Here is a 115,343-nt window from a genome sequence, read left to right as displayed (position 1 = left end):
ACCGTCCCTACCCTGCCCGCCGGATGCTGAGCATGATCGGCATCAGCCAAAGGCTCCGCTCGACGCGCAGAAGGATCGCGCGCATCGATCCAGCCCGGGCTGACCGCGTTAACACGAATCTCCGGCCCCAGACTGATCGCCAACGCATGCGTCAGCGCCAACAACCCGCCCTTGCTCGCCGCATATGCCTCAGAGTCGGCTTCCGATTGCCGCGCACGGGTCGAAGCCAGATTGACGATCGAGCCGTTGTGAGCGCGCAGGTATGGCGCGCAGTGCTTGGCCAGCAACATCGGCCCACTGAGGTTCACCGCCAACACACGATTCCAGTAGGCCAGATCGAGGCTTTCCAGGGTGATGTTGTGCGGATCAGCCACCGCCGCGTTGCACACCAGCGCATCGAGACGACCAAACTGCCCCAACACCTCTGCTACACCGAGCGCGACCTGGGCCTCATCAGCAACGTCCATGGCGATGAACCAGGCACTTTCGCCCAGTACCTTCGCCACTTTCGAACCGCGCGCACGATCCAGATCCGTCAGCACCACTTGCCAGCCTTCGCTGATCAGCCACGCCGCAATCCCCAGACCGATACCGCGCGCGGCACCCGTGACCAGCGCAACGCGGCCATGGGTACCAGGTTTCGGGGTCGACAACTCGATCACAGCGCTGCCAGACCGCGCGCCAGATCGGCTTGCAGATCCGCCACGTCTTCCAGACCGACCGCAATGCGGATCAGGCTGTCACGAATGCCCGCTGCTTCACGTTCTTGCGGCGCCAAGCGGCCGTGAGAAGTGGTGCTTGGGTGGGTGATGGTGGTTTTGCTGTCGCCGAGGTTGGCGGTGATCGAAATCAGTCGAGTTGCATCGATAAAGCGCCACGCGCCCTCTTTGCCACCCTTGACCTCAAAGCTCACGACCGCACCGAAGCCCTTCTGCTGACGCTGGGCCAGTTCGTGCTGCGGATGGCTCTTGAGACCGGCGTAATGGACTTTCTCGATGCCGTCCTGCTGCTCCAGCCATTCGGCCAGTTGCTGGGCGTTGGCGCAGTGCGCCTTCATCCGCAGGTTGAGGGTTTCCAGACCCTTGAGGAAGATCCACGCATTGAACGGGCTCAGGGTTGGCCCGGCAGTACGCAGGAAACCAACGATTTCTTTCATCTGCTCGCTGCGACCGGCGACCACGCCGCCCATGCAACGGCCTTGGCCGTCGATGAACTTGGTCGCCGAGTGCACGACGATGTCCGCACCCATTTTCAGCGGCTGCTGCAAGGCTGGCGTGCAGAAGCAGTTGTCGACCACCAGCATCGCGCCTTTGGCGTGCGCGATTTCTGCCAGCGCGGCGATATCGACCAGCTCAGCCAGAGGATTGGACGGCGACTCGACGAAGAGCAATTTGGTGTTCGGCTTGATCGCCGCGTCCCAACCCGACAGGTCGGCCAGTGGCACATAGTCGACTTCGACGCCGAAACGCTTGAAGTACTTCTCGAACAGACTGATGGTCGAACCGAACACGCTGCGCGAGACCAGCACGTGATCGCCAGCACTGCACAGGCTCATCACCACCGCCAGAATCGCGGCCATGCCGGTTGCGGTGGCAACGGCCTGCTCGGCGCCTTCCAGCGCGGCAATCCGCTCTTCGAACGCGCGCACGGTCGGGTTGGTGTAACGCGAGTAAACGTTGCCCGGCACTTCGCCGGCAAAGCGCGCGGCCGCGTCGGCGGCGGTGCGGAATACATAGCTGGAGGTGAAGAACATCGGATCACCGTGCTCACCTTCCGGCGTACGGTGCTGACCGGCACGTACGGCCAGGGTATCGAACGCTACGCCTTCAAGGTCGCTGTCCAGCCGACCGGCATCCCATTCCTGACTCATGCTGTCACTCCTTGCCCTGTTCTGAAATAGATACAAAACCGGCCCGGAGGCGTGATGCCTTTGTAGGAACAGGGCTTGCCCGCGATGGGGCCTCTGGCAGCGCCAAAAGCTTCGCGGGCAAGCCTTGCTCCTACAGGCCGGTGATTACTTAGTTGTTGTACAGATCGATGATCGCACTGACCGCTTGGGTCTTGATCTTCGAGGAGTCGTTACGCGCCTGCTCGATCTTGTCCAGATACGCCTCATCGACGTCGCCGGTAACATATTTGCCGTCGAACACCGCGCAATCGAAGCTCTCGATCTTGATCTTGCCGCCACCGACCGCTTCGATCAAGTCAGGCAAGTCCTGATAGATCAGCCAGTCAGCACCGATCAGATCCGCCACGTCCTGGGTCGAACGGTTGTGTGCAATCAACTCGTGAGCGCTTGGCATGTCGATGCCGTAGACGTTCGGGAAGCGCACCGCCGGAGCAGCCGAGCAGAAGTAGACGTTTTTCGCGCCGGCTTCGCGGGCCATCTGGATGATCTGCTTGCACGTGGTGCCGCGCACGATCGAGTCGTCGACCAGCATCACGTTCTTGCCGCGGAATTCCAGCTCGATGGCGTTGAGCTTCTGGCGCACCGACTTCTTGCGCGCTGCCTGGCCCGGCATGATGAAAGTACGGCCGATGTAACGGTTCTTGACGAAGCCTTCGCGGAATTTCACGCCCAGGTGGTTCGCCAGTTCCAGTGCCGCAGTACGGCTGGTGTCCGGAATCGGGATAACCACGTCGATGTCGTGCTCTGGACGCTCGCGCAGGATTTTCTCGGCGAGTTTTTCACCCATGCGCAGACGGGCCTTATAGACCGACACGCCGTCGATGATCGAATCCGGACGCGCCAGATAAACGTGCTCGAAGATGCATGGGGTCAGCGAAGGATTGGTCGCGCACTGACGGGTGTGCAGCTTGCCCTCTTCAGTGATGTAGACCGCTTCGCCCGGCGCCAGGTCGCGAATCAGGGTGAAACCGAGCACGTCCAGGGAAACGCTTTCCGAGGCGATCATGTACTCGACGCCTTCGTCGGTGTGACGCTGGCCGAACACGATCGGGCGGATGCCGTGCGGGTCACGGAAACCGACGATGCCGTAACCGGTGATCATCGCGACCACCGCGTAACCGCCGACGCAACGGTTGTGCACGTCGGTCACGGCGGCAAACACGTCTTCTTCGGTCGGTTGCAGCTTGCCGCGCTGGGCCAGCTCGTGAGCGAACACGTTCAGCAGCACTTCCGAGTCGGAACTGGTGTTGACGTGACGCAGATCGGATTCGTAGATCTCTTTGGCCAACTGTTCAACGTTGGTCAGGTTACCGTTATGCGCCAGGGTGATGCCGTAAGGCGAGTTGACATAAAACGGCTGAGCCTCGGCCGAGGTCGAGCTGCCCGCGGTCGGGTAACGGACGTGGCCGATACCCATGTGGCCGACCAGACGCTGCATGTGACGCTGTTGAAACACGTCACGCACCAGGCCATTGTCCTTGCGCAGGAACAACCGGCCATCATGGCTGGTCACGATACCGGCAGCGTCCTGGCCGCGGTGCTGGAGCACGGTTAGCGCGTCATACAGCGCCTGATTGACGTTCGACTTACCGACGATACCGACGATGCCACACATGCGACGCAACCCCTACTTAATGGATCTGAACTGAACAACACTCACTGAGGCGTTTTCGCCGACGGCAAGAGTTGCTCCTTGAACGGAATATCAGCGGGTACGCTGATTCCGCTGGCAAGCCACTGACTGCTCCACCCGAGGATCAGGTTTTTGGACCAGTCGGCGACCAATAGAAACTTGGGAACGAGTTGGGATTCTTTCCACCACCCGTCCTGCTGTACCGGCCCCAGGCTCAACAGCCCGATCGCCACAACCACCAGCAACACGCCACGCGCTGCGCCGAAGGCCATGCCGAGGAATCGATCGGTCCCGGACAACCCGGTGACGCGTACCAACTCGCCGATAAGATAATTGATCATTGCGCCCACGATCAGTGTGGCGACAAACATGATGGCACAGCCCGCGATCACGCGAGCCGATGGGGTTTCGATGTATCCGGCGAGGTACTCGGACAATGAACCACCGAACATCCAGGCGACGACTCCTGCGATGATCCAGGTCACCAGCGATAATGCTTCTTTGACGAAGCCGCGGCTCAAACTGATCAAAGCGGAGATGGCGATGATTGCAACGATCGCCCAGTCAACCCAGGTAAATGGCACAGTGCAGCCTACAGACGGATAAGGCGGCGCATTTTAGCAGAGCGCATGCCTCTCGGTAAGCTGCGATTGTCAGTGCATTTCAATCGAGGCGATAGTTTTTAGCCGCGCTCAGGCTGGAAGCGCACGACAAAACCCTTGAGGTTCTGCTGACGGCTCAAAAGATCACGCAAACGATCGGCTTCAGCGCGCTCGATCAGCGGGCCGACAAACACCCGATTCTTGCCATCGGCCGTACGGATATAGGCGTTGTAACCTTGGCTGCGCAGGGTTTTCTGCAGGCTTTCGGCGCTGGCACGGCTCGACAGGCTAGCCAGTTGCACCGACCAGCTCACCGACAGACCGTTGGCATCGACGCGACTTTGCGTGGTGTCCGGCTTGCTCGCTGCGGCGCTCGGGCCGGCAGTAATCGGCTGAGCAGGCGCAGGAATCGGTTTTGAGGTTGGCGGCGGCGTTGTCGGTTTGACGATCTGCGCTGGCACTACCGGTGCGGCGGCGATCGGTGCCGAAGGCGCTTCTTGCTCGGCAACCTCTTCGTCCGTCGGCACAGGCTCTTGCGGCAAGGCTTGCGGCTCCGGCACGGCGACCGGCTCGACCTGCACTTGCGGCACGGCCGGGGCTTGCGGGGCAGCCGGTGCCTCCACGACAACCTGACGCTGTTCGTCCTGACGCGAAAACAGCATCGGCAGGAAAATCACCGCCAACGCCACCAGCACCAGAGCGCCAACCATGCGCTGCTTGTACGCTTTATCCAGCAAAGCCATTTGCCGCTTCCTCCGTGGAGCGCCGGGCCAACCATTCAAGGGCCTCGGCGACACAATAAAATGATCCGAACAACAGAATCTCGTCGTCGCTTGTCGCCACAGCGCATTGACCGTCCAGGGCGGCGGCGACACTGTCGTAAGACGTGACCGACGCACCAAGGTTCTGCAATGCCGCGTTTAATTCAGCCACCGGACGTGCGCGCGGCGAATCCAGCGGCGCAACGGCCCAATGCTCGACACTAGCATTCAATTCGCCGACAACACCATCCAGATCCTTGTCGGCCAACAAACCGAACACTGCCAGACGCTTGCCGACCGGTGGCCGCGAGGCCAGCCGACGGGCCAGATACTCGGCCGCGTGCGGATTATGCCCCACATCCAGCAACACATTGAGGCGTTTGCCGTTCCACTCGAACGAACGACGATCCAGACGCCCGACCACGCGAGTCGCCTGCAAGGCGGCAATGATCTGCTCGGCATGCCACGGCAAACCGAGCAACAGATAACCCTGCAACGCCAGCGCGGCGTTCTCCATCGGCAAATCGAGCAACGGCAAGTCGCGCAGTTCGACAGCCTGACCCTGCGCATCGGTACCGCGCCACTGCCAGTGCTGATCGGTGATACCGAGATCGAAATCACGCCCGCGCAGGAAGAACGGACAGGCCAGTTCGCGCGCCTTGTCGAGCAACGGTTGCGGAGGATTCAGATCGCCACACAAGGCAGGCTTGCCCTGGCGGAAAATCCCGGCTTTCTCGAAAGCCACGGATTCGCGGGTGTCGCCCAGGTAATCGGCGTGATCGACGCCAATACTGGTGACCAGCGCGATGTCGGCATCGACCACGTTGACCGTGTCCAGACGCCCGCCCAGCCCAACTTCGAGCACCACAGCGTCGAGTTTTGCCTGTTGAAACAGCCAGAACGCCGCGAGGGTGCCCATTTCGAAGTAGGTCAGGGAAGTGTCGCCGCGCCCGGCCTCAACCGCAGCAAAGGCTTCGCACAGCTGTGCGTCAGTGGCTTCGACGCCATTGAGCTGCACCCGCTCGTTGTAACGCAGCAGGTGCGGAGAATTGTAGACACCGACGCTCAGGCCCTGCGCACGCAGCAATGAAGCCACGAATGCGCAGGTCGAACCTTTGCCGTTGGTGCCGGTGACCGTAATCACCCGAGGCGCCGGCTGGCCCAGCCCCATGCGGAACGCTACCTGTTGCGAACGCTCCAGACCCATGTCGATGGCCGACGGATGCAACTGCTCAAGGTAGGCGAGCCATTCGCCAAGGGTGCGATCGGTCATAGGCCAGCAGGTACCGGTGGAACCACGATCGGCTCGATTGGCGCGGCGACGAATTTCGGCGTCGGCTTGCCAGTCATTTGTGCCAACAGGTTACCCAGACGCGGGCGCAGTTCCTGACGGTGGATGATCATGTCGATCGCGCCGTGTTCCAGCAGGAATTCGCTGCGCTGGAAGCCTTCCGGCAGTTTTTCACGCACGGTTTGTTCGATAACGCGCGGGCCGGCAAAGCCGATCAGGGCTTTCGGCTCACCGACGATCACATCGCCAAGCATCGCCAGACTCGCGGAAACACCGCCGTAGACCGGGTCGGTCAGCACGGAGATGAACGGAATGCCTTCTTCACGCAGACGCGCCAGCACAGCCGAGGTCTTGGCCATCTGCATCAGCGAGATCAGTGCTTCCTGCATGCGCGCACCGCCGGAAGCGGCGAAGCAGATCATCGGGCAACGGTTTTCCAGCGCGTAGTTGGCAGCACGTACGAAACGCTCACCAACGATGGCGCCCATGGAACCGCCCATGAAGCTGAATTCAAACGCCGAAACCACCACCGGCATGCCCAGCAGGGTGCCGCTGACCGAGATCAGCGCGTCTTTCTCGCCGGTCTGCTTTTGCGCAGCCACCAGGCGATCCTTGTACTTCTTGCCGTCACGGAATTTCAGACGGTCAACCGGCTCCAGATCGGCGCCCAGTTCGTTGCGACCTTCGGCATCGAGGAAGATGTCGATGCGCGCACGTGCGCCGATGCGCATGTGGTGGTTGCACTTGGGGCAAACGTCCAGGGTCTTTTCCAGCTCCGGACGATACAGCACAGCCTCGCAAGACGGGCATTTGTGCCACAGACCTTCAGGCACCGAGCTCTTCTTGACCTCGGAACGCATGATCGAAGGGATCAGTTTGTCTACTAACCAGTTGCTCATGCTTTCTTTCTCCAGTACCGGCGGCCCGAACCTTTCGATTCGCAACCCCGCGTATGCCCTTGAGCTAAATTCATGTGTGCGGCGATGGTTGGTGAACCGCCACGGTCAGCGCGAAACATGACCTGCGTGCAATCCGGACAACCCTCAGCCACGCTTGCTTTGTGCAAGTGCATTGATGGACGGCGGCAGACTGCCAGCCGTCACATCGACGATGTATTGCTGCGCACTGCTTTGATAAATGCGCGGATCTTTGCGTGATCCTTGATGCCTTTGCTCGCCTCTACCCCGCCGCTGACGTCTACGGCGTAGGGTTTTACCTGGGCCACGGCGCCCGCGACGTTTTCCGGGGTCAGGCCACCGGCCAGAATCAACGGCTTGCTCAAACCTTGCGGAATCAAAGACCAGTCGAACGCCTCGCCGGTTCCGCCAGGCACGCCTTCAACATAGGTGTCGAGCAACACACCGCTGGCGCTTGGGTAGGCATCTACAGCTGCGGCGATGTCGTCGCCAGCCTTGACCCGCAACGCTTTGATGTACGGGCGATGCCAGCCTTCACAGTCTTCAGCGACTTCATCACCGTGGAACTGCAGCAGATCCAGCGGCACCGCATCGAGGATTTCCCCCAACTCGCAGCGGCTGGCGTTAACGAACAGGCCCACGGTGGTCACAAACGGCGGCAACGCCTGGATGATCGCCCGCGCCTGCTGCACGGACACTGCGCGCGGGCTCTTAGCGTAAAACACAAATCCGATCGCATCCGCCCCGGCCTCGACGGCGGCCAGCGCATCTTCTATGCGGGTAATCCCGCAGATCTTGCTGCGAACGGCTGACATGTCGAGAAAAACTCCAAGGCAAAATCCGGGAAAGTCCCGGATGGTAACAAAAGCGTTCGAGGGCGTCAGCCGCCAAGTTCCGAGAATCCCGTAAGGAAATGTGGCCCGATAAAACGCTCGGGTAACGGGAATTCATCGTGGTACTCGACCTGCACCAGATACAGGCCGTACGGATGCGCTGTCACCCCACCGGAGCGGCGCTCGCGGCTTTCCAACACTTCCTTCATCCACTCGACCGGCCGCTCGCCCGCACCGATGGTCATCAGGACGCCAGCGATGTTGCGCACCATGTGATGCAGGAAGGCGTTGGCGCGGATGTCGAGGACGATCATCTTGCCGTGGCGGGTGACGCGCAGGTGATGCATCTTCTTGATCGGCGACTTGGCCTGGCACTGGCCGGCACGAAACGCGCTGAAGTCATGGGTGCCGATCAAGTGCTGCGCGGCCTCGGCCATGCGCTCGACGTCGAGCGGGCGGTGGTTCCAGGTGATTTCTTCGTTGAGGTGCGCCGGACGGATCTGATCGTTGTAGATCACGTAGCGATAGCGCCGGGCGATGGCTTTGAACCGCGCATGGAAATGCGCCGGCATCACCCGCGCCCAACTGACACTGATGTCGTGGGGCAGATTGATGTTGGCACCCATGACCCAGGCTTTCAGCGAGCGATCGACCGTGGTATCAAAATGCACCACTTGCCCGCAGGCATGCACACCAGCGTCGGTACGTCCGGCGCACTGCAAGGAAACCGGCGAGTTGGCGACTTTCGACAGGGCTTTTTCGAGCTCTTCCTGCACCGTGGCCACACCCGTCAACTGGCGCTGCCAGCCGCTGTAGCGCGAGCCTTTGTATTCAACGCCCAGCGCAACGCGGTAAAAGCCGTCGGGGGCCATTTCGGCGACCGGGTTATCTATGTTTGCCAAGGTGGGACAGCCTGCTGTTTTTGCAAAGGCGGGCATTATAAGGCCTCAAGATCAAAAGATCGCAGCCTTCGGCAGCTCCTGCACAGAAATCCGCATTCCCCTGTAGGAGCTGCCGAAGGCTGCGATCTTTTGATCTTGAAACCCAAACAAAAACGGCAGCCTCTATGGGCTGCCGTTTCGTTTACCGCTGGACTGATTACAAGCTCGACAGCATGTCCTTGGCCTCGCCCCGCTGCTTCTCATCACCCTCGGTCAACACTTCGTTAAGGATGTCGCGCGCGCCGTCGCTGTCGCCCATGTCGATGTAGGCCTGAGCCAGATCGAGTTTGGTCGCCGCTTCGTCGGTGCCGGAGAGGAAGTCGAAATCGTCTTCGCCCAGATCAGCGTCCAGCGCCGCATCAGCTTCGGTAAACGTCGGCTCGGCGATGTTCTGCGACAGACGATCCAGTTCAGCGTTGACGTCATCCAACTCCGCCGCGAACGCATCAGGCTCGGCCGGTGGATTGGAATCCATCTCGTCCGCCAGCGACAGATCGAAATCGGCCGGCAGCTCCAGATCGTCCTGCGGTACGTCAGCCACGACGGGCGGCTCAACCAGCGACAGGTCTTTCACGCCATCGTCCAGATCCAGCAGGAAGTCGTCTTCGGCCAGAGTGGCTGGCGACGGTTCGGCGCCGAGATCCAGATCCAGATCGAAGTCCGACAGGTCGTCCAGGTTTTCTTTGATGTCGGTCTGCTGTTGCAGCACCGATTCAAAGCTCAGATCGTCATCCGCCGGGAATTCGTCGAGTTCGGCCAGTGCTTCCGGCGCTTGCGGCTCAACAACAGGCGCAGGCTCGATCGGCGTGATGTTGTCGAGATCGTCCAGGCTCAGGTCAAACGCGCTGTCGAGATCATCTTCCGCCGGTGCCGGGGCAGCAGCAGGTGCTTCCGGCTCATCCAGCAGCAAGTCTTTGACGTATTGCGCGTCCAGTTCGGCAGCTACAGCGGCAGCGGCCAGACCACCGGCAGCGACAAGGGCCATGGCCGGGAAGCGGCTTTTCAGCTCTTCGACCTTGGCGAAGTTATCGCCATTGGCCACCAGTTGACGTTCCTGAGCGACGAACGCATCGCGATCGCCCTGCTGACCGTAGACTTCCATCAGTTTCAGACGCAGATCACTGCGCTGCGGCTCGAGGCTGACGCCCTCCTCCAGCAACGCAGCAGCCTGATTCAGGCGACCGGCATTGATATGCGATTGCGCTTTGTCGAGCACGTCATCGGAACGCTCGGCGGCTGGAGAAACCAGCGGCGCCGCAATCGGCGTGGCCATGACCACTGGCGTGACGACCGCTGCCGGGGCAGGCGTTGGCGCCGGAGCCGGGGTGTTGAGTGTGACGCTGGCGGCTGGTGTTTCCAGGCCTTCGAAGCTGCTTTCCGGCAGATCCTGTTCAGCGGAGAACTCTTGTTCTTCGGACAACGCACGCGCCATACGCATGTGTTTCTCGGCTTCCTGCTGAGCTTTGCGGCGACGCGCCAGCAGCAACAGCAGAAGCAGCAGAACCACCGCACCGCCACCGATCAGTCCCAACAGGACAGGATTGGTCAGCAGCTCGTTGAAGGTTTTCTCATCATCGACAACCGGTTTTGGCTCGGCAGTCGGCGCCACCGGAGCATCGACTGGCGGTGCAATTGCCGATTCAGGCGTTGGCGACGCGGCCGCTTCTGCCGGAGTTGCAGGCGGTGTCGCAGCCAAATCTGCAGTGATCGCAGGCACCGCTGGATTTGCAGCATTAGCGGCTGGTGCAGCGCCCGAGCCTTCAGCCTGCAGCTTCGCCAGTTGATTGTTCTTCAGCTCGATCAGTTTTTGCAGCTTGTCCATCTGACTTTGCAGATCGGACACGCGGCTCTTCAATTCCTCGTTGTCGCGACGGGTCGTGTCGAGGCTTTCCTGCGTGACCGCCAGTTTATTGCTCAGCGCCTTGGCATCGCCGGCCGGGCCCTTGCCGCGCGCCTTGGCGCTTTCGGCAGACACCAGGCTCAGATTGTCGCTGGCATTTGGCGCAGCGCCGCTATTGCCACGACCTCGATTGGTCGCATCCAGCTGCTGCTGGCCAGTGCCAGGCTTGGCCACGTAACGACGGCCCGAGCGCCAGGCGTCGTTCTGCGCAGCGACTTCTGCAATGGCGGCGGTTTGTGGCAGCGCGGTGCTTTGTGTCGAATCCGGCAGACGCAGCACCTGACCGGTTTTCAAGCGGTTGATGTTGCCACCGATAAAGGCGTCCGGGTTCAGCGCCTGAATCGCCAGCATGGTCTGCTGCACCGAGCCGCCATTACGCGCCTTCGCGGCGATTTCCCACAGGGTATCGCGGGCGGTCGTGGTGTATTGAGTCGAGTGCGTGGCGCCAGTGGTTGGCGCGGTGACGGTTTGCGACGGCGCTGGTTGCGCAGCGGCATCAGCCGTCTGCGGCGAGAACTTCGACGGATCGAGCAGTACGCTGTAGTCGCGCAGCAGACGGCCGTTCGGCCACATCACCTGCACGAGGAATTTCACCATCGGCTCGGACAGCGGCTTGCTCGACGTGACGCGCAGTACGCTTTTGCCGCTGGCGTTGAGCACCGGGGTAAACGTCAGGTCATTGAGGAAGGCCTGGCGATCGACGCCGGCCTTGGCAAAATCTTCGGGTGAAGCCAGGCTCGGCACCACTTCGGCAGCGGTGAGATCCTTGACGTCGAGCAGCTCGATTTCAGCCACCAGCGGCTGGTTCAGGGTCGACTTCAGGGTCAGCTCCCCGAGCCCGAGGGCATGCGCCATACCGGAGGACAGCGCCGAGGCGGCCGCTATTGCTAACACCAGTTTGCGAACTTGAACCATAGCCTCATCCTTTGTTTGAACGTTCCTCGGCCAGCGAGAAGATATTGATTGTCGCTGCCGTAAGGCATTGCGCGCGACGACGACAGATGTCGCGCGCGATCATTTCTTTGATGCCCCGGAAAGTCCCGGAGGGTGACACGTTTTCAACTGCTCCGGGCAAGCATAGCGCTCACCTAGAATCAGTCGACAAATTGTTGCCAAGTATCTTTTACAGCAGGTCTTTTATCAACAATTCAGCCACCTGCACAGCGTTAAGGGCCGCGCCTTTGCGTACGTTATCTGACGTCAGCCACAGATTAAGTTCCGCCGGGTCGTCGACACCGTTGCGCACGCGCCCGACATAGACCACGTCCTGCCCTACTGCGTCACCGACCGCAGTCGGATAATCACCGGCCTCAACCAGCTCAATCCCCGGCGCCGCTTCGAGCGCCGCGTTGACCTTTTCCAGGTCGACGGCCTTCTTCGACTGCAAGGTCACGCTAAAGCTATCGCCAAAAAACACCGGGGCTTGAACGCAAGTTGCGGAAATCTTCAATAAAGGTTGCGCCAGCACCTGACGCAGCTCGCGCACCAGACGTTTTTCCAGCAGCGTGTGCCCGTTCGCGTCCGGCGTGCCGACCTGAGCCAGCAGGTTGAACGCTACCTGCCGGTCAAAAAAGGTTGGCTCCAGCGGGCGCATGTTCAGCAGCTCGGCGGTTTGCCGCGCTAGCTCGGAAACGGCTTCACGACCTTGCGCGGACATCGCCAGACTGGCGCTGACATTGACGTATTGCAGGTCGATCAGATCGAGCAACGGCGTCAATACCACGGCGAGCGTGGTGGCTGACGGGCTCGGGCTGCTGACCTGGAACGGCGCTTTCAGATGGGCGAGTACGGCGGCGTTGGCTTCCGGCACCACTTGCGGCGCCTGATCGGCCGGCAAGGCGCCGGACAAGTCGATCAACGAGCAACCGGCAGCGTGAGCGCGCGCGGCGTAACTCAGGGTGATGGCCGGGCCAGCGGCGAAAAACACCAGTTTGACCTTGCTGAAATCGAACTCGTCGACCTCACGCACGCGCACGTTTTTGTTGCGGAACAGCACCGAGCTACCGGCGGATTCGCTGCTGGCCAGCAGGTGCAGGTTGCCGACCGGAAAGTCGCGTTCTTCGAGAATCTGTACGAGGGTTTCGCCGACAGTACCGGTGGCGCCGATTACGGCAATATCTAGGGTCTGGGTCATGGTGCGAGCCTCTGGCGAAACGGGGGGAGCGGCACTTTACCGGGTGACTGGCGCACAGGCAATTTCTGCCGGGGATTTGCGGCGCCTGCACCAGCCCCTTCGCGAGCAAGCTCGCTCCCACAGTGGATATCGGGCGGACACAACCTGAGTGTTCGGCGCCGATCAAATGTGGGAGCGAGCTTGCTCGCGAAGAGGCTGGCACAGGCACCCGAGAAACTTCAGGCATAAAAAAACCCGCACCTCTTTCAAGGCACGGGCTCTTTCATTGCTTCAAGCGATCAACGCTCGAGCAAAATCCGCAACATGCGACGCAGCGGTTCGGCCGCGCCCCACAGCAGTTGGTCGCCAACGGTGAACGCGCCGAGGAACTGCGAGCCCATGTTGAGCTTGCGCAGACGGCCAACCGGCACATTCAAGGTGCCTGTGACCTTGGTCGGGCTCAGCTCCTGCATGCTGATATCGCGGTTGTTCGGTACCAGCTTGACCCAAGGGTTGTGCTGGCTGATCAGCCCTTCGATATCGGCGATCGGTACGTCTTTGTTCAGCTTGATGGTCAGCGCCTGGCTGTGGCAACGCATGGCGCCGATGCGCACGCAGATGCCGTCGACCGGGATCGGGCTCTTGAAGCGACCGAGGATCTTGTTGGTCTCGGCCTGAGCTTTCCACTCTTCACGGCTCTGGCCGTTCGGCAGTTCCTTGTCGATCCACGGGATCAGGCTGCCGGCCAGCGGTACGCCGAAGTTTTCGGTCGGGTACGCTTCGCTGCGCATGGCATCAGCAACGCGACGGTCGATGTCGAGGATCGCGCTGGCCGGATCGGCCAGTTGATCAGCGACAGCGGCGTGGGTCGCGCCCATTTGCTTGATCAGTTCACGCATGTTCTGCGCGCCGGCACCGGAGGCCGCTTGATAAGTCATGGCGCTCATCCACTCGACCAGACCGGCTTCGAACAGACCGCCCAGGCCCATCAGCATCAGGCTGACGGTGCAGTTGCCGCCGATGTAGTTCTTGGTGCCCGCATCGAGCTGCTGATCGATAACCTTGCGGTTCACCGGATCAAGAATGATGACCGCGTCATCGTTCATGCGCAGGCTCGAAGCTGCGTCGATCCAGTAACCCTGCCAACCGGCTTCGCGCAGTTTCGGGAACACTTCGCTGGTGTAGTCGCCGCCCTGACAGGTCAGAATCACGTCGAGGGTCTTCAGCTCATCAATGCTGTAAGCATCCTTGAGCGGAGCAATGTCCTTGCCCACGGACGGGCCTTGGCCACCGACGTTGGAAGTGGTGAAAAACACCGGCTCGATTAGATCGAAATCCTGCTCTTCCAGCATCCGCTGCATGAGCACGGAACCGACCATTCCGCGCCAACCGATCAGACCTACACGTTTCATCGCAACTACACCTTCTTGAAAAGTGGGCCGCTGCTTTGTATTGAATTTCGCAGCGGGCCCGAGAGATTACAGATTCCGCAGCGCGGCGACTACTGCGTCGCCCATTTCCTGCGTACCGACTTTGGTGCAACCGGCCGAATAGATGTCGCCCGTGCGCAGACCCTGGTCGAGCACGACGCTGACGGCTTTTTCGATGGCATCAGCCGCATCCTGCAGATTGAAGCTGTAACGCAGCATCATCGAGACCGACAGAATGGTCGCCAACGGGTTGGCAATACCTTTGCCGGCGATGTCCGGAGCGGAACCGTGGCAAGGCTCGTACATGCCCTTGTTGTTGGTGTCCAGCGACGCCGACGGCAGCATGCCGATGGAACCGGTGAGCATCGACGCCTGATCGGACAGGATGTCGCCGAACATGTTGTCGGTGACGATCACGTCGAACTGCTTCGGCGCGCGCACCAGTTGCATCGCGGCGTTGTCGACGTACATGTGGCTCAGTTCGACCTGCGGGTAATCCTTGGCCACTTCTTCAACAATTTCACGCCACAGTTGGCTGGACGCCAGCACGTTGGCCTTGTCCACCGAGCAGAGCTTTTTGCTACGCACCATGGCCATGTCGAAACCGACGCGGGCGATGCGGCGGATTTCGCTTTCGCTATACGGCAGCGTGTCGTAGGACTGACGCTCGCCGTTTTCCAAAGTGCGGGTGCCGCGTGGTGCGCCGAAGTAGATGCCACCGGTCAACTCGCGAACGATGAGGATGTCCAGACCGGCAACGATTTCCGGCTTCAGGCTCGAAGCCTCGGCCAGTTGCGGGTACAGAATCGCCGGACGCAGGTTGCCGAACAGGCCCAGTTGCGCACGGATTTTCAGCAGGCCGCGCTCAGGGCGGATATCACGTTCGATGGTGTCCCATTTCGGCCCGCCGACAGCGCCCAGCAGTACGGCATCGGCAGCGCGGGCGCGGTCGAGGGTTTCGTCGGCCAGCGGCACGCCGTGCTTGTCGATGGCCGCGCCACCGATCAGGTCATGGCTCAGCTCGAAGCCCAGGCTGTATTTGTCGTTGGCCAGTTCCAGCACCTTGACCGCTTCGGCCATGATTTCCGGACCAATACCGTCACCTGGGAGAATCAGAATCTGCTTGCTCATGCTTTCCTCGTGTCTTCAGTCGGTGCGCCATCTGAGGCGCGCCCGGAAAAATTCTTAGCGCTCAGCCATCAATACGATTACATCTGTACTGAACGAGCCGTCCGCATCAATCTCAAAATATTCGCGCACTTCGTTGCCCATCGACTGCTGCAACTGGCGGATCGCGGCGCGCATCACTTCGGGTGTGCGCATGCGCTCAACCCAAGTGGTGTACTCCAGACGCAGGCGCTGACGCGTGGTGCTACGCACATGCAAACCGGCCTCGCTGACCTGGCGCAGCCATTCAGCGGCAGAATAATCGCGCACATGGCTGGTGTCGCGCAGCACTTCGACGCTTTGCAGGTAAGTGTCGAACAACGGACTGCCCGGTGACAACACGTCAACGAACGCCGCCACACCGCCCGGCTTCAGCACCCGACGCACTTCGCGCAGGGCTACACCGAGATCGCTCCAGTGATGCGCCGAATAACGGCTGAACACGAAGTCGAACTCGCCATCGGCAAACGGCAGACGCTCGGCGGCACCGTTGACCGTGGCAATGTTGCCGATACCGCGATCAATCGCAGCGGCGGCGACCACGTCGAGCATTTGCTGCGACAGGTCGTAAGCGACCACTTCCTTGACCAGCGATGCCACGTGAAAACTGACGTGACCGGCGCCACAACCCAAGTCCAGCACACGAGCCTCGCCCTGCCCGGCCAGCTCCGCCTGTAGCAGCGCGAATTCGGTGCCTTGAGCGTGAACGGCGCTGCTCAGGTAGGCGGCGGCCTGCTCACCGAATTGCTTTTGTACGACCTGGGTGTGTTGGGCGGTGCTGGTCATGGTCACATCCTGTATTTGCGTTGTTTGGGCTGGCCCCTTCGCGAGCAGGCTCGCTCCCACATTTGAAATGCATTCCCCTGTGGGAGCGAGCTTGCTCGCGAAGAGGCCAGCCTGAACTGCATCAATTCAAAACTTGCTTATGCGTCGCGAAACAACCACGGCTGGCTAACCCGATGCCTGGCCTCAAACGTCGCAATCGCATCACCGTCCTGCAGGGTCAGCCCGATATCATCCAGACCGTTCAACAGGCAATGCTTACGGAACGCATCAATCTCAAAGCTGTACACCTTGCCATTCGGGCTGGTCACGGTCTGCGCTTGCAGATCGACCTGCAATTGATAACCCGGCTCAGCCTCGACCTGCTTGAACAACTCATCGACTTCAGCGTCGCTGAGGATGATCGGCAGCAAGCCGTTCTTGAAGCTGTTGTTGAAGAAAATGTCGGCATAGCTCGGCGCGATGATGCTGCGGAACCCGTATTCTTCCAGCGCCCATGGCGCGTGTTCACGGCTGGAGCCGCAACCGAAGTTCTCGCGGGCCAGCAACACGCTGGCGCCTTGATAACGCTCGGCGTTGAGGACGAAGTCCTTGTTCAGCGGACGCTTGGAGTTGTCCTGATACGGTTGCCCGACATCGAGGTAACGCCATTCATCGAACAGGTTCGGGCCGAAACCGGTGCGCTTGATCGACTTCAAAAACTGTTTCGGAATGATTTGGTCAGTGTCGACGTTGGCACGATCCAAAGGCGCGACAAGACCAGTGTGCTGGGTAAAAGCTTTCATGCTGCGCTCCTTAAATCAATTCGCGAACGTCGATGAAACGACCGTTCACCGCTGCCGCCGCCGCCATGGCCGGGCTGACGAGGTGGGTACGGCCACCGGCGCCCTGACGGCCTTCGAAGTTACGGTTGGAGGTCGAGGCGCAATGCTCGCCGGACTCCAAACGATCCGGGTTCATCGCCAGGCACATCGAGCAACCCGGCTCACGCCATTCGAAACCGGCTTCGAGGAAAATCTTGTCGAGACCTTCGGCCTCTGCCTGCGCCTTCACCAGACCCGAACCCGGCACCACGATCGCTTGCTTGATGGTCGAAGCGACTTTACGGCCCTTGGCGATCACCGCCGCAGCGCGCAAATCTTCGATCCGCGAGTTGGTGCAGGAGCCGATAAACACGCGATCCAGTTGAATGTCAGTGATCGCCTGATTGGCGGTCAAACCCATGTATTTCAGGGCACGGACGATCGAGTCGCGTTTGACCAGATCCATCTCTTTGGCTGGATCCGGCACGTTCTGATCAACGGCCAAAACCATCTCAGGCGAAGTGCCCCAGCTGACTTGCGGCTTGATCTGAGTAGCGTCGAGTTCAACCACGGTGTCGAACCTGGCGTCGGCGTCGGAGACCAGGTCTTTCCAGGACTCGACGGCCATGTCCCATTCCGCGCCTTTCGGAGCAAATGGACGGCCCTTCACGTAGTCGACAGTCTTCTGATCCGCTGCCACCAAACCTACGCGGGCGCCGGCTTCGATGGACATGTTGCAGATGGTCATGCGGCCTTCAACGGACAAATCGCGGATCGCGCTGCCGGCGAATTCGATGGCGTGGCCGTTACCGCCGGCGGTGCCGATCTTGCCGATCACCGCGAGGACGATGTCCTTGGCGGTCACGCCGAACGGCAATTGCCCTTCAACGCGCACCAGCATGTTTTTCATTTTCTTGGCGACCAGGCACTGCGTGGCGAGCACGTGCTCGACCTCGGAAGTGCCGATACCGTGCGCCAAAGCGCCAAACGCGCCGTGGGTCGAGGTGTGCGAATCGCCGCAGACCACGGTCATGCCCGGCAAGGTCGCGCCCTGCTCCGGGCTGATCACGTGGACGATGCCTTGGCGGACGTCGTTCATCTTGAACTCGACAATGCCGTATTCATCGCAGTTGTCGTCGAGGGTCTGAACCTGCAAACGCGAGACCTGATCGGCAATGGCTTCGATGCCGCCCTTGCGCTCTGGCGTGGTCGGTACGTTGTGATCCGGGGTCGCGATGTTGGCATCGATGCGCCAAGGCTTGCGCCCGGCCAGACGCAGACCTTCAAAGGCTTGCGGCGAAGTCACTTCGTGAATGATGTGACGATCGATGTAGATCAGCGCAGAGCCATCGTCGCGCTGCTTGACCAAATGCGAATCCCAGAGCTTGTCGTAGAGCGTTTTGCCGGCCATCAGACGGTTCCTCATCAGCTTGTTTCTATGCCCCGGGCCTTGAACGTTTCAATAACCCTTTGGCTTGTGAGGTCGATCCTATGGGGTTACATTAAATAACTCAAATTCATATTTTTTATGCTTTGGATAACCAACTGGAATACCACCATGGATCTGGCCAACCTCAACGCTTTTATTGCCATCGCCGAGACCGGCAGCTTCTCCGGCGCCGGCGAACGCTTGCACCTGACGCAGCCTGCCATCAGCAAACGTATCGCCGGTCTGGAGCAGCAACTGAAGGTGCGTCTGTTTGATCGCCTCGGCCGTGAAGTCGGCCTGACCGAAGCCGGCCGCGCCCTGCTGCCACGGGCCTACCAGATTCTCAACGTGCTCGATGACACCCGCCGCGCGCTGACCAACCTGACCGGCGAAGTCAGCGGGCGCCTGACCCTGGCGACCAGTCACCACATCGGCCTGCACCGTTTGCCACCGCTATTAAGGGAGTTCACCCGCCGTTACCCACAGGTCGCGCTGGATATTCAGTTCCTCGATTCGGAAGTGGCCTACGAAGAAATTCTCCATGGCCGCGCCGAGTTGGCGGTGATCACCCTGGCGCCAGAGCCGCATGCGCTGGTTAAAGCCACGCCGGTGTGGGACGACCCGCTGGATTTCGTGGTCGCCCCGGAGCATTCGCTGATCAGCAACGGCGCCGTCAGCCTGGCGGACATTGCCGGCCATCCGGCGGTTTTCCCCGGTGGCAACACATTTACTCACCATATTGTCCAACGACTGTTCGAGGCTCAGGGCCTGACGCCGAACATCGCCATGAGCACCAACTATCTGGAAACCATCAAGATGATGGTCTCGATCGGCCTGGCCTGGAGCGTGCTACCGCGCACGATGCTCGATGATCAGGTGGCAAGCATCGCTTTGCCGGGCATACAGCTGCGGCGCCAGCTAGGCTATATCTTGCACACTGAACGGACGCTATCGAACGCGGCTCGCGCCTTTATGGCCTTGCTGGACGCACAAATCGATCTGCCAGGGACTCTCGGCTGACTTGTGCTACTCCTATAGAGCCGCGTTTCCCTGTGCCTAACGCATAAACCAGCTCAAGGCCCGTAACCAATGCCGAAATCTGTTGACCGTATCCCGCCGATGCCGCGCATTCAGGCAATTGATCCACGGCATTCCGAGCAGAGCTGGGAAAGTGCGCCGCAATTGCTCGCGGCGCTCAACGGCGCCCGACTCGGCGCCTGGTATTGGGACATCGAGCGCGGGCAGATCAGTTGGTCGCGGGGCACGCAGGCATTGTTCGGCTTCGATCCACGCCAGCCGCTGCCGGCCGACCTTGAATACCTCGATTTATTGCCTCCGGAAGATCGCGCGAAAACCGTGCGCGCCTTCCACGCGGTGATTGCCGGTGCGCCGCTGGAGCAAGCGATGCACCACCGCATCCAATGGCCCGACGGCAGCCTGCACTGGCTGGAGATCAGCGGCAGTCTGCTGCCGGATAAAAACGGCCGCCCCCGAATGATCGGGGTGATTCGCGAAATCACCCACCAGCGCCAACGCGAGCAAGCGCTGAGCAGCTCGGAGAAACGTTTCGCCACACTATTTCACCTATGTCCCAACATGGTTTTGCTCACCCGTCAGGAAGACGGACTGATCAGCGAGGCCAATCAGTATTTTGAAAGCCTGTTCGGCTGGCCGGTGCAGAGCGCCATCGGCCGTACCACGCTGGAACTCGGTTTGTGGGTGCATCCCGAACAACGCGCCGAACTGGTCAAAAAGACCAACACCAAAGGCGAACTGATCGCCATGGAAGTGCAGTTCCGTGCGAGCAACGGCCAGATCCACGACGGCATTCTCAGCGCGCAGAAGGTCGAACTGGAAGGCCAACCCTATCTGCTCAGCACCTTCCTCGACACCACCGAACGCAAAGCTGCCGAACACGCCTTGAAGGACAGCCAGGAACGTCTCGACCTCGCGCTGGACTCGGCGCAACTCGGCACGTGGGACTGGCACATCCCCAGCGGCATGCTTTACGGCTCGGCACGCGCCGCGCAGTTGCACGGGCTGGAAGCGAAACCGTTCCATGAATCGTTCGATGAATTCTTCGAAGGCGTGCCCGGCGAAGAACGCGACAGCATGCGCGACGCCTACCGTTCCCTGCGCGAAGGCCCGGCAGGCAATTATCAACTGACCTATCGCGTGCAACTGCCGGACGGCAGCTCGCGCTATCTGGAAAGCCGCGCCCGCCTCTACCGCGACGACAACGGCGCGCCGCTGCGCATGGCTGGCACGCTGCTCGACATCACCGATCAGGTTGAGCGCGAGCAGCGCCTGGTCGCCTCAGAAGAAAAATTCGCCACGCTGTTCCAGGTCAGCCCCGACCCGATTTGCGTCACGCGCCAGGACAGCGGCGAGTTCATCGAGATCAATAACAGCTTTACCCAGACTTTCGGCTGGAGTGCCGGCGACGTGATTGGCCACACTGCCGAAGAAATCGGCCTGTGGGACGCTTCGGCAAAAAGTCTGCAACGCATCGAACGGGTAATTCGCGAACAGGGCCTGAGCAACGTCGCAATCATCGTTCAGCACAAGGACGGCCAGTCGCTGACCTGCGTGATTTCTAGTCGGCAGATCAGCGTCGGCGATCAACCGTGCATCGTCACCACCCTGCGCGACATTACTCAGCAGCAACGCTCGGAAGCCGCACTGAAGGCCAGCGAAGAGAAATTCGCCAAGGCGTTTCACTCAAGCCCCGACGCGATCACCATCACCGAACGTGATTCCGGGCGCTATCTGGAAGTTAACGACGGTTTCTGCCGCCTCACCGGTTATCGCGCTGAAGAGGTCGTCGGTAAAACCGTGTATCAGGTCGGCATCTGGGCCGAGGAGAAACAGCGCTCGGCGCTACTCGCCGAGTTACAAATCAAGGGCCGCGTGCACCATCAGGAAATGCTTGGGCGCAACAAGCGCGGGGAAATGCTCACGGTCGAAGTCTCGGTCGAGCCGATCACCCTCAATGAAACCGCGTGCCTGCTGCTGACCGCCCGCGACGTCAGTCTGCTGAAAAATGCCGAAGCACAAATTCGCCATCTGGCTTATCACGATCCACTGACCAACCTGCCCAACCGCGCCTTGCTGATGGATCGCCTGAGCCAGCAGATCGCCCTGCTCAAGCGCCATAACCTGCGCGGCGCCTTGCTGTTTCTCGATCTCGATCACTTCAAGCACATCAACGATTCCCTCGGCCATCCGGTCGGCGACACGGTGTTGAAGATCATCACCGCGCGCCTTGAAGCCAGCGTGCGCATGGAAGACACCGTCGCGCGCCTCGGCGGTGATGAGTTTGTGGTGCTGCTCAGCGGTCTGGAAGGTTCGCGCAACGAAGTCAGTGCGCAAGTGCGCGAACTGGCCGACACCATCCGCGAATTGCTTTCGGAACCGATGTTCCTCGATGGCCAGCGCCTGCAAGTGACGCCGAGCATCGGTGTGGCGCTGATTCCCGATCACGGCTCGACCCCGACCGATCTGCTCAAACGCGCCGATATCGCGCTGTACCGGGCCAAGGATTCCGGGCGCAATACCACGCAGATGTACCACAACACCATGCAGAAAGCGGCCAGCGAGCGGCTGCGCATGGAGACCGATTTGCGTCTGGCGCTGTCGCGCGGTGAATTCAACGTGCACTTCCAGCCGCAGATCGATGCCCGCAACAACCAGATCATCGGCGCCGAAGCGCTGGTGCGCTGGAACCACCCGGAACTCGGCGCGCAATCGCCCACCGAATTCATCAAGGTTCTGGAAGACAGCGGCCTGATTCTCGAAGTCGGCACGTGGATCCTCGACGAAGCCTGCGACGCCTTCAAACAGCTGATCGGACTGAAACTGGTCGACCCGCTCAACTTCAGCCTGTGCGTGAACATCAGCCCGCGCCAGTTCCGCCAGAACGACTTCGTCGAACGCATCGAACACAGCATGATCAGCCACGGCTTGCCCTGCTCGCTGCTGAAACTGGAAATCACCGAAGGCATCGTCATCCAGAACCTGGAAGACACCATCAGCAAAATGCGTCGCCTGAAAAAACTCGGCGTGAGCTTCGCCATGGACGATTTCGGCACAGGGTATTCGTCGCTGACGTACCTCAAGCGCTTGCCGGTGGACACGCTGAAAATCGATCAGTCGTTTATCCGTGATGCGACGACGGATCCGAACGATGCCGAGATCATCCGCGCAATCGTCGCGATGGCGCGCAGTCTGGAGCTGGAAGTGATCGCCGAAGGGGTGGAGACGCCGGAGCAGTTGGCGTTTTTGCAGGGATTAGGTTGCCATTTGTATCAGGGTTATCTGCACAGCCGGCCGGTGGCGCTGGATGATTTGAAGGTGTTGCTGGAATAACACGCATGACAGCGCCGGATGCAACTGTCAGGCAATTGCCATGGTTTGCGCCAACCTGTAGGGTCGCGTTTTTGCGCCGTTTCGAGATCTTTCATGCAGGATGCATCCCTCCCCCGCCCGGCTTTGCTGGGCATCGACCTTGGCACCACCAACAGCCTGATCGCTGTTTGGCAGGACGGTCAGGCCCGACTGGTTCCCAACGCCCTCGGCGATGTGCTCACGCCCTCGGTGATCAGCCTCGATGAAGACGACACGGTTCTGGTCGGCAAAGCCGCCCGCGCCCGTCTGACCACCCACCCGGAGCGCAGTGCTGCGGCGTTCAAGCGTTTCATGGGCAGCGATAAAAAGGTCGAACTCGGCACCCGCGCTTTCAGTCCGGAAGAGTTGTCGGCGCTGGTGCTCAGCTCACTCAAACAGGACGCCGAAGCGTTTCTAGGCCATCCGGTCACTGAAGCGGTGATTTCGGTGCCGGCGTATTTCAGTGACGAACAACGCAAACGCACGCTGTTTGCCGCTGAACTGGCCGGGCTCGCAGTGACACGCCTGATCAACGAGCCAACTGCCGCGGCCATGGCGTACGGGCTGCATGAGCAGAAGTTCGAGCGCACGTTGATCTTCGATCTGGGCGGCGGAACCTTCGATGTCACCGTGCTGGAATATGCGTTACCACTGATCGAAGTACACGCGTCGACCGGTGACAACTTTCTCGGCGGCGAAGACTTCACCGCCGCGCTGCTGCAGGCCTGCCTGAAACACTGGCAACTGACCCCGGCCATGGTCGATGCGCAAAGCATGGCCAGCCTCGGTGATGCGCTGGAACAGCTCAAATGCAAACTCGGCGAAGGTATTCAACAACTGAGCTGGCGCCACGCCGACAAGACCTTCGAATGGTCACTGGACGAAGCGGCTGCGGTAAAGATCTGGGAACCGCTGCTGGCCCGTTTGCGTGCGCCGATCGAACAGGCGCTGCGCGATGCCCGCCTCAAGCCGCGCGACCTCGACAGCCTGGTGCTGGTCGGCGGTGCCACGCGCATGCCGGCGGTGCAGCAAATGGTTGCCACGCTGTTCGGGCGCCTGCCTTATCGGCATCTTGATCCGGATACCATTGTGGCGCTCGGCGCGGCGACGCAAGCGGCGTGCAAGGCGCGTGACGGTGCAGTAGAAGAGTTGATCCTGACCGATGTCTGCCCCTACACGCTGGGCATTTCGACCATGCGTGGAGAAGGCATCAAAGGCGCGTTTTCGCCCATTATCGAGCGCAACACCATCATCCCGACCTCAAGGGTGGAGCGTTACCACACAACCTCTCCTCGACAGGAAGTGATCCGTATTGCGGTCTATCAGGGCGAACGTCCGTGGGTGCGCGACAACATCTTTATCGATGCTTTCGATGTCACGCTGACGCCCAGGGATGATATCCAGGCGCTGGATGTGCGCTTCAGTTATGACATCAACGGTTTGCTCGAAGTTGACGTCACCCTGCCTGAGACGGGCGAACGCCACAGCCACAGCATTGACCGCAGCCCGACCGGACTCGATGCGCAATCGCGGCAAACCAGTCATGAACGCTTGAGTACGCTGAAAATTCACCCCCGCGACACTTTGCCCAACCGAACCCTGCTGGCTCGACTGGAACGGGCGTGGACGCAAAGTCTGGGCGAAGAGCGCCAGCGGATTGCCGACTGGCTGGACAGTTTCAATACGGTGCTGGGCAGCCAGCGATCGGAAGAAATCGCCAACCACCGCTCACAACTCAACAAGGCACTGGATGAGTTGCGCCTCTAGCCGATGAGTCGCCGCAAGGTCGCCTGCAAACCACCGGACAGGGTGTCTTCACCGCCACTGTCCGGCGGCACGCCATAACGATTGGGCAGCGTCTCTCCGGGAAAACCGAACAGTATCAGCGGCAGGAATGGCAATACCGGCGACAGGATTACCAAAATCAGCAACATCGGAATGCCCCGCCCCATGTCATGCAAACGGCGCAGGATCGCACCTAGCAGGAACGCCAGGCCCAGCAGCAACACGACGATGCCGGACACAGGCGTACCGCTGAGCAACGCCGCCACGGGCGTTACCAGCAACGCGCCAATCACTTGCCAGATAAACGCCCCGCGTCCCAGCCGGGTGCCCAGGCGCCAGAACGCACTGGCGGGAGTTGGACGGGTCTCTGCCTTGGCTAGCAGCAAACGCTCCGACCACGACAGCAATGCGCTGAATGCGAAGCGCAGACCGAGTCCGTTTTCCGGGTCATCCTTGGCCCGCTGCATGCGTAACAGGATTTTCTGTCTTGGCACGCCCAGATTGCCAAAACGCACGAGATCCTTCAGCACATCCAGTGCCAGGTAAAAGGCGTCGCTGATACCCTCCTCCGTGAGAGCCTCACGGGGCGGGTGAACAGGCTCACCCTTGATCAGACTGTGACGGAAGCCGTCGAACCAGTCTTGAGGATTGACCACCTCAGTGATACTTCCCAGCAGGTATTTGCGCTGTTGCGCAGTGAGCAACGGATCGTGGTAAAGGACGCCGCCCAAGAGCATGCGCCCGAGCAAATCCTCGTTGAAGCTGGCGATGTCGCTGCGCATGCACTCGAACAGACGGTCATTTCCCAACAGTCGGGTGCTGTCGAGCGCCTCATGCACACTGAACAACTTACGCGCGAGCAGCGAGTGCACCGGATCAACCGCTTGCAGCCAGCCGAGCAGGCCACTGGCACTGCCCTGCTCGCGATTCAGGCGACAGAGCAGCGGCTGCAAACGGGCCAACGGGTGTTCGCGCGCAATGTTCATGGTGTCGACGCAGTGTGCCGATTGCGCGTCCAGCCAACGCGTCGGATCGTCGAGGGTGGCCAGCAGGTAAATCGCCTGACGATGCCATTCCCAGACATCAGAATGGCTATCAATGGCCGGCAGCAGCATGCCGTGCGCGGCCAGTTGCACTTGCAACTTAAGCCCCGCGAGCCGTTCATCACGTTTGTCCAGACTGAACGCTTCGGCAAGCCGCGCCAGCGATCGGGCGTCGTAAGCGCGCAAACGGCGCATCCACAGCAGACTGAGCTCAAGCGGTTCGCCCTTTTCCAGCCCCGGCGGGGGTGTCGATGCCGAGTCGCTAGCCAGAAACGCTTCCAGGGCCTGAGGAATCGGTGCCTGGGTCAACCAGCAGATCTGCTGACCGGCCTGATACTGCAAGCCCTCCAGCACCAGTTGATCGAGCACATCCGCCGGCACAGGTGCCTCCATGATGCGTTGCAGCAATGGCACATCACCACGGTGCAAAGCCCAGGCATGCTGGTAGAGCATTTGCAGCGCCCGGTCATCATTGTCAATGATCAGCGTCGCCAACAACGGCAGCTCGTCACCACTGATACGCCATTCGACAAATGCACCGGCAATGTCCTGCAACTCGAGCTGCCTGGCCCGGAACCAACGCCCGAGTGTTTCCGGACGCTGCGATGGACTGCCGTATTCTTGGGTGACATCGCTGAGATCCTCGGACCAGTCACGGAAGTTTTCCAGACGATCAAAAGCCTGAATCAGCAGCGGCAATCGCTGAGGCTGGTGACGCGCGCACAATGCCAGTAACCACGTAGCCGCTTTTGGATGCTGATGTTCGCGCCAGAGCCGCACCCACGCCTGCAGTGCCAACTCTTCCATTCCCAGCGCACTGCGCTGACAGGCCAACAGATACAGCCAGTCAACATCTTCAGGCGCAAGCCGATGCTGCTCGCTGATAATGTCGAGAAAATTTTTGTTGGCGATATCAGCCTGACTGAACTGTATGGCCAGGCGTTGCAACAACCCGTCATCAACAGGCAGCGGGATGCAGGTGTGCAGGCCGGCGAAATGACGGTAGTCGTCGAGCGATGCTTCGCGGTGCAGGTGATTCAGGGTGCGCACGTACCAGAGTGTTTCCAACTGCGCGACAGCGGGCCAATGGCTCATCAACGAGGTGTCGAACGGATCCGCCGCGCTGATCCGCTGCAAAAACTCGTCGACATACCGCGCGTTGTCGAAATCCAGATCCAGCATGCGGCTTGCCCAGCCCAGGCGCTGGGCCAACAAACGGGCGCAAACATGGGAAATCGGGCCGGCGTCGAGCAACTCGCGCAGCAATGACCAGCAAACGTCGTCCAGCACCTCCAGCGGCAGACGGTCCAGTTCAAGGTTGAATGCCTGCCAGGCCGCCGGGTGGAAGCGACGTGCTGGATCAAGCAGCAATGCTTCAAAGTCGGCCATCGTCTGATCGGCAGGACTGACCTCATGGGCAACCGGTTGATCCGGCTCGGCGACTTCCTCGCGGGCAAAGCGCAATGCCAGTTCATAGGCCTCACGCAGCGCCTGAAAACCTTCCGGATCGGTTTCCGGGTGGTGCTGCGGCAAGCGCGCGCGATAGGCGCCGCGAATCACGTCGTTGTCTTTGGTGGGCTCGATACCCAAGCGAATCCAGCAGCTCATGACCAGTCGAACTCCCCTAGCGAATCAGGCCGCTCGGGTAGATGCAGGGGCATATCCCACGGCAATTGCGCGAACAGCGCGCGCGCATCACGATCAAGCTTTCTGATGACCACGGTGGTGCCTATGTAATCGCCTTGCCGGTCATATTCGTGCTCTAGCTCTTCATCCTTGTTGCCTAGGCAATGCCAGAAGGCTTTGCCGAAGACAAAGCCGTTCAGGTAGCTCGTCCAACTGTCGTAGTAGTAGCGCGCGCGTGCTGCCATGCGACCGTGCAGCCAAAGGCTTTCGGTGAGATCGATCCAGCCGTGCAGCACCGCAGAGCGCAGCAGAAAACCCATGCGGCCAAGGTCCCAGGCACGGATACCACCTGAGCCACACTCGCCAAATGTGCGACTGGCGAATTCGTAGAAAGCTCGCTGGCGGGTGTCGAGTGTTGCGAGCAAGGCCTGCCATTCGGACGGCAGACACCGCTCCCACTGCCGATAGGCTTCGTTCAACTGCGTAGCGTGGCCATCATCGGCAGTACGCAGCATGTCCAACAGTTGTTCGCGCGTAGTGATGCCCCAACCGCCTTCGACATCGACATGTTTGAGGTCGAAGCAATAGGTGGGTGCGGTGTAATCGGCGTCGGGATTGAGGGCGACCAAAGGCGCAGAAAGCGCATATAGCCAGCGCTGTTCCATTTCGTCCATGAACAAAGGCTCCGGGGCCAGCGGGAATTAGGGAGTGCCGGCCTTGTTGGCGCGGATTGTAAAGAGCCGCAACAGCAGCAGCAAACGTTGCGTCGGGTTTCTTTCGCCCACAAAAAAGGCCCCGACGTATCGGGGCCTTCATTCAGCGGCTCATCGTCCGTTCAGACGATTGTGTTGCAGCACATGACTCAGTGCTGCAACGCCGGCTTCTGCCCCCCATTGATCGGGATGCGTTTGGCTTTCGCTTCTTCCGGAATCACGCGCAGCAGGTCGATGCTCAGCAGGCCGTTGCTCAGATCCGCTGCCTTGATCTCGATGTGATCGGCGAGGCGGAAGGACAGCTTGAAAGCACGCTGGGCAATGCCCTGATGCAGGAAGGTCACGCCTTCGTTGGCATCACGCTTGCCGCCACTGATGGTCAGCACACCTTTCTCGACTTGCAGTTCCAGGTCTTCTTCCTGGAAACCGGCTGCCGCTACAACGATGCGGTATTGGTCGTCACCGTGTTTTTCCACGTTGTAAGGTGGGTAGCTGCTGCCTGGCTCATTGCGCAGGGCGGTTTCGAACAGGTCGTTGAAACGGTCGAAGCCCACCGAGGAACGGAACAGTGGCGCGAGGGAAAATGCAGTACTCATGGTTCAAATCTCCTGAAAACAATCAGCAAGTTTTTTTGACTCCGCGACCCGAATTCGGCATCGCGTACCCCCTAGATAGGGACCGCTGATTTGTTTTCAAGAGACTATTTGCAGATTTTTTTTCAGGCGGCTTCGGCAACCGGCAAACCGAGCAAACGCGAAACGTGATCCGGCTCAGTCTCACGGCGCAGCACGGTAAACAGTTCGGTCGCCTCAGGATAATTGCGCGTCAGCATCGCCAGCCATTGCTTCAAACGGCCCGGCGATTGGCGAGCGGTCATCTGTGCTTTGGCTTGCAACCAGAAGTCCTGGATCAACGGCATCAGTTCCGCCCAAGTCATCTCGACGACTTCTTCACCGGCACGGGCAGCGGCGATTTGTTTGGCCAGATCCGGGCGCGACACCAGACCGCGACCGAGCATGATGTCTTCGACGCCACTGATTTCGCGGCAACGGCGCCAGTCTTCGACGCTCCAGATATCGCCATTGGCGAACACCGGCACCTTGACCACGTCCTGCACGCGCGGGATCCACTCCCAGTGCGCCGGCGGTTTGTAGCCGTCCATTTTGGTTCGCGCGTGAACCACGATGTGTTCAGCACCGCCTTCGGCCAACGCCGTGGCGCATACCAGCGAGCCGTCGGGGCTGTCGAAGCCGAGGCGCATTTTCGCGGTCACCGGAATGTGCACAGGCACGGCACGACGCACGTGTTCGACGATCTGGTTGAGCAGCTCGGGCTCTTTCAGCAGTACCGCGCCGCCACGGGATTTGTTCACGGTCTTGGCCGGGCAGCCGAAGTTGAGGTCGATCACTTCGGAGCCGAGCTCGCAGGCCAGCGCAGCGTTTTCCGCCAGGCACACCGGGTCGGAACCGAGCAATTGCACGCGCAGCGGCACGCCGGAAGCGGTGCGGGCGCCGTTGAGCAGCTCGGGGCCGAACTTGTGGAAGTACGCCGGGGTGAGCAACTGGTCGTTGACCCGAATGAATTCGGTCACGCACCAGTCGATGCCGCCAACGCGGGTCAGCACGTCGCGGAGGATGTCGTCGACCAACCCCTCCATGGGCGCCAGAGCAATTTGCATGGGGAAAACACTACTTAAGGAAAAAACGTGCGGCAGTTTACTGGATATCGCGGGAAATCGCAGATCCCTTGTAGGAGCGGCCGAAGGCTGCGATCTTTTGATGTTGTTTTTTATAATCAAGATCAAAAGATCGCAGCCTGCGGCAGCTCCTACAGGGATTGTGTCAGGCCGGGGTCAGGATCGCCGGGCCATAGCCTTCGATAAACTCGGCCGGCATGCGCTTGGGTTTGCCGGTCGACAGTTCGATGCAGACAAACGTGGTTTGCGCGCGCAGCAGCGTGGTGTTGTCGCTCGGGCGGATCAACTGAAAGTGCCGGGTCATTTTCAAGCGTTGATCCCAATCGACGATCCACGTCGCCAATTGCAACTCATCGCCTTCATAGGCCGCTGCCAGATAATCGATTTCGTGGCGCACCACAGCCATTGCCCGATCCAGGCGCCGATATTCAACCAGATCCAGCCCCAGACGTTGCGAGTGGCGCCATGCGCAGCGCTCGAGCCAGGTCACGTAGACCGCGTTGTTCGCGTGGCCCAGCCCGTCGATGTCCTCGGCGCCTACTTGCAGATCAATGGTAAACGGCGTTGCCCGATCCCAGCCCATGCCCCACTCCCGGTCAGTTTATTCAACCGGGGCAGTGTAACGGAGCTCACGCCGATTGGCGCGCCTGGAGGCTACGACCGGCGAGCAGTGATAACACGCCATCAATCACGCGCGGGTCGGCGAGTACACGTTGATGACCACCGCCCTCAAGGCGCAGCAGGCGACTGTCGAACCAGGATTCGTGGATCAGTTGCGATTCTTTGACCGAGATAAAGTTATCGTCTTCGGCATGCACGATCAGGCCCGGCATATCCAGTTGATAGTGGGCGACATCGAGGGTCGCGGCGCGCATGCCAACGTCTTGCTCGACCTGGCGGATAAATGCGGAGCGCGCTCTGGGTGGCATGCCGACGTAGCGGGCAAACCCGCGCAGCACCCCGAGAATGCGCGCCGGCGCGGCGATGCTGACGAGGGTTTCGGTGCGCAAACCCAGTTGCACGGCAAGCATCGCGCTGGCGCCGCCCATGGAGTGACCGATGACCGCTTGCAGTGGCGGCAATTCGGCGGCGGCTTCGAGCATGGCGCGGGCGAACAGGACGACGTTGGCTTCACGCCCCGGTGAGCGGCCGTGTGCCGGGCCATCGAGCGCAACGACGGTGTAACCGGCATCGACGAGCGCCGTGATCAGCGCGGCGAACTGGGTGGGCCGCCCTTCCCAACCGTGCATCAGCAGCACAGCAGGGCCTTGACCCCAGCGCAATGCCGAGAGGCCGAAACGCAAGGTGATGCGCTCGGCACTGGCCAACATCGGCAGTTCCCAGTCGCGCAGTGGCAGCGCGCGCGGCGTCATGAACGCCAGACGCATTTTGCTCGCCACTAATTTCGGTGCAAACCAGCCTAAGGTGCCATTAACGCCACGAACCCATTTCAACGTGCTCATCGCTCTCTCCTCAGGCGTGTTGCCTTCAGGTCAACGCACCGCCGACTTGGCAGCGCGCAGCAATCGATCGGATAAATCACCAGGGCCTAGCGCTCTTGCGAGAGCCAGACCACCCACCATCAAGGCCACGTCGGCCAGGGCTTTGTCGGTGTCCTCAGGGCTGGACGCCAACTGCGCAATCATCAATTCCAGGTGTTCGTTCAGCGCGATGCGGAACGATTCCGGCAGACGCCCCAACTCACCGATCGACGCCGGAATCGGGCAGGCCGCTTCGCTGGAATCACGGTGCTTGCGCGACAGGTAGAACGCAGCCACCAGCGCGCGGCGTTCTTCACCGGTCAGTTCGGCATCCATGTCGGCAATCAGGTCGCGGCGGCGGCCAAGAAGCTGTTTGAACGCTTCGAGCATCATCGCGTCCTTGCTTTCGAAGTGCGCGTAGAAGCCGCCAACCGTCAGGCCGGCTGCACCCATCACTTCGCCCACGCTAGGGTCTGCCGGGCCGCGCTGGATCAGTGCAGCGCTGGCAGCCTTGAGGATGCGTTCGCGGGTTTGAGCTTTTTTATCGTTCATCGTTGCCTCCGAATATTACGACTAGAATATTATTCGCATAATAATATTCTGCAAGTCAAGGATATGACCGCTGGTCTGAAGCACAGTTTAGGAAATAGGAGAATTGGCCAAACGCCAGACAAACAAAAGGGCCATTCAATAATTGAATGACCCTTATAAAATCCCGCAGAGCGGGTAATCGTGGCGTCCCCTAGGGGACTCGAACCCCTGTTACCGCCGTGAAAGGGCGGTGTCCTAGGCCACTAGACGAAGGGGACACAAACCTTCTATACAACTGATCAGTGCTGAGTGCTGATCGATTCAAGGCCGGTGTGGCCAGACCTTGAACTGTAAAATTGGTGGAGCTTAGCGGGATCGAACCGCTGACCTCCTGCATGCCATGCAGGCGCTCTCCCAGCTGAGCTAAAGCCCCGATTTATCGCCTCGCGGCGGAGTGACATTTTGCAACATCACTTCTGTAAAACTGGCGTCCCCTAGGGGACTCGAACCCCTGTTACCGCCGTGAAAGGGCGGTGTCCTAGGCCACTAGACGAAGGGGACGCAAACCCTTCTATACAACAGACCAACACTGAGTGCTGATCGCTTCAAGGCCGGTGTGGCCAGACCTCGAAGTGTAAAATTGGTGGAGCTAAACGGGATCGAACCGTTGACCTCCTGCATGCCATGCAGGCGCTCTCCCAGCTGAGCTATAGCCCCTCATCGTTGATGTCATCGCTGAGGACGGGGCGAATCTTAAGGGCGTATCGAAAGCCTGTCAAACTTATTTTTGAAATTTTTCAAAGTTTTTCGTCGGCATAACAATCACTTACCGCCCTCCCCCCGTAAATTCGGGACTCGGGATGTCACACAGACCTGTAGGAGCTGCCGCAGGCTGCGATCTTTTGACTTTATCTTTTGAAAATAAGATCAAGAGATCGCAGCCTTCGGCAGCTCCTACAGGAAGGCAAAGCGTTTAGGCAATAGCGGCCAGGAGCTTTTCCCACTCTTTGTTTTCTTTCTTCGACACACCGCCCAGCAGGTCAATCGCCTGACGCAGACGGAAGCGGGTCAGATCCGGGCCAATGATTTCCATCGCATCGAGCACCGACACCGAGCTCGCCTGACCAGTGATCGCCGCAAACATCAGCGGCATCGCATCACGCAGTTTCAATTCCAGCGATTCAACCACTGCCTGAATCGTTGCGGTGATGTTGTCTTTCTCCCACTGACGCAGGCTTTCCAGCTTCCACAGGATCAACTGCATCAACTGACGAACCTGATCGCCCGAGAGCTTTTTCGATTCGAACAGTTTGGCATCCGGATTGACGCCACCGGCGAAGAAGAACCCGCCCAGCGGTGCAACCTGGCTGAAAGTTTCAACGCGACCCTGCACCAGCGGCGCGATCTTCATCATGTATTCCGGGTTCAACGCCCAGGTCTGCAGACGGCTGGCGAACTCTTCCACCGGCAGATCACGCAGCCACTGGCCGTTGAGCCACGACAGCTTCTCGATGTCGAAGATCGGCCCGCCCAGCGAGACACGCTTGAGGTCGAAGTTGTCGACCATTTCCTGCAGCGAGAACTTCTCGCGCTCGTCCGGCATCGACCAGCCCATGCGGCCGAGGTAGTTGAGCATCGCTTCCGGCATGAAGCCCATGCGCTCGTAGAACGTCACCGAGGTCGGGTTCTTGCGCTTGGACAGCTTGCTCTTGTCCGGGTTACGCAACAGCGGCATGTAGCACAGCTCCGGTTGTTCCCAGCCGAAGTATTCGTACAACAGAATCAGTTTTGGTGCCGATGGCAGCCACTCTTCGCCGCGCAGCACGTGGGTGATGCCCATCAGGTGATCGTCGACCACGTTGGCGAGGAAGTACGTCGGCAGGCCGTCGGTCTTCATCAGCACTTGCATGTCCATGCGATCCCACGGGATCTCGACGTCGCCACGGAGCATGTCCGGCACCACGCAAACGCCTTCGCTCGGCACTTTCATGCGGATCACGTGGGGTTCGCCGGCGGCCAGACGGGCTGCGACTTCTTCTTTCGACAGCAGCAGCGCGCGGCCGTCGTAGCGTGGCGTTTCGCCGCGAGCCATTTGCTCGGCGCGCATCTGATCGAGTTCTTCAGCGGTGCAGAAGCATGGGAACGCATGACCCATGTCGACCAGTTGCTGGCAGTACTTCTGGTAAATATCGCCGCGCTCGCTCTGGCGATACGGGCCGTGCGGGCCGCCAACGTCCGGGCCTTCGCTCCAGTCGATGCCCAACCAGCGCAGGGCGTCGAAGATCTGCTGTTCGGACTCGCGGGTCGAACGCAACTGGTCGGTGTCTTCGATCCGCAGGATGAACTCACCGCCGTGCTGCTTGGCAAAGCAGTAGTTGAACAATGCGATGTAAGCGGTACCTACGTGGGGATCCCCGGTAGGCGATGGCGCGATGCGAGTGCGGACGGTGGTCATGGCATGTCTCGAAAATAATGAAAAGCAAAACAATCAAGCGGCGAATGGTAACAGGCGACACCCGCCCCGCTCCAGCGGGCAGGGCATTTAAGCCAAGTTTGCGTCTGTAAGGCCCGTAAGCCGTGATGAATGGCGGAATATCAACAGATGGCATTTACCGTTTATCGGCTGTATGCCAAATTTGCCTGCTGATAACTTTCCTTACAATTCCTCGACTACAGTTTGCCCCATGCCTGCCCAACTCAAGCGTCGCCTGTTTATTTTCCTGCTGCTCGTCCTGCTGATTGCCGGGGGCTTCTTCGCCCACTGGTTCTTCAAGGGACGCTTTTATGAAAGCACCGACAACGCCTATGTCCAGGGTGAGATCACTCGTGTCTCGAGCCAATTGGGCGCGCGCATCGACGAAGTGCTGGTGCAGGACAATCAGCACGTGGAAGAAGGCCAGTTGCTGGTGCGCCTCGAACCGAATGATTTCCGCCTCGCGGTAGACCGCGCCAATGCCGCCCTCGCCACCCGCGAAGCCGAACGCCTGCAAGCGCAAAGCAAATTGACCCAGCAATCGAGCCTGATCGCCGCCAGCGATGCGCAAGTAGCGACTACACAAGCCACGCTCGGCCGCTCGCAGATGGATTTGTCGCGCGCCGAAACTCTGCGCAAACCCGGTTACGTTTCCGAAGAACGCGTGACCACCCTCTCCGCCGATGCTCACATCGCCCGCTCGCAAGTGGCCAAGGCCCAGGCTGACGCGCAAGGTCAGCGTCAGCAGGTCAACGCCCTGAACGCTGAAATCAAACGCCTCGACGCACAGATCGCCAACGCCCGCGCCGATCTCGCGCAAGCCGAACTCAACCTGACCCGCAGCGAAATCCACGCGCCGATCAGCGGCCTCGTCGGTCAACGCGCCGCGCGCAATGGTCAAGTGGTGCAGGCCGGCGCCTATTTGCTGTCGATCGTTCCGGACGAAGACATCTGGGTACAGGCCAACTTCAAGGAAACCCAGATCGGCCACATGCAGCCGGGACAAAAAGCCGAGCTGACCTTCGATGCGTATGGCGACACGCCGATCGAAGCGCGGGTCGAGAGCCTGTTCGCCGCATCTGGCGCGCAGTTCAGCCTGCTGCCACCGGACAACGCCACCGGCAACTTCACCAAAGTCGTGCAACGGATTCCGGTGAAACTGACCTTCAAAGCCGATAACCCGCTGCACGGCAAAATCCGTCCGGGCATGTCGGTCACCGCGACTGTGAACATCAAAGACGCCCCTGAAGATGGCCGGTGATTCGCTGATCCGCCCGGTCGGCGAACCGACCCGGCGCGATTGGATCGCGGTGATGAGCGTAATGCTCGGCGCCTTTATGGCCGTGCTCGACATCCAGATCACCAACTCTTCGCTGAAAGACATTCAGGGCGCGCTGTCGGCGACGCTGGAAGAAGGTTCGTGGATTTCCACCTCCTATCTGGTCGCGGAAATCATCATGATCCCGCTGACCGCGTGGCTGGTGCAGTTGCTGTCGGCGCGACGACTGGCGGTTTGGGTGTCGCTGGGCTTTCTGGTTTCATCGCTGCTGTGCTCGATGGCCTGGAGCCTGGAGAGCATGATCGTCTTTCGCGCCATGCAAGGCTTCACCGGCGGCGCGCTGATCCCGCTGGCGTTCACCCTGACCCTGATCAAACTCCCCGAACACCACCGCGCCAAAGGCATGGCGATGTTCGCCATGACCGCGACGTTTGCGCCGTCAATCGGCCCGACGCTGGGCGGCTGGCTCACGGAAAACTGGGGCTGGGAATACATCTTCTATATCAACATCCCGCCGGGCCTGATCATGATCGCCGGGTTGATGTATGGGCTGGAAAAGAAAGAAGCGCACTGGGAATTGCTCAAAAGCACCGATTACACCGGCATCCTCACGCTGGGCATCGGCCTCGGTTGCTTGCAGGTTTTTCTCGAGGAAGGCCATCGCAAGGACTGGCTGGAATCGAGCCTGATCGTGACGCTGGGCAGCATTGCGCTGGTGAGTCTGATCACCTTTGTCATCGTGCAGATTTCCAAACCCAATCCGCTGATCAACCTTGGCATTCTGCGTAATCGCAATTTCGGTTTATCGAGTATTTCCAGCCTGGGCATGGGTGTCGGGTTGTACGGCTCGATTTATCTGTTGCCGCTGTACCTGGCGCAGATCCAGAACTACAACGCCCTGCAGATCGGCGAAGTGATCATGTGGATGGGCGTGCCGCAGCTGTTTCTGATTCCGCTGGTACCGAAGCTGATGAAGATCATTTCGCCAAAATGGCTGTGCACGCTGGGGTTTGGACTGTTTGGTCTGGCGAGTTTTTCGTCGGGAGTGCTCAACCCGGATTTCGCCGGGCCGCAGTTCAATCAGATTCAGATTGTCCGAGCACTTGGGCAGCCGTTGATCATGGTGACCATTTCGCTGATTGCCACGGCGTACATCCTGCCGCAGGACGCGGGGTCGGCGTCGAGCCTGTTCAACATCTTGCGTAACCTCGGCGGTGCGATCGGCATTGCCTTGCTGGCGACGCTTTTGGATGCGCGCACCAAGACCTACTTCGATTATTTGCGCGAGGCGGTGGTGCCGACCAATCCGCAGGTGGCCGAGCGGTTGGCGTCGATGACGGATCGGTTTGGCAGTGACACGGCGGCGTTGGGCAAGTTGAGTGAGATCGTCCATCAGCAGGCGGCGATCATGGCTTACAACGATGCGTTTCACTTTGTCGGGATTGCGCTGGGGGTCAGTATGTTGGCGATTCTACTGACCAAAAAATTGCCGGAGGGGTTGAAGGCCGGGGAGTCTCATTAAGACCGCGTCGCCTCAATCGCGAGCAGGCTCACTCCTACAGGTCTTGTGAACGCCACAGACCCCTGTAGGAGTGAGCCTGCTCGCGATGAGGCCCGACCAGACAGCACAAATCAAACAGCCAAAAGCCGTTCGCGCAGTTTGGCAATCTCATCGCGCATCTGCGCCGCCGCTTCAAACTCCAGATCCCGCGCCAGCTGATACATCTTCTCTTCCAGCGCACGAATACGCTTGGTGATTTCGCTCGGCGAGCGCAATTCGGCTTCGTACTTGGCGTTCTCTTCAGCAGCCTTGGCCATGCCTTTGCGCTTCTTGCTGCGCGAGCCCGGCACGGTGGCGCCTTCCATGATGTCGGCGACGTCCTTGAACACACCTTTCGGGGTGATGCCGTTTTCCAGGTTGAAGGCGATTTGCTTGTCGCGACGTCGTTCGGTCTCGCCAATCGCCCGCTCCATCGAACCGGTCATGCGGTCGGCGTAGAGAATCGCGCGGCCATTGAGGTTACGCGCCGCACGGCCGATGGTCTGGATCAACGAACGTTCGGAACGCAGGAAACCTTCCTTGTCCGCATCGAGAATCGCCACCAGCGACACTTCCGGCATGTCCAGACCTTCACGCAGAAGGTTGATGCCGACCAGCACATCGAACGTACCAAGGCGCAGATCGCGGATGATTTCGACGCGCTCCACCGTGTCGATGTCCGAGTGCAAATAACGCACGCGCACGCCGTGATCGGCAAGGTAATCGGTGAGGTCTTCGGCCATGCGCTTGGTCAGCGTAGTGACCAGCACGCGCTCTTCGATCGCTACGCGCTTGGAGATTTCCGACAGCAGATCGTCGACCTGCGTCAGCGCCGGGCGCACTTCAATCTGCGGATCGACCAGCCCGGTCGGACGCACCAGTTGCTCGACCACGCGCCCGGCGTGCTCGGCTTCGTAGTTGCCCGGCGTCGCCGAAACGAAAATGGTCTGCGGGCTCACCCCTTCCCACTCATCGAAACGCATCGGCCGGTTATCCAGTGCGGACGGTAGGCGGAAACCATATTCGACGAGGGTTTCCTTACGCGAACGGTCGCCCTTATACATCGCGCCAACCTGCGGCACGCTGACGTGGGATTCGTCGATCACCAGCAAGGCATCCGCCGGCAGATAATCGTAAAGGGTTGGCGGCGCGGCACCGGCCGGACGCCCGGACAAGTAGCGCGAGTAGTTTTCGATGCCGTTGCAGTAACCCAGTTCGAGGATCATCTCCAGGTCGAAACGGGTGCGCTGTTCAAGGCGCTGAGCCTCGACCAGTTTGTTGTTGCTGCGCAGGTATTCGAGGCGTTCCTGCAGTTCGACTTTGATGTGTTCGATGGCGTCGAGCAGGGTTTCCCGAGGCGTCACGTAGTGGCTCTTCGGGTAAAAGGTGAAGCGCGGCATCTTGCGAATGACTTCGCCGGTCAGCGGGTCGAATGCGGAAATACTTTCGACTTCGTCATCGAACAGTTCGATGCGGATCGCTTCCAGATCGGATTCCGCCGGGTAAATGTCGATCACGTCGCCGCGCACACGGAAGGTCGCGCGGGCGAAATCCATGTCGTTGCGGGTGTATTGCAGGTCGGCCAAACGGCGCAGCAGTGCGCGCTGATCGAGCTTGTCACCGCGATCGACGTGCAAGACCATTTTCAAATAGGTTTCCGGGCTACCGAGACCGTAGATGCACGACACCGTGGTGACGATGATCGCGTCTTTTCGCTCCAGCAACGCTTTGGTCGCGGACAGGCGCATCTGCTCGATGTGGTCGTTGATCGACGCATCCTTCTCGATGAAGGTGTCGGACGACGGCACATAGGCTTCGGGCTGGTAGTAGTCGTAGTAGGAAACGAAGTATTCAACGGCGTTGTTCGGGAAGAACGCCTTGAATTCGCCGTACAACTGCGCGGCGAGGGTTTTGTTCGGCGCCAGCACCAGCGTCGGGCGCTGAATCTGCGAGATGACATTGGCGATGCTGAAGGTCTTGCCCGAACCGGTCACACCGAGCAGCGTCTGGTGCGCCAGCCCGGCTTCGATACCCTCGACCAATTGGCGGATGGCTTCCGGCTGATCGCCGGCGGGCTCAAAGCGAGTGACGAGCTGGAATTCGGACATATACACCTCTGGGATCGCGGCGTTCCGCGCAAAGCGGAGCACCACGGGGACAACCGCAAACGACCGGTGTCGCGCAAGAAAAAACCTGGATTGTGCTCAATGTGGTGGCGATTGCCTCTGCTTTCAAGGCAAACGTCCTACATCCGGTAAAGTCTCTGACACGGCCAATCGACTAACGGTCAAGAAATAATCGCAAAAACTTACCTGAAAAGCCGAATCGCCTGTCGCCATTGCTCGCAGATGGCCTCTATACTAGCTCCCCGTTTGTGCACCGCTCTAGTGCATTCGGCTGGAGCGCCACACGTCCCTCCACTATCCATTCAGAGCCGCCGTAATAATGAGCCTGTTCTCCGCTGTCGAAATGGCACCCCGCGATCCAATCCTGGGCCTCAACGAAGCATTCAACGCCGATACCCGGACCACCAAGGTCAACCTGGGCGTTGGCGTTTACTGCAACGAAGAGGGGCGAATTCCACTTCTGCGCGCCGTTATTGAAGCCGAGACGATTCGCGTCGCTCAACACGCTTCGCGCGGTTACCTGCCGATCGATGGCATCGCTGCCTACGACCAGGCCGTGCAGAAACTGCTGTTCGGCAATGACTCGCCGCTGATCAGCGCCGGTCGCGTCATCACCACTCAGGCCGTCGGCGGTACTGGCGCCCTGAAAATCGGTGCTGACTTCCTCAAGCAACTGCTGCCGAACGCCGTCGTGGCGATCAGCGACCCAAGCTGGGAAAACCACCGCGCGCTGTTCGAAACCGCCGGTTTCCCGGTGCAGAACTACCGTTACTACGACGCTGCCACCCACGACGTTAACCGTGCCGGCATGCTCGAAGACCTCAACGCCCTGCCGAACGGCTCGATCGTTATCCTCCACGCTTGCTGCCACAACCCGACCGGCGTCGACCTGACCCCGGCGGACTGGAACAACGTGCTGGACGTTGTTAAAGCCAAAGGTCACGTGCCGTTCCTCGACATGGCGTACCAGGGTTTTGGCGACGGTATCGACGAAGACGCCGCCGCTGTGCGCCTGTTCGCTGAATCCGGCCTGACTTTCTTCGTCTCGAGCTCGTTCTCCAAGTCGTTCTCGCTGTACGGCGAGCGCGTTGGCGCCCTGTCGATCATCAGCGAATCGAAAGAAGAAAGCGCGCGCGTGCTGTCGCAAGTCAAACGCGTGATCCGCACCAACTACTCCAACCCGCCGACTCACGGTGCAAGCATCGTTGCTGCGGTGTTGAACAGCCCGGAACTGCGTGCGCAGTGGGAAGCGGAACTGGCGGAAATGCGTCTGCGCATTCGCGGCATGCGTGAGCAGATGGTTGCCCTGCTGGCCGAGAAAGCCCCGGGCCGCGACTTCAGCTTTGTGGGTCGTCAGCGCGGCATGTTCTCTTACTCGGGCCTGACCACTGAACAAGTGCATCGCCTGCGAAACGAGTTCGGCATTTACGCACTGGATACCGGTCGTATCTGTGTGGCCGCGCTGAACCAGAGCAACATCAAGGCTGTAACGGACGCGATCGTTCAGGTCATCTGATAACGCTGCGTGATGAAAAACGGGAAGCCTTGGGGCTTCCCGTTTTTTATTTGTCCGAAGGAATGCAACATTCCCTCTAAACTGCACACAAATCCAAATTGTAGGAGCAAAGCTTGCTCGCGATAGCGGTGGTTCAGCCAGTGATGATGGCGACTGACCAGACGCCTTCGCGAGCAAGCTCTGCTCCTACAGGTTATGAGTCAACCTGCGAATTCTGTGAGAAACCCAATGAAAAACGACAACCTGCGCGCCGACCGTGACGATCTGGATGATTTCATCCCCCGCGCCTCGGCCAAACGCGAAAAAAGCCTGGTGCTGCAAGTGGCGGCCGGGGTGTTTCTTGGCGGTCTGGTGCTGTGGCTGGTGCAACTGGCAGCCACGGCGGCTTACGCCAAACTGATGCTCGGCACCATTACCTTCGGCAGTTAAGCCAATTCGGTGGCGCGCTGACTGGCGGCATCGTCATAAACAACGTACAGCGATTCGGCGATCTGGCTCTTGATTGCCTTGGCGCTTTCCAGACCGAGGACAAAACCTTCGGCCTTGCCGCCAGCGCGATTCAGTTCTTCAGCGGTGCCGGCCTGAGTGATCGCATCGAGGAGTTTTTCGGCGTGAGGGCCGACGCCTTTCGGCAGGCTGATTTGCGCGATGCTCATGCGAACACCTCGCTGTTGCGGGACTGACAGATCATGTGATGCATGGCGCGTACCTTTTCGGCGGATGGCCGGTAGCGCGTGTTACCACTTCCGGGCGGCCATGGTAGACCTCTGGCGAGAATCTGGTAACCGCCAATCGCTGACAAACCACCATTCATCCCGGCAAATCGTTCAATTTCACAATCGATGCTTGACTTCTCTTTTTGAATCAGTAACATACGCACCAATTCCGCAATAGCTCAGTTGGTAGAGCAAATGACTGTTAATCATTGGGTCCCTGGTTCGAGTCCAGGTTGTGGAGCCAAATAGCAAAGCCCCTGAATCGAAAGATTCAGGGGCTTTTTTGTGGGCGCTCGAAAAGATCAAAAGATCGCAGCCTTCGGCAGCTCCTACAGGGGATAGGTGTTTTCATGTAGGAGCTGCCGAAGGCTGCGATCTTTTGATCTTCAAACAAAAAGGGCCGATCTGATTAACAGATCGGCCCTTTTCCATTCAGCTACAGCGGTCAGACATGCTCGCTGCTTTTCACCTGCACTTTCGGCGCGCCATGGCCGTGGTCGTGATCATCCGGCTCGATCACCGGCACTTCATTGCCGTCGCAGTCATGCAGTTTGCCGTCGCTGAAGTAATCGCCTTCGCGCAGCGCATCCAGATCGCGATAACGCAGAGTCCGCTCTTCCGCCGCCGCAAACACCGACTGTTGATCGGAGTTGCCAGTAGTGAAGTGGTTGAACGCCAGGTTCAGCAGGATCGCCATGATCGCCGACGAGCTGATGCCCGAGTGGAAAATGGTCGCAAACCAGCTTGGGAACTGATCGTAGAAGTTCGGCGCGGCAATCGGGATCATGCCGAAACCGATCGAGGTGGCGACGATGATCAGGTTGACGTTGTTGCGATAATCAACCTTCGACAGCGTACGAATACCACTCGCTGCCACAGTACCGAACAGCACGATACCGGCGCCGCCGAGTACCGAAGTCGGTACCGCTGCGATAACCCGACCCATGAACGGCAGCAGGCCAAGGATCACCAGGAATACGCCGCCGGTGGCCACCACATAACGGCTCTTGATCCCGGTCACCGCCACCAGACCAACGTTCTGGGCGAAAGCGCTCTGGGTGAACGAACCGAAGATCGGCGCAAACATACTCGACAGCATGTCCGCACGCAGACCGTTGCCCAGACGCTTGGAGTCGACCTTGGTGCCGATGATTTCACCGACCGCCAGAATGTCCGCCGAGGTTTCCACCAGCGTCACCATGACCACGATGCACATCGACAGAATCGCAGCGAAGTGGAAGGTCGGCATGCCGAAGTGGAACGGCGTCGGGAAGCCGAACATCGGCCCGGTGGTGACGTTGGAGAAATCCGCCATACCGAGGAATACCGCCAGTATCGTACCGATCACCATGGCCAACAGGATCGACAGACGCGAGATGGTTGAGCTGCCCACCTTGCTCAGCAGCAACACCAGCACCAGCGTCACCGCCGCCAGACCGATGTTTTGCATGCTGCCGAAGTCCGGCGCGTGGCTGTTGCCGCCCATCGCCCAGCGTGCGGCCACGGGCATCAGCGTCAAGCCGATGGTGGTGATCACAATACCGGTGACCAATGGTGGGAAGAACTTGGTAATGCGCGAGAACACCGGCGTGATCAGCAAGCCGATCAGCGATGCCGCAATGACGGCGCCAAGCACCGACTGGAAGCCGCCCTCCCCGCCGCTGCTGACGATCGCGACCATGGTCGCCACGCCGGAGAACGACACGCCCTGTACCAGCGGCAACTGACAGCCAAAAAACGGTAGACCCAGGGTTTGCAGCAGCGTCGCCAGCCCCCCCGCAAACAATGAAGCAGCAATCAACAAACCAATGTCTGCCGGCGACAGGCCGGCCGCCTGGCCGATGATCAGTGGCACCGCAACGATACCGCCGTACATGGTCAGAACATGTTGCAGGCCGTAAGCCATATTCGCGCCGACCCCGAGATTTTCGTCCTCGGGCCGTTGGTGTGAAACATGGGGCGTTTTCATGGTGGGGGGTTCCCTGGTTTTTGTTATGCGCACACTGTATTCAATACTCAGGACAAATGTCCATAGAGTTGTATACAACTTGTCAGTCACAAAATGGATAGGTAGCCATCCAAGCTTCTAGCCCGCGCCTCGCAACGCCCACAAATCCGGCAACACATCCTCACCTGCATCTGCGCCAACGCCCACTAGGCTGAAGTGTTCATGGCGACCGACGGTGCGGTCGCAGTCTTTTGTATGCATATTAAATATGCATAATGATTTTGAGTATTTTGTTAAAGAGATTTAACCAATGAAAGACGAATATGACTTCTCCCAAGGCAAACGCGGCGCTGTGGCGTCCGCCAAGGGCAAAACCCGGATCACCATCATGCTCGACGATGCCGTGATCGACGCCGCACGCACGGTGGCGGAGAACGAGGGGTTTGGTTATCAGACGGTGATCAACAACACGTTGCGCCATGCCTTGCTCGATGCCGAAAAGCACGACCAGGACGATCCGCTGCAATTCAGCAAAGGCATTACCGCCGCCGATCTCAAGAGTCTTGAGAAAAAATTGTCGGCAGCGGCCGGGGAAATTCGCCGGGTGCTGGAACCGGATGCCAAGCCTTAGGCTTTGGCCGGTACGATCATTCGTTCAAGAGAATGCCGTGTATGCGGCACGTCCGGCAGGTGAATGTCGAATTCCTGCTCCAGCAGTTCGAACAATGCCGCCACCTCGGTGATTTCGCGCCGCTCGCTGCTCGCGCCCATGCGATGGAGGGCGAAACTGCCGTTGTTGAGGGTTTTGCGCCAGCCATCACCGGTACGCGCCGCCATCAGGCGCTGGGTAAACGGAGAGTCGGGATGGGCCGAGACGTACCAGTTGCCGATGGTGAAATCGATGTCTTCCTGGCGTTGCAGGTCGAACAGGTACATCGGCCGCCACTCGCCGGCGACGTTGGCTTGCAGCATGTAGCCCTCGGCTTGTTTGTCGATGCGATAGGGTTCGTGCGGGGTGGTTTGCTCATCTTCGGTGTCGAGAACTAAAGGCGCCGTCGGCACCATGCCGCCGAAACCGACGTCGGTGATGTAGCGCACGCCGTCGAGGGTGACCAGACTCAAGCGGTGCGTGCGCGCCGTCCAGCTGCCTTCCGGCTGATTCATCACCACACGGCCGCTGATGGCGCGAGCGTCGAAGCCCAGCTCAAGCAGCAGGGTGAAGAACAGATTATTCAGCTCATAGCAGTAGCCACCGCGACCGCCGAGCAGGATTTTTTCTTCAATGGACGGCAGATCGATCAGCACCGGTGCGCCAGTAATCGTCGCCAGATTCTCGAAAGGAAAGACCCCGGTGTGGCGCCATTGCAGCAGCCGCAAGTTTTCCAGCGTCGGCGCTGGCGGTGCATCAAAACCCAGACGTTGCAGGTACAGCTTCAGGTTCGTCAGGCGTGGCTCGCTCATTGCTCAATCCTTTTGCATGGGGCCGCAGTTCACTGCGTTGATGGTCGCCATGTATACGGGATCAGCCACTGAGTTCGACAATTGATTTCGCCAATCGCCTGCTAGCGCTTTTTGCGTGAGCCGATGCGAATCCACGTTGGCGCATGGTCACTGGCGTGCGGTTCATTGCGCACCCACGCGTCTACGCCGGCTTCGTACAGATACGGGCTCAATGCCGGGTTGAGCAGCAGATGATCGATGCGCAAACCGGAGTTGGTTTGCCAGTGTTGGCGGAAGTAATCCCAGAAAGTGTAGAGGCGATCCTCGGGATACAGATGTCGCAGCGAATCCGTCCAGCCTTGATCGAGCAGGCGCTGATAACACTCGCGGCTTTCGGGTTGCAGCAGCGCGTCCTTGAGCCATGAGCGGGTGTTGTAGATGTCCATGTCGGTGGGCACGACGTTGTAATCACCGGCCAGCACCACCGGGTGATCGCTGCTTTGCAGGTCTTTCGCATAGCTGATCAACCGTTCGAACCACGCCAGTTTGTAATCGAATTTCGGCCCCGGCTGCGGATTGCCGTTAGGCAGGTACAGGCAACCGACCAGCACGCCGTGCACCGCAGCCTCCAGATAACGGCTGTGCTTGTCGTCGGGATCGCCCGGTAAACCGCGACGGCTCTCCAGCGGCTGCGCATCTCGGGCAAGAATCGCCACACCATTCCACGCCGCCTGACCTTGCCAGATCGCGCCGTAACCGGCAGCTTCCAGTTCGGCGGCGGGGAATGCCGAATCGACCGATTTGAGTTCTTGCAAGCAGGCGATGTCGGGTTGCTCGCGCTTGAGCCAATCGAGCAGATTCGGCAAACGCGCGCGTAAACCGTTGACGTTGTAGGTGGCGATCCGCAGGTTTTTCATCGGCTGAGGCTCCTGCCCGTGGGCTGTGAAAATTGTGACCGCGTGAACATCGCAGCGGTTGCATCGGATCCGTCCGCTGCGGCGTAATAGGCGCTCGCCCTTCGCCCGCTCTGCCGAGACCTGTATCCCATGCCAACCACGCTGCAAGGTCAGCGCATCCTTCTGCGCCCGCTTGAGTATTCCGACGCCGCCGCCCTGCTCCATGCGGCTGCCGACGGCGAATTGTGGAACCTCACCGTGACCGTTGTGCCGTCGGCCAGCACCGTCGACAGCTATCTGAAAAAGGCCCTCGACGGCCGCAAGGCCGGCACGGTGATGCCGTTTGTCATCGTCTTGAAGGACACCGGCGAGGTGATCGGCTCAACACGCTTCTGGAAGATCGATCCGCTCAATCGCAAGCTGGAAATCGGCAGCAGCTGGATCTCGGCGAGCTGGCAGAAATCCTTCGTCAACACCGAAGCCAAATACCTGATGCTGCGCCACGCCTTCGAAGTGCTCGATTGCGTGCGTGTGCAGTTCACCACCGACGAGAACAATCAGAAATCACGCCAGGCGATCCTGCGTCTCGGCGCGCAGCAGGAAGGTATCGTCCGTCATGAACGGATCATGCCGGACGGGCGCAAACGCAACTCGGTGCGTTTCAGCATCATCGACGACGAATGGCCGCAAGTGCGCGCGCACCTGGAACAGAAACTCGCCGCCTACGCATAAACCATTCAGGCGCGACTGCGCAGCCATTGCAGGAAGCCTTTTTTCGCCACCACCACCGGCGCTTCCTCGGTCAGCGATTGCGCCTTGTGCAGGCGGTAATCGAGCAAGGTTTTCATAGCATCGCTGATGTCGTGGCGAGCATCGAGGCACGGCTTCAGGTAAGTCTTTTCGATGCGGTACAGGGCGCAGAAGGTTTTCGCGGCAAACTTGGCCGGCACCGAGGTATCGGAAAGGATGCCCGCCTCGCCGATCACTTCGCCCGGGCCCATGCGCCCTGACTCGAACGGCGTGCCGTGGCGGGTCAGCGTCACTGTGACCACGCCCGACTCGATGATGAACAAGTGATCGCTGACCTCCCCCGCCTCCAGGATCGTCTCGCCAGTGCGGAAATTTTGCAGGGTCATGTTCTGGCTGAAGGTTTCTTTCTCTTCCTGACGCAGCGTCGAGAAGATCGGCGAACTGTCGAGCAATGCCCGTGGCCGCGACAGGTTGCTCGGCGCGCTGCTTTCATCGCTCGACAGCAGATTGACCCCGGACGCCTGCAAGTGCCGGTACGCCAGATCAAACAGTTGATTGCGCACCACGCGTTTCTCGCCCATCGACGCGACGAAACCGCTGATCTCGTATTCCGCGCCGCTGCTGCCGGAGCTTTTCAGCGCGACACTCGGCGCCGGGTTGTCGAGTAACTGCCGACAGCCCTGCATCGCCCGCTCCAGCGATTCGATCACTGAACTGGGCCGCGCATGCGGACTGACCTGCACGCTGACCGCGACGCCGAACATATTGCTCGGCCGACTGAAGTTGATGATCTTCGCCTTGGCTGCCAGCGAGTTGGGAATCACCGCCATGCTGCCCTGACTGGTTTGCAGGCGCGTGGCACGCCAATCGATATCGGTGACCCGGCCTTCGGTGCCGTCGATGGAAATCCAGTCGTCCAGTTGATAAGGCTTGGTGGTGTTGAGGACGATCCCGGAGAACACATCGCTGAGCGTGCTCTGCAAGGCCAGACCGACGATGATCGCCAAGGCGCCGGACGTCGCCAGCACGCCTTTGACCGGCAGATCGAGCACGTAGGCCAGCGCCGCGATAATCGCGATAAGGAAAATCACCGCACCGAGTAAATCCTGCAACAACCGCCCGGTGTGGCCGACCCGTTGCATCATCACCGCGCCGATCAACACCGTCAGGGTGCGCGCGCCAAACAGCCACCAGCCAATCTGCAACCCGGTCGCCGCCAGGTGCAGCGGCACGTTGTCGGCCCACGGCGCGGGCTCCATCGGGTTGAGGCCTTCGTTGAACAGCAAGATGCTGAACAGGGTAAAAATCAGCACGCGCACCAGCAGTTTCCACTCGCTGCCACGGGAACTGATCAGGCGCCACAGACCGAGATCAAGGAGGATCAGGACCAACGCGCAAAACAACGGGTGTTCGGTCAGCAGAGACAGCATCAAACACCTCCGACGGGGGCCAATCGCGAGAAGATCGCACAGATTGGGGAGAGTGTAGGAGTAATTGATTTCACAGCATGAACACACCCGCAAAAAACCCACAAAACCCTGTAGGAGCTGCCGCAGGCTGCGATCTTTTGATCTTCAAAAACCAAGTCAAAAGATCGCAGCCTGCGGCAGCTCCTACGGGGGTTTGCGGGTGGCGTGGGTTATTTGTCGTTAGACAAGCTGTTATAGCTGGTGAACAGGTTGCGGTAATCCGGGATGTGGTTGGAGAACAGGGTGCCCAGCCCTTCAACGTCGTTGCGCCAGTCGCGGTGCAGCTCGCAGGCCAGACCGAACCAGGTCATCAACTGCGCGCCCGCCGTGGACATACGATTCCACGCCGATTCGCGGGTCAATTCGTTGAACGTGCCCGAGGCATCGGTGACCACAAACACATCAAAACCTTCCTCTATCGCCGACAGCGCCGGGAATGCCACGCAGACCTCGGTCACCACGCCAGCAATGATCAGTTGCTTCTTGCCCGTCGCCTTGATCGCCTTGACGAAATCTTCGTTGTCCCAAGCGTTGATCTGGCCTGGACGAGCGATGTACGGCGCATCCGGAAACAGCGCTTTCAGCTCAGGCACCAGCGGGCCGTTGGGGCCGGTTTCGAAACTGGTGGTGAGGATTGTCGGCAGCTTGAAGTACTTGGCCAGATCGGCCAGCGCCAGCACGTTGTTCTTGAATTTGTCCGGATCGATATCGCGCACCAGCGACAGCAGCCCGGCCTGGTGATCGACCAGCAGCACCGCAGCGTTGTTCTTGTCCAGACGTTTGTATTGAGTGGTCATTGCAGTAATCCTCGCGTGTTGTCGAGGCCGACGGGGGTCGGCCTCGGGAGACTCGATCAGCGCTGGGAATCCAGCACTTCGTGTTCGTTCGCGACTTGCTGAGCCTTGAGGTAGCTCTCGATCAGCAATTGATAATGCGGCATGGCCTGGGCGTAGACGGCCGCCCACTGCTCGGCATCGGGACGGTTCCACGAGCCTTGCAGCTCGGAAAGCGTAGCCATGATGTCGATCGGCACCACCCCGGCCTGGGCCAAACGGGCAACTGTCAGATCAGTGGCGAGTTTGGAGTGATTACCGGACGCATCGACCACGGCAAAAACCTTGTAGCCTTCGTGCACGGCAGCGATCGACGGGAACGCCAGGCAGACGCTGGTTAGCGTGCCGGCGATCACCAACGTTTTCTTGCCAGTGGCTTTGACTGCCGCGTGAAACTCCGGGTTATCCCACGCGTTGATTTCGCCCTTGCGCGCCACGTATTGCGCATGCGGCGCGGCTTCGTGAATTTCCGGAATCAACGGCCCGTTCGGCCCTTGCGGCACGGAGGCGGTGGTGATCACCGGCATCTTCAGCAGGGTCGCCGCTTTCGCCAGCGCTACGGCGTTGGCGCGCAGTTGCGGCACGTCGATGTCTTTGACGATCTGGAACAGACCGCTCTGGTGGTCGATCAGCAGCATGGCTGCATCGCTGGCATCGATGGTCGGTTTCTGGCCGTCGAAGTTCGCGGCATTGACAGTGTTCATGTGCGTGTCCTCTTTTCTTTAGGCAACAGCCATCCCTGGCCTTCGAACCGGCCTACGCGTCCTGTGTAGAGCGGAGTGGTTGTGCGTTAAGCGTGCATCTGGCCGAAGCGGCCGGACTGGAAGTCGGCGAAAGCCTGGTGGATTTCCTGCTCGGTGTTCATCACGAACGGGCCGTGGCCGACGATCGGTTCGTCGATCGGTTCGCCGCTGAGCAACAACACCACCGCGTCCTGGCTGGCTTCGAGGGTCAGCTGCTTGCCATCACGTTCGAACAGCGCCAACTGCCCTTCGCGCACCGATTCCAGACCGTTGACCTGCACCGAGCCTTTCAATACCACCAGCGCGGTGTTACGGCCTTCGTGCAGATCCAGCGTCAGCAACTTGCCGGCGTTCAGACGCAGATCCCACACGTCGATCGGCGTGAACGTACGCGACGGGCCGGTGTGGCCATCGAACTCGCCGGCGATCAGGCGCAGGCTGCCGGCGTTGTCCTTGAGCGCGATGCTCGGGATGTCGCGGTCGAGAATGGTCTGATAGCCCGGCGCGGCCATTTTGTCCTTGGCCGGCAGGTTGACCCACAGCTGCACCATTTCCAGTTTGCCGCCGGTTTTGGCGAAGTTATCCGAGTGAAACTCCTCGTGGAGGATCCCGGACGCCGCCGTCATCCATTGCACATCGCCCGGGCCGATGACGCCGCCACTGCCGGTCGAATCGCGGTGCTGCACTTCACCGTCATAAACGATAGTCACAGTTTCGAAACCACGGTGCGGATGCTGACCAACGCCACGACGATCGGTCGTCGGGGTGAAATCGGCGGGGCCGGCGTGATCGAGCAGCAGGAACGGGCTGATGTGTTTGCCCAGGTTGTCGTAGGAAAACAGCGTGCGAACCGGGAAACCATCGCCGACCCAATGGCCGCGTGGGCTGGTGTAGATACCGATGATGTTTTTCATGGTTGTCTCCAATTGGGGTGAGTGATGCGATGGATTAAGCTTAAATCCATGACCATTAATGCACTAGACTGCAAAAATCAGCCTTAGCGTTCTATCTGGAGAACGATGGTGGAAGACCTCAACACCCTTTACTACTTCACCCAAGTGGTCGAACACCACGGATTCGCCGCCGCCGGCCGTGCGCTGGACATGCCCAAATCGAAGCTCAGTCGGCGCATTGCCGAGCTGGAAGAACGCCTCGGTGTACGCCTGCTGCACCGCACCAGCCGCCATTGTTCGCTGACTGAAATCGGCCAGGCCTATTACCAGCGTTGTCTGGCCATGCGCATCGAAGCCGAAAGCGCCGCCGAACTGATCGAACGCAATCGCTCAGAGCCGCAAGGGCTGGTGCGCCTGAGTTGCCCGACGGCGCTGCTCAACTCCTGGGTCGGGCCGATGCTCACGCGCTACATGCTCAAGTATCCGCTGGTTGAGTTGTTCATCGAGAGCACCAATCGTCGCGTCGACCTGATTCACGAAGGTTTCGATATCGCTTTGCGCGTGCGCTTTCCGCCGCTGGAAAACACCGACATGGTCATGAAGGTACTGGGCAACAGCATGCAGTCGGTGGTCGGAAGCCCGCAGTTTGTCGAACGCCTGTCATCACCGCCCTCGCCCGCTGACCTCAACGGTTTGCCGAGCCTGCATTGGGGCGCGGCGCAGCGTGAGTATCAGTGGGAACTGCTCGGGCCGAATGACAACACGGCGCTGATCCGGCACACGCCGCGCATGGTTACTGATGATTTGATTGCATTACGTCAGGCAGTGATTGCCGGGGTCGGCGTGGCGCATTTGCCGAGTGTGGTGGTGCGCGAGGACATTACCGCCGGGCGCGTGGTGGAGTTGATTCCGGGGTGGGCGCCGAAGTGTGGAGTGGTGCATGCGATTTTTCCGTCGCGGCGGGGGTTGCTGCCGTCGGTGCGCACGTTGATTGATTTTCTCGGCGAGGAATTTGCGCGCAGCGACATTGCTTGAATCGGCTGCTCGCGAAGAGGCCAGCCCAGACACTGAAAATCCAAATATCTGATTCATGACTTCTGCTCAACACTGCTTTGCCCCGGCAGCGGTTTTTCTCAAGGATGCACACGCGGATACTCGACCCCATTCCCACTGCAATCCCTTGGAGTCTTTCATGTCTGTTCCCGCTTTCGGCCTCGGTACCTTTCGCCTGCAAGGCCAGGTGGTCATTGACTCGGTGAGCACCGCCCTCGAACTCGGTTACCGCGTCATCGACACCGCGCAAATTTATGAAAACGAAGCGGACGTCGGCCAGGCCATCGCCGCCAGCGGCATCCCCCGCGAAGACCTGTTCATCACCAGCAAAATCTGGATCGCCAACTTCGCCAAAGATCGCCTGATCGACAGCCTCAAAGAGAGCCTGCAAAAACTGCAGACCGACTACCTCGACTTGACGCTGATCCACTGGCCATCGCCGGAAGACCAAGTGCCCGTCGAAGAATTCATGGGCGCTCTGCTGGAAGCCAAACGTCTGGGCCTGACCCGGCAGATCGGCGTATCCAACTTCACCATCGACCTGATGAAGCAAGCCATCAAAGCCGTCGGCGCCGACAACATCGCCACCAATCAGATCGAATTGCACCCGTACCTGCAAAACCGCGCGGTGGCTGAGTTCGCCAAAAGCCAGGGCATTCACATCACCTCGTACATGACCCTTGCTTACGGCGAAGTCTTGAAGGATCCGGTGATCGAGCAGATCGCTGCACGCCTGCAAGCCACCCCGGCGCAAGTCACGCTGGCCTGGGCCATGCAATCGGGTTACGCGGTGATTCCGTCGTCGACCAAGCGCGCCAACCTGCACAGCAACCTCGGCGCCACCGCCCTCAAGCTGAGCGATGCCGACATGGCGCAAATCGCCACGCTGGAGCGCGGCCACCGCCTGACCAGCCCAAAAGGCATCGCGCCCATCTGGGACTGATCGCTCAGGCCTGAAGGCGTTGCGCGAGACCTTGCATGGCCTCGCGCAATGCACTGGCGCTCACGCCTAGCGTTGCGCTTTCAGCATCGCGGCAGGCGTGTTCGAGGTCGGTACACGCCGACACCACGCGCGCGGCGCCGACCATTTGTGCACCGCCCTTGATGTGATGGGCCAGATCGCGCAGGCCGCCACGGTCAGGGGTTTGCAACAGATCGTCGAGGCGCAGCAAATCGGCGTGCAGGCTGTTCAGTACTTCTTTGCGCAGGTGATCGATGAGGGCGCGGTTATTCCCCGCCAACTGCTCCAGCGCGCTGAGGTCGAACTCAGCCAGCGGCGGATTCTCTGATCGCTCGATACCTCGCTCAATGTGGCTGGCGCCGCTCAACGCCACACTCAGATCGTGCAAACGAATTGGCTTGAACAGGCAATCGTCCATGCCCGCTGCGAGGCAACGGGCTCTTTCCTCGACCAGCGCATTGGCCGTAAAACCAATGATCAAACGTCGACCGACACCTGCGAGCGCTTCGTCCTGACGAATCGCGCGCGCCAGTTCATAACCGCTGCGCCGGGGCATGTTGCAGTCGGTGATCAGCACGTCAAAAGATTGCTCGCGCCACAGTTTCAAGCCCTGCTCGCCGTCTTCAGTGTCGACCGTCCGGTGCCCCAACTCACTGAGTTGCCAACACAGCAACAAGCGGTTCACCGGGTGATCGTCCACCACCAGAATGCTCAGCGATTGCACGGGTTCGGAGGCGATTGGCGTGGGCGCATGGTTTTGTTCGAGCGCTTCTAGCAACGCCACTTCAAGGCGAACGGTGACTCGCGTGCCGACGCCGGTTTTGCTCTCGAGTTGCAACTCGCCGCCCATCATTTCGCACAGGCTGCGACTGATGACCAAGCCCAACCCCGAGCCACTGCGCGCCGCATGCGGGTCGTTGCCGGCCTGCACAAATGGACTGAACAAACGCTGCCTGTCTTCAGGGCTGATGCCAATGCCGCTGTCTTCGATAATCACGCAGACCGCCAGTTGCCCGGCCTCCAAAGCATTCACGCGCAGTTGCAAACTCACTTCGCCGGTCTCGGTGAACTTGATCGCATTGCTCAGCAGATTCGATAGCACCTGCTTGAACCGCGTCGGATCAATCAGCACATCAACGTCACTGCCAGCCTCTAGATCAAGGTGCCAGAGCAAGCGTTTCTGTCGCGCCAAACCTTCGAAAACCCTGCACACCGAACTGACCAGTTCACGCAGATTCGCGCGTTCGGGCGCCAGCGACAAATGCCCGGATTCAATCCGCGCAATATCAAGAATGTCGCCAATCAGCGCCAGCAATTGCTGCCCGGCACTGGATGCGACCTGGATCGCCAGGCGATCGGTCACGCCCTCCTCCGCACGTTTCAGGGCCAGTTCAAGCATGCCGATCAAGGCGTTCATCGGCGTGCGGATTTCATGACTCATGGTCGCCAGAAACGTGGTTTTCGCACGATTGGCATCGTCGGCCACGTCCTTGGCCTCCTGCAATTGCTGCAACCATTGCTGACGTTGACGGATCTGCCGGCGCTGAAAACCGATCCACGCCAGCGCCAATAGCAGCAACACCGCAGCGCCGATAAAACCGCGCAAAATCTCCCCGCGATGACGCAGCCAATAGCTGTCATCGACCACCATGTCATGGCTCCAGCGGCCGACCAGTTCATCGATTTCCTGTGGTGCGATGCTCAGCAATGCTTTGTTCAGAATCGACTGCAGCTCAGCCGCCTGCGGCACCGTAGCCAAGGCGATTCTTGCCGGTTGATCACCGACGGTGGTGACAATGCGCACGCGCTCACGGTAATGACGGGCGATCAGATAACGCGCCACCAGCAACGAACTCAGAGTCGCGTCCGCCTGGCCCTTGGCGATCATTTCCATGCCCGCCGCCGGGCTGGGCACCTCGACCAACTTCACCTGCGGTGCATGCTCGAGCAAATACCCACGCAACGGATGCCCGCGATAAATCGCCAGGCGTTTGCCGGCCAGATCATCGAGGCTGCGCGGGCTGTCCACACCTGCTGCCGTGACCAGCACGAACGGATTGCTCAGATACGCTCGGGTAAAGCGCAATTCGGCTTCACGCTCACTGCTCGGCGTCACCACTGGCAGCACATCGAGCTCGCCAGCCTTCAATTGCTCGATCTGGCGATCCAGCGAGCGACCGCGCACCACCTCGAACGTCAGGCCGCTGCGCTGACTGATCAGACTCAACAACGGCGCCGCAAGCCCGCTGAGGCGACCTTCGGCATCAAAAAACGACAGCGGCGCAAAATCATCGATAACGCCGACCCGCACGCGCGGATGCTGGTCGAGCCAGCGCTGTTCTTTGGCACTCAGGCGTACTTGCGACTGCTCGGCCATTTCCGCGCGCCCGGCGCTCCAGCGTTGCTCGATAATCTGGCGCTGGAGCAGAGGAATGGCAACCAGCGCCTTGTCGATGATCCGTTTCAATCGCGCATCCGTGCGGCGCAGTGCGAAGCCGAACGGGTTGGCATCCAGCCCGGACGGCCCGGCCAGTTGCACGTCGTTGCGGTAATTGGTGTTGATCAGGTAGTTGGCACTGATGAAGTCGCCGAGGTAGGCATCGTCTCTGCCGAAGGCCACGGCGCCGAGTGCGTCCATGGCTGAGTGGTAACGTTGAATATGCGTCTGTGGATAAAAGCCCTGCACGGTCGCCAGTGGTAAATAGTCTTCGGCCATGGCCAGGCGTTTGCCGGCAAGATCGGCCAGCGGCGCTTCTCCGAGCCGGGTCACCAGCATTGGCTGATCTTCGGCGTATGCGCGAGACAGCACCAGCTCAGGGTCAGCCAGTTCAAAGTTGTTCGAGGTTCCGAGTACGTCCAGCTCGCCCCGTTTGAGCGCGGTAATGGCCGCTTCCCGATTGGCGTAACGCAGCACTTCGACACGCATATTCAGCAGTTGCGCGAGCAGATCGGCGTAATCGGCGCTGAGCCCTTCCAGTTGATGGTGGTTGCGGGTCAATTCGAACGGCGGGTAATCCGGCCCGGAAATGCCCATGCGCAACACCGGGTGCTGGCGCAGCCATTGCCGGTCGGTGCCGTCGAGCCGTACTTGAACATTCTCCAGCCGGGTTCGCGTGAGGATCTCCAACGTCGTTGGCGCCGTTTCGGCCAACGCGGTCAGCGCCCACGCCGCCAATGCAATCACAACCCAGCGGCCGATGCGCATGTGCGGCCTCTCAGATCAAGTGATTGCGCTTAGCGAAATCACGCAAATGAACGCCGGAGGAGACGCCCAGTTTTGTCATCAATCGGGTTTTGTAGGTGCTGACAGTCTTGTGGCTCAGGTGCATGTCTTCGGCGATGGTCTTGTTGGGCGCTCCTCGCGCCAGTTGCACGAATATGCTCAGCTCCCGATCGGAAAGTTGATCGATCATCTGCTTCTCGGTGTAGTGCAGAGCGTTCGATGCGTTTGCCTGATCAGGCAGTGCCGTGAAATAGGTGTACCCCGACATCAGCGCCTGAATCGCCTTGTGCAACTGCGCCAACTGATTCGTCTTGGGCACAAACGCCATGGCCCCGGCGCGCAGGCAACGCTCCTGATAGAACAACGGCTCATGGGACGTGAATACCAGAATCCGGCATTCCAGATCGTTGGCCTTGATCCGCGCCAGCACATCCAGCCCACCGAGCATCGGCAAATTCAGGTCAAGCACCACCAATTGAGGTTCGTGCTCACGAATCAGTGGCAGCACCTCATTCCCGCTGGATGCCTCGTGGATCTTTTTGAAACCTTCCGCTTGCAGCACGATTCTGACGGCGGCGCACACCACCGGATGATCATCGACGATCAGCGCTGACTTCATGAACACTCCCGATGGCAAGACATGACATTGGCGCCACACGACCGCATGAGCGGACAGGGTGGCTGCGCAAAGACTGTTGCACGGGAACGACGGCGAATCTACCTGTCAGGTTTGACAGTTGCGGCCATTGAATATTTGTGTCTAAGCCTGACGTTTCAACGCTGGAACACGCATCAAGTCAGCGCAGGCTCCGGGTTTTGGCGCATCGGCCAGCGCCGCCAACTGCTCGATCATTCGCGCATTCGGCAGCACGCAATGGCTGATCTGCACGTTGTCTTGTGCAAAACCCGGAATCGCCCGTGATGGCGCAGTAGGTTCGTTGTAGATCAAGGCGTGGCGAACATGCGGGTTATCGAGGAAAAACCCCAGCAGATCCAGTGAGCCAGCGGCCATTTCAGCGTTGATCACCACGATGTCGAAGGGTTCGCAGCCGTAATCGACCAGGGTCAGCAGGTCGACCAGGCTCTGCACCGGTGCCACGCGGTAGTAACCGAGACCATTGAATGCACGCTCGATTTTCATGCGGTGAAAATGTTGCGGATCGGCGATCAGAATGCGCAGGGCTTTGTTGTTCATCGTAAACCTCACGGGTTAGACGGCTTCAAATGAATGCAAGCCTACGGAGGCCAAACGGAAGATTCTGTAGGACGCGTCCTAAAAAGACTGGCGGTAATTCCTTGATTCACGCGCTCGGCCACGCCAGACCGGCGCCAACAAAGTGCCGCTATTCGGTGGTACTCGGACTCCAGAACGCCTGCACCACCAACGCTGACGTCGAGATCCGCGCGACCAGTGCATCCAGCTCATCGCCGTCCACCGACGTTGTCGCCAATGTCGCTTCGATCTCGATTTCGTCCGCACCGAAGGCATGCACGTCGACATCACTGGCCGGGTAATTACTGCGTTCCAGCTCCGCTTCGAGCAACGCGAACACCGCCGTTTGCTGCGAACGCCGGGCGATAACGTAGACGATGTTGGTGACTTCCGCCGACACCACGTCCAGCGGTTGGCGGTTGATGTTGTTGACGATCGGCCGCAGCAAGGTGTTCGCAGCGAGGATAAACAGCGTGCCGAGCACGGCTTCGGCGAGCAGGTCGGCGCCGGCGCAGGCACCGACGGCGGCTGACGTCCACAGGGTGGCGGCGGTGTTGAGGCCGCGCACGTTGCCCTCTTCACGCATGATCACCCCGGCGCCGAGAAAACCGATGCCGGAGACCACGTAAGCGACCACACGCACCGCGCCTTCAGCGCCGGCGAGACGGTTGGCCATGTCGACGAAAATCGCCGCACCGACCGCCACCAGCACGTTGGTGCGCAGACCCGCCGTGCGTTGTCGGTACTGGCGCTCGAAACCGATCAGGCCACCGAGGATGAACGCGGCGCTGAGGCTGACGAGGGTGTCGAGCAGTGAATCGAGGTTGAGGTTGTTGATGGCTTGCATCGTCATCTCCCTGAAAAAAACACAAACCCCCTTGTGGGGCCTGCTTGAAACGAGCCCCTGTAGGAGCTGCCGAAGGCTGCGATCTTTTGATGTTGCCTTTTGAAAACAAGATCAAAAGATCGCAGCCTTCGGCAGCTCCTACAGGGGAACAGGTGTTGCTGTTATTGCCAGCCAAACCGGCGGATGTAGAAGCCTTTCACCGCTTGGGTCAGCGCCATGTACGCCAGCAGAATCACCGGCAGAAACACGAAGTACAGCGACGGCAGCGCCTGCAATTTGAAGTAGTGCGCCAGCGGCCCCATCGGCAGGAAGATGCCGACCGCCATGATGATTCCGGTCATCACCAGCAGCGGCATGGCGGCACGGCTTTGCAGGAACGGAATCTTCGGCGTGCGGATCATGTGCACGATCAGCGTCTGGGTCAGCAGCCCGACCACGAACCAGCCGGACTGGAACAGCGTCTGGTGATCCGGGGTGTTGGCATCGAAGACGTACCACATCAAGGCGAACGTGGTGATGTCAAAGATCGAGCTGATCGGGCCGAAAAACAGCATGAATCGCCCGACGTCGCCCGGCTGCCAGCGTTGTGGTTTTTTGAGCATTTCCTCGTCGACGTTATCGAACGGAATGGCGATCTGCGAAATGTCGTAGAGCAGGTTCTGCACCAACAGGTGCATCGGCAGCATTGGCAGGAACGGAATAAACGCACTGGCGACCAGCACCGAGAACACGTTGCCGAAGTTGGAGCTGGCGGTCATCTTGATGTACTTGAGCATGTTGGCGAAGGTGCGCCGCCCTTCGAGCACGCCCTCCTCCAGCACCATCAGGCTCTTTTCCAAGAGGATGATGTCGGCCGCTTCCTTGGCGATGTCCACCGCGCTGTCCACGGAAATACCGATGTCGGCGGTACGCAGCGCAGGCGCATCGTTGATGCCGTCGCCCATGAACCCGACCACGTGACCATTGCCTTTAAGGATGCGCACGATGCGCTCCTTGTGCGACGGCGTCAGTTTGGCGAAGACATTGGTGGTCTCTACCGCCACCGCCAGTTCGGCATCGCTCATGCGCTCGACGTCGTTGCCCAGCAGCAAGCCTTGTTGCGCGAGGCCGACTTCACGGCAGATCTTCGCGGTCACCAGTTCGTTGTCGCCGGTCAGCACTTTCACTGCCACGCCATGTTCGGCCAAGGCTTTCAGCGCGGGCGCAGTGCTTTCTTTCGGTGGATCGAGGAACGCCACGTAACCAATCAGCGTCAGTTCCTGTTCATCGGCCAGGCTGTAAATCTCGCGACCTTCGGGCATCGAGCGAGCGGCCACGGCCACTACGCGTAAGCCTTCAGCGTTGAATGCTGCGGTGACCTGACGAATCCTGGTCAGCAATTCATCGCTCAAGGCTTCATCGACGTCGCCGTGACGCACGCGGCTGCAGACCGCCAGCACTTCTTCCACCGCGCCTTTGCAGATCAGCTGATGCGGCTGGCCGCGCCCTTCGACCACCACCGACATGCGCCGACGATTGAAGTCGAACGGGATCTCATCGACCTTGCGAAACGCCGTGCCGACTTTCAGTTCACGGTGGATTTCCACGTGTTCCAGCACCGCGACATCCAGCAGGTTTTTCAGGCCGGTCTGGTAGTAGCTGTTGAGGTAGGCCATTTCCAGCACGTCATCGGAATCGGCGCCCCACACGTCGACATTACGCGCGAGGAAGATCTTGTCCTGCGTCAGCGTGCCGGTCTTGTCGGTGCACAGCACGTCCATCGCACCGAAGTTCTGGATCGCATCGAGGCGCTTGACGATGACTTTTTTGCGCGACAGAAACACCGCGCCTTTGGCCAGCGTCGAGGTAACGATCATCGGCAGCATTTCCGGGGTCAGGCCGACAGCAATCGACAGCGCGAACAGCAATGCTTCCGTCCAGTCACCCTTGGTGAAACCGTTGATGAACAGCACCAGCGGCGCCATGACGAACATGAAACGGATCAACAGCCAGCTGACTTTGTTGACGCCTTGCTGGAACGAAGTGACCGCGCGATCGGTTGCGCCAACCCGCTGGGCCAGCGCACCGAAATAGGTGCTGTTGCCGGTGGTCAGGATCACCGCCACCGCAGTGCCGGACACCACGTTGGTGCCCATGAACAGGATGTTGTCCAGCTCCAGCGGATTGCGCGTGTCGCGATCAGCCTGACGCGGAAACTTCTCCACCGGCATCGATTCGCCGGTCATCGCAGCTTGGCTGACGAACAGATCCTTGGCGCTGAGCACGCGGCAATCGGCAGGAATCATGTCACCGGCCGAGAGCACGATCAGATCCCCCGGCACCAGTTGTTTGATCGGCAATTCGCTGCGTGGCGCGTCTCGGCGCATGACGGTGGCGGTGTTGCTGACCATGGCTTTCAGTGCATCGGCGGCCTGGTTGGATTTGCTTTCCTGCCAGAAGCGCAGCAGCGTCGACAGCACCACCATGCTGAAAATCACGGTGGCGGCTTTGAGGTCTTCGGTCAGCCACGAGATCACCGCCAACAGGGTCAGCAGCAGGTTGAACGGGTTTTTGTAGCAGTGCCACAGGTGAGTCCACCACGGCAGCGGCTGCTCGTGTTCGACTTCGTTAAGGCCGTATTGCGCACGCAGCGCATCGACTTCGAAATCGGTCAGGCCATCGGAATGCGTGCCCAATGACGACAGCAGCACACCGCTGTCGCAATGCGCGGCATCGACCAGAGTGTTGGCCAAAGTAGGTGGGACTTCACGGCTGACCGTGGTGTCGTTGATCGATTCCAGCAGCGCCAGACGACGAAAGTGCCGGGCGATGTGGCGGGTGCGCAGGAAGCCTGCGAAAAATTCCTTGAGCGTAAGTTTCATGGCTGTTGCCCCTGTGGTCAGCCGGGAAACCGTCAAGCAGGTACGGCCGCGCCTCGTCCGCCGGAAAAACCGGCACGGCAAGGCTTGGCGCGCCGGTCAGAAAAGACAGGCGTGTCGATAGGACTGCGATCACGACAATAAAGTCGAAACCACGCTCTGTTCAGCGTCGATGAGAAGGACGTCTAGCCATGGCCCAGGACGGGTCATGCACGGGATGCCGCTGCTCGCTTTTACGGCGAGACAACGACAGAGAAAGTCTGCGCGTTATCTTGCCGAGAATCTGCCGGTTACCGAGACCGGCCGACAACTGTCACTCGAACAAGTACCCACTGTGGGTCTCCGCTATTGATGAAAACGCGCGAAGCTTACGCCCCGATGATTGGAGAGTAAACCCGCAAAAGGCCGGGCGCCGGGGAATGTGGGGGATGTTCAGGAAGGGTTCAGGATGATCATTCCCACGCTCTGCGTGGGAATGCAGCCCGGGACGCTCCGCGTCCCTGTCGAAGGCCGAACGCGGAGCGTCCGTTGAGGCATTCCCACGCAGAGCGTGGGAACGATCTGGTTCAAATTTCACGGTGTTTTTGATGGCCTCTTCGCGAGCAAGCTCGCTCCCACATTTTGTCCTGCGTAAACAGAACCATTGTGGGAGCGAGCTTGCTCGCGAAAGCGGTGGATCAGGCAACGCAGATTCAGCTGGCAGTCGCCAGCAGCAAATCCGCCATCGACCGATGCCCACGATTCTTGCCATGCTCATACAGCGAGCCAGCAATCTCGTCCGCACGAATCGGCAGCACCGATAACAAGGTGTCGCTCAAACCATGGCTGGCCTGGCAGAAGCCCTGCATGTAGATGCCGGCTTTGCAGCGCTCGTCGGTGATCAGTTTGTAATTACGGTCGACCTCGAAATCACCGAGGTACTCCTCCAGCGGCGCCAGCAGTTTGCGGTGCATCTGCCGCTCGTAACCGGTGGCCAATACAACCGCGTCGTAGTTGCGCACAGTGACTTCGCCGGTGGCGTTGTTGCGCACGGCCAGTTCGATACCGTTTTCAGTCGCAGTAGCGCTCTCGACTGTGGTCAGCGTACGGAACGCGTGACGGGCAATCCCGGAGACCTTCTGGCGGTAGAAGATGCCGTAGATGCGCTCGATCAGGTCGATGTCGACCACCGAGTAGTTGGTGTTGTGGTACTCGTTGACCAAACGCTCACGCTCGGCGCTGTTCTGCTGGAACACCAGGTCGGTGAATTCCGGCGAGAACACTTCGTTGACGAACGGGCTGTCGTCCGCAGGCTTGAGGGCGGAGCCGCGCAGGATCATGTCGACCTGCACCGACGGGAACGAATCATTCAGATCAATAAACGCTTCCGCCGCGCTCTGCCCGCCACCGATGATTGCGATGCTCATCGGCTGATTGTTCACGCACGGCTGCTTGGCCATTTGCGACAAATATTGCGAGTGGTGGAACACACGGCTGTCGCCCTTCAGCGCTTTGAACGCTTCTGGAATACGCGGCGTGCCACCGGCGCTGACCACCACCGAACGGGTGGTGCGCACATGTTGCTGGCCGTCGCTGCCACGGGAAATCACGCGCAGCGCCTCAACCTGATGGTTGTGCAGCACCGGCTCGATGGTGAGCACTTCTTCGCCGTAACGGCTCTGCTCGGTGAACTTGCCGGCGACCCAGCGCAGGTAATCGTTGTACTCCATGCGGCACGGGTAAAACGTGCCGAGGTTGATGAAGTCGACCAGACGGCCGTGATCCTTCAGGTAGTTGACGAACGAGTACGGGCTGGTCGGATTGCGCAGGGTCACCAGATCCTTGAGGAAGGAAATCTGCAACTCGCTTTGCGTCGACAGGGTGTTGCCGTGCCAGCTGTAATTGGCCTGCTTGTCGAGGAACAGCACATCCAGCTCGCCATGGATCGGGCCGCGCTCTTGCAGAGCGATGGCCAGCGCGAGGTTCGAAGGGCCGAAACCGACGCCGATCAGGTCGTGAACGATGGGCGATGCAATTGCCTGAGTCATTTCCAGTGTCCTCTGGAGGAACCCCTCAACAAGGGGCATGGAGAGCCTAAGTGACCTGACCGGCCTTGAGCAGGACAGCAGGTCGTCTGTTGAGTAGGAACGAGGACAGTGAAATAAAATTTAACGAAGTCGGCTCAATGGGCGTCCCATTGTTTGATCCGCACGCGGCAATGTTTCATCGCATTGACGATGTGTTTTTCCACCAGCGCCTTGGAAATGCCCAGCTGTTCGGCGATTTCCGGGTGCGACAGACCTTCGATCTTGCGCAGCAGAAAACTGTCGCGACACAGCGGCGGCAGTTCTGCCAACGCGCGCTGGAGCATTTCCAGACGCTGGCCGTGATCGAGAGTGCTGTGGGGCGACGGGGTGAAATAGCGCTCTTCGTTGTCGAGCACATCGAGTGATTCGACCTGGCGCAAAGCGTTGCGCCGATGGTCGTCGATGACCAGGTTCAGCGCCGTACGATAAAGAAACGCACGCGGTTGCTCGATCGGTGTATCGCTGGAACGCTCCAGCACCCGCAGATAGGCGTCATGCACCACATCTTCGGCAATCTGACGATTGCCGAGCTTGGCGTTGAGGAAACACACCAGCTCGCGATAGTAGTTTTCCAACATGACTCCCGGCCGCAAACGTGCGGTTTCTGTCCTTGAGCACACCGATTGACGACGGCGTGAAACGCAGTAGCAAGATAGTGGCAACTTGAGGTGCGTAATTTATAGTAATTCTCATATAGATTTAAAGTGGTGTTTGCCGTTGCCCGATAAATAGTGCTGCGCTATAGCTGTTACTTCGTGTGTCAGCGCTTAAATTCCGCCGCTCTTTCCTCGTTTACAGGACAGCTCCCCGTGTCTGTCGCGCCCCGCGACAGCGTTCAGCGCTGCCCCCTCTGTGCGCGGCGGCCGGATGACGGGCCGAATTCCACTGGCCGGAACCCTGCATGAAACGTCCCCGCCCCGCCCGACGCGCCCTGCTCGCAGTCCTTTGTCTGATCCCCGTCGTCGGCTATGCCGCGTGGCAAATGTTGCCGCCGGGCCGGGATAAATTCGCCACCGTGCAAGTGTCGCGCGGCGATATAGAAAGCAGCGTCACCGCCCTCGGCACCCTGCAACCGCGACGCTATGTGGATGTCGGTGCGCAGGCTTCCGGGCAGATTCAGAAGATCCACGTCGAAGTCGGTGACGTGGTCAAGGAAGGCCAGTTGCTGGTGGAAATCGACCCGTCGACGCAAAAGGCCAAACTCGACGCCGGGCGCTTCTCGATCGAAAACCTCAGGGCGCAATTGCAGGAACAGCGCGCGCAACATGAGCTGGCACAGCAGAAATATCAGCGTCAGCAAAACCTCGCTGCCGGCGGCGCAACCCGCGAAGAAGACGTGCAAACCGCCCGCGCCGAACTGAAAGCCACGCAAGCGCGCATCGACATGTTCCAGGCGCAGATCCGCCAGGCCGAAGCCAGCCTGCGCAGCGATCAAGCCGAACTCGGCTACACACGTATTTACGCGCCAATGGCCGGCACCGTGGTCGCTCTCGATGCGCGCGAAGGCCAGACCCTCAACGCCCAGCAACAGACGCCACTGATTCTGCGCATCGCCAAACTGTCGCCGATGACCGTGTGGGCCGAGGTTTCCGAGGCGGATATCGGTCACGTCAAACCGGGCATGAGCGCTTACTTCACCACGCTCAGCGGCGGTAATCGGCGCTGGAGCAGCACCGTGCGGCAGATCCTGCCGGTGCCGCCCAAACCCCTCGATCAAACCAGTCAGGGCGGCGGCAGCCCGACCAGCACCAGCAAAAGCGGCAGCGCGCGCGTGGTGCTTTATACCGTTCTGCTTGATGTCGATAACGCCGACAACGCGCTGATGGCGGAAATGACCACGCAGGTGTTCTTCGTCGCCAATCAGGCCAAGGACGTGCTCACCGCGCCAGTCGCCGCCCTGCAAGGCAGCGTCAAAGCTGACCGGCAGACCGCACAAGTGGTCGCTGCCAACGGCAACATCGAATCGCGCGAAGTGCGCACCGGCATCAGTGATCGGCTCAAGGTGCAGATTCTCGACGGCCTCAGCGAAGGCGATCATCTGCTGATCGGCCCGGCCACTGGCAGCGGGGGTTGAATGCAAACGCCCCTGATCGACCTGCAGGACATTCGCAAATCCTACGGTGGCGGCGACGCGCCTGAAGTACATGTGCTGCGCGGCATCGACCTGTCGATCCACGCTGGCGAATTCGTCGCGATTGTCGGCGCCTCCGGCTCCGGCAAATCGACGCTGATGAACATCCTTGGCTGCCTCGATCGACCGACCTGTGGCGAATACCGTTTCGCCGGGGAAAACGTCGCCGGGCTCGACAGCGATGAATTGGCCTGGCTGCGCCGTGAAGCCTTCGGTTTCGTGTTTCAGGGTTATCACCTGATTCCGTCCGGCTCGGCCCAGGAAAACGTCGAGATGCCGGCGATCTATGCCGGCACTCCGGCCACCGAACGGCATGCCCGGGCCGCCGCCCTGCTCGACCGTCTCGGCCTCGCCGAACGCACCGGCAACCGTCCGCATCAGTTGTCCGGCGGTCAGCAGCAACGGGTGTCGATTGCCCGCGCCTTGATGAACGGCGGCCACATCATTCTCGCCGACGAACCGACCGGCGCCCTCGACAGCCACAGCGGCAAAGAAGTCATGGCGCTGCTCGACGAGCTGGCCAGTCAAGGCCATGTGGTGATTCTCATCACCCACGACCGCGAAGTGGCGGCGCGGGCCAAACGCATCATCGAAATCAGCGACGGCCTGATCATCAGCGACAGCGCCAAAGACAACCCCGACGCCCAGACCAGCGCCAACCCCGGCGCCTTGCAAGCGGTCGACTTGCGCAAGCGCCTGAGCGAAGGTGCCGAAGCCACTGGCGCCTGGAAGGGCGAGCTGGTCGACGCCCTGCACGCGGCGTGGCGAGTGATGTGGATCAACCGCTTCCGCACCGCGCTGACGTTGCTCGGCATCATCATCGGCGTGGCTTCAGTGGTGGTGATGCTCGCCGTCGGTGAAGGCAGCAAGCGTCAGGTCATGGCGCAAATGGGCGCGTTCGGATCGAACATTCTGTACCTGAGCGGCTCGGCACCGAACCCGCGCACGCCACCGGGAATCATCACTCTCGACGATGTCCGCGCGCTGGCGAGCCTGCCGCAAGTGCAACGCATCATGCCGGTGATCGGCACCGAGGCTGGCGTGCGTTACGGCAATGCTGACCACTTGAGTTACGTCGGCGGCAACGACACCAACTTCCCGGCGATCTTCAATTGGCCGGTGGTGGAAGGCAGTTACTTCACCGAGCAGGACGAGCGAAACGCCTCGGCCGTCGCGGTGATCGGCCATAAGGTGCGCAACAAATTACTCAAGGACGTGGCCAACCCGATCGGCCAATACATTCTTATCGAAAACGTGCCGTTTCAGGTGGTCGGCGTGCTCGCGGAAAAAGGCGCCAGCTCCGGTGATTCCGACAGTGACGACCGCATCGCCGTACCCTATTCGGCGGCCAGCGTGCGCCTGTTCGGCACCCACGATCCGGAATACGTGGCCATCGCCGCCACCGATGCGCGCAAGGTCAAAGAGGCCGAACACGCCATCGAACAGCTGATGCTGCGTCTGCACAACGGCAAAAAGGATTTCGAACTGACCAACAACGCCGCGATGATTCAGGCCGAAGCGCGCACGCAAAACACCCTGTCGCTGATGCTCGGTTCGATTGCCGCGATCTCGCTGCTGGTCGGCGGCATCGGTGTGATGAACATCATGCTGATGACCGTCCGCGAACGTACCCGCGAGATCGGTATTCGCATGGCCACCGGCGCGCGCCAACGCGACATCCTCCGCCAGTTCCTCACCGAAGCGGTGATGCTTTCGGTGGTCGGCGGCATCGCCGGGATCGCCCTCGCGCTGATCGTTGGCGGCGTGTTGATCCTCAGCGATATCGCCGTGGCGTTCTCGTTGCTCGCGGTGCTCGGCGCCTTCGGTTGCGCCCTTGTGACCGGTGTTGTCTTCGGCTTCATGCCGGCCCGCAAAGCTGCCCGGCTCGACCCGGTCACGGCCCTTACCAGTGAATGATCGATCTATGAAACCGCGCCTCAGTTTGTTGACCGTGTGCCTGCTCCTCAGCGCCTGCGGCAGTCCCGTTCAGCGCCCGGACAGCGGCGTGCAAGCCCCCGCTGCGTGGCAATCGCCACACAGCGCCAGCGTCGCCCGCAACAACCCGCAATGGTGGACACAGTTTGGCAGCCCGGAGCTGGATCGTCTGATCGAACAGGCCCGCGTCGGCAGTTTTGACCTTGCCGCTGCGATGGCGCGAGTTCAGCAGGCGCAGGCCAGCACGGTGATTGCTGGCGGCTCGTTGCTGCCGGAGGTCAAGGCCGGGCTGAATGCCAATCGGCAGAAACTGTTGCGCGGCAAGGGTTACAGCCAGTTGGATGCCGACAGCAGCAATAAAGCCGTGGACTATTTCGATGCCAATTTGAGCGCGACGTATGAGATCGATTTCTGGGGCGGTAAACAGGCGTCTCGCGACAGTGCGCAATTTGCGTTGCAGGCCAGCGAATTTGATCGCGCGACCGTTGAGCTGACGTTGCTCAGCGGCGTTGCCAATACTTATGCGCAAACCCTGTCGTTGCGTGAGCAGAGTCGCATTGCCGAACTGAATCTGGCCAACGCGCAAAGCGTGCTGAAACTGGTGCAGACGCGCTTTGATTCTGGCTCGGCGACAGCGCTGGAACTGGCGCAGCAGAAAAGCCTGGTCGCCGCCCAGCAACGGCAACTGCCGCTGGTGCAACAACAGGCGCAGGACGCCTTGATCAGCCTCGCCGCCCTGCTCGGCCAACCGGTGCAGCAACTCGCGGCCAATCAGGAATCATTCGATCGCCTGCAATGGCCGGGGATTGCCAGCGGTGTGCCGAGCGATTTGCTCACCCATCGCCCGGACATTGCTCGCGCCGAAGCACAATTGGCGGCCGCCGAGGCTGATGTCAAAGTCGCTCGCGCCGCGATGTTGCCCACTGTCACATTGACGGCGCAGCTCGGCTCGGGCGCTGACAAGTTTGATGACTTGATCCGCAGTCCTTTCTACAACCTGACTGCGGGGCTGGTCGCGCCGATCTTCAATAACGGCCGCCTCAGCGCTGAGCGCGACAAGGCCACGGCGCGTCAGGATGAGCTACTGCAAACCTATCGCGGCGCGATCATCAACGGCTTCGCCGACGTCGAAAAAGCCCTCAACAGCATTCGCGGGCTGGACGAACAACGCCAGTGGCAGAGCGAAGAACTGAGTCAGGCGCAGACCGCTTTCAACATCGCCCAAAGCCGCTATCAGGCCGGGGCCGAGGACTTGCTGACGGTTTTGGAAACCCAGCGCACGCTGTATGCAGCGCAAGATTTGAACGTGCAACTGCGGCTGTCGCGGGTGCAGGCGAGTATCGCGCTGTACAAGGCGCTTGGCGGTGGGTGGCAGGCGTTGTAATTGCGCAGCCTGTCAGGCCGCTTTCGCGAGCAGGCTCGCTCCCACATTTGACCGAGTTCCTTCAGTAGGAATGAGATCCAATGTGGGAGCGAGCCTGCTCGCGAAGAATGATGACGCGGTCTCAAGCCGAAGTTTGTTTCGGCTTGAGATTGCGCGCATACCACGGCCGTTGCGGCACGCGGCGGAACAGGTTGGCGAGTTTGTTTTCGTCTTCGCCGAAGGTGATGCGCAGGGCCAGTTTCATGGTTTCCGGATCCATCTCCACTGATCGGCCCATCTGCAAACCCGGCGTAGTGCTGCAACCGTGCGTATCCGGCCCCAGCCATGGATCAGCGATTTCCACCCAGCGGCCTGGCGCGAACCACTTCACGCCGTTGACCTCAAGGCGCGTGACCTGCCCCGGATGGAAGCGCTCGTGCGCGCGATACCAGTCCTCGATGCGATCATCGATCCAGCCGTGAAAATGCCAGAACACCGGGTTCACATGGGATGAAAACGGGTCGCCGAGAAAATCGTTTTCGGCGGCGAACCAGCGGGCGGCGAAGTCATCCAGATCACGCGCCAGCGGCACCGGCTGACCGTTGGAAGGGTCACGCGGCACCGACGCCCAACGCATGTGCAGCCAGTCGTGCAGGCCCAGCTCAACCTCTGAACCAAACTGGCCCAAAGTGAGCTTCGACAGATACTGCGGATCGCGGTACTGCGATTCCCAGACTTCAAAATTGCTTTGATAGGTCTCGGCGGTTTTCAGGTCGCTGACCCATTGGGTGTATTCATCGTCTTCGGCCGCCAGCCAGGTCGGCGGCAGCGAAGTGCCGTCGTGGTTGTCGAAGTAGCGCGCGAAGCCCTGGCGATCACGGATCAGCTCCGGTTGCGGCAATGGGAAAAACTGCCACGACGGCAGATCCATCATCGAGCGCGCCGTGCCGAGCATGTGCCGGTGCATGAAAAAGAAATCGATGCCGGAGCCGTTGCGATCCTTGTGCGTGCCACGCGCATCCCGCTCCTGGTCACGCGGCCCGGGCTGCCAGCCGAGGCCGCGCAGGGCATTGCGCTTGTCCTCGGGCAGCGTATGCCATTTGTCGCGGGTGGCGTGCCAGACTTGATGGAACAGGCGATGTTCCGGCGACACCAGCCATGCCAGCAACGGCGCATTCAACGGCGTGCGCTGGCGGGCTTCGGGGAACAGGCATTTGACGGCGATAAAGCGATTGTCCTGAGCGGGCAAGGCCAACGGGCGATCGAGGCGATGCACCGTGCCACTGAGGGTGCCGCTGCCGGCATTGCCGAAGTCAGCCCAGACTTCATCGAGAATCATGTTCAGTTCGTAATCGACGCGACCGTCAGCGCCGAGCAACCGCCAACTGAGTTTCGAAGCCTCAGCCCCAGCCAGATCGCCAAGAATTCGGTAACGAGGTGTTTCGTCACTGCGCAAACGCTCGGCAGTGTCGAGGAAGCCATTGACGCCCCGGCCCTTCTGGCCGATGTCGAGAAACACTTCCAGCCCTTCAGCCGGCAAGCCATCGAGGCCGGCGTCAGTGCCGGTAAAACGAATGTTCCAGACGCCGCGCAAGGCATTGGACAGGCGCTGCCCGGCCACGTCGGCGACATCGAACGACGCCTCACCGGGGGTGATCGTCGGATCCGGCTTCGTCCATTCACGGTGCCCGAAATAAGCCGCCGGTACGGCAGCGCCGGTCAACGCCAGGCCTGCCATGAACCATCGTCGAGAAATCCTCATTGCCCTACCTGTGTCAGCCCTGAAGCAGGCTTTATCCAAGCTAGAACGTTTACTGGATCGGCAAATTTAAGCCCTGCACCGACTTCCCGGAATGGACACCCTTGTGGCGAGGGGATTTATCCCCGTTCGAGTGCGAAGCGCTCGCAAAACCTCACAACGCAGAATGTCTGACATACCGCGCGTGTGGGTTTTGGGGCTGCTGCGCAGCCCAACGGGGATAAATCCCCTCGCCACAATGAACCTCACACTTAATTATTGATTGCCCGCCTCCCGCTAAATTTCCCCGCCATCCACTCGTTCTTCCCAGATAGCAAAGGCCTCTGCGCCTGCACCTCGACGGCGAACCTGACTGAGATGGCAATGACAAAACCACGTTCGAAAAAGGCTCTTTTCATCGGCCTGCCGCTGGCTCTGGCGGTCAGCGCCGGCGCTGCTTTTGCGGTGTGGGACATTTGGTTCAAGGACAATCCCGGCTACCCGCACAAAGTCATGCAGCAGGCCGAAGCGCTGCACGAGCACATGCTCTCGTTCGACAGCCATATCACCGTCACCCAGGATTTCGGCACCACCGGCAACGAGGTCGACAAGGACGGCAGCGGCCAGTTCGACCTGGTCAAAGCCAACCGTGGTCGCCTTTCCGGCGCGGCGCTGACGATTTTCGGCTGGCCGGAAATCTGGAACGGCGCCAACGCCCCGCACAAACCCACCGCCGGTTTCGTCGACGAGGCGCGCAACCAGCAAGAGATCCGCTACAAGATCATTTCCGGCATGGTGCGCGACTTCCCCAATCAGGTCGGGATCGCCTACACCCCCGCCGATTTCCGTCGCCTGCACGGCGAAGGCAAGTTTGCGATTTTCATCAGCATGCTCAACGCCTACCCGCTCGGCCACGACCTCAACTTGCTGGATCTGTGGACGGCGCGCGGCATGCGCATGTTCGGTTTCAGCTATATCGGCAACAACGACTGGGCTGATTCGTCGCGGCCGTTGCCGTTCTTCAACGATTCGCCGGACGCCCTCGATGGCCTCTCGGATCTGGGCAAGCAAGCGGTCAAACGCCTCAACGATCTGGGCGTGATCATCGACGTCTCGCAGATGTCGACCAAAGCCCTCGAGCAAGTCGCGCAACTGAGCCGCACACCGTTGGTGGCGTCGCACTCGGCACCACGGGCGATGGTGGATATCCCGCGCAACCTCAGCGACAAGGAAATGCAGCTGATCAAAAACAGTGGCGGCGTGGTGCAGATCGTCGGCTTCTCGCAGTACCTGCGCCCGCTGACCCAAGGCACTCAGGACAAGCTCAACGAACTGCGCAAACGCTACGACCTGCCACCGCTGCCGAACCTGGCGATGGCACTGATGCCGGGCGACCCGATCATCGCCGCGTGGTCGGAGCAGAAATTTGGCGAGTACGCCGGTCAGCTCTACGCGATTCTCGAAGAGGAACCGAAAGCCAGCCTCAAAGACTTGGGCGACGCCATCGATTACACCGTGCGCAAGATCGGCATCGATCACGTCGGCATCAGCTCCGACTTCAACGAAGGCGGCGGCGTCAAAGGCTGGGAGAACGTCGGCGAGATCCGCAACGTCACCGCCGAATTGCTCTCGCGCGGATACTCCGAAGGCGACATCGCCAAGCTCTGGGGCGGCAATTTCCTGCGCGTCTGGGATCAGGTCGAGAAATCCGCCAAACCGGCAGTGGCCGCTGCTCAGGACACCGTCAAGCCATGAGCAATCGTCGTGACTTTTTGAAGCAGGCCGGAATCCTCGCGGCGGCGCTGCCACTCGGCGCGAGCCTGCCGAGCGTTGCTGCCGCCACGCCGATCGCGCCTTTGCCGCGCGATAAATGGGCGCAGTTGCAGCAGCTGTTCAATCAAGATCCCGAGTACCTGCACTTTTCCAATTTCCTCATCACCAGCCACCCGAAACCGGTGCGCGACGCCATTGAAATGCACCGCGCCGCGCTCGACAAAAACCCGGGACTGGCGATGGACTGGGACGTCGGCGTGATCGAACAGCGCGAACACGACGTGCGCGTGTGGGCCGGCCAATACCTGCAAGCCGATGCCAAGCAGATCGCCCTGACCGGCAGCACCACCGAAGGCCTGACCATGATTTATGGCGGCGTGCACGTGCGCGCCGATCAGGAAATCCTCACCACCGAACACGAGCACTACGCCACCCACTCGATTCTGGAACTGCGCAGCGAACGCGAAGGCACCAAGGTGCGCAAGATCCGCCTGTTCGACGATCCGCAAACGATCAGCGAGAAACAACTGCTCGCCAACATCGACCGCAGCATCCGCCCCGAGACCCGCGTTCTGGGCATGTGCTGGGTGCATTCGGGCAGCGGCGTGAAGCTGCCGCTCGGCGCGATCGGCGCGCTGGTCGACAAACACAACCGTGGGCGCAGCGATGCTGACCGGATCATTTACGTGGTCGACGGCGTGCACGGATTTGGCGTTGAAGACCTGAGTTTCCCGGCGATGAATTGCGACTTCTTCATCGCCGGCACACACAAATGGATGTTCGGCCCACGTGGCACCGGCATCGTTTGCAGCCGCACGCCGGAGGTGAAATACGTCACGCCGATCATCCCGACCTTCTCCGAGGCTGAGCACTTTTCCACGACGATGACCCCGGGCGGTTATCACGCCTTCGAACATCGCTGGGCGCTGACCGAGGCGTTCAAGTTGCATCTGCAATTGGGCAAAGCCGAGGTGCAGGCGCGCATCCATGAACTCAACAGCCACCTGAAAAAACGTCTGCTGCAACGCCCACAGATCGAACTGGTGACGCCGTTGAGTCCGGAGTTTTCTGCCGGTTTCACCTTCTTCCGTGTCAAGGGCAAGGACAGCGACAAGATCGCCGCGCACCTGATGGCCAACCGTGTGGTTGCCGATGCCGTCGAGCGTGACGTCGGCCCGGTGATCCGCACCGCACCGGGGCTGCTCAACAACGAAGCGCAGATCGAGCGCTTGCTGAGCATCCTCGACCAGGCCCTGTGAGCCTGCCCTCTTTTTCCTTTTTAGCGAGACGCGAAATGAACACTGAGTTACCTCGTTTTTCCCTGAAAGCCCTGCCCGCTCTGGTGCTCGCCGCCCTCGCCGCCGGCCTCATGCCGAGCGCCGCTCAGGCCGCCACGCCACCCGCGCCGGGCAAAGTGTTCAAGGACTGCAAGGACTGCCCGGAAATGGTCGTGCTGCCCACCGGCACCTTCACCATGGGCACCCCGGATGACGAAGTCGGCCGCGAGCCCGATGAAAGCCCGATGCACCCGGTGACGTTCGCCAAACCCTTGGCCATCAGCCGTTTTCAGGTGCTCAAGGGCGAATGGTTCGCCTACCTGAAGGACACCGGTTACCAGATGCCGGACGGCGACGACCGCCCGGGCCGCGCGTGCAAAGCGGGGATTCCGGACTATCAGGGCAGCGACCCGCGCAAGCAATACACCGACCGCCACCCGGCGGTGTGCATGGACTTCGCCGAGGCCAATGCCTACGTCGCGTGGCTGTCGAAAAAGACCGGCAAGCAATACCGTCTGGTCAGCGAATCCTTGCGCGAATACGCCGCCCGTGGCGGCAGCAGAGGGCCGTTCCCCTTCCCGTTCGATGAAGGCAAGGAATACAGCATCGCCAAGCACGCCAACACCTATGGCGCCGCCGACGGCTACAACTTCACCGCCCCGGCCGGCAGCTTCGCGCCGAATGCGTTTGGCGTGTACGACATGCACGGCAACGTCTACGAATGGACGGCCGATTGCTACAACGAAAACTACGTCGGCGCACCGAGCGACGGCAGCGCCTGGCTGACCGGCAAGTGCGAATTCAAGCGCATTCGCGGCAACGACTGGGGCGAGGCGCCGGTGTTCTCCCGCTCCGGCAACCGCAACGCGCTGGTGCCGGGTGATCGCGGCGACTGGATCGGCTTCCGGGTCGCCCGCGATCTGTAACCGCAGCGCCCCTTAAATTAACCACCCCTCCAGTCGTTTTACAGGTGGGCGCGATCCATTGCGACGCGCCCCCGCCCTCTACGCACCCAGGCGAGGCCCGCGACCGATGCCGGCCTTCGCCGTTCTTTCAAGCAGGGAACCTCCATGAGCAAACCAACACGCGGGGTGATCAATGAATTGTTCACCCTGCTCAAACCCTTTCGTCTGATTGTTGCCGGCTCGATCCTGCTGGGCATGGTCGGTGGCCTGAGCGTCACGGTGCTGCTGGCGACAATCAATAATGTGCTGCATGCCGAGGGCGGCCTGACCAACACCGTGGTCGCCGCGTTCGCCGGGTTGTGTCTGCTGGCACTGGTCAGTTCGATTTTCTCCGACATCGGCACCAACTACGTCGGCCAGAAAATCATCGCCAAACTGCGCAAAGAGTTGGGCGAAAAGGTGCTCTCAGCACCGATCGAACAGATCGAGCGCTATCGCAGCCATCGGCTGATTCCGGTGCTGACCCACGACGTCGATACCATCAGCGATTTCGCCTTTGCCTTCGCGCCGCTGGCCATTTCCCTCACCGTGACACTCGGCTGCATGGGCTACCTGGCGATGCTGTCGTGGCCGATGTTTTTGATGATGGTGGTGGCGATCATCATCGGCACCATCGTCCAGTACATCGCTCGCGGCCACGGCATCAAAGGCTTCATGGAGGCTCGCGATTCCGAAGACGAATTGCAAAAGCACTACAACGCCATCGCTGAAGGCGCCAAGGAACTGCGCATCCACCGCCCACGTCGTCATCGCATGTTCGTCTCGGGTATCGAGCACACCGCCGACAAAATCTGCGACACGCAGATTCGCTCGGTGAATATTTTCGTGGTCGCAAAAACCTTCGGTTCGATGCTGTTCTTTGTCGTGATCGGTTTGGCGCTGGCCCTGCAATCACTTTGGCCGAGCACGGACAAAGCGGTGATGAGCGGCTTCGTGCTGGTGCTGCTGTACATGAAAGGGCCGCTGGAGCATTTGATTGGCACGCTGCCGATTGTCAGCCGCGCGCAGATCGCCTTCCGCCGCATCGCCGAGTTGTCGGAACAGTTCTCCTCGCCAGAGCCGCACCTGTTGCTCAGCGATCAGGGCAATCGCAAAACCCCGGTGCACAGCCTCGAACTGACCGACGTCGCCTACAGCTTCCCGGCGGTCGAAGGCGCCACGCCGTTCAAACTCGGCCCGGTCAACCTGAAGATCGAACAGGGCGACATCGTTTTCATTGTCGGTGAAAACGGTTGCGGCAAGACCACCCTGATCAAGTTGCTGCTGGGACTTTACGCGCCGCAGCAGGGTGAAATCCGCCTCAACGAGCAAGTGGTCACCGCCCTCACCCGCGACGACTACCGCCAACTGTTCACGACGATTTTCGCCGACTACTACCTGTTCGACGACGTGGTACAGGGCGACACGCACATCCCCGAAGACGCCAACCAATACCTGCAACGCCTGGAGATCGCGCACAAGGTCAGCGTGCGTGACGGCTCGTTCACCACCACCGACCTGTCGACCGGCCAGCGCAAGCGTCTGGCATTGGTCAATGCCTGGCTGGAGGAGCGTCCGGTGCTGGTGTTCGACGAGTGGGCGGCGGATCAGGATCCGACCTTCCGGCGCATTTTCTACACCGAGCTGCTGCCCGACCTGAAGCGTCTGGGCAAAACCATCATCGTCATTTCCCACGACGATCGTTATTTCGATGTCGCCGACCAATTGGTGCGGATGGAAGCGGGGAAAGTCATCACGGAACTGCAAACGGCGTAAATAGCCACGATTCTCATTCTGGTTTTCTGCGGCTCGTGCGTCTAATTAAGAATCGATAACAACTACAACCCAATTTAAACCTGCAAGAGTGAAACACAATGCCAGCAATTCCGGGGATTCCACGTTTTACCAAGGCGCTGATCATGCGTCGCATGTTGCAACCTGGCTTCAGCGCTACCGCCTTCAGCATGGCCCTCGCCTTGCCGTTCAGCGCCCACGTTCAGGCTGAAGAAGTGAATTTCAATATCCCTGCGCAATCGCTGGCAAGCGCACTGCAGGCATTGGGCACGCAATCGAACATGCAAGTGCTGTACAGCGCCGATGACGTACAGGGCCTGCGCAGCCAACCGGTCAGCGGCCGGTTGTCGCCGTCGCAAGCGCTGTCGAAGATGCTGGTGGGGACCGGCGTCATGTTCACCGTGCAGGACAACACTGTCACCGTGCGCGGCAGATCGAGCGGTAACTCGCTGGAGCTGGGCGCGACCAACATCAATGGCCGAGCGGTTGAATCCGCCTATGGCCCGGTCGACGGCTATGTCGCGACTCGCAGCGCCACCGGTACCAAGACCGACACGCCGATCCTGGAAATACCGCAGACCATCAACGTCATCACTGCCGAGCAAGTGCAGACCCAGGGCGCACGCAACCTGACCCAGGCCCTGCGCTACACGCCGGGCCTTAACGTCGGTGGTTTCACCGACCGCAACGCCATCGCCGACGAAATCACCAGCCGTGGTTTTGCACCGACGCCGCTGTACCTCGACGGTGCCTACCTGCCGTACGCCGGCAGCCTCGGCGGCGCACCGCAGATCGATCCGTACACCCTAGAGCGCATCGAAGTGCTCAAAGGCCCATCCTCGGTGCTGTACGGCCAAAACCAGCCGGGTGGCATCATCAACATGGTGTCCAAGCGTCCGACTACCGAGCAGCGCAGCCAGGTCAAACTGGGGGCCGGCAGCTACGATCGGGTTAACGGCGCGTTCGACACCAGCGGCCCGATCGACGATCAGAAAGAGTTCACCTACCGCGTCGTTGGCGTTGGCAAAAAAGGCGGCCAACAGGTCGATCACACCCACAGCGAGCGTATGTTGCTGGCGCCGAGCCTGACCTGGACGCCAAACGACGACACCTCGCTGACCCTGCTCGCGCAGATCCAGCGTGACGACGGTCTGGAAGACTATCAGGCGCTGCCGATGATCGGCTCGCTCAAGCGCGGCCCGAACGGCGAGCGCATCGACCGCGAATTCTTCTCCGGCGACTCGAAATACAACGACTACAAACGCGATCAGTACGTCTTCGGCTACGACTTCACGCACAACCTCACCGAAGATTTGAAATACCGCTCCACCGCGCGTTACACCGACGTGCGCGATGACTACAAAGGTTTCTACCTGCGCAGCTTCGTCACCGATGACGCCGGCGTGACCGATTACACCCAGGCCAACCGGGTCAAGCTGAACTGGAAACAGCACAACACCGCGTACACCGTCGATAACAACCTGGAATACAAATTCAACACCGGCGCGCTGGAACACACCACGCTGATGGGCGTGGATTATCGCCACTTCAACCGTAAGTACGACGGCTACAACGCCTACAACGTGTTGCCGATCAACCTTTACGGCGCGAACAACAACTACGACACCAGCAGCGTCACGCCGCAACTGGACACCAAGTGGGACAACACCATTCGCCAGACCGGTGTGTACCTGCAAGACCAGATCAAACTGGACAAGTGGATCCTCACCATCGGTGGCCGCCAGGACTGGGCCGAAGTGGAAAACAAGGATCTGCTGGCACGCACCGTCGAAGAAAAGCGTGACCACAAATTCACCAGCCGCGTGGGCCTGACCTACGTCACCGACTTCGGCCTCGCGCCGTACGTCAGCTACTCGGAATCGTTCCTGCCGACCCTCGGCACTGCAGCGCCTGAGCGCGGTGGCAAAGGCTTTGAGCCGACCGAAGGCGAGCAATACGAAATCGGTGTGAAATACCAGCCGTTCGACCAGACCCTGATCACCGCTTCGGTGTTCCAGATCAAACAGAAGAACGTGCTGACCGGCGACACCGAGTACCCGCAATACCAGGCGCAGTCGGGTGAAGTGCGCTCGCGTGGTGTCGAACTGGAAGTCAAATCGACCTTCGACAACATCGACGTGATGGCGGCCGCCAGCTACCTCGACTCGTTCTACACCAAAGACACCTGGGGCAACGAAGACAACCGCAGCGAAGCACAGTCGCCTGTTTCGGCGCTGGTGTGGGCCAACTATCACTTCACCCAGGCTTCGCTCAACGGTCTGACCTTCGGCGTCGGCGCCCGCTACACCGGTCGCAAGCCGGGTGATGCGGCGAACTCGTTCGACGTGCCGTCCTACGTTGTCTACGACACCACCGTCAGCTACGACATGGGCAAACTCTCGCCAAGCCTGCGCGGCGTGCAGACCAGCGTGAACGTGCAGAACATCTTCGACCGTGAGTACATCTCGGACTGCAACTACTCGTTCGGTTGCTACTACGGCCAGGAGCGCGTGGCATCGGTTGAAGTGTCTTACGACTGGTAAGCCACCCCACCGACAAAAAAACCGGGCGATTGCCCGGTTTTTTTATGCCCTGAAACCGCTTTTTGTAGGAGCTGCCGAAGGCTGCGATCTTTTGCTTTTGAAGATCAACAGATCGCAGCCTTCGGCAGCTCCTACAGGGGATGTGTTTAGTGTGACAGGGCTGTGCGCAGGTTTTGGGTGAGTTGGGTGTAGACGTTATCGATGTCCGGCACCACGCTCTGCAGACGCAGGAAGTCGTGAATCAAACCTGTGTATTCGATCAGCTCCACGGTTACGCCGTGCTCTTGCAGACGCCGGGCATAAGCGCGGCCTTCGTCGAGCAATGGATCGTGGCCAGCCAAGGCGATGACGGCCGGTGCCATGCCTTGGTAATCCGTCGCCAGCAGCGGTGAGAAGCGCCAGTCGAGACGATCCGCCGCGTCGTTGGCGTAGTGCCGGTAGAACCACTCCAGCGTCTCGCTTTCCAGCAGATAACCTTCGCCGAACAGCTCGGTCGAGGGGCTGCTGGTGGAGGCGTCCGTTACCGGATAGCAGAGCAGTTGCAGACAAGGCGTGATTGCCAGCGAAGCCGGATCGCGCGCCGATTGCAGGGCCAACACTGTCGCCAATGTCGCGCCGACGCTGTCGCCACCGAATGCCACGCGGTTGATGTCCAGACCTTCAGCCACAGCGTGCTGCGCCAGCCACGCCAAGGCATCAGCACCATCATTGAGCGGCGTTGGAAACTTATGTTCCGGCGCCACGCGATAACCCACCGACAACACCGCGCACGGCGTACGCGCGCAAAACTCGCGACACACGCCGTCATGGGATTGCAGGCTGCCGACCACATAACCGCCACCGTGGAAATACACCAGCACCGGCAGCGCCTCGGCCTGCGCATTGGCGGGCCGATATAAACGCAGCTCCAGACTGGCGCCATCACGCGCGGTGTACGGCACCGTCATGACGCTGACATCCGTCGGCGCGCCCCAGCGCAACTGCACCGTGGTGCGCTCGAAGGCTTCCCGGGCCTGAGCCGGCGTCGACAAATGAAACGGGCCGGGGCCATCGGCCTGGCTTTCTTCGGCCAAGTCGAGGAAGGCATTGAGTTCCGGATGCAGGGACATCGCAGGTTTCCTTATGAAAAAGCCACAGACAAAAGAGGAGCCGCAAGGGCTCCTCTGTGTATAACGATGGATCAGGGCCAATACTTAGGCCGCTTGTGCGACACAGTGCTCGATCAGCGCCTCCAGTTCCGCCTGATACTCACGCATCAGCTGTTCGACGGTCTCGGCGCGGTAACGGCGAGTGCTGTAGATGCAGCGCAAGGCCAGGCGCCCGTCGAACACCTGACCGACCACTTCCAGCCAGTTGCCCAGCGCAGCATGCGGGCTGTAGCAACTGCCGTAGCTTTCTGCCGCCGGCACCAGCATGGCTTTGTCGTCAAAGCTTTGGTCGAATTGCCCCAAATAGTTGAAGGTCACGCGTGCCTGCGGTGCCTGACTCAAGGTCTCGGCCATCGCCCCGCCGCTCATGTGACGCAGCACGCCGTAGCCCAGACCTTTATTTGGCACCGCCGCCAATTGCCGCTGCACGGCGCGCACCGAGGTACCGATGTCGGCGTTTTCGCCGGGCATCAGGCGCACCGGGAACATGCTGGTGAACCAGCCCAGACTGCGGCTCAAGTCGATGTCCTTGACCAGATCTTCACGGCCGTGGCCCTCAAGCTGAATCAGCACCGAAGACTGCTCACTCCAGCGGCACAGCACCCGGCTCAGCGCCGCCAGCAGCACATCGTTGATCTGCGTCTGATACGCCGCCGGCACTTGCTTGAGCAGTTGCTGGGTGTGTTGTTCCGACAAGCCCAAATGCGCCACCGACTGGTATTGCACCTGATTCTTGCCGCGCGGGTTATCGCACGGCAACTCGCTGCCGGGCTGGTCGATCTGCGCCAGCCACCAAGCCTTTTCCTCCGGCGGATAATCCGCTGCGTAGGCTTGCAAACCTTCGGCCCAGGCGCGATAGCTGCTGGTGCGAATCGGCAGATTCGGTGAGCCACCGGCGCTGTACGCCTCGTAAGCCACCTGCAAATCCTGCAACAGCAAACGCCATGACACCGTGTCGATGACCAAGTGATGAATGACCATCAGCACACGACTTTCGCCATCAGGCAACGTCACGTGCGCCGTGCGCCACACCGGCCCATTGTGCAGATCGAGGCTGCGTTGCACCTGCTCGGCATACAGTTCCAGTTCGGCTTCATCGGCCACTTCGTGCTGCCACAGCAACGCTTCGTTGGCCCATTGCGCCTGCATTTCAGCCAGCGGTTGGTAATGCTGATAATGGCGCCCGCCGACATCGCTGAAGCGCAGACGCAGGGCGTCGTGTTGCTGCATCATTGCGCGCAGGGCCATTTCCAGCGCCGGCAAATTCAGTGCCTGCCGCGCACGCAATATCAGCGCCTGGTTGTAGTGATGCGGCTCGCTCATGCGTTGATCGAACAGCCATTGCTGGATCGGAATCAGGTTGAACTGCCCTTCCGCCGCCACCTGCGTCACGTCTTCCACCACGCTCGCCACTGCGCTCGAACGCTGTTCGAAAATCGCTTCGATGGTCTGTCCACGCATCAGGTCGCGCAGTTTCAGATCCATCTTCAGCTCCGCGTGGTTGCGCACCCGCGACACCACTTGCAGGCTGAGGATCGAGTCGCCACCCAGTTCGAAGAAGTTGTCGGTGATGCCCACCCGCTCGACTTGCAACACATCGGCCCAGACCTCGGCCAGCAGTTGCTCTTCACGGGTGCGCCCGGCCACATATTCCGCGCCCTTGAACTCGGGTTCCGGCAAGGCTTGGCGATCGAGTTTGCCGTTCGGCGTGACCGGTAGCGCGGCGAGACAGATCACCTGCGCCGGCACCATGTAGTCCGGCAGTTGCGCACGCAATTCGGACTTGAGTCGATCACCGATGGCCACACCCTGCGGCGTCACCACATAACCGATCAGTTGTTTACCCGAGGCACTGTTGCGGGCGATCACCAAGGCATCGCTGACGTCGGCGAGCTGACGCAGACTGGCTTCGATTTCGCCGAGTTCGATACGGAACCCGCGCACCTTGATCTGATGGTCGATGCGCCCGACGTAATCGAGCACACCGTCGGCACGCTGGCGCACCAGATCGCCGCTGCGGTACAGCCGATCGCCCGGCGGCCCGAACGGGTCCGGCACGAAACGCTCGGCGCTCAGATCCGGACGCTGGTAGTAGCCACGGGCGATACCCTGGCCGCCGATGTACAGCTCGCCGGCAATGCCCGGCGGCAGCGGGTTGAGATCTTCGTCGAGCACGTACAACGCACGTTCGCCAACAGCACGTCCGATCGGCGCGTACGCCGCTTCACAGCGTTCGCTGACCGGCACCTTCCACAGCATCGGCGTGACCACGGTTTCGGTCGGGCCATAACCGTTGGTAAAGAATTGCGGACGCAACGCCGCTTTCACTTGCTCAAAGGTTTGATCCGGCACCGCGTCGCCGCCGAAACAATATACGCGTACCGACGGCGGCGCCAATTGGCTGTGCGCGGCGTATTCGGCCAGTTGTTTAAGGTAGGCCGGCGGGAAACAGGCAATCGTGATGCCGTGCTGATGCAAGGCCTCGAAGGTCTGTTCCGGTGTCCACAAACTGGCGTCGCGAATCACCAGCGTGCCGCCGCTAAACAGCGTACTCAGCCAGCGCTCGTGGGCACCGTCGAAGGCAAACGACATGAAATGCAGCTCACGGGTGCGCTCGTCCATGTCGTATAGCTCGGCAATGGCCTGGCAGTGCATGCTCATCGGCCCGTGCGCCACCGCGACGCCTTTCGGCCTTCCGGTCGAGCCGGAGGTGTAAATCAGATACGCCAGATTGCCCGCGAGCAAGCCGCTGACCGGAGGTGTGTCGCGGTAAGCGCTGTCGTCGAATTCATCGATAGCCAGACGCGCCAGCCCCTCGACCACCGGCAAGCGATCTTGCACCTGCGTGTGGGTGAGCAGCAGCGCCATCGCCGAATCTTCGATCATGAACGCCAGACGCTCCGGCGGATAATCGATGTCCAACGGCACATACGCCGAAGCGCTTTTCATCACCGCCAGCAATGCCACGACCATTTCCACCGAACGCTCCAGCGCCACCCCGATAACCACTTCCGGCCCGGCACCCAGTTCGATCAGACGATGGGCGAGACGGTTGGCGCGACGCTCCAGCTCAGCGTAACTCAGCGTAGCGTCACCGCAGACCAGTGCCGTGGCCTCAGGCCGCAACTGCGCATGGCGGGCAATCAATTCGGGCAGCAACTGCGCCTGATAACTCGCCTCAGGCGCTGCGCTCCATTGTTCAAACGCTTGCCATTGCTGCGCGGACAACCGCTGCAGGTTGCCCAGGCACACGCTTGGCGCGGCGATCATCGCTTCAAGGGTGTCTTCCAGCGTGCGACGGATCTGCTCCACCGCCTCAAGGCTGAAGGCGTTACGCAGGAACAGATACTCGATGGACAGTTGCTCGCCGAGATTGACTGCCAGATCCATCGGGAAATTGGTCACGTCATGATTGCGTGACTCACCGAAGCTCAGACCGCTGTCCTGCTGCTCGCTAAGACGCTCGTCGATCGGGTAGTTCTCGAAGACGATGATGCTGTCGAACAAGCCCTGCCCGCCCAGCCCCGACCAGCGCTGAATGTCCGCCAACGGTGCATGGGAAAACTCGCGAATATCGGTGTTGTAAGCCTGCAGTTGCTGCAGCCACTGATCCAGCGGCTGTTCCGGCCGCAAGGTCTGGATCACCGGCAAGGTGTTGATGAACAGGCCAAGAATATTGTCGGCGTTGGCCAAACCGGCCGGGCGACCGGAAACGGTCGCGCCAAATACTACGGTGTTCTGCCCGGTAAAGCGTTGCAGCAACAGCAACCACGCCCCCTGAATCAACGTGTTCGGGGTGATTTGCAAGGCACGGCAAGCCTGCTGCAAACGCGCGGTTTGCGCCGCGTCCCACCGTGAATAAATCGCCTCGTGCCCCGGCAGTTCTTCGACATGCCGCGGGAACATCGCCTGATTCAGCGACGTCGCCTGCTCCAGCGGTTCTAGGCGACTGCGCCAGAAACTTTCCAGCGAACCCTGATCCTGACGTTGCAGCCACTCGATGAATTCACGATAGCGACCATTACGGCCCTGCACCTGGCCGTGGCTGTAGAACTGCATGACTTCGCCGAACAACCGCGAACTGCTCCAGCCATCCATCAGGATGTGATGGCAGGTCCAGATCATCTGGTAGCGATCGTCTTCCAGACGCAGTAGCAAGACGCGCTGTAATGGCGCCTGACTGAGGTCGAAACCGGCCAGATAATCGGCGGTCGCTCGTTCGGTGACGGCGGCTTCATTGATGTCTCGCACGCGCCAGTCTTCCACCGTCAGTTGCAACTCCACCTGACGATGGACGATCTGCACCGGGGTATTCGAGCCTTCCGGGAAGTGGAAACTGGTGCGCAAAATGTCTTCGCGGCCGATCACGTATTGCCACGCCTGTGCAAAGCGTTCGGTGTCCAGACCGTGCACCGGCAGGCTGATCTGGTTGATGTACAAACCGGAACTGTCGTCGGCCAAGGTGTGGAACAACATGCCGTCCTGCATCGGCGACAGTGGGTAAATATCCTCCACCTGCGCCACGGGCACCGGCAGACGATCCAGCTGCGGCTGGGTCAGACGCGCCAGCGGGAAGTCGGACGGCGTCAGGCCCAAGTGCTCCTGGGTGCAGCAATGCTCAATCAATTGCTCCAGCGCTACCGCGTAGGCATCGGCCAGTTGCTGAATCACCGCTTCGTCGAAGACATCGCGGCTGAACGTCCAGTCCAGCGACAACTGTCCGTTGAACACCCGGCCATCAATGGTCAGCCAGTTGCTCAAGGCGACGTCGTCGCCGTGCCCGGCCCCGCTGCCCTCTTCGCTCGGCACAAACAGTGCCTGCTCATCGAAGCTCTGGTCGAACTGGCCGAGGTAGTTGAAGGTAATCCGCGCTTGCGGCAATTGCGCCAGACGTTGCTGGACAGCGTCCGCACCGAGGTAGCGCAACACGCCATAGCCCAGACCTTTTTCCGGCACCGCGCGCAGTTGTTCCTTGATGCGCTTGATCGCTTCGGCTGGCTGTTTCGCCGGGGTCAGCAACACCGGGAACAGGCTGGTGAACCAGCCCACCGTGCGGCTCAGGTCGACGCCATCGAACAGCTCTTCGCGACCATGCCCCTCAAGCTGCACCAGACACGCCGGCTGCGCCGTCCACTGGCAAATCACTTGCGCCAGGGCGCTGAGCAACAGGTCGTTGACCTGAGTGCGATACGCCGACGGCGCCTGCTTGAGCAGACGATGGGTCTGCTCGGCATCCAGACGCGTATTGACCGAACGACCATGCACCGACGCCTGACTGCCCTCAGGACGACTGCGCGGCAACTCCGGCAAGGCCTGATCGAGTTGACGGCTCCAGTAGTCGAGTTCCTTGTTCAGCGTTTCGCTGTGCGCGTAAGCCTGCAACTGCTCGGCCCAGGTTTTGAACGCCGTGGATTTTGCCGGCAGCGTCACCGGTTGATTGGCACTGAGCTGACGATAAGCATTCTGCAAATCTTCCAGCAGCACGCGCCACGACACACCGTCCATCACCAGGTGATGGATCGCCAGGTGCAGACGTTCGCTGCCGTCCTGCACGGCAATCAATGTGCAGCGCAACAACGGGCCGTTTTGCAGATCGAGACTGCGTTGGGCCTGATCGGCGATGGCGACGATTTCGTCAGCGCCCTCGGCTGAGCGTTGCCAGATTTCCGACACCTGCTCGGTCGGCGCCTGATGGCTGGCCTGCCAGGCGCCATTGCTCGCCTGCACAAAGCGCAGACGCAAAGCGTCGTGATGCGCCACTACATTTGCGAGGGCTTGCTGCAAGTGCGCGACGTTCAGCGCCTCGCGCGGCGTTAGCATCACCGACTGGTTCCAGTGCTCGCGGTGCGGAATATCACTGGCGAAGAACCACTGCTGCATCGGCACCAGCGGACTGTCGCCGGTGACCGGGCCTTGATCGATCACCGCATCCTCAGTCGCCGTGGCCACGCGCGCCAGCGCTTGAATGTTCTGATGCAAAAACAGGTCTTTCGGGGTCAGGCCTATGCCCTGCTGTCGGGCGCGGCTGACCACTTGAATCGAGTTGATCGAGTCGCCACCGAGGGCGAAGAAATTGTCTGCCGTACCGACTTGAGCCACGCCGAGCACCGCTTGCCAGATCTGCGCCAGCGCTGTTTCGATCGCATTGATCGGCGCGACGAAAGCTTGCTGGGCTTCAGCCACGTCAGGTGCCGGCAGTGCCTTGCGGTCGAGCTTGCCATTGGGGCTCAGCGGCATGCTCTGCAACAGGGTCAAGTGCGCCGGCACCATGTGTTCCGGCAGGGTCTGGCGTAAATGCGCCTGCAGGGTTTCGCGCATCGACGGCCAGTCCGTCGCGTCAAATTCCGTGGCGACGACATAACCACTGAGGACTTTGCCGCTGCGGCTGTCCTGCGCGACGACCACCGCTTCACGCACGGCGTCATGTTCCAGCAGGCGCGCTTCGATTTCGCCCAGCTCGATACGGAAACCACGGATTTTCACCTGATGGTCGATGCGACCGATGTAATCGATCACACCGTTCGGGCGATAGCGCGCCAGATCGCCGGTGCGATACAGGCGCTCGCCGGCCACGAACGGACTGGCAACGAAGCGTTCGGCGGTCAATTCCGGACGACGGTGGTAGCCGCGCGCCAGGCCTTGGCCGCTGAGGTACAGCTCGCCATTGACGCCGCTCGGCACCGGATTGAGTTCGGCGTCGAGAATGTAGGTCATCAGGTTGGCAATCGGTTCGCCGATCGGCACCGCATCGCGACCTTCATCGCGGCAGGTCCAATGGGTCACGTCGATGGCCGCTTCGGTCGGGCCATAGAGGTTAAACAAACCGGCATTCGGCAATTTGGCGAAGACCTGTTGCTGCGCATCGACCGGCAGCGCTTCACCGCTGCAAACGATGCGAGTGAGGCTGGTGCAGCGGCTGACATGGGCATCGAGGACAAACGCTTGCAGCATCGACGGCACGAAATGCAGGGTAGTGATCGCTTCGCGCTCGATCAGGCTGACCAGTTTCGCCGGATCACGATGGTCGCCCGGTGCCGCGACGACCAGACGTACGCCGGTCATCAACGGCCAGAAAAACTCCCACACCGACACGTCAAAACTGAACGGGGTCTTTTGCAGCACACTGTCGCCAGCGCGCAGCTCATAGGCCTGCTGCATCCAGCACAAACGGTTAGTCAGCGCGCCGTGGCTGTTGCCGGCGCCTTTGGGTTTGCCGGTAGAGCCGGAGGTGTAAATCACGTACGCCAGGTTTTGAGCAGTCAGCGCCGGCGTCGGATTGCTTGAGGCAGCCTCGCCCAGCCACGCGTCATCGGCGTCGAGCAACAGCGTCTGCACGCGATCGGGAATCGGCAAGGTGTCGAGCAGCGCCTGCTGCGTCAGCAGCCACTGAATGCCGCTGTCATCGATCATGTACGCCAGACGTTCGGTCGGGTACTCCGGATCCAGCGGCACGTAAGCGCCACCAGCCTTGAGAATGGCTAACAAGCCAATAACCATTTCCAGACTGCGATGCGCCGAAATACCCACCAGCACATCCGGGCCGATGCCCCGTGCGATCAAGGCATGGGCCAAACGGTTGGCCAGCTCGTTCAGCTCACGGTAGGTCAGTAATTGCCCTTCGAACACCAGCGCCACCGCGTGCGGATCACGCTCGACCTGCGCTTCGATCAGATGATGCACCGGCTGCTGGTTCGGGTAGTCGGCAAACGTGTGGTTCCAGTCCTCGACGATCACTCGGCGCTGCGCCGCGTCGAGCATCGGCAGTTCGCCAATGCGTCGGGTCGGCTGCGCGACGATAGCGCGCAGCAGGTTGAGGAAATGTTCGCCGAGACGAGCGATGGTCGAAGGTTCGAACAGATCGCTGGCATACGACAGCGCCGCACTGATGCCTTCATCGAACTCGAAGGTGTCCAGCGTCAGGTCGAACTGCGCGGTGCCGGCGTCCCAGGTCAGTTCTTCGAGGCTCAGGCCTGGCAACGTCGAAACGGCGCGACGCGCATCGCTGGCATGGTTGAACATCACCTGGAACAACGGTGTATGACTCAGGTTACGAGCGGGTGCGAGCAATTCCACCAACTGCTCGAATGGCAGATCCTGATGCGCCTGCGCGCCCAATGCGCGCTGTTTGACCTGATCAAGCAACTGGTCGAAACGCAGGTTGCCGTCGATCTCAGCCTTGAGCACTTGAGTGTTGACGAAGAAGCCCAGCAGGCGCTCGGTCTCGACCCGGTTACGGTTAGCGATCGGTACGCCGACGCGAATATCGTTTTGCCCGGTGTAGCGATGCAACAGGGTCTGGAAGCTCGCCAACAACAGCATGAACAGCGTGATGTTGCGCTCTTTTGCCAGACGCTTGAGGCCTTCAGCCAGCGCCGGTTCCAGGCTGATCGGCAGACGCGCACCGCGATAGCTTTGCTGTGCCGGACGCGGATGATCGGTGGCCAATTCAAGAATCGGCTGTTCGCCGCCCAACTGCGCCGTCCAGTAATCCAGTTGCCGTTGCTGCTCCCCCGCCTCCAGCCATTGCCGCTGCCAGTGGCCATAATCGGCGTACTGGATCGGCAACGGCGTCAGCGCAGCCGGTTGACCCTGACTGAAACCGGCGTACAACTGCATCAGATCATCGACCATGATTTGCATCGACCAGGCATCAGAAACAATGTGGTGTTGGGTCAGGATCAGCACATGGTCGTCAACTGCCAATTGCAGGAGTTTGACCCGCAGCAGCGGCCCACGCTGCAAATCGAACAGTTGCCGGGTTTCGGCTTCGATCAACCCGCGCAGGCCTTGCGCGTCGAGCGCGGCATCGACCGCTGCAAGCGCAATGGTCACGGCAGCAGCATCTTCGATCACTTGCACCGGACGTTCGTTGTCCAGCACGAAGCGAGTGCGCAAACTTTCGTGACGCTCGACCAGCGCATCGAAGCTCTGTTGCAACGCCGCTGGATCCAGTGCGCCGCGCAAGCGCAGCGCCGCCGGGATGTGATAAGCGCTGCTGGTCGGATCCAGTTGCCAGAGGAACCACTGCCGCTGTTGCGCGAAAGACAAGGCCAGCGGCTGTTCTCGCGGAACGCGGCTGATCACCGATTCCTGCTCGGTCGACGCCGAGTCCATCGCTTGGACAAACCCTTGCAGACTGTTGTGGGCGAACAGCAGGCGCAGCGGCACTTGAATCTCGAGTTGCTGGCGGATGCGTGACACCACTTGCGTGGCCAGCAACGAATGACCGCCCAGTTCGAAGAAGTTGTCGCTCAGGCCAACGCGCTCGACCTTGAGAATCTCGGCCCAGATCGCCGCTACCGCCTGTTGCACCGGCGTCTCTGGTGCCACGTAGGTTTTGCGCCATTGACTGGCATCGGGTTTGGGCAATTGTTTGCGATCGAGCTTGCCGTTCGGCGTCCGCGGAAACCGCGCCAGCAGCACCATGTGCGCCGGCACCATGTAATCCGGCAGATTGATCTTGAGGCGTGCATTGAGGCTGTCGCGCAAACGGCTTTGTTCGTCGGCATCCAGCGTGCTCAGATCAGCACTCGGCACCACGTAAGCCACCAGCGCCTGACCACCCGGCGCACCCTGGGCCAGCACGGCGGCTTCGCGCACGGCGTCCTGTTCGAGCAGACGCGCTTCGATCTCGCCCAATTCAATGCGGAAGCCACGAATTTTCACTTGATGGTCGATGCGGCCGAGGTATTCGATGATGCCGTCGGCACGCTGCCGTGCGAGGTCGCCGGTACGGTACAGACGCTCGCCCGTCGCGGCATACGGATGCGGTACGAAACGTTCGGCCGTCAGCGCCGGTCGCTGAAAGTAACCGCGCGCCAGACCTTCACCGCCGATCAGCAACTCACCGGCCACGCCATAAGGCACCGGCAGCAAATCGGCGCCGACGATGTACAGCGAGGTGTTGTCGATCGGCCCGCCCAGCCACGGTTGTGCATCTTGCGAGCGCAGCGGATGCAACGCCGACCAGATCGTGGTTTCGGTCGGCCCGTAGAGGTTCCACACTTCACCGCCGAGGGCGAGCATGCGCACCGCCAGTTCCTGAGGCAGTGCTTCGCCACCGCACAGGCACTTGCAACCGCGCAGTTGCGCGGCGTTTTCGTTATCGAGCAGCATGCGCCAGGTCGACGGTGTTGCTTGCACCACGTTGACCTGCTCGGCAGCAATCAGCGCCAGCACCGCGTACGGATCCTGCGCGACCTCCTGCCCGGTCAGGACAATGCAGGCGCCAACCATCAGCGGCACATAGATTTCCAGGCCAAAAATATCGAAGGAGAACGTGGTCAACGACAGCGCGCGATCCTGCGCCACCATGCCCGGCGCCTTGGCCATGCTGACGACGAAATTGGTCAACGCAGCGTGGCGAACCATCACGCCTTTCGGCTGGCCGGTCGAGCCGGAGGTATAGATCGCGTAGGCCAGATGTTCGCCGTGCAGTCGTGTCGGCAGATCCTCGCCGGCAAAGCCGTCGAGCCAATCGCCCTGTTGATCCAGCACCAGCGTGGTGAGCGAGTTCGGCACGGGCAACTGGCTGAGCAGCGAGCTCTGCGTCAACAGCAAATCGATGCCACTGTCGTCGATCATGTACGCCAGACGATCCTGCGGGAACGCCGGATCCAGCGGCAGGTAGGCGCCGCCCGCCTTGAGGATCGCCAGCAGGCCCACCAACATGTGCGTGCTGCGCTCGACCGAAATACCGACCAGCACATCCGGCGCCACACCAAGGGTCTGCAGCTTGCGCGCCAACTGGTTGGCCCGGGCATTGAGCTGCGCGTAGCTCAAGCGCTCGCCATCAATCACCAACGCCGGAGCATCGGGGGTGCGCGCTGCTTGCGCTTCAAACAGCTGATGAACGAAGCCTTTTTCAGGTGCCGGCGCGACGCTGCGGTTACCGTCGTTGAGCTGCGCTTGATACTCGGCGGCGCTCAGCAGCGGCAGTTCGCCGATGGACTGGCCAGGATTGGTGACAATCCCGCGCAACAGGTTCTGCCAATGCCCGGCCATGCGTGCAACGGTGTCGGCGCCAAACAGGTCGGTGGCGTAGATCAGCGCCGCCGACAGGCCGTCGCTGTGCTCGACGGTTTCCAGGGTCAGATCGAACTGCGCGCTGTGGCTGTCCCAACGCAAACCCTCGACTTTCAAACCGCCCACCGGCGCTGCAGTCGACAGGCCTTGGGTCTGGTGATTGAACATCACCTGGAACAGCGGACTGTGACTGAGGTTGCGCTCGGGTTGCAGCGCTTCGACCAATTGCTCGAACGGCAGATCCTGATGCGCCTGCGCGCCCAGCGCAGTCTGCTTGACCTGTTGCAGCAATGCGCTGAACGCCTCCTGACTGTCGACCTCGCTCTTGAGTACTTGGGTGTTGACGAAAAAGCCGATCAGGCGCTCGGTTTCCACCCGATTACGGTTGGCCGTCGGCACACCGACGCGGATGTCGTTCTGACCGCTGTAGCGATGCAGCAAAGCCTGGAACGAGGCCAGCAGGATCATGAACAGACTGACCCCTTCGCGCTGCGCCATCTGCTTGAGGCCGCTGACCAACGCCGCGTCGATGTCCAGTTCCAGACGGGCACCGCGATAACTCATGACCGCCGGGCGGGCAAAATCAGTTGGCAATTCGAGCACCGGTTGCTGACCGCCGAGGCGCGCGATCCAATATTCGAGTTGACGCTCACGCTCGCCCGCCTCCATCCAGTGGCGCTGCCAGATCGCATAGTCGGCGTACTGGATCGGCAACTCGGGCAACACCGGCGCCTGCCCTTGAATGAACGCGGCGTAGCCTTTGACCAGTTCCTCAACCATCACCTGCATCGACCAGCCATCGGAGACGATGTGGTGCAAGGTCACGATCAGCACATGATCGTCGGGTGCCAGTTGCAGCAGACGTGTGCGCAGCAACGGCCCTTGTTGCAGGTCGAACAGTTGGCGGGTTTCTTCTTCGATCAAGTGGCGCAGTTGCGTGTCGTCCGGCCTCTGCGCCAGCACTTGCGCTTGCAGCTGCACTGGCGAAACCGCGTGGACTTGCTGCACAGCGTGCTCGCCGTTGAGCACGAAGGTGGTGCGCAGACTGTCGTGGCGCGCCACCAGCGCATGGAAACTTTTCTCCAGTGCAGCGACGTCCAGCGGCCCGCGCAAACGCAGGGCCGTGGGCATGTGGTACGCAGCACTGTCGGGATCCAGCTGCCACAGGAACCATTGGCGTTCCTGGGCGAAAGACAACGACAAGGTGTCGAACTCGGCACTGACAGGCGGAATCGGCAGGTTCGCCGGGGAAACGTCCTCTTCGAGCATTTTCTGCAAGTACAGGCGACGTTTTTCCAGCGGCAGCGTTATGAAGCGCCTGGCAATACGTTGTGCGACAGCGGTGTCCATCAAACCTCCTCAAATTCATCAAGCAGCGCTTCAAGCTTGCTCAATTTCGACGTGCTCATTTGCTCGCCGGACTGCTCGAGTTGCGCGACAAACGCACCCAGCACCGGGAATTGGAATATCAGTTGGGGCGTCAGCTTCAGGCCCAGTTCGAGTTGCAGGCGCGAGACCACATTGACCACCAGCAGTGAGTGCCCGCCGAGTTCAAAGAAGTCGTCAGCCAGCCCGACCTGGTCGATTTTCAGTACGTCCTGCCAGATCACCGCGACCTTGCATTCCAGCTCGCTCTGCGGCGCCAGATAAACCGACTGATGCGCGCGAGTGTCCGGTGCTGGCAAGGCCTTGCGATCGAGTTTGCCGTTAGGCGTCAGCGGCAATTGGTCAAGGAAGATCAGGTGGGTCGGCACCATGAAATCCGGTACCTGCCGGGCCAATTGCGCTTTGAGTTGTTCGGCCAGAGGCGCCGCGTCGAGGCTGTTGTCGTGGCTGACCAGATACGCGACCAGGTTCGGCCCGCTCAGTTCTTCCCGCGCCAGCACTACCGCATCACGCACTTCAGGCAGCGCTTGCAAGCGCGCTTCGATTTCACCGAGTTCGATGCGCAGACCGCGAATCTTCACTTGATGGTCGATACGACCGATGTATTCGATCACGCCGTCTTCGGCATAACGCGCCAGGTCGCCGGTGCGGTACAGACGACCGCCGAAACCGGCGAACGGATCCGGAATAAAGCGTTCGGCAGTCAGTGCGCCGCGCTGGTGATAACCACGGGCCAGAGAATCACCGGCGATGTACAACTCCCCCGTCGCACCGATGGCGCAAGGTTGCAGCGCCGCGTCCAGCACGTAGGTGCGCACGTTGTTGATCGGGCGCCCGATCGGCATGATTCGCGCGTCGTCTGCGACCGTGCGCGGCACCGTGTGGCTGCTGGTGTCGATGGTCGCTTCGGTCGGGCCGTAGAGATTGCGCAACTCACCGTCGAACAGCGCCATCACTTCACGTGAAAGGTGCGCACTCAGGGCCTCGCCACCGCACAGCAACAGGCGCAACGAAGCCAGTTGCTCACGCGTCGCCAGCGGCAGCAACGCTTGCAACAGCGACGGCGCCATTTGCAGCACGCTGATGCGCAGTCGCGCGACGTCGGCCCACAGCGTGGTCAGGTCGAGATTGAATTGCGCCGAGGCCAGCACCAGTTGCGCGCCGTTCATCAGCGGCAGCCAGAATTCCCAGACCGACGCATCGAAGCTGATCGCGGTTTTTTGCAGGACGCGATCCGCAGGCGTCAGTTGCAGGCATTCCTGCATCCACTGCATGTGGTTGCTCAGGCCGCCATGGCGCAGGGTCACGCCCTTCGGCTGGCCGGTGGAGCCGGAGGTGTAGATCACGTAGGCGAGGTTGTGCTCATCGATCAGCACCTGCGGATCGCGCTCGCTGTAAGCATCCAGCCAATGCGCCGGCTGATCGAGCAACAGCGTGGTCACTGCGACATCGGCAAAACGTGGTTGCAGACTGGTTTCAGTCAGCAGCAGGACAATGCCGCTGTCCTCGATCATGTAGGTCAGACGATCCTGCGGATACGCCGGATCCAGCGGCACATAGGCGCCGCCAGCCTTGAGAATCGCCAGCAAGCCGACCACCATTTGCACGCCACGCGACATCGCCAGACCGACCAATACGTCGGGGCCGACGCCGCGCTCGATCAAGGCATGGGCCAAACGGTTGGCCTGGGCATTGAGTTGCGCATAGGTCAGCGTGGTCTGCTCGGTCACCAGCGCCACGGCATCCGGCGTCAGCCGTGCCTGCGCTTCGATGCATTGCTGCACCTGATGGCGCTCGGCCGTTGCGACAGTCGTGGCGTTCCAGTCGCGCAACAACAGCGTGCGCGTGACATCGCCTAGCAAGTCGATCTCGCCAAGGCTGCGGCCGGCCGGCGCGCTCACCATCTGCGCGAGCACGTGTGCCACCTGCTCAGCCAGGCGCTCGACGGTGTGTGTAGGGAAAGCAGCGTGGGCATAAGTAAAGTGCAGACTCAGGGTGTCATTGTGATTAACGGCCAGGGTCAACGGGAAATTAGTCTGTTCCTGATTGTCTACGGTGCCGAAGCTCAACCCAGACGGTGCCTGCGCTTGCAGCGCGTCCGACAGCGGGTAGTTTTCGAACACCAGCAAGGTGTCGAACAAGTCCTCGCCGCCCTGCCCGGCCCAGCGCTGAATCTCGAACAGCGGCGTGTGCTCGTGCTCGCGCAGGGCGACGTTTTGCGCCTGCACCTGTTGCAACAAGGCCGACACCGATTGCTCCGGCCGAGGACTGGCGATGACCGGCAAGGTGTTGATGAACAGGCCGATCTGCTGCTCGATGCCTCTGAGCTCGGTCGGCCGCCCGGACACGGTCGCACCGAAAGCCACGGTGGCATGCCCGGTGTAGTGCTGCAGCAGCATCAGCCAGGCGGCCTGGATGACGGTGTTGAGGGTGACTTTCTGCGTACGCGCAAATTCACTCAGGGCTTGGGTCTGCACCTTGTCCAACCAGTGGTAGTGACTGGCGTGGCTGCTGGCGAACGCCGCTTCGTCAACACCGAAACGGGTTTCGGCGAGACGGGTCGGCGCCTCGAACGAATGCAGTTGCTCCAGCCAGAACGCTTCACTGACCTTGGTATCGCGCCCTTGCAGCCAACTGATGTAGTCGCGGTAGCGCCCGGCCTGACGCGGCAAGGTCTGGCCGTCATAACGCTGCAGCACTTCGCCGAGCAACTGCGAATTGCTCCAGCCATCCATCAGGATGTGGTGATGGGTGTAGATCAGGTGATAACGCTGCGCGCCGGTCTGCACCAGCACCAGACGCAACAACGGTGCGCAGGCCAGATCAAAGCCCTGCGCCAGCTCTGCCGAAGCCAGTTCAGCGAGTGCTGACGTGACATCGGCGCGAGCGCTCCAGTCCAGCGACGTGAAGGGCACGCGCACCTGTTTGTGCACCACTTGCAGCGGGCGCTCGCTGCCCTGCCAAATAAAGCTGCTGCGCAGAATATCGTGGGCATCGACGGCGGCCTGCCAGGCATTTTCGAAACGTTGTGGATCGAGGCCTTCGATGTCCAGGCACATCTGGTTGATGTAATGCCCGCTGCCGTTTTCATAGAGGCTGTGGAACAACATGCCCTGCTGCATCGGCGCCAACGGATAGATGTCATCCACCGCACGCGCCGGCAGTGCCAGACCATCAAGCTGCGCCTGAGTGAAGTCGGCCAACGGGAAGTCCGACGGCGTCATGCCCTGATTGCTCGGCTCGCAGCAATGCGCGATCAACAGCGCCAGTTCAGCGGCATAGTCATCGGCCAGTAGCTGGATCAGCGCCGGATCGAACTGCTGACGACTGAACGTCCAGCCCAGATTCAACGCACCGTCGAACACCTGACCATTGAGGGTCAGCCAGTTGCCGAGTGAGGTCAGCGGGCTCTGCTCGTCGCCGGCGCCTTCGCTGGCGGGGCTGAACAACGCGCCCTGCGCTTCATCGAAGCTAGCGTCGAACTGGCCGAGGTAGTTGAAGGTGATGCGCGGCTGCGGCAGCGCCTGCAACGCTGCACGAGTGGCGTCGTCACCGAGAAAACGCAGCGCACCGAAACCGACGCCTTTATCGGGAATCGCGCGCAAGCCCTGCTTGATCGACTTGATCGAATCGGCGAGGTCAGCCGCCGGGGTCAATTTCACCGGGAACATACTGGTGAACCAACCGACGGTGCGGGTCAGATCGATGTTGGTGAACAATTCTTCGCGGCCATGGCCTTCCAGCTCGATCAAGGTGCTGGCGTGCCCGCTCCAGCGGCAAATCACCCGCGCCAGCGCGGTCAGCAACAGGTCGTTGACCTGCGTGCGATACGCCGCCGGGGCTTCTTGCAGCAGTTGTCGGGTCAGTTGCTTGTCCAGTCGCGTATCGACGGTGACAGCCTGACTATTGAGCGCGCCCGCCTCTGGATCGAGGCACGGCAAGTCGCCTTGCACATCGCTCAACTGCGCCTGCCAGTAAGCCAATTGTTCTTGCAGTTCGGCGCTGCGGGCGTGGCCCTGCAACTGTTCGGCGAAGGCTTTGACCGAGCTGGTCTTGGCCGGCAGTTGCACAGCCTGCACGGCGTGCAGTTGGTTGTAAGCGGTTTGCAGATCGTCGAACAGAATCCGCCACGACACGCCGTCCACCGCCAGGTGATGGATCACCAACAATAGCCGTTGAGTACCATCGGCGAGGTTCGCCAACACCCCGCGCAGCAACGGCCCGGCTTGCAGATCCAGACTGCGCTGGGCCTGATTGGCCAGGGTTTCCAGCGCGGCGACGTCGGCGACTTCGCGCACCCACAGCAGGTTTTCCGACGCCGCTTGACGGTACTCGGCGCGCCAGCCTTCAGCGCTTTCGCTGAACGACAGACGCAAGGCATCGTGATGCTGCACCAGGGCCTGCAAGGCTTGTTCGACAAGCTCGGCTTGCAACGCGCTGGCCGGTTTCAGCAGTACCGACTGGTTGTAGTGGTGACGCTCGGGAATCGCCTCGGCGAAGAACGCTTGCTGGATCGGCAACAGCAGCGCGGCGCCCTGAACCGGGGCCTGATCGATTGCTTGCTGGTCAGTGCCGGTCTGCGCCACTGAAGCCAGCGCCTGTACGGTCTGATGCTGGAACAGATCTTTCGGCGAGAAACGAATGCCCGCCGCGCGTGCACGACTGACCACCTGAATGGAGATGATCGAGTCGCCGCCGAGTTCGAAGAAGTTATCGCTGAGGCCGACACGCTCAAGTTTCAGCACGTCCTGCCAGATCGCCGCGATCTGTTGTTCCAGCTCGCTTTGCGGCGCGACGTAATCCTGTTGCACCTGACTGGCGTCCGCTGGCGGCAGCGCTTTGCGGTCGAGCTTGCCGTTGGCGGTCAGCGGCCATTGTTCGAGGAACAACAGGTGCGTCGGCACCATGTAATCCGGCAGATCGGCCTTGAGTTGTGCCTTGAGTTGTTCGCGCAAATCGGCTTCGTTGTCGACGCTGTGCGCGGCAATCACGTAGCCGACCAGTTGCTGACCGCTCGGCCCGTCTTGCGCCAACACCACCGCTTCGCGCACGGCATCGAGGGCATTCAGGCGTGCTTCGATTTCGCCGAGCTCGATACGGAAACCACGGATTTTCACCTGATGGTCGATACGTCCGACGTACTCGATCACGCCGTCGCTGCGGTATTGCGCAAGGTCGCCGGTGCGGTACAGGCGCGCCCCGCTCTCGCCGAATGGATCGGGGATAAAGCGCAGTGCAGTGAGGTCACCACGGTTCAGATAACCGCGCGCCAGACCGGCACGGCCGACGTACAGCTCACCGATGCAACCCTTGGCGACCGGGTTCAGTTCGCCGTCGAGCACGTACCACGACAGGTCGGCGATTGGTTCGCCGATCGGGCTGTTGGCGTCCTGCTCAAGATCCGCCACCGACAATGGACGATACGTCACGTGCACGGTGGTTTCGGTGATGCCGTACATGTTGATCAGTTGCGGGGTGGTATCGCCGAAGCGCTCGAACCATGGGCGCAGGGATTTCACGTCCAGCGCTTCGCCGCCAAACACCACGTAACGCAAGGCATTCGCCCGCGAATCGGCGCAAGCCACGTGCATCAATTGCTTGAACGCCGATGGCGTCTGGTTGAGCACGGTGACCCCGGCGTCGCAGAGCAGCGCATGGAAGTCCTGCGGCGAACGGCTGACATCGTACGGCACCACAAGTAGTTCGCCGCCGTGCAGCAACGCACCGAAAATCTCCCACACCGAGAAGTCGAATGCATAGGAATGGAACAGGCTCCAGACATCTGTCGGGCCGAAACCGAACCACGGCTCGGTGGCTTCGAACAGGCGCAGGATGTTCTGATGCGGCAGCAACGTGCCTTTGGGTTTGCCGGTCGAACCGGAGGTGTAAATCACGTAAGCGAGGTTCGACGACGCCATCGTCACCTGTGGATCGGCGTCGGCAAATGCGCTGACATCGCTGTCCAGCAGCAAGGTCTTCACGCCTTCTGGCACTGGCAATTGACCGGCCAGCGCGGTCTGGCTCAGCAGCAACTGAATACCGCTGTCCTCGATCATGTAAGCCAGACGATCCTGCGGATAAGTCGGGTCGAGCGGCACGTACGCGCCGCCAGCCTTGAGGATCGCCAGCAGGCCGACGATCATTTCCAGACCACGCTCGGCGGCCAGACCGACCAGCACGTCCGGGCCGACGCCGAGGGCGATCAACTGATGAGCACGGCGGTTGGCCTGACGATTGAGTTCGCCGTAGCTCAGGGTCTGCTCGTTGAAACGCACGGCGATTGCATCGGGACGCAGACGCGCCTGTTCTGCAATCAAGTGATGCGCGCAGGCTTTAGTCGGGAAGCTGCGTGGATTCGGATTCCATTGGGCGATGTTCTGTTGCTGCTCGCTGGCGTCCAGCAACGCCAGTTCGCCGATACGTTGCTGCGGGTCGGCGACGATGCCGTGCAGCAGGTTCAGCCAATGCCCGGCCATGCGCTGCACCGTCGCGGCGTCGAACAGGTCGGTGGCGTAGGTCAGTGCGGCGCTGAGTTGGCCATCTGCCTCAAGAGTGTCGAGGGTCAGGTCGAACTGCGCGGTCTGGCTGTGCCAATCCTGCGCTTCGATGATCAGCCCCGGCAACGCCGGCAGGGCCTGACGCCCGGCACTCTGATGGTTGTACAACACCTGAAACAGTGGGCTGTGACTCAGATTGCGTTCCGGACGCAGCGCCTCGACCAATTGTTCGAACGGCAGATCCTGATGCGCCTCGGCACCGATGGCGGCGTGTTTGACCTGCGCCAGCAGAGCACTGAAATGCTGCTGCGGATCAACCTCGGCCTTGAGCACTTGAGTGTTGACGAAGAAGCCGATCAGGCCTTCGGTCTCGACCCGGTTGCGGTTGGCAATCGGCACGCCAACGCGAATGTCCGACTGATTGCTGTAGCGATGCAAAAGGCTCTGGAACGAGGCTAGCAATAGCATGAACAGCGTGCTGCCCTCGCGCTGGGCCAGTTGCCGCAGTTGCTGGCTGAGCAGCGGCGGCAGGTCGATGGCCAGACGTGCGCCGGCAAAACTCTGCCGCGCCGGACGCGGACGATCAGTCGGCAGTTCCAGCAAAGGCTGCTCACCGCCGAGTACGCCAGTCCAGTAATCGAGCTGGCGCTCACGCTCGCCGGCCGCCATCAATTGGCGCTGCCAGACCGCATAATCGGCGTACTGAATCGGCAGCTCGGCCAACTCGACCGAGTGACCCTGGCTATACGCGGCGTAGCGCTGAATCAATTCCTGCACCAGCAGTTGCATCGACCAGCCATCGGAGACGATGTGATGCTGGGTCAACACCAGCACATGTTCTTCGCGCGCCACTTGCAACAAACCGACGCGTAGCAGCGGACCGTTTTGCAGGTCGAACGGCTGGCTGATCTGGCGCTGCACATAGGCCTGAGTCTGCTCGGCAGCATTGCCCGAAGTGCAGTCAAGAATCTCCGGCAGCAGGATCGGTGCCTGTTCGGCATGAATCACCTGGAACGCTTGTTCATCGACCTGTACGAAGGTCGTGCGCAGGCTTTCGTGGCGCTGGATCAGCTCGGCAAAACTGCGTTGCAGCGCGTTCAGATCCAGCGCGCCGTGAATACGCAGCGCCGCCGGAATGTGGTACGCCGCGCTCGCTGGCTCCATTTGCCAGAGGAACCACTGACGCTGCTGGGCAAACGACAACGGTAGTTGTACTTGATCACGCGGCGCCCGAGGGATGCTCGCAGGCTTGGCCACTTGAGTTTGTTCCAGCGCGGCAACGCAGGCTTTGAGGCTGGCGTTTTCGAACAACTGGCGCAGTTGCAGGTTGAGGCCAAGGGTCTGGCGGATGCGCGAAACCATTTGCGTGGCCAACAGTGAATGGCCGCCGAGTTCGAAGAAGTTGTCGGTCAGGCCGACACGCTCAAGTTTCAGTACGTCCTGCCAGATCGCGGCAATCTGTTGTTCCAGCTCGCTTTGCGGCGCGACGTAATCCTGCTGAACTTGACTGACGTCCGCTTGCGGCAGCGCTTTGCGGTCGAGTTTGCCGTTGGCGGTCAGCGGCCATTGTTCGAGGAACAGAAGGTGCGTCGGCACCATGTAATCCGGCAGATCGGCCTTGAGTTGAGCTTTCAGTTGTTCGCGTAAATCGGCTTCGTTATCGACGTTGTGCGCGGCAATCACGTAGCCGACCAGTTGCTGACCGCTCGGCCCGTCTTGCGCCAACACCACCGCTTCACGCACGGCATCGAGGGCGTTCAGGCGTGCTTCGATTTCGCCGAGCTCGATGCGGAAACCGCGGATTTTCACCTGATGGTCGATACGTCCGACGTACTCGATCACGCCGTCGCTGCGGTATTGCGCAAGGTCGCCGGTGCGGTACAGACGCGCCCCGCTCTCGCCGAATGGATCGGGGATAAAGCGCAGTGCAGTGAGGTCGCCGCGATTCAGATAACCGCGCGCCAGACCGGCGCGGCCGACGTACAGCTCGCCGATGCAACCCTTGGCCACCGGATTGAGTTCGCCGTCGAGCACGTACCACGACAGGTCGGCGATTGGCTCGCCGATCGGGCTGTTGGCGTCCTGCTCAAGATCCGCCACCGACAATGGACGATACGTCACGTGCACGGTGGTTTCGGTGATGCCGTACATGTTGATCAGTTGCGGGGCAGCATCGCCGAAGCGTTCGAACCACGGGCGCAGGGATTTCACGTCCAGCGCTTCGCCGCCAAACACCACGTAACGCAAGGCATTCGCCCGAGCATCAGCGCAAGCCACGTGCATCAATTGCTTGAACGCCGACGGCGTCTGGTTGAGCACGGTGACCCCGGCGTCGCACAGCAGCGCATGGAAGTCCTGCGGCGAACGGCTGACGTCGTACGGCACCACAAGTAGTTCGCCGCCGTGCAGCAACGCACCGAAAATCTCCCACACCGAGAAGTCAAAGGCGTAGGAATGGAACAGGCTCCAGACGTCCGTCGGGGCGAAACCGAACCACGGCTCGGTGGCTTCGAACAAACGCAAAATATTCTGGTGCGGCAGCAACGTGCCTTTGGGTTTGCCGGTCGAACCGGAGGTGTAAATCACGTAAGCGAGGTTCGACGACGCCATCATCACCTGTGGATCGGTGTCGGCGAACGCGCTGACATCGCTGTCCAGCAACAAGGTCTGCACGCCGTCCGGCACCGGCAGTTGACCGGCCAGCGCAGCCTGGCTCAGCAGCAGTTGAATGCCGCTGTCCTCGATCATGTAAGCCAGACGATCCTGCGGATAAGTCGGGTCGAGCGGCACGTACGCGCCGCCAGCCTTGAGGATCGCCAGCAGGCCGACGATCATTTCCACACCACGCTCGGCAGCCAGACCGACCAGCACGTCCGGGCCGACACCGAGGGCGATCAACTGATGAGCACGGCGGTTGGCCTGACGATTGAGTTCGCCGTAGCTCAGGGTCTGCTCGTTGAAACGCACGGCGACCGCGTCAGGCCGCAGACGTGCCTGCTCGGCAATCAGTTGGTGCGCGCAGGCTTCGCTCGGAAAGCTGCGTGGATTCGGGTTCCATTCGGCGATGTTCTGTTGCTGCTCGCTGGCGTCCAGCAACGGCAGTTCGCCGATGCGTTGCTGCGGGTCGGCGACGATGCCGTGCAGCAGGTTCAGCCAATGCCCGGCCATGCGCTGCACCGTGGCGGCGTCGAACAGGTCGGTGGCGTAGGTCAGGGTGGCTGCCAGTGCGCCGTCAGCCTCATGTGTATCGAGGGTCAAATCAAACTGCGCGGTGTGCGAACTCCAGTCGAGGCTTTCGACTTGCAGCCCCGGCAGTTGCAACGCCTGCGCCGCCGTGCCGCCCTGGTGGTTGAACATCACCTGGAACAGCGGGTTGTGGCTCGACTGTCGATCCGGTGCGAGGGCATGCACCAGTTGCTCGAACGGCAGATCCTGATGCGCTTGCGCGCCCAACGACGCCTGTTTGACCTGGGCCAGCAATGCCTTGAAGGGCATGCTGCCCTGCACCTGAGCGTCCAGCACCTGGGTGTTGACGAAGAAGCCGATCAGGCCTTCGGTTTCGACCCGATTACGGTTGGCCACCGGCACGCCGACGCGGATATCCGCCAGACCGCTGTAGCGATGCAGCAAGGCCTGGAACGACGCCAGCAAGACCATGAACAACGTCATGCCTTCACGCTGGGCCAACTGTTTCAGACGTTCGCTCAGCTCGCTGCCAATGCTCAGATCCAGACGCGCGCCGCGATGACTTTGCACCGCCGGACGCGGACGATCCGTGGGCAATGGCAGAACTTCGCCGCCATCGCCCAGACGCTCGGTCCAGTACGCCAGTTGCCGCTCCAGCTCACCGGCCTCCATCCACTTGCGCTGCCAGATCGCGTAATCCGCGTACTGGATCGGCAAAGCCGCGAGGTTGGCTGGCTGGCCACTGCTGTGCGCGGCGTAGAGTTTGACCAGATCATCGACCATGATCTGCGCCGAAGCACCATCGCAAATAATGTGATGTTGGGTCAGCACCAGCACATGATCATCCGGCGCGATTTGCAGCAGCTTGACCCGCAGCAACGGGCCTTGTTGCAGGTCGAACAGCGTGGCGATTTCAGCGTCGATCAACGCCTTGAGGCCTGCATCGTCGGGCGGCGTGTCCAGCACCTGCGCAGTCAGCGGCAGACTAAGTCGCGGCTGGACTACCTGAATCGGGCCGTCCGCGCCATCGACAAACACCGTGCGCAGCACTTCATGGCGTTCGAGCAAGGCATCGAAACTGCGCTGCAACGCCGACAGATCAAGAGCACCGCGCAAACGCAACGCCGTCGGCACATGGTAAGCGGCGCTGTGCGGGTCGAGTTGCCAGAGGAACCACTGACGCTCCTGCGCGAACGACAAGCCAATCGTTTCAAACTCATCGCGCACCGGGGGAATCGGCAACGCCGCAAAGCTCATGTTCTTGCTCTGCATTTTTTGCAGAAACGCTTGCCGTTGGGCGAGCGGCAAACGGATGAATCGCTGAACCAGAGACAGGTTATCGAGCTGAGTCATTTTCAAAGGGTCTCCAGGTCTGCCAGGAAATCATGCATCTCACTCAGGTCTTCGCTGGAGTGAGGGGTCAGGTGAACAGCCAGTTGTTCGGCGTACTCGCGCAGCGATGCGGTGCGGAACAGCAGGTCCAGCGGCACCGCCGCCCCTTGCTCCAGTTGCAGGCGCGCGGTGGCCTGAGTCGCCAACAGTGAATGTCCACCCAGTTCAAAGAAGTTGTCGTCGCGCCCTACCCGTTCGAGTTTGAGCACGTCTTGCCAAATGGCGGCGACGCTGTGTTCCAGCGCCCCATCCGGCGCCATGTAGGCGCGCAGCAATTGGTTGGCGTCCGGCAGCGGCAGCGCCTTGCGGTCGAGCTTGCCGTTGGGGGTCAGCGGGAAACGTTCCAGCAACATCCAGTGCGCCGGCATCATGTAGTCGGGCAGTAACGGTGCCAGTGCCGATTTCAACGCGTCGCGCAGGGCTGCGAGCTCGGCGTCCTGTGGCTTCGCCGCAATCAGGTAGGCCACCAGTTGCAAGCCACCCGGCCCTTCCTGTGCCACCACCGCAGCTTCGCGAATCGACGGCTGCGCCAACAGGCAGGCTTCGATTTCACCCAGCTCGATGCGGAAGCCCCGAATTTTCACCTGATGGTCAACGCGCCCGAGGTACTCGATCACCCCGTCAGCGCGATAACGCGCCAAGTCACCGGTGCGGTACAGCCGCGCACCGTTGCCGAACGGATCGGGCAGGAAGCGCTCGGCGGTCAGCGCCGGCCGCTCGTGATAACCCCGCGCAAGACCATCGCCACCGATCAGCAATTCACCGATCACACCGGCCGGGTTCGGCGCAAAGTGTTCGCCGAGAATGTGCAGCGTGGTGTTGGCAATCGGCCCACCAAGGTAAGGCTGGCGCTGCTCGGCCGTCAGTTGATAAGCCGCTGACCAGATCGTCGTTTCCGTCGGCCCGTAAAGGTTCCAGACTTGCCCGGCGACCTCGAGCAGACGTGCGGCCAGATCCTCGGCCAGCGCTTCACCGCCACACAGGCATTTGCGCCCTGCAAGCCGCGCAGCCTGTGGATGATCAAGCAACATTCGCCAGGTCGACGGCGTCGCCTGAACCACGCTGACCTGCTGTTGATCGATGATTTGCAGCAGCGCCTGCGGGTCGTGCGCACTCTGCTTGTCCACCAGCACCACGCAAGCCCCGCTGAACAGCGCGCCGTACAACTCGAGCCCGAAGATATCGAAGGAGAACGTGGTCAGCGACAGCACGCGGTCAGTCGCCACAAGCCCCGGCTCACGGGCCATGCTCGCGACAAAATTGACCAGTGCCGCGTGGCGCACCATCACGCCTTTCGGCTTGCCGGTCGAACCCGATGTGTAGATCGCATAGCTGAGGTTATCGCCGTCGACCGCCACCTGCGGATTGGCCGCCTGTGCAGCGCTGATCGGTTCTTCGAGGGAGCCCGGCACCAGCGTCTGCACACCGGTCGGAATTGGCAGCACTTGCAGCAACGACGCTTGAGTCAGCAACAACTGCAAACCGCTGTCTTCGATCATGTGCGCCAAACGCTCGCTCGGGTATTGCGGATCCAGCGGCACGTAAGCGCCACCGGCCTTGAGGATCGCCAGCAAGCCGACAATCATCTCCACGCCGCGCTCCAAAGCGATGCCGACCAGACGATCCGGGCCAACCCCTTGGGCAATCAGGCGATGGGCCAGACGGTTGGCCTGCGCATTCAGCTCGGCGTAAGTCAGACATTGCTCACCGAACACCAGCGCTGTCGCGTCAGGCGTCTGGCTGGCGCGCGTTTCGATCAACCGGTGGATGCAACGCGACTCGGGCCAAGGCGCTGCGCTGGCATTCCACGCCAACAGTTGCTGATCGGTTTCGGCGGCGTCGAGCAGATTCAATTCACCCAGTGCACGTTCGCTGCCGTCGATCATTTGCAGCATCAAGCGTTGCAGGTGCAGGCCCATTTGCTCGACCGAAGCAGGAGCGAACTGTGCGCACTGATAGCTGAATTGCACCGCCAGTTCGGCAGCGAGACTGACCGACAGCGTCAGCGGATAGTTGGTTTGTTCCAAATTATCCACGGCACCGAAACGCAGGCCTTGCGGCGAGCTCTGTTCCAGCGCCTCGGAAATCGGGTAGTTCTCGAACACCAGAATAGTGTCGAACAGCGCCTCACCGCCCAATCCCGCCCAGCGCTGAATGTCGAACAACGCGGTGTGTTCGAACTCACGCAATGCAAGGTTCTGCGCCTGCACGCCGTGCAACCAGTCGCCGAGGCGCTGCTCCGGACGCGGGCTGGCGATGACCGGCAAGGTGTTGATGAACAGCCCGATCTGCTGTTCTACACCGAGCAGATCCGCCGGACGCCCCGACACCGTCGCGCCGAACGCCACGCAGGATTTGCCGCTGTAACGTTGCAACAGCAGCAGCCAGGCCGCTTGCACCAGCGTGTTGACCGTCACTTTTGCATCGCGGGCAAAGTCGCTCAACCGCTGAGTCTGTTCCGAATCCAGCTGCACCCGATGCTGCGCATAAGCGTGAGGCTCGACGCTTTGCGTCGGCGCCGCAAACACCTGCGCCAGACGCACCGGCTCATCCAGTTCACGCAATTGCTGGAGCCAGAAGGCTTGCGCGGCACCGGCGTCCTGTTTTTGCAACCAGCCAATGTAATCGCGATAACGCCCACTCGGCCGCGCCACCGTTTCACCGCTGTAATGCTGCAACACTTCGCCGAGCAACTGCGCGCTGCTCCAGCCGTCCATCAGGATGTGATGGTTGGTGTAAATCAAGTGATGACGATCGGCAGCAATGCGCACCAAGACCAGGCGCATCAACGGCGCAGCGCTCAAATCCAGGCCTTGTGCGCGCTCGTCATCGGCAAGGGTTTGCAGTGCCGCGTCCAGATCAGTCTGAGCGCTCCAGTCGAGCACGCGGAACGGTACGTCGAGATGACGCTGCACAACTTGAACGGGTTGATCCAGATCGCCCTGCCAGAAGAACCCGGTGCGCAGAATGTCGTGCGCATCGACCACCGCTTGCCACGCCGCGCGGAAACGCTGCGGATCAACGCCGTCGACGTCCAGACGCATCTGGTTGATGTAATCGCCACCGCCCTGTTCGAGCAAGGTGTGGAACAGCATGCCCTGCTGCATCGGCGACAGCGGGTAGATGTCATCGACGGACTGCGGCTGTTGCACCAACACGTCGAGTTGCGCCTGCGTCAGCGTCGCCAGCGGGAAGTCCGACGGCGTCACGCCACGGTTGGCGCTGTCGCAGCAATGCGCGATCAGTGCGGTGAGCTCTTGCAGGTAATCGTCGGCCAGACGCTGGATCGTCGCCGGGTTGAACATCTCGCTGCTGAACGTCCAGCTCAGATCCAGCTCACCGCCGAAGACTTTGCCGTCCAGCGCCAACGGGCTGCCCAGCGGGCCGGTCATGTTGACTTCTTCACCGCCGGATTCGCTGGTCGGCACGAACAAGGCGTCGTCGCCGGCATCGAAGCTGCCGTCGAACTGGCCGAGGTAGTTGAAGGTCAGGCGCGGTTTCGGCAAGGCTTGCAGCGCTTGCTGTGCAGCGGCGTCGCCAAGGTGCGCGAGGGCACCGAAACCGATGCCTTTGTTGGGGATCGCGCGCAGTTGCTCCTTGATCTGTTTCAGCGAAGCGCCGAGGTCGGCGACCGGCGCCAATCGCGCCGGGAACACGCTGGTGAACCAGCCAACGGTGCGGGTCAGATCGACGTTGTCGAACAGATCTTCGCGACCATGCCCTTCCAGTTGCACCAGCACACTGTCGTCGCCGGTCCAGCGCACCATCACTCGCGCCAGCGCGGTCAGCAGCAGGTCGTTGACTTGCGTGCGATAGGCCGCCGGGGCTTCCTGCAACAGCTGGCGGGTCAGGGTTTTGTCCAGTTGCGTGCGGATCGATTGCGCCTGATTGTGTTGCTGACCGGCGTGCGGGTTGTCGCAAGGCAACTCAGTCGAAGCGCCTTGCAGTTGTTGTTGCCAGAAACCCAGCTCGGCCTGCAGTGGCGCACTCGCGGCGTAGTCTTGCAGCGCCTCGGCCCAGGCTTTGACCGCACTGGTTTTGGCCGGCAGTTGCACAGTCGCACCCGCCAGAATCTGCCGATAAGCGCTCTGCAGATCTTCGAACAGAATCCGCCACGACACGCCGTCGACCACCAAATGGTGAACCACCAATAACAAGCGTTGAGTGCCATCAGCGAGGTTTGCCAGCACCGCGCGAATCAGCGAACCGTCACTCAATTGCAAGCTGCGCTGAGCCTGATTGCCCAGCGCTTCGAGCGCCGCGACATCGGCGACCTCGACTTGCCACAAAACGGTTTCGCCCGCTTGCGTCGCGACATCGCGGTACTGCGCCGACCAGCCTTGCGCCTGTTCGGCAAAGTCCAGACGCAGGCTGTCGTGATGCGCTACCAGTGCGTCCAGTGCTTGTTCGAGCACTTGCGCGTCGAGTGCCTGGGTCGGTTTGAGCATCACCGACTGGTTCCAGTGATGACGATCAGGGATCGGCTGCGCGAAGAACCACTGATGAATCGGCAGCAGCGCCGTTGCACCGGTCACCGGTTGTTGATCGATCAGTTGCAGCGGCTCGCCGGTTTGTACCACGGCGGCCAGCGCCTGAATGGTCTGATGCTGGAACAGATCCTTCGGGGTAAAGCGCAAACCGGCCTGACGCGCACGGCTGACCACTTGAATCGAGATGATCGAGTCGCCGCCCAGCTCGAAGAAGTTATCGCTGAGGCCGACGCGTTCCAGCTTCAACACCTCCTGCCAGATCGTCGCCAGTTGCTGCTCCAGCGCGCTTTGCGGCGCGACATAGACTTGCTGCAATTGGCTGACATCCGGCTTCGGCAGGTTCTTGCGATCGAGCTTGCCATTCGGGGTCAGCGGCATGCGCTCCAGACGCAAAACGTAGGCTGGAACCATATGCGCTGGCAGCGTTGCTTTGAGCTGCTCACGCAGTTGCTCGGCGAAATCTTCGCGCGGCGAGTCGCTGACCACGTACGCGACCAAGCGTTTGCTGCCGGCGCTTTCCTGCGCCACGACCACCGCTTCGCGCACGCCATCAAGGGCTTGCAGACTGGCTTCGATCTCGCCGAGTTCGATGCGGAAACCACGGATTTTCACCTGATTGTCGATACGTTCCAGATAGTCGAACGTGCCGTCAGCGCGCTGGCGCACCAAGTCGCCGGTGCGATACAGCACGCCGCCGCTGCGGCTGAACGGGTCAGCGACAAAACGCTCGGCGGTCATCGCCGGGCGGTTCAGGTAACCCCGCGCCACACCACTGCCGCCCAGATACAACTCACCGGCCATGCCTTGCGGCAGCAGGTTCAGATCGGCGTCCAGCACATAGGCGCTGCGATCACCGATGCGGCTACCAATCGGCGCGTACGCGGCGCCGCACGGTTCGTCGCGACCGGCCTTCCAGATCAGCGGGGTGACCACGGTTTCGGTCGGGCCGTAGCCGTTGATGATGTACTCGGGATTCAGCGCCCGCTTGACCCGTTCGAAACTGGCGTTCGGTACCGCATCGCCACCGAAGCAGTAGATACGCACCTTGGGCGGATTGCCGACGCGTTCGGCGTGCTCGGCCAGTTGTTGCAAGTACACCGGCGGGAACGCGACCACGGTCACGCCGTGCTCGATCATCGCGTTGTAGGTCTGCTCCGGTGTCCACAGGCTGTCGTCGCGAATCAGCAGCGAGCCGCCGTGGGTCAGGCTGGTCAGCCAGCGCTCGTGGGCGCCGTCGAAAGCGAACGACATGAAGTGGAATTCGCAATCGCTGTCGCGCATTTCATAGCGCTCACCGATTGCCAGACAGTGCATGGCCAGCGGGCCGTGGCTGACGCTGACGCCTTTCGGGTTGCCGGTGGAACCCGAGGTGTAAATCACGTACGCAAGGTTGTGCGGATCCAGCGCCACGATCGGTGCCTGCGCCGGGTGCGCGCTGAGGTCGAGGTGATCGAGTTCCAGCACGGTCAGGGTGTCAGCGATCGGCAATTGCGCCGTCACCCGCGAATCGGTCAGCAACAGCGCCAGACCGGAATCCGCCATCAGATACGCCAGCCGCTCGCGTGGGTAACTGGTGTCCAGCGGCACGTAAGCGCCGCCCGCCTTGAGCACCGCCAGCAGCGCGACAATCAAACCTTCGCTGCGCGGCAGCGCGACACCGACACGCACCTCGGCGCCAACGCCACGTGCCACCAGCTCATGAGCGAGACGGTTGGCGCGAGCATCGATGTCGCCGTAGCTGAAATGCTTGCCGTCGAAAATCACTGCGGTGCGATCCGGCTGTTGCGCCGCCAATCGGGCGTAGCGTTGATGCACAGCGAGATCGACCGGGTACGCCTGCGGTTGGTTTTCGAGGATCTGCCGGGTGTGCTCCTCAGCCGTTGCCAAGGCGATTTCACCGAGGCGGCGTTCGGCGGATTCGGCGAATTGCTCCAGCAGATGCAGGAGTTGCGCGCTGAGACGCTCGACAGTCGCGACACTGAAATGCGCCTGATCAAAACTCATGTGCAACGCGAGGGTTTCACCCAGCGTCACGCCTAGGGTCAGCGGGTAGTGCGTCTGATCCTGGTTGGCCACTTCGCCGAACACCACGCCTTGTGCAGTGCCATGTTGCAGCGCTTCGGAAATCGGGAAGTTTTCGAACACCAGCAGCGTGTCGAACAACGACGCGCCGCCCTGCCCGGCCCAACGCTGAATGTTCGCCAGCGGCGTGTGTTCGAACTCGCGCAGGCTGAGGTTCTGCGCCTGCACCGCCGCCAGCCATGCGGCTACGCTTTGATCAGGACGCGAACCGGCGATCACCGGCAAGGTGTTGATGAACAGGCCGACTTGCTGCTCGATGCCAACCAGTTCCGCCGGACGCCCGGCGACGGTGGTGCCGAACGCCACGCAAGCGCTGCCGGTGTAACGCTGCAACAGCAGCAACCACGCGGCTTGCACCAAGGTGTTGGCGGTGACTTTCTGCTGCCGGGCAAACTCGTTCAGGCGTTGCGTACGCGCTGCGTCGAGCGCGTAATGCTTGAGCGCATGCCCGCGCTCGGCACGCACCCCACCGCCGCCCGCCGCCGCTTGCGCGAGCACGGTTGGCTCATGGAAGTCGGCCAGTTGTGCCAGCCAGAACGCTTCGCTGACGGCGCCGTCCTGACGTTGCAGCCACTGGATGTAATCGGCGTAACGGCTCAGCGGACGCGGCGGTTGCTGGCCGGCATAACGCTGCAGCACTTCGCCGAGCATCTGCGCGCTGCTCCAGCCGTCCATGAGGATGTGGTGGTTGGTGAAGATCAGGTGATGACGCTGATCGGCGATTTGAATCAGCGTTACGCGCAGCAGACCGGCCGCGGTCAAATCGAAGCCCTGCGCCAGATCGGCAGCCGTGAAATCCTTCAGTGCCTGAGCGATGTCAGGGCGCGCGCGCCAGTCGAGCAAGGCGTACGGCAACTCGAGACGTCGATGGATGATCTGCAGTTGCTCCTGCAATTCACCCTGCCAGATAAAACCGCTGCGCAGGATGTCGTGGGCGTCCATGGTCGCTTGCCACGCCGCACGAAAACGCTCGGGGTCGAGGCCGTCGACATCGACGCAAAGCTGGTTGATATAAGTGCCGGTGCCCTGTTCGTACAAGGTGTGGAACAGCATGCCCTGCTGCATCGGCGACAGCGGATAAATGTCTTCGATGCCGGCGGCCGGCACTGCGATCGCATCCAGTTGTGCCTGAGCGATGTGCGCCAGCGGGAAGTCCGACGGCGTGATGCCCATGCTTTCCGGCAGGCAGCAATGGCTGATCAGCGCTTGCAGTTCAGCAGTGTATTCGTCGGCCAGACGGGCGATGGTCGCCTCGTTGAACTGCTCGCGGCTGAACGTCCAGCGCAGGTCGAGTTCACCGTCGTACACCTGGCCTTCGACGCCCAGCCAGTTGTCCAGCGGCGCATCGAGACTTTGCTCGAGCCCGGCGCGCTCACCGGCCGGGCTGAACAGTGCGCCCTCCTCGGCATCGAAACTGCCGTCGAACTGGCCGAGGTAGTTGAAGGTAATGCGCGGCAGCGGCAGCGCTTTGAGCGACGCTTGCGCCGCGTCGTCGCCGAGGTAACGCAGCACGCCAAAACCGATGCCTTTGTGGGGGATCGCGCGCAATTGTTCCTTGATCTGCTTGATCGCGTCCGCCAGCGAATCCGCCGGGGTCAGGCGCACCGGGAACAGGCTGGTGAACCAGCCGACGGTGCGGGTCAGGTCGACGTCGTCGAACAGGTCTTCGCGACCGTGACCTTCCAGTTGAATCAGCGTGTCGGCGTGTCCGCTCCAGCGGCAGATGACCCGCGCCAGCGCCGTCAGCAACAGGTCGTTGACCTGCGTGCGATACGCCGCCGGCGCCTGTTGCAGCAGTTGTTGGGTGAAGGTTTTGTCGAGGCGACTGTGCAGCACCTGAGCGTGGCGACTTTGCAGACTGCCCTGCGGGTTATCGCACGGCAGATCCAGCGCCGCGCCGTCGAGTTGTTGCTGCCAGAAACGCAGCTCGCCCTGCACCGCGTCAGTCGCGGCATAGGCTTGCAGATGCTCGCCCCAAGCCTTGTACGAACTGGTTTTGGCCGGCAGTTTGATGCTCGTGCCTTGCACTGCTTGCTGATAAGCCTGTTGCAAATCTTCGAGCAAAATCCGCCACGAAACACCGTCTACCGCCAAGTGATGCACGGCCAGCAATAGACGCTGACTGCCATCGGCGACGGTCGCCAGTACCGCGCGCAGCAGTGGGCCGTTTTGCAGGTTCAGGCTTTGCTGGGCCTTGGCGTATAGCGCTTGCAGATCATCAGCGTCGACACGGTCAGCCGTCCACAACAGCTCAGGATCCGTCGCGACCGGCGCCACTTCTGCACGCCAACCCTCAGCGCTTTCGACGAAGCGCGACCGCAAAGCATCGTGCTGCACCAGTAAGGCATTCAGCGCTTGCAACAGCGCCTCGGCATCCAGAACTTGATGACTGCGCAGCAGCACCGCCTGGTTCCAGTGGTGACGCTGAGGAATGTCGTCGGCGAAGAACGTCTGCTGGATCGGCAACAACGGCAGCTCGCCGCTGACCGGGCCTTGATCGATGCTTACAGCGACGTTGCCTTGCTGGGCGACGCTGGCCAGACCTTGCACGGTCTGGTGCTGGAACAGGTCGCGCGGGCTGAAATGAATCCCGGCCTGACGCGAACGGCTGACCACTTGAATCGAGATGATCGAGTCACCGCCCAGCTCGAAGAAGTTGTCGGTCAGACCGACCTGTTCGAGCTTGAGCACGTCCTGCCAGATGGCTGCGATTTTCTGTTCCAGCGCACTGCGCGGCGCGACAAACGCCTGCTGCATCTGGCTGGCGTCCGGCGCCGGCAGTGCTTTGCGATCGAGTTTGCCGTTGGGACTCAGCGGCAATGCACCGAGGAACAACAGCTGCGTCGGCACCATGTAATCCGGCAGGCTGTCCTTGAGTTGCGCTTTGATCGCTTCGCGCGCGGCACCTTGGGATTCGGGTGAAGCGGCAACCACAGCGGTGTCTTTCGGCACCACGTACGCCACCAGTTGCAGGCTGCTGCCACCCTGCACTGCCAGCACCACGGCCTCTTTGACGGCATCGAGTTCTAACAGGCGCGCTTCGACTTCGCCCAATTCGATACGGAAGCCACGGATTTTTACTTGATGGTCCACCCGGCCAACGTATTCGATCTGGCCATTGGCGTTGTAACGCGCAAGGTCGCCAGTGCGGTAAAGACGCGCACCCGTGGTGGAAAATGGATCTGGGACAAAACGTTCAGCGGTCAGATCCGCGCGCTGGAAGTAACCCCGCGCCAGCAACTCACCGCCAATCAGCAGTTCACCGACCACGCCAATCGGCGTCGGCTGAGCGTCGGCATCCAGCAGATAGGCATGACGTCCCGGCAATGGCTGACCTATCGGCATGGTCAGCGGCAACGGCTGACGACCGAACACGTAATCGCTGCAATCCAGCGTGGTTGCGGTGACGGTGGCCTCAGTCGGGCCGTAGGTGTTGAGCAACTTGACGTGCTCCAGCCCTGCCAGGCGCCAGGCCTGCACACCTTCCGGCGGCATTGCTTCACCACCGCTGTGAACCTGACGCAGCGCGGCGTAATCACGCGGGCCGGCGGCGGCGAAATCCTTGGCAATCATGTTCCAGTAAGCGGTGGTCAAGTCCATGACCGTGATGCCGTGTGCAACGATATTTCGGTACAGGGTTTCGCTGTCCCAGACTTCGTTGCCGCGCAGCAGCACCGAGGCGCCGCAGGTCAGCGGGCCAAACAGTTGCTCGCCGAAGGCATCGAAGTTGAACGTGGCAAATTGCAGCGCGCAATCGGCGGCGCTCAAGGCGTAGTAATGCTGCGAGGCGAAGGCGTGTTTGCTCAACGCACCGTGGCTGATGCCGACGCCTTTAGGGCGGCCGGTGGAGCCCGACGTGAACATCACATAGGCGAGGTTATCCGCCCACACCGCGCGTTGCGGATTGCTGTCGTCGGTAAATTCCCACGCTCCGGTTTGATCGAGGCACAGGCTGCGCACGTTGTGCGGCACCGGCAGACGCTCGAGTAAATGGCTTTGCGTCAGCAGCAAACGACTGCCGCTGTCTTCGATCATGCACAGCAAGCGGTCGCGCGGGTATTGCGGATCCAGCGGCACATACGCGCCGCCAGACTTGAGCACGGCGAGAATGGCGACAATCAGCTCCAGCCCGCGATCAACCGCAACGCCGACCAGCACTTCCGGGCCGACGCCCTGCGCCAGCAATGTGCGAGACAGACGATTGGCGCGGGCGTTGAGCTGTGCATAAGTGAGTTGCTGACCGTCGAAAATCAGCGCGATGGCATCAGGTGTTTGCGCGGCCTGCGCTTCGAACAGCTCATGCACCGGGCGCTCGCTCGGCCATGTTGTGTCGTGACGACCCCAGTCCTGAGTCAGTTGCTCAAGCTCCTGCGCTTGCAGCAAACCGATCTCGCCGACCCGTTGCTGTGGATCGCTGACGATGCTGTGCAGCAGATGCGTCCAGTGCCGCGCCATGCGTTCGATGGTTGCGCCATCGAACAGGTCGCTGGCGTAGGTGAACGCAGCGTGCAACTGGCCGCCCTTTTCGTAGGTGTCCAGGCTCAGGTCGAACTGGGTGCTGCGACTTTCCCATTCGATCACGCCGAGTTCCAGACCGCTGCCGACCTTGAGGGTGGTGACGTCAGCGACTTCTGGCTGGTGGTTGTACATCACCTGGAACAGCGGGTTGTAACTCAGGCTGCGTTCCAGTTTCAGCGCCTCGACCAGCCGTTCGAACGGCAGATCCTGATGCGCCTGAGCACCGAGCGCGGTTTCCTTGAGCGCGCTGAGCAGATCCGCGAATAGTGTCTGGCCATCCAGTTGCACGCGCAGCACCTGAGTGTTGACGAAGAATCCGATCAGGCCTTCGATCTCGCGGCGATTGCGATTGGCAATGGGCACACCGACGCGCAGGTCGGTCTGCCCGGTGTAACGGTGCAGCAGAATATTGAAGGTGCCGAGCAACAGCATGAACAGCGTGACGCCATGCTGCCGGGCGACGCCGCGCAATTGCTCGACCAGCGCCGCCTCCACTACGTGCTCATGGCGACGGCCGCGATTGCTCGGCAATACCGGGCGCGGACGGTCGAGCGGCAGCTCCAGCACCGGATGCTCGTCACCCATTTGCGCCAGCCAGTAATCGAGTTGACGCTGCTGCTCTCCCGCCTCCAGCCAACGCCGCTGCCACAGCGCGTAATCGCTGTACTGCAGCGGCATTGGCGGCAGCTCGGCCACGTGCCCCTGATCGTGGGCATCGTAAAAGCGACAGAATTCGTCGATCAACACGTTCATCGACCAGCCATCGGAAACAATGTGGTGCAGGGTCAGCAGCAGCACGTGTTCCTGCTCGGCCAGATGCAACAGACGCACGCGCAGCAGTGGGCCGTTGGCCAGATCGAACGGCAGCAGCGATTGCTCTTCGGCTGCTGCAGCTACGCGCAATTCGCGTTCGGCAGCGGGCAAATCGCTGAGGTCGATGCGCTGGATCTCCAGCGGTCGTTGCAGCGGCACTTGCAGCAGGCTGTCATCGGGCTGCTGCTGGAACACCGTGCGCAAGGTTTCATGGCGCTCGATCAGACTGGCGAACGCTTGCTCCAGCGCCGACTGATTCAGCCGCCCGCTCAGGCGCACCGCCGCCGGCAGGTTGTACGCGCCGCTCTGCGGATCCAGATGCCAGAGAAACCACATGCGTTGCTGGGCATAAGACAGCGCCTGCCGATCCTCGGCCTCGACCCCGGCCGGAATCGGAAACCGCGAAAAATCCACCCCTTCCCTCTGCAAGGCAGCGAGGAACATCTGGCGCTTTTCCAGGGGCAACCCGATAAACCGGCGAGCGAGTTTCAGGGAGTCTTCTGCATTCATTTCTTGGCATCCGGATCAGTAGGCAGGCAGCACAAAGGCACGTCGTCCCTATAAAACGAATGCAGACCGGAAAAATTAGCGATTGAGAACAACTATCAGGCGGGAGGTACAGCGGAGATTTCAGACCGCTCCTGTAGGAGCTGCGGCACGCTGCGATCTTTTGATCTTGATCTTTAAAATCA

Annotated in this window: 65 protein-coding genes and 5 tRNA genes (1 of these 70 running past the window's edge); 20 read left to right on the top strand and 50 right to left on the bottom strand. The window is 60.7% G+C overall.

Annotated features, from left to right (window positions below; genetic code table 11):
* The 16 genes from AD669_RS09250 to leuC form a co-directional block, all read right to left on the bottom strand.
* Positions 1-662: the 5' portion of an SDR family oxidoreductase gene (locus AD669_RS09250; protein ID WP_053118953.1), read on the bottom strand. The gene continues 115 nt to the left of window position 1, outside the view; only the first 662 of its 777 coding nucleotides appear in the window; its start codon is at positions 660-662; the stop codon falls past the left edge of the window.
* On the bottom strand, positions 659-1,870 hold the full coding sequence (locus AD669_RS09245; protein WP_053118950.1) for an O-succinylhomoserine sulfhydrylase: 1,212 nt from the start codon (positions 1,868-1,870) through the stop codon (positions 659-661). The genes AD669_RS09250 and AD669_RS09245 overlap by 4 nt, the downstream gene beginning before the upstream one ends.
* 148 nt (positions 1,871-2,018) lie before the next feature.
* Positions 2,019-3,524, bottom strand: coding sequence for an amidophosphoribosyltransferase (purF, locus tag AD669_RS09240; protein ID WP_053118948.1), 1,506 nt, complete (start codon positions 3,522-3,524; stop codon positions 2,019-2,021).
* 41 nt (positions 3,525-3,565) lie between these two features.
* Positions 3,566-4,126, bottom strand: a complete 561-nt coding sequence (locus AD669_RS09235) for a CvpA family protein (RefSeq protein WP_053118946.1) — start codon at positions 4,124-4,126, stop codon at positions 3,566-3,568.
* Positions 4,127-4,224: 98 nt separating this feature from the next.
* Entirely contained in the window at positions 4,225-4,887 is a 663-nt protein-coding gene (locus AD669_RS09230; RefSeq protein WP_053118944.1) for an SPOR domain-containing protein, read from the bottom strand.
* Positions 4,871-6,178, bottom strand: coding sequence for a bifunctional tetrahydrofolate synthase/dihydrofolate synthase (gene folC, locus AD669_RS09225; RefSeq protein WP_053118942.1), 1,308 nt, complete (start codon positions 6,176-6,178; stop codon positions 4,871-4,873). The genes AD669_RS09230 and folC overlap by 17 nt, the downstream gene beginning before the upstream one ends.
* Positions 6,175-7,095 carry an acetyl-CoA carboxylase, carboxyltransferase subunit beta gene (gene accD / locus AD669_RS09220; RefSeq protein WP_008083214.1) on the bottom strand — a complete coding sequence of 307 codons (921 nt, stop codon included), beginning with the start codon at positions 7,093-7,095 and terminating at the stop codon, positions 6,175-6,177. Before accD ends, folC begins: the two co-directional genes overlap by 4 nt.
* A gap of 200 nt (positions 7,096-7,295) precedes the next feature.
* Complete coding sequence (locus tag AD669_RS09215; protein WP_053118940.1) at positions 7,296-7,928, bottom strand: phosphoribosylanthranilate isomerase; 633 nt, start codon at positions 7,926-7,928, stop codon at positions 7,296-7,298.
* Positions 7,929-7,993: 65 nt separating this feature from the next.
* Positions 7,994-8,818 (bottom strand): tRNA pseudouridine(38-40) synthase TruA, encoded by an 825-nt coding sequence (gene truA / locus AD669_RS09210; RefSeq protein WP_053118938.1) that lies wholly within the window; start codon positions 8,816-8,818, stop codon positions 7,994-7,996.
* Between the two features lie 226 nt (positions 8,819-9,044).
* Complete coding sequence (locus tag AD669_RS09205) at positions 9,045-11,702, bottom strand: FimV/HubP family polar landmark protein (protein WP_053118936.1); 2,658 nt, start codon at positions 11,700-11,702, stop codon at positions 9,045-9,047.
* A gap of 208 nt (positions 11,703-11,910) precedes the next feature.
* Positions 11,911-12,921 (bottom strand): aspartate-semialdehyde dehydrogenase, encoded by a 1,011-nt coding sequence (locus AD669_RS09200; RefSeq protein ID WP_053118933.1) that lies wholly within the window; start codon positions 12,919-12,921, stop codon positions 11,911-11,913.
* A gap of 278 nt (positions 12,922-13,199) precedes the next feature.
* Positions 13,200-14,312 carry an aspartate-semialdehyde dehydrogenase gene (asd, locus tag AD669_RS09195; protein WP_008083209.1) on the bottom strand — a complete coding sequence of 371 codons (1,113 nt, stop codon included), beginning with the start codon at positions 14,310-14,312 and terminating at the stop codon, positions 13,200-13,202.
* A gap of 66 nt (positions 14,313-14,378) precedes the next feature.
* Positions 14,379-15,461 (bottom strand): 3-isopropylmalate dehydrogenase, encoded by a 1,083-nt coding sequence (gene leuB, locus AD669_RS09190; RefSeq protein WP_053118931.1) that lies wholly within the window; start codon positions 15,459-15,461, stop codon positions 14,379-14,381.
* A gap of 54 nt (positions 15,462-15,515) precedes the next feature.
* Complete coding sequence (locus AD669_RS09185; protein ID WP_053118929.1) at positions 15,516-16,283, bottom strand: class I SAM-dependent methyltransferase; 768 nt, start codon at positions 16,281-16,283, stop codon at positions 15,516-15,518.
* 137 nt (positions 16,284-16,420) lie between these two features.
* Positions 16,421-17,065: a 3-isopropylmalate dehydratase small subunit gene (leuD, locus tag AD669_RS09180; protein WP_053118928.1), complete on the bottom strand. Its 645-nt coding sequence runs from the start codon at positions 17,063-17,065 to the stop codon at positions 16,421-16,423.
* A gap of 10 nt (positions 17,066-17,075) precedes the next feature.
* Entirely contained in the window at positions 17,076-18,494 is a 1,419-nt protein-coding gene (gene leuC, locus AD669_RS09175) for a 3-isopropylmalate dehydratase large subunit (RefSeq protein WP_053118926.1), read from the bottom strand.
* A 147-nt stretch (positions 18,495-18,641) separates the two neighbouring features.
* Here leuC and AD669_RS09170 point away from each other — a divergent pair, with 147 nt between their 5' ends.
* The 3 genes from AD669_RS09170 to AD669_RS09160 all read left to right on the top strand — a co-directional run bounded on the left by AD669_RS09170 (position 18,642) and on the right by AD669_RS09160 (position 24,665).
* Positions 18,642-19,532: a LysR family transcriptional regulator gene (locus tag AD669_RS09170; RefSeq protein WP_053118923.1), complete on the top strand. Its 891-nt coding sequence runs from the start codon at positions 18,642-18,644 to the stop codon at positions 19,530-19,532.
* A 69-nt stretch (positions 19,533-19,601) separates the two neighbouring features.
* A complete protein-coding gene (locus tag AD669_RS09165) occupies positions 19,602-22,880 on the top strand; it encodes a PAS domain S-box protein (RefSeq protein ID WP_053118921.1) in 3,279 nt (1,092 codons plus the stop codon).
* A 93-nt stretch (positions 22,881-22,973) separates the two neighbouring features.
* A complete protein-coding gene (locus AD669_RS09160) occupies positions 22,974-24,665 on the top strand; it encodes a molecular chaperone HscC (RefSeq protein ID WP_053118920.1) in 1,692 nt (563 codons plus the stop codon).
* Here AD669_RS09160 and AD669_RS09155 read toward each other — a convergent pair.
* The 12 genes from AD669_RS09155 to gltX form a co-directional block, all read right to left on the bottom strand.
* Entirely contained in the window at positions 24,662-27,334 is a 2,673-nt protein-coding gene (locus AD669_RS09155; RefSeq protein WP_053118918.1) for a DUF805 domain-containing protein, read from the bottom strand. The two genes, AD669_RS09160 and AD669_RS09155, sit on opposite strands and share 4 nt — an antisense overlap.
* Positions 27,331-28,026 (bottom strand): DUF1266 domain-containing protein, encoded by a 696-nt coding sequence (locus AD669_RS09150; RefSeq protein ID WP_053118916.1) that lies wholly within the window; start codon positions 28,024-28,026, stop codon positions 27,331-27,333. Before AD669_RS09150 ends, AD669_RS09155 begins: the two co-directional genes overlap by 4 nt.
* Before the next feature lie 188 nt (positions 28,027-28,214).
* Positions 28,215-28,661: an Hsp20 family protein gene (locus AD669_RS09145; RefSeq protein ID WP_053118914.1), complete on the bottom strand. Its 447-nt coding sequence runs from the start codon at positions 28,659-28,661 to the stop codon at positions 28,215-28,217.
* A 122-nt stretch (positions 28,662-28,783) separates the two neighbouring features.
* Complete coding sequence (locus AD669_RS09140; RefSeq protein WP_053118912.1) at positions 28,784-29,743, bottom strand: tRNA-dihydrouridine synthase; 960 nt, start codon at positions 29,741-29,743, stop codon at positions 28,784-28,786.
* 163 nt (positions 29,744-29,906) lie between these two features.
* Positions 29,907-30,344, bottom strand: coding sequence for a thioesterase family protein (locus AD669_RS09135; protein WP_053118910.1), 438 nt, complete (start codon positions 30,342-30,344; stop codon positions 29,907-29,909).
* 46 nt (positions 30,345-30,390) lie between these two features.
* Entirely contained in the window at positions 30,391-31,224 is an 834-nt protein-coding gene (locus tag AD669_RS09130; protein ID WP_053118908.1) for an alpha/beta fold hydrolase, read from the bottom strand.
* Positions 31,225-31,254: 30 nt separating this feature from the next.
* Entirely contained in the window at positions 31,255-31,794 is a 540-nt protein-coding gene (locus AD669_RS09125) for a TetR/AcrR family transcriptional regulator (protein ID WP_053118906.1), read from the bottom strand.
* 181 nt (positions 31,795-31,975) lie between these two features.
* Positions 31,976-32,051 (bottom strand) — tRNA-Glu (locus AD669_RS09120).
* Between the two features lie 79 nt (positions 32,052-32,130).
* A tRNA-Ala gene (locus AD669_RS09115) sits at positions 32,131-32,206 on the bottom strand.
* 52 nt (positions 32,207-32,258) lie between these two features.
* Positions 32,259-32,334, bottom strand: a tRNA-Glu gene (locus tag AD669_RS09110).
* Between the two features lie 80 nt (positions 32,335-32,414).
* A tRNA-Ala gene (locus tag AD669_RS09105) sits at positions 32,415-32,490 on the bottom strand.
* A gap of 256 nt (positions 32,491-32,746) precedes the next feature.
* Positions 32,747-34,228, bottom strand: coding sequence for a glutamate--tRNA ligase (gene gltX / locus AD669_RS09100; RefSeq protein WP_053118904.1), 1,482 nt, complete (start codon positions 34,226-34,228; stop codon positions 32,747-32,749).
* 229 nt (positions 34,229-34,457) lie between these two features.
* On the opposite strand from gltX, the gene AD669_RS09095 reads away from it, so the two are divergent.
* The gene (locus AD669_RS09095; RefSeq protein ID WP_053118901.1) at positions 34,458-35,507 is read left to right on the top strand and encodes an HlyD family secretion protein; all 1,050 of its coding nucleotides are present in this window, start codon (positions 34,458-34,460) and stop codon (positions 35,505-35,507) included.
* 49 nt (positions 35,508-35,556) lie between these two features.
* Positions 35,557-37,047: an MDR family MFS transporter gene (locus AD669_RS09090; RefSeq protein WP_172680097.1), complete on the top strand. Its 1,491-nt coding sequence runs from the start codon at positions 35,557-35,559 to the stop codon at positions 37,045-37,047.
* A gap of 110 nt (positions 37,048-37,157) precedes the next feature.
* Here AD669_RS09090 and uvrB read toward each other — a convergent pair whose 3' ends face one another.
* Positions 37,158-39,173, bottom strand: a complete 2,016-nt coding sequence (uvrB, locus tag AD669_RS09085) for an excinuclease ABC subunit UvrB (protein ID WP_008083013.1) — start codon at positions 39,171-39,173, stop codon at positions 37,158-37,160.
* A 337-nt stretch (positions 39,174-39,510) separates the two neighbouring features.
* Between uvrB and AD669_RS09080 the strand changes: the two genes are divergently transcribed.
* On the top strand, positions 39,511-40,707 hold the full coding sequence (locus tag AD669_RS09080) for an amino acid aminotransferase (RefSeq protein ID WP_007913409.1): 1,197 nt from the start codon (positions 39,511-39,513) through the stop codon (positions 40,705-40,707).
* A gap of 228 nt (positions 40,708-40,935) precedes the next feature.
* Entirely contained in the window at positions 40,936-41,136 is a 201-nt protein-coding gene (locus tag AD669_RS09075; protein ID WP_053118898.1) for a hypothetical protein, read from the top strand.
* Here the strand turns inward: AD669_RS09075 and AD669_RS09070 are convergent.
* Complete coding sequence (locus tag AD669_RS09070) at positions 41,133-41,363, bottom strand: hypothetical protein (protein ID WP_053118896.1); 231 nt, start codon at positions 41,361-41,363, stop codon at positions 41,133-41,135. The two genes, AD669_RS09075 and AD669_RS09070, sit on opposite strands and share 4 nt — an antisense overlap.
* Positions 41,360-41,581 (bottom strand): hypothetical protein, encoded by a 222-nt coding sequence (locus AD669_RS28575; protein WP_172680095.1) that lies wholly within the window; start codon positions 41,579-41,581, stop codon positions 41,360-41,362. Before AD669_RS28575 ends, AD669_RS09070 begins: the two co-directional genes overlap by 4 nt.
* 10 nt (positions 41,582-41,591) lie before the next feature.
* Between AD669_RS28575 and AD669_RS09065 the strand changes: the two genes are divergently transcribed.
* Positions 41,592-41,667: transfer RNA gene (locus tag AD669_RS09065), tRNA-Asn, on the top strand.
* 201 nt (positions 41,668-41,868) lie between these two features.
* Here the strand turns inward: AD669_RS09065 and AD669_RS09060 are convergent.
* Complete coding sequence (locus AD669_RS09060) at positions 41,869-43,392, bottom strand: nucleobase:cation symporter-2 family protein (RefSeq protein ID WP_053118894.1); 1,524 nt, start codon at positions 43,390-43,392, stop codon at positions 41,869-41,871.
* A 289-nt stretch (positions 43,393-43,681) separates the two neighbouring features.
* On the opposite strand from AD669_RS09060, the gene AD669_RS09055 reads away from it, so the two are divergent.
* Positions 43,682-44,002, top strand: a complete 321-nt coding sequence (locus AD669_RS09055; protein ID WP_053118891.1) for a BrnA antitoxin family protein — start codon at positions 43,682-43,684, stop codon at positions 44,000-44,002.
* Here AD669_RS09055 and AD669_RS09050 read toward each other — a convergent pair.
* Positions 43,999-44,832, bottom strand: coding sequence for an arylamine N-acetyltransferase (locus AD669_RS09050; protein WP_053118889.1), 834 nt, complete (start codon positions 44,830-44,832; stop codon positions 43,999-44,001). The genes AD669_RS09055 and AD669_RS09050 overlap by 4 nt on opposite strands.
* A gap of 101 nt (positions 44,833-44,933) precedes the next feature.
* The gene (locus AD669_RS09045; protein WP_053118888.1) at positions 44,934-45,728 is read right to left on the bottom strand and encodes an exodeoxyribonuclease III; all 795 of its coding nucleotides are present in this window, start codon (positions 45,726-45,728) and stop codon (positions 44,934-44,936) included.
* Between the two features lie 129 nt (positions 45,729-45,857).
* On the opposite strand from AD669_RS09045, the gene AD669_RS09040 reads away from it, so the two are divergent.
* The gene (locus tag AD669_RS09040; protein WP_053118887.1) at positions 45,858-46,439 is read left to right on the top strand and encodes a GNAT family N-acetyltransferase; all 582 of its coding nucleotides are present in this window, start codon (positions 45,858-45,860) and stop codon (positions 46,437-46,439) included.
* A gap of 5 nt (positions 46,440-46,444) precedes the next feature.
* On the opposite strand, the gene AD669_RS09035 is transcribed toward AD669_RS09040, so the two are convergent.
* From AD669_RS09035 to AD669_RS09020, 4 genes are all read right to left on the bottom strand, one after another.
* Entirely contained in the window at positions 46,445-47,887 is a 1,443-nt protein-coding gene (locus AD669_RS09035; protein WP_053118886.1) for a mechanosensitive ion channel family protein, read from the bottom strand.
* 209 nt (positions 47,888-48,096) lie between these two features.
* A complete protein-coding gene (gene ycaC / locus AD669_RS09030) occupies positions 48,097-48,723 on the bottom strand; it encodes an isochorismate family cysteine hydrolase YcaC (protein ID WP_053118885.1) in 627 nt (208 codons plus the stop codon).
* Between the two features lie 56 nt (positions 48,724-48,779).
* Positions 48,780-49,463, bottom strand: a complete 684-nt coding sequence (locus AD669_RS09025; protein ID WP_053118883.1) for an isochorismatase family protein — start codon at positions 49,461-49,463, stop codon at positions 48,780-48,782.
* Positions 49,464-49,549: 86 nt separating this feature from the next.
* Positions 49,550-50,416 carry a pirin family protein gene (locus AD669_RS09020; RefSeq protein ID WP_053118881.1) on the bottom strand — a complete coding sequence of 289 codons (867 nt, stop codon included), beginning with the start codon at positions 50,414-50,416 and terminating at the stop codon, positions 49,550-49,552.
* 105 nt (positions 50,417-50,521) lie between these two features.
* Between AD669_RS09020 and AD669_RS09015 the strand changes: the two genes are divergently transcribed.
* The gene (locus tag AD669_RS09015) at positions 50,522-51,430 is read left to right on the top strand and encodes a LysR substrate-binding domain-containing protein (protein ID WP_053118879.1); all 909 of its coding nucleotides are present in this window, start codon (positions 50,522-50,524) and stop codon (positions 51,428-51,430) included.
* 157 nt (positions 51,431-51,587) lie between these two features.
* A complete protein-coding gene (gene dkgB / locus AD669_RS09010; protein ID WP_053118877.1) occupies positions 51,588-52,391 on the top strand; it encodes a 2,5-didehydrogluconate reductase DkgB in 804 nt (267 codons plus the stop codon).
* Positions 52,392-52,395: 4 nt separating this feature from the next.
* Here dkgB and AD669_RS09005 read toward each other — a convergent pair whose 3' ends face one another.
* The 7 genes from AD669_RS09005 to AD669_RS08975 form a co-directional block, all read right to left on the bottom strand.
* A complete protein-coding gene (locus AD669_RS09005) occupies positions 52,396-55,614 on the bottom strand; it encodes an ATP-binding protein (RefSeq protein WP_053118875.1) in 3,219 nt (1,072 codons plus the stop codon).
* A gap of 10 nt (positions 55,615-55,624) precedes the next feature.
* Positions 55,625-56,251, bottom strand: coding sequence for a response regulator transcription factor (locus tag AD669_RS09000; protein ID WP_053118873.1), 627 nt, complete (start codon positions 56,249-56,251; stop codon positions 55,625-55,627).
* A 141-nt stretch (positions 56,252-56,392) separates the two neighbouring features.
* The gene (locus tag AD669_RS08995; protein WP_053118871.1) at positions 56,393-56,827 is read right to left on the bottom strand and encodes a hypothetical protein; all 435 of its coding nucleotides are present in this window, start codon (positions 56,825-56,827) and stop codon (positions 56,393-56,395) included.
* 148 nt (positions 56,828-56,975) lie between these two features.
* Positions 56,976-57,692, bottom strand: coding sequence for an MgtC/SapB family protein (locus AD669_RS08990; protein WP_007913384.1), 717 nt, complete (start codon positions 57,690-57,692; stop codon positions 56,976-56,978).
* 161 nt (positions 57,693-57,853) lie between these two features.
* Positions 57,854-60,553, bottom strand: a complete 2,700-nt coding sequence (mgtA, locus tag AD669_RS08985; protein WP_053118869.1) for a magnesium-translocating P-type ATPase — start codon at positions 60,551-60,553, stop codon at positions 57,854-57,856.
* 689 nt (positions 60,554-61,242) lie between these two features.
* Entirely contained in the window at positions 61,243-62,577 is a 1,335-nt protein-coding gene (locus AD669_RS08980; protein WP_053118867.1) for a lysine N(6)-hydroxylase/L-ornithine N(5)-oxygenase family protein, read from the bottom strand.
* A 134-nt stretch (positions 62,578-62,711) separates the two neighbouring features.
* Positions 62,712-63,194, bottom strand: a complete 483-nt coding sequence (locus AD669_RS08975; RefSeq protein WP_053118866.1) for a sigma-70 family RNA polymerase sigma factor — start codon at positions 63,192-63,194, stop codon at positions 62,712-62,714.
* Between the two features lie 323 nt (positions 63,195-63,517).
* On the opposite strand from AD669_RS08975, the gene AD669_RS08970 reads away from it, so the two are divergent.
* From AD669_RS08970 to AD669_RS08960, 3 genes are read left to right on the top strand one after another with little or no spacing between them, the layout of a single operon-like run.
* Positions 63,518-64,690, top strand: coding sequence for an efflux RND transporter periplasmic adaptor subunit (locus AD669_RS08970; RefSeq protein WP_053118864.1), 1,173 nt, complete (start codon positions 63,518-63,520; stop codon positions 64,688-64,690).
* Positions 64,691-66,664, top strand: coding sequence for a MacB family efflux pump subunit (locus tag AD669_RS08965; RefSeq protein ID WP_053118862.1), 1,974 nt, complete (start codon positions 64,691-64,693; stop codon positions 66,662-66,664).
* A 7-nt stretch (positions 66,665-66,671) separates the two neighbouring features.
* Complete coding sequence (locus AD669_RS08960) at positions 66,672-68,066, top strand: efflux transporter outer membrane subunit (protein WP_053118860.1); 1,395 nt, start codon at positions 66,672-66,674, stop codon at positions 68,064-68,066.
* Positions 68,067-68,187: 121 nt separating this feature from the next.
* Here the strand turns inward: AD669_RS08960 and AD669_RS08955 are convergent, their stop codons facing one another.
* Positions 68,188-69,807 carry a hypothetical protein gene (locus AD669_RS08955; protein ID WP_053118858.1) on the bottom strand — a complete coding sequence of 540 codons (1,620 nt, stop codon included), beginning with the start codon at positions 69,805-69,807 and terminating at the stop codon, positions 68,188-68,190.
* Positions 69,808-70,167: 360 nt separating this feature from the next.
* Between AD669_RS08955 and pvdM the strand changes: the two genes are divergently transcribed.
* The 5 genes from pvdM to AD669_RS08930 all read left to right on the top strand — a co-directional run bounded on the left by pvdM (position 70,168) and on the right by AD669_RS08930 (position 78,114).
* Positions 70,168-71,538, top strand: coding sequence for a pyoverdine-tailoring dipeptidase-like protein PvdM (gene pvdM, locus AD669_RS08950; RefSeq protein WP_053118856.1), 1,371 nt, complete (start codon positions 70,168-70,170; stop codon positions 71,536-71,538).
* Positions 71,535-72,815 carry an aminotransferase class V-fold PLP-dependent enzyme gene (locus tag AD669_RS08945; RefSeq protein ID WP_053118854.1) on the top strand — a complete coding sequence of 427 codons (1,281 nt, stop codon included), beginning with the start codon at positions 71,535-71,537 and terminating at the stop codon, positions 72,813-72,815. The genes pvdM and AD669_RS08945 overlap by 4 nt, the downstream gene beginning before the upstream one ends.
* A 35-nt stretch (positions 72,816-72,850) precedes the next feature.
* Positions 72,851-73,759 (top strand): formylglycine-generating enzyme family protein, encoded by a 909-nt coding sequence (locus AD669_RS08940; protein WP_053118852.1) that lies wholly within the window; start codon positions 72,851-72,853, stop codon positions 73,757-73,759.
* A gap of 144 nt (positions 73,760-73,903) precedes the next feature.
* Complete coding sequence (locus AD669_RS08935; protein ID WP_053118850.1) at positions 73,904-75,553, top strand: cyclic peptide export ABC transporter; 1,650 nt, start codon at positions 73,904-73,906, stop codon at positions 75,551-75,553.
* 98 nt (positions 75,554-75,651) lie between these two features.
* A complete protein-coding gene (locus AD669_RS08930) occupies positions 75,652-78,114 on the top strand; it encodes a TonB-dependent siderophore receptor (RefSeq protein WP_082341413.1) in 2,463 nt (820 codons plus the stop codon).
* Between the two features lie 146 nt (positions 78,115-78,260).
* Here the strand turns inward: AD669_RS08930 and AD669_RS08925 are convergent, their stop codons facing one another.
* The 4 genes from AD669_RS08925 to AD669_RS08910 all read right to left on the bottom strand — a co-directional run bounded on the left by AD669_RS08925 (position 78,261) and on the right by AD669_RS08910 (position 115,161).
* Positions 78,261-79,223: an alpha/beta hydrolase gene (locus tag AD669_RS08925; RefSeq protein WP_053118848.1), complete on the bottom strand. Its 963-nt coding sequence runs from the start codon at positions 79,221-79,223 to the stop codon at positions 78,261-78,263.
* Between the two features lie 84 nt (positions 79,224-79,307).
* On the bottom strand, positions 79,308-91,637 hold the full coding sequence (locus AD669_RS08920) for a non-ribosomal peptide synthase/polyketide synthase (RefSeq protein WP_053118846.1): 12,330 nt from the start codon (positions 91,635-91,637) through the stop codon (positions 79,308-79,310).
* On the bottom strand, positions 91,637-102,709 hold the full coding sequence (locus AD669_RS08915; RefSeq protein WP_053118844.1) for a non-ribosomal peptide synthase/polyketide synthase: 11,073 nt from the start codon (positions 102,707-102,709) through the stop codon (positions 91,637-91,639). Before AD669_RS08915 ends, AD669_RS08920 begins: the two co-directional genes overlap by 1 nt.
* Positions 102,710-102,711: 2 nt before the next feature.
* Positions 102,712-115,161, bottom strand: coding sequence for a non-ribosomal peptide synthase/polyketide synthase (locus AD669_RS08910; protein ID WP_053118842.1), 12,450 nt, complete (start codon positions 115,159-115,161; stop codon positions 102,712-102,714).
* Between the last annotated feature and the right edge of the window lie 182 nt (positions 115,162-115,343).

It is taken from the genome of Pseudomonas sp. P1.31 (genome assembly GCF_001269815.1).
Lineage (GTDB): Bacteria > Pseudomonadota > Gammaproteobacteria > Pseudomonadales > Pseudomonadaceae > Aquipseudomonas > Aquipseudomonas rustica.
The sequence above is the reverse complement of the archived record's forward strand: the minus strand, read 5'-3'. Positions and strand labels throughout refer to the sequence as shown.

Excerpts from the sequence above, each read along its gene's own strand:
- AD669_RS09245 (WP_053118950.1), bottom strand. The coding sequence starts at position 1,870 with ATGAGTCAGGAATGGGATGCCGGTCGGCTGGACAGCGACCTTGAAGGC.
- purF (WP_053118948.1), bottom strand. The coding sequence starts at position 3,524 with ATGTGTGGCATCGTCGGTATCGTCGGTAAGTCGAACGTCAATCAGGCG.
- AD669_RS09230 (WP_053118944.1), bottom strand. The coding sequence starts at position 4,887 with ATGGCTTTGCTGGATAAAGCGTACAAGCAGCGCATGGTTGGCGCTCTG.
- folC (WP_053118942.1), bottom strand. The coding sequence starts at position 6,178 with ATGACCGATCGCACCCTTGGCGAATGGCTCGCCTACCTTGAGCAGTTG.
- accD (WP_008083214.1), bottom strand. The coding sequence starts at position 7,095 with ATGAGCAACTGGTTAGTAGACAAACTGATCCCTTCGATCATGCGTTCC.
- AD669_RS09215 (WP_053118940.1), bottom strand. The coding sequence starts at position 7,928 with ATGTCAGCCGTTCGCAGCAAGATCTGCGGGATTACCCGCATAGAAGAT.
- truA (WP_053118938.1), bottom strand. The coding sequence starts at position 8,818 with ATGGCCCCCGACGGCTTTTACCGCGTTGCGCTGGGCGTTGAATACAAA.
- AD669_RS09205 (WP_053118936.1), bottom strand. The coding sequence starts at position 11,702 with ATGGTTCAAGTTCGCAAACTGGTGTTAGCAATAGCGGCCGCCTCGGCG.
- AD669_RS09200 (WP_053118933.1), bottom strand. The coding sequence starts at position 12,921 with ATGACCCAGACCCTAGATATTGCCGTAATCGGCGCCACCGGTACTGTC.
- asd (WP_008083209.1), bottom strand. The coding sequence starts at position 14,312 with ATGAAACGTGTAGGTCTGATCGGTTGGCGCGGAATGGTCGGTTCCGTG.
- leuB (WP_053118931.1), bottom strand. The coding sequence starts at position 15,461 with ATGAGCAAGCAGATTCTGATTCTCCCAGGTGACGGTATTGGTCCGGAA.
- AD669_RS09185 (WP_053118929.1), bottom strand. The coding sequence starts at position 16,283 with ATGACCAGCACCGCCCAACACACCCAGGTCGTACAAAAGCAATTCGGT.
- leuD (WP_053118928.1), bottom strand. The coding sequence starts at position 17,065 with ATGAAAGCTTTTACCCAGCACACTGGTCTTGTCGCGCCTTTGGATCGT.
- leuC (WP_053118926.1), bottom strand. The coding sequence starts at position 18,494 with ATGGCCGGCAAAACGCTCTACGACAAGCTCTGGGATTCGCATTTGGTC.
- AD669_RS09170 (WP_053118923.1), top strand. The coding sequence starts at position 18,642 with ATGGATCTGGCCAACCTCAACGCTTTTATTGCCATCGCCGAGACCGGC.
- AD669_RS09165 (WP_053118921.1), top strand. The coding sequence starts at position 19,602 with ATGCCGAAATCTGTTGACCGTATCCCGCCGATGCCGCGCATTCAGGCA.
- AD669_RS09160 (WP_053118920.1), top strand. The coding sequence starts at position 22,974 with ATGCAGGATGCATCCCTCCCCCGCCCGGCTTTGCTGGGCATCGACCTT.
- AD669_RS09155 (WP_053118918.1), bottom strand. The coding sequence starts at position 27,334 with ATGAGCTGCTGGATTCGCTTGGGTATCGAGCCCACCAAAGACAACGAC.
- AD669_RS09150 (WP_053118916.1), bottom strand. The coding sequence starts at position 28,026 with ATGGACGAAATGGAACAGCGCTGGCTATATGCGCTTTCTGCGCCTTTG.
- AD669_RS09145 (WP_053118914.1), bottom strand. The coding sequence starts at position 28,661 with ATGAGTACTGCATTTTCCCTCGCGCCACTGTTCCGTTCCTCGGTGGGC.
- AD669_RS09140 (WP_053118912.1), bottom strand. The coding sequence starts at position 29,743 with ATGCAAATTGCTCTGGCGCCCATGGAGGGGTTGGTCGACGACATCCTC.
- AD669_RS09135 (WP_053118910.1), bottom strand. The coding sequence starts at position 30,344 with ATGGGCTGGGATCGGGCAACGCCGTTTACCATTGATCTGCAAGTAGGC.
- AD669_RS09130 (WP_053118908.1), bottom strand. The coding sequence starts at position 31,224 with ATGAGCACGTTGAAATGGGTTCGTGGCGTTAATGGCACCTTAGGCTGG.
- AD669_RS09125 (WP_053118906.1), bottom strand. The coding sequence starts at position 31,794 with ATGAACGATAAAAAAGCTCAAACCCGCGAACGCATCCTCAAGGCTGCC.
- gltX (WP_053118904.1), bottom strand. The coding sequence starts at position 34,228 with ATGACCACCGTCCGCACTCGCATCGCGCCATCGCCTACCGGGGATCCC.
- AD669_RS09095 (WP_053118901.1), top strand. The coding sequence starts at position 34,458 with ATGCCTGCCCAACTCAAGCGTCGCCTGTTTATTTTCCTGCTGCTCGTC.
- uvrB (WP_008083013.1), bottom strand. The coding sequence starts at position 39,173 with ATGTCCGAATTCCAGCTCGTCACTCGCTTTGAGCCCGCCGGCGATCAG.
- AD669_RS09080 (WP_007913409.1), top strand. The coding sequence starts at position 39,511 with ATGAGCCTGTTCTCCGCTGTCGAAATGGCACCCCGCGATCCAATCCTG.
- AD669_RS09075 (WP_053118898.1), top strand. The coding sequence starts at position 40,936 with ATGAAAAACGACAACCTGCGCGCCGACCGTGACGATCTGGATGATTTC.
- AD669_RS09070 (WP_053118896.1), bottom strand. The coding sequence starts at position 41,363 with ATGAGCATCGCGCAAATCAGCCTGCCGAAAGGCGTCGGCCCTCACGCC.
- AD669_RS28575 (WP_172680095.1), bottom strand. The coding sequence starts at position 41,581 with ATGTTACTGATTCAAAAAGAGAAGTCAAGCATCGATTGTGAAATTGAA.
- AD669_RS09060 (WP_053118894.1), bottom strand. The coding sequence starts at position 43,392 with ATGAAAACGCCCCATGTTTCACACCAACGGCCCGAGGACGAAAATCTC.
- AD669_RS09055 (WP_053118891.1), top strand. The coding sequence starts at position 43,682 with ATGAAAGACGAATATGACTTCTCCCAAGGCAAACGCGGCGCTGTGGCG.
- AD669_RS09050 (WP_053118889.1), bottom strand. The coding sequence starts at position 44,832 with ATGAGCGAGCCACGCCTGACGAACCTGAAGCTGTACCTGCAACGTCTG.
- AD669_RS09045 (WP_053118888.1), bottom strand. The coding sequence starts at position 45,728 with ATGAAAAACCTGCGGATCGCCACCTACAACGTCAACGGTTTACGCGCG.
- AD669_RS09040 (WP_053118887.1), top strand. The coding sequence starts at position 45,858 with ATGCCAACCACGCTGCAAGGTCAGCGCATCCTTCTGCGCCCGCTTGAG.
- AD669_RS09035 (WP_053118886.1), bottom strand. The coding sequence starts at position 47,887 with ATGCTGTCTCTGCTGACCGAACACCCGTTGTTTTGCGCGTTGGTCCTG.
- ycaC (WP_053118885.1), bottom strand. The coding sequence starts at position 48,723 with ATGACCACTCAATACAAACGTCTGGACAAGAACAACGCTGCGGTGCTG.
- AD669_RS09025 (WP_053118883.1), bottom strand. The coding sequence starts at position 49,463 with ATGAACACTGTCAATGCCGCGAACTTCGACGGCCAGAAACCGACCATC.
- AD669_RS09020 (WP_053118881.1), bottom strand. The coding sequence starts at position 50,416 with ATGAAAAACATCATCGGTATCTACACCAGCCCACGCGGCCATTGGGTC.
- AD669_RS09015 (WP_053118879.1), top strand. The coding sequence starts at position 50,522 with ATGGTGGAAGACCTCAACACCCTTTACTACTTCACCCAAGTGGTCGAA.
- dkgB (WP_053118877.1), top strand. The coding sequence starts at position 51,588 with ATGTCTGTTCCCGCTTTCGGCCTCGGTACCTTTCGCCTGCAAGGCCAG.
- AD669_RS09005 (WP_053118875.1), bottom strand. The coding sequence starts at position 55,614 with ATGCGCATCGGCCGCTGGGTTGTGATTGCATTGGCGGCGTGGGCGCTG.
- AD669_RS09000 (WP_053118873.1), bottom strand. The coding sequence starts at position 56,251 with ATGAAGTCAGCGCTGATCGTCGATGATCATCCGGTGGTGTGCGCCGCC.
- AD669_RS08995 (WP_053118871.1), bottom strand. The coding sequence starts at position 56,827 with ATGAACAACAAAGCCCTGCGCATTCTGATCGCCGATCCGCAACATTTT.
- AD669_RS08990 (WP_007913384.1), bottom strand. The coding sequence starts at position 57,692 with ATGCAAGCCATCAACAACCTCAACCTCGATTCACTGCTCGACACCCTC.
- mgtA (WP_053118869.1), bottom strand. The coding sequence starts at position 60,553 with ATGAAACTTACGCTCAAGGAATTTTTCGCAGGCTTCCTGCGCACCCGC.
- AD669_RS08980 (WP_053118867.1), bottom strand. The coding sequence starts at position 62,577 with ATGACTCAGGCAATTGCATCGCCCATCGTTCACGACCTGATCGGCGTC.
- AD669_RS08975 (WP_053118866.1), bottom strand. The coding sequence starts at position 63,194 with ATGTTGGAAAACTACTATCGCGAGCTGGTGTGTTTCCTCAACGCCAAG.
- AD669_RS08970 (WP_053118864.1), top strand. The coding sequence starts at position 63,518 with ATGAAACGTCCCCGCCCCGCCCGACGCGCCCTGCTCGCAGTCCTTTGT.
- AD669_RS08965 (WP_053118862.1), top strand. The coding sequence starts at position 64,691 with ATGCAAACGCCCCTGATCGACCTGCAGGACATTCGCAAATCCTACGGT.
- AD669_RS08960 (WP_053118860.1), top strand. The coding sequence starts at position 66,672 with ATGAAACCGCGCCTCAGTTTGTTGACCGTGTGCCTGCTCCTCAGCGCC.
- AD669_RS08955 (WP_053118858.1), bottom strand. The coding sequence starts at position 69,807 with ATGAGGATTTCTCGACGATGGTTCATGGCAGGCCTGGCGTTGACCGGC.
- pvdM (WP_053118856.1), top strand. The coding sequence starts at position 70,168 with ATGACAAAACCACGTTCGAAAAAGGCTCTTTTCATCGGCCTGCCGCTG.
- AD669_RS08945 (WP_053118854.1), top strand. The coding sequence starts at position 71,535 with ATGAGCAATCGTCGTGACTTTTTGAAGCAGGCCGGAATCCTCGCGGCG.
- AD669_RS08940 (WP_053118852.1), top strand. The coding sequence starts at position 72,851 with ATGAACACTGAGTTACCTCGTTTTTCCCTGAAAGCCCTGCCCGCTCTG.
- AD669_RS08935 (WP_053118850.1), top strand. The coding sequence starts at position 73,904 with ATGAGCAAACCAACACGCGGGGTGATCAATGAATTGTTCACCCTGCTC.
- AD669_RS08930 (WP_082341413.1), top strand. The coding sequence starts at position 75,652 with ATGCCAGCAATTCCGGGGATTCCACGTTTTACCAAGGCGCTGATCATG.
- AD669_RS08925 (WP_053118848.1), bottom strand. The coding sequence starts at position 79,223 with ATGTCCCTGCATCCGGAACTCAATGCCTTCCTCGACTTGGCCGAAGAA.
- AD669_RS08920 (WP_053118846.1), bottom strand. The coding sequence starts at position 91,637 with ATGGACACCGCTGTCGCACAACGTATTGCCAGGCGCTTCATAACGCTG.
- AD669_RS08915 (WP_053118844.1), bottom strand. The coding sequence starts at position 102,709 with ATGACTCAGCTCGATAACCTGTCTCTGGTTCAGCGATTCATCCGTTTG.
- AD669_RS08910 (WP_053118842.1), bottom strand. The coding sequence starts at position 115,161 with ATGAATGCAGAAGACTCCCTGAAACTCGCTCGCCGGTTTATCGGGTTG.